Below are 108,101 nucleotides of genomic sequence, written 5' to 3' on the forward strand. Positions count from 1 at the left end.
CACGCTGGATATCATGGTGGTGGACGTATCAAGGTCGATCATGAGCCAGCCCATCAGTCCCAGTGTCAGGAATACGGGGATGACGTTCGGGATCATGCTGAGTCCGCCGATATAGACGGATCGAAAGACGAAAGACATCACAATGAAGATCATAAAAAGCGCCAGCATGATGCTCCGTATCTGGCTCTTCACCAATTGTGACGACATATTGTCATACAACACGCTGGTTCCGGTAACCCGGATATCCAGATCCTTCGAGAAATTATCCTCGCAGAACAGGATGACGTCATCCACGAATGCGAGCAGGACCTTTGAGCTCATGGGCGTGGTTCTGGCCAGCACGGTCCCATTTTCGTAATAGAAATCGACGAATCGTTCGAAATCATCGGGATCGCCGCTCATGGAATAGAGCAGCAGATATTGAGCCACCAGCTCTCTCGATTCCGGGATTACATAATAGTCACGGTTCTCATCGTGCATGGCCAGATTCATGTCTTTGAGAAAATCCACCAGCGATATGGTTTTCGTGACGTGCTCCTGTGATTCAAGATATCGCTGCAGCCGCTCCATTTCCCGCAAGGTCGCGGGGTTTTTTATGGCGTCTTCCTCGCCGCCGCCGATATAGACATTTAAGGATCCGGTCCCGGTGAGATTATGAGAGATGAAGAACGTCGATCGGTAAATGTCGCTTTTCTTCCTGAAATAGTTGATCACGTCGGTCTCCACGGTGATCCGGGTGATGCCGATGATTGAAATAACCGAGAGGATGACGGAGACAATCACCACACGCCGTTTTTTGTGTCGGACAAATTTTGAGAGCCAATGGAGGAAGCGCTCAAACACACCGGGATCCTTCTTCTCCCGCATTCGCATCTTCGAGCGGGGTATGTAATACAGGATATTCGGCACCACCGAGAGAACTACAATAAACGAGAAAATCACACCGATCGCCGTAAAAATCCCAAAATCCCTCACCGCGGATATATTGCTGACCGACAATGATGAGAACCCGATCGCTGTTGTAATGGTTGTCAAAAAACAGGGAAGCAACATGTGACTCGTCGTTGTCTTCAGCGATGCTATTTTGTCCGGTATCGTCCGGTTGTTTTCCTGATAGTGGGAGAATATATGGATGGTATGCGCCGTCGTCATGACGATGATCAGTGGTGTCAGCATGGCAAGCACCACCGTCACGGGCCGACCCATCAGTGATACGAATCCCATCGTCCAGGTAACGCTGATACACACCATCACCAGCGGGATAATCGTACAGTGGATGGACCTGAAAATTCCATAGAGGATCATGGCCATCAAAAGAAATGTGACCGGAATGAATATCATCTGATCCCGCTTCAGAAACCTCCCCATATCGTTCTTGATTACCGGAACACCGGCGATATACACGGGGATATCCTTGGGCACCAGCTCATCCACCGCTGCCCTCACCTGTGCGGTCATCTCGTCCGTAATCGTCTGGGGCAGGTCTTCGGACGACAGCATGCCGTAGAGAGCCGTAAGGTGCTCATCTTCGGTTATCAGATAATTAATATGAAGAGGATTGTCAAATACCGCCTGTCTGAACGCCTCAATTTCCGCATCCGTGCGCGGCAGCGTCTCCATCAACGGCTTGACCTCGAGAAGGCCCTCGGAACCACGGATTTCATCAACATCGGTCAGGCTGATGACCTCATCCATGTTCTTTATTTTTTCGAGTCGCCTGGTGAGCGCATCAACAACTTCGAGAAAATCGGGGGCGAATACCGTATCCGTCTCAAGGGCGATGATGAACACTTCATCGCTCCCGAATATTTCCTGAAACTCCTCGAAGAATTGCTTGTCCGGGTCTTTATCGGGAAGCATCCCCTCCACGGAGTTGTCCATACTCAGGTCTTTCAATTGAAAGCCGAAAAATGCCGTGATGATCACGACAATGACGAGTATCGGTATTCTGAATCGAAAGATGAAATCGGTGATATGTTTCAAAGCAGTCGAGCCGCACCGTGAGAAATGGGGAGAGAAATCATCGTTGGACGAAACAGTTGTAACAGATTACATCCGTTCGGTCAATAAAATTGATTGAACGGCGGCAAAACAATAAATATTTTAGCAAAAAAGTAATAAATACTGGAGCAAAAATGGCCCGATATGCTCATCGCCCCCCCACGCACCACCGGGGTGTGCGGACTATTCGATCATCAAAAAGGCGTATCGGTTCATCGGCTCGTCATAGTTCCGCAGTACCTCGATCGGCAACCCGTATTTCCGTACCGTGGAGAATACATCCATGGCCATTCCTTCGGGCGATGGGCGGGCGCTTCTCGGATTCTTGCAGTTGAGCTTGGTGCCCGCGCATTCTGCACAGAGGCTGCATTCATCCATGAACAGAAGAAACGCCTTGCGGTATCCCGAGATAAACACGTCCCGCTCCATCTTCAACAGCTTCATGTTCACCTCACGCGACCACTCATGCCGTTTTTTCGGATCGGGGATCTGCTTTTGGAAGTGGAAGACCACACAATCGGTATATTCGCTGAAAAATCGACGGCATTCATCCACAGAGGGTGTATTGGGAGGACAGCATCCGACGGAGCCGTATGAGCCGCAGCCGAACATGCATTTCATCCGCACCCACTGAGACACCACGATGTCCCGGGACCGTATCCACGTGTAATCGTCATACCCGTGATCGGCAAACAGTGCATTAAGGCGTTTTTTGTCAACCATGTTTCCGTCCTCTTTCGATGGGATAATCAGGATTCAAGGGTAAACGCATCTTCCTTTTTCGGTCTTTTGTCGAATCTCTCCTTCATCTTTTCGTATCCGGGCCTTCCCAAAAGTCCCCCGGTGTACTGCTTTCCCTCCTCGACTCCGGGCTGATTGAAGGGATCGATGCCGTAGAGATGCCCTGCGAAGGCCGTCGCCGCCTCGAAGAAGTAGAACAGCGCACCGATGCTCTCCGCCGTGATGGACGGTATCGTCAACGTCATGGAAAGCCGCCCCGAAAAGGCAAGGGCCGCCTCTGTCGCCCTGCGCTCCGTATCGAGAAGCGTCCCCATAGTCTTCCCACCTAAGTATCCGATCGGCTCCAGATCCGAATAGATATTTGGAATCGTTATATCCACCCCGAAATCTTTCACAGCGATGAATGTGATGACTTTGTCAAGAGGTCCTTCGGAAAAAAGCTGAAGGAGTGAGTGCTGATCGGTGGCCCCCACCGCAGCAACCGGCGTCTGCCCCACACCCGCCGTATGTCCTTTTTTCGTCTCTTTTTTCTTCCCCAAGCTCTCCGCCCAAAGCTGCATGTACCACAGCGACAGGTTATAAAGGTTCGATGCATACGGCATGAGGACGGCGACATTTCTCCTGTATAGGACGTCGGCTATATACATCAAAAATCCGTACATATATGCCGGGTTTTCCCTCCATGAAACGCCGCGAAAGGATTCCTCCAGACGCTCAGCGCCCGCGAGCATTTCCTGTATGTCAACCCCCATGACCGCCGACGGAAACAAGCCGACGGGTGTCAGGATAGAGTATCGCCCGCCGATCGCCGGTGGAACATCGAGTGTCGGGAATCCCTCCTGATTCGCAATGCGTCGGAGCAATCCCGCTTCCGGATCCGTCGTGCAGATAATGTGGGTTTTCAGCACCTCTTTCCCGAGCTTCTCTCTCAGGAGGTTCATGAATATCATGAACTGGCTCATGGTCTCAACGGTTCCGCCCGATTTGCTGATGATGTTGAAGGCCGTCCGATCGAAATCAAGGGTTTGTATGAGTGAGTTGAGAATCACCGGATCTACATTATCGACGATAATGGTCCGACGACCCGGCGTATCCAGAGAACCGACAAGGGCCTGCTGCACCGCTCTCGCCCCCAGGGCTGATCCGCCGATACCCAGAACGACGAGCGTATCGATACGATCGTCAAGCGACAGAAGAGCGCCCTGAACCTGATTCATGTATCCCTTGAGAAACTGCGTGTCGAGAAACCGCAACCCGCCGTCGGCCCGTTTTTTGGATATTTCCTCTTCGGCCATTCGGGCGAGATCTGAAAACTTCAAAAAGTCCTTTTCCGAAACGGCGTCTTCCGTTCCGAGGACCCGATCCATCATATAATTATAATCGAGATGTAGCGACATAGGTCATATACTCCCAATAAGCGATATCTGATACTCTAAATCATTCATGCCGTATTGTCAATTGAGAGGTTAATACCGTTGCGTACAGAATCAGAATGTGGTAAAATTTTTTCTAATCTTATATGTATCCCCACTATTCACAAAACGTACATTCGAGTGAGAGAACATCATGATCCCCGACAATCGACTTGTAATGAAAGGCATGCTTACTGTCCTCTCGCTTCCCGGCCTCATTCAAACCATTGATACGTCGAAAAATATCCAGATTCTCCTGAAACCCGAGAGCAGAAAAATCGGAAGGCTTTACTTCTCGAAGGGCAAAATCATCCACAGTTCGGTGGGAGACAATGTGAGCGGTCGAAAGGCGTTTTTCAGGATGATGGGATGGCGGGATATCCCCTTTGAGATGTTCGAGATGAAATACGACGCGGAGGAGCTCGATCAGAACATCTCGATGGACACCACGACCTTGATACTTGAAGGGATGCGCCAGGTTGACGAAATTCAGCGCCTTGAGGAAGTGCTTCCGCTCTATTATAAGATTAAACCGAATGATGAAGTGAAGGGAGAACTCGATCCTCATGAAGAAGAGATACTCTCTCTGATTTCTCCCGGGGACTTTGTCAAGAATATTCTCGACAAGTCCCCCGACTACGATCTGGATATCTACAAGACCATGAAACGGCTGATGGAAAAGAAGGCCATCACGTTTCTCCGTATCAAGATGCTTGTCATCGACGACAATAGGTTTTTTGCTGATCTGATCCAAGATGTCATTGAAAAGATATTCAGCAATCTTTTCACCACATTGATTCTTGACGGAGGCGAAAAGGGAATCAATGTGATCTTGAGCCAGCAGAAACCGGATCTGGTGATATCGGACCTGTTGATGGACGGAAAAGACGGGTTTGACGTTATCGATGCGGCGAATCAAAACAATATCCCGGTGATCATCATGACCTCCGAGCGCAGGAACAAGGATATGATCATCGAGATGGGTGCGAAATACATGCATAAGTCGGTTCTGGGATCCGACGATTTCACCGAAGTGTTCAGAAAAACAGTCCTGGACACGCTCACCGCGGACCATTAACCTGATCTATCTATTCCATGCCGGACAGAATGAAAAATGAGGGAAGGATGAAGTACGTGCATGGATATGACTCAAGAGAAAACAGGCGCCTTCAGGATCAGGCAAATACTTTGGTCGAACTCTTACATTCCGACACCTCTTATAATGCTGGAAGCCTGGTTTTAAAAGCCGGTTGCGGAGTCGGCGCTTAAACTGTCACTCTCGCCCGCAACAACCCACATGCGTCGTTCATTTCGATCGATATATCCAAGGATTCTATTTCCGAAGCAAAAAAAAGTGTGGCGTCTGCAGGCCTGAAGAATGTCCAATTCCAACAGGCCGATATATTCAATATGAACTTTGAATCGGAGTCGTTCGACCACGTCTTTGTATGTCATGTTTTGGAGCATCTTTCTCGACCGGATGATGCCCTGGCCATATTAAAAAGCTTCATAAAGACCGGCGGTACAATCACTGTCATTGAAGGCGATCACTGCTCGGCATATTTTTACCCTGATAGTCAAGCCGCTCACAAAGAAATAGAATGTCAGGTGGAAATGCAGAGGCGTGCCGGAGGCAATGCGATGATCGGAAGAGAGCTGTACCCACTCTTAAGGAAAGCGGGCTTTCACTCCATTCATGTTTCTCCACGAATGATCTACGTTGATTCCAGCAAACCCGACCTTGTTGAAGGTTTCACAAAAACACATTTACCGCGATGATCGAAGGTATACGTAACGTCGCCCTCAAGTCTCACATAGTCGATGAAACCACTTTTGATCAAGGTATCAGAGATTTATACAGAACAGCGGATGCCGACGGCGTTTTTTGTTATACGTTTTTTAAAGCAGTCGGAATAAAACAATAAATCGCCGAACCGGCGGCAGAAGTTGGGCCAGCAAATGATCGCAGCTTCTTTATGGGCCGCTTCACTTCGCCGTAAAACATCGTACAACGAATCCGCTGTCCCGACGACGTAATACTTGATACTCGCCTGTTGAAACGGTTTTATGATATGTGGTGCACTTTTCAGTTGTGAATTGAATTTTTGTGAGGTGAAAGTGGGACGATAAAAGATAAGGTGTTAAAAATCGACTCTCTTTTTAAGTTCTCTGCCGACTTTAAAGAACGGCAGTCTTTTTGATTTCACTTCGATAGTTTCGCCGGTTTTCGGATTCCTGCCCGTATATGACCTGTATTCCTTGACGGTGAAACTTCCAAAACCCCGAATTTCGATCTTGTCATTGTCCTTGAGGGCCTTGGTCATCTCATTAAAAACCAGATTGATAACCTTTTCAGACTTCTTTTGTGTCAAATCGGTATTTCTCGCCAGATGTTCCACCAAATCTGATTTATTCATTATATATTCCTCGATGGATTATTCGTATCTGTACTATTGTACTATTATTAGGTATATGAAAAGGTATATATTGCCCCCGGCACGAATCGAACGTGCGACACACGGATTAGGAATCCGTTGCTCTATCCCCTGAGCTACGGGGGCTAACCCTTAAAAAATACTACTTTTTTTCAATTCCGAATATTGTGCATTAAAGCATTTCATGTTTTTTTTGTCAAGGAGATATTTGGAATCTACGTCAGATATCCGCTTGTGCGCCATATAATGATGAATGACGGGCGATATGTATGAAAACCGCCTTCGCACCTCACCTGACAGCTTATTCCGAATCACGATACAGGGGAACAATATCAAATAATTCCACATCCACAAGTCCCCTATCTGTCAGCTTTAGCTTCGGGATAACCGGAAGAGATAAAAACGACAGGGTCATGAACGGATTTTTGACCATACACCCAAGCTTCTTTACCGCATCGATGTTTTTCGCGGCGCTCTCCGCCACATCCTCCACACATTGCTCGCTCATAAGTCCGGCCACCGGAAGCGCCATTGAGGAGATCACCTCCCCGTCTTTCACCACCGCCTGCCCTCCCCCGATTTCCATCACGTGATGAACCGCCGCCAGCATATCTCCGTCGCGTGTGCCGATGACCACGAGATTATGGGAGTCATGGGCCACCGTGGACGCGATCGCCCCGGCCTTCAGCCCAAACCCATGTACAAAACCGATTCCGATATTTCCGGTCCCGCGATGCCGTTCGAATACCGCTATCTTGATGATATCGCGCTGTGTATCCGACACCGCCCAATCACCGGACCTGGCCGGCGCCTCTTCAATCATGTCGGTTATAATTTGATCCCTGACAAGCTGTATAACCCGGGCGTTGCCATCGCGCCAGGGGACCTTCAAATCGTCTTCTGTGGGCCTCTTCAGATTGATGGAGTTCTGTATGGCCGACGGATCAAGGGGATCGACCGTGAAGGTTACCTGCCCGTTCTTTGAGACGACCGTTCCCTCCTTTATGACCATATGAATGGAAAATTCCGTCACGTCGTCAAGTACGACGATATCCGCCTTCCTTCCGGGAACCAGCGCACCCCTGTCCACAAGACCAAATCTCGCAGACGGTGACAGGGTGACCATGCGAACGGCGGTGACGGGGTCGACCCCGTGATCGATCGCCTTTCTCAAAAAGAAATCGAAATATCCCCGATCGAGCAGGTCGTCCGCGTGAATATCATCGGACACAAACGCGAGGCTGGGCCATGAATCCTTACTCACGAGGGGAAGGAGCTCATCCATGTTCTTTGCCTGGCTTCCTTCCCGGATCATGATGAACATCCCCAGATCGAGCTTCTCCCGGGCCTCTGAGAGGAGTGTGCATTCATGATCAGAGGTGATGCCGGCCGAGAGATATGCACACAGCTCCTTTCCGGAAACACCGGGGGCGTGTCCGTCTATCACCTTCCGTGCATTACGGGCCGCCTCGAGTTTACTCAGTACGGCTTCATCGCCGTATATCACCCCCGGGAAGTTCATCATCTCCCCCAGGCCGACAATCCATTCCTCTTTTAAGAGCTCGGCGATGTCTTCCGTGGTGAGTACGGCTCCCGCGGTTTCGAGGTGGGTGGCGGGAACGCAGGAGGGGGCCGTAAAGAAGACGTCGAGGGGCGCCTTCAGGGAATCATGGTACATGAATCTGATACCGTTTGTCCCCAGAACATTTGCTATCTCGTGGGGATCGGCTATGACGGTGGTTGTTCCCCGGGGAACGGCGGCCCGTGCGAACTGTGATGGCACAAGAAATGAGCTTTCGATGTGGATATGACTGTCGATGAATCCGGGAGCGATATATCGGCCGCCAAGGTCTATCGTTTCTCGACCGTCATACTTTCCTATGCCCGCTACTATCCCTCCATGTATCGCCAGGTCGCACGTTTTGATGCGCCCCGATACAACGTCGATGATACGTCCGTTTGTAAGCACCAGGTCCGCAGGCGTCCGGCCCGCCGCCGTGTCTATGAGCGGTTGCAGTTTCTTCATGGGCATGTTACGGCAGAAAAAAGAGCGGATTTCTGGCCGTGTCGTCCTTCCTGATCTCAAAATGGAGGTGCGGTCCCGTCGATCTGCCGGTGCTTCCCATCAGGCCGATTACATCGCCGGTTTTTACGGTATCCCCAACGCTCGCCTTGATGCTGCTCAGGTGAGCATATCGTGTTTCATATCCATCCTGATGAGAGAGTATCACGATATTGCCGTACCCACCCTTCACCCCTGCAAAGGTGACCGTGCCGTCCCTGGCGGCGAGAACCGGGGTACCGCTCTTGCCCGAGATATCCATGCCCCGATGCATGCGTCCCCACCTCATACCGAACAGGGAATATACCAGACCCTCAGTGGGCCAGAGAAACAGGCCCTTGTTCAGTATGATTTCACCCACGTTCGTATCGCCCTCCGGCACGATTACTTTTTTTATCTCACTCACACTGGGGATAAACAACTCCTGCCCTTCATATATAAGGTCGGGATTATAGATATCGTTGTACTCGGCGATGAGCTGCATATCCACACCGTATGTCTTCGAGATCCGCCAGAGGGTCTGTCCCTTCTCAACGGTATGATATACGCCTGTCGTGAGGGTACCGGAAGTCGTGGTCACACACGAGGCGAGCATGAAAAGTGATAAAAGGAGGAGGAGTCGATACGAAATTGCACCGATCCGCTTCATTGTATCTCCTCCAAGATCAACCGAACCGCGTCAGCGGGTGTGGTCGCATACATGACGCCGTCTATATGCCCCCAGGCCAAAAGCCCCACCACCGGCTTTCTCATCTTTAAGGCCAGGGCCACCTCGCTCAGTGTTCCGGCCCCCCCGGCGAGGGCGATCACTCCGTCGGCGGAACCGACGACCAGCGCGTTTCTCGCATGTCCCATGCCCGTCACGATGGTAACATCGACGAATGGGTTGGCGTCGTCTTTGTCTGTTCCCGGTATGATTCCCACCGCCGTGCCGCCCGCCTCCTTCGTCCCCTGTGATGCACCCCTCATCGCACCGCCCAGCCCCCCGCATATCACGATTACTCCCCTTTCCGCGAGCATTCCGCACACCTCTCTTGCCTGCGACTCAATCGCGTCGTCTTCTGTCCCTGAGCCGACAACCGCGATTTGATTCGGTTTTCTCATGCTACACCAGATATTTGATGACCACGAAACCGAGGACGATCAGTGCAAAAAACACGATGGTCAACAGATTGAAGTACTTGTCGATGAAATCCTTTATCGGCTCGCCGAATAGATAGATCAATCCCGCCACGATGAAGAACCGTGCGCTCCTGCTGACGAATGACGCCGCCATGAAGCGGATGAAGTCGATGGAACACGCCCCCGAGGCGATGGTAAAGACCTTATATGGAATCGGCGTGAAGCCCGCCATGCCCACGACCCAGAAATCATAGGCCTGGAAGAGCTCCTGAAGTCTGAGGAATTGATCCATGTACCCGTAAAAGTTCAAAATCGGAATACCGATCAGCTCCATGAACTTCAATCCGATCAGATACCCCAGGGCGCCCCCCACCACCGACGCGATTGCACACGCAAGGGCGTACCTGAAAGCCCGCTTCGGAATAGAGATGGCAAGGGCGATGAGCAGCACGTCCGGCGGTATCGGGAAAAAGGATGATTCGCAAAACGCCAGCACGAAAAGTGCCGGCATCGCGTATGGCGTCTCCGCCCAGTGAAGTACCCAGTCATACAGTCTTCTAAAAAGATGAAAGATATTTAATTTTTCCAACCATGTTCACCTATCAGCTTGACAAATCGACAATCACCCATATGGGTGCGCTTTGTTCCGTTTCCCTTTCGAGTAATTTTCACCAATTCCTGGCTGATCCTTCCCCCCACGGGTATCACAAGACTCCCTCCATCGGACAACTGGTCGACCAGTGGACTCGGAACGTCTGGGGACGCGGCGGTGACGATAATGGCGTCGAACGGCGCATATTCCCGCCATCCCTGGGTGCCGTCATCAACCTTTATGGTGATATTTGTATACCCCAACTCCTCAAGGATGCCTTTCGATCTCTTTGCCAGTTTTTCGATGCGCTCGATTGAATAGACATGACCGGCAAGCTCCGCAAGAATCGCTGTCTGGTAGCCCGAGCCGGTGCCGATTTCCAACACCGATTCCGTGCCCGACAACTCCAGCGCCTCGGTCATCAGAGCGACGATATACGGCTGAGAGATGGTTTGACCGGAGCCGATGGGAAGGGGATGGTCGTTGTATGCCTGCCCCCTGAGGGCGTCCTCCACGAATCGATAGCGGGGAACCCTGCGAAACGCGTCCAGAACTCTCTCGTCCCTGATACCCCGGGATTCTATTTGATTCGATACCATCCTCTGTGCAGAGATGGAGTATTCATCTACAGGTGCCATGTCCTCAGTTCCGCGATTGATGAGTAATTCGTCATATCGAGGTGAAGGGGAGTAATCGAGATATAGCCGTTTGTGACGGCATAAAAATCGGACTCGATGTCTGTGTTGAACTGTATTTCATGGGCGCGGATTGTATAATAGTTGCCACCACGAGCGGTTGCTTTCTTGATGTCGGTATCGTCGTATATCCTTTGCCCCTGTCTGGTAATCCTGTATGGAACCTCGTTATCGACAAGACGATCCGGGACGTTGATGTTCAGCAGCGTATCCGGCGGGACGGGATTGTCTTGTATGAAACGAACGAGTTTCGCCGCAAACCGTGCCGCCGGTTCAAAATCATGACTATGTTTCATTTCAAGGGAAAACGCCAGAGAGGGGATACCCAGAAGCATCCCCTCCTTCGCCGCCGACACGGTGCCGGAGTATGAAATATCATCCCCCATATTCGCCCCATGATTTATTCCCGAGAGCACCAGGTCCGGACGTACCGGCATGATGGTGTTTACAGCCAGGTTGATGCAGTCTGCGGGCGTTCCGTCCACACTGTATCGATCGTCTCCCAGGTTTTTAACCTTGAGTGGGTGTTTGAGGGTCAGGCTGTGACTGGCGGCGCTTCGTTCCCGATCAGGGGCGACGACAAAGACATGGTTATCACGCCCTATCCATGCGGCGAGGGTTGAGATTCCCAGGGCATCTATGCCGTCGTCGTTGGATATAAGAATATTCACACCGGAACCCGTTATGTTTTGCCGCCATCCGTATACGTAGTATCACAACAAAACATCCAAAGTCAACCTGATTTATCAGGACACTATGGATGCATGTATAAAAATATAGTCCGGTCGCCTGCGGGATCCGGTTGTGTGTGTGAGGAATGTCTTTCCAATGTACGGTGTGAAACGCAACAGGAACATTCGAGTCGAGCCCACACCCCATTCTCATATGCTATCAATTACGTCACGAAATGCTCGATTAACCGAACGATATCATCGGTGTCCATCGATCCCTTTGAAATAAAATAGTCGGCGCCGCTTTCCAGGGAAGCCTCTTTATATTCCGGTATGTCATGTTGCGTGATAACGATGATGATTTTTTCCGGGTGTGTCTTTTTAATACGGCGGGTTAATTCCAGACCATTGTTGTCCGGAAGCTTTATATCCATAAAAATCAGATCAGGCTGAACCGTCTCCACAAGCAACATCGCATCCTTGCCGCTTTTCGCCTCTTCACATCGAAACGATGAAAACCGAGAGGTAATCAGTTCTTTGAGAGAGTTTCTGAACTGATCATGATCATCGACGATGAGAACAGTCCGTTTCTTTGAATCTTTCGTTCTGTTCATGCAGAATAGAATGCGTACATGTAATTTGATAGTCGGGACAGTCTTTTAATTCTACAGATAGCGTCCACTCATGCCGGGTGTTTCACATACACCGAAATCATGTACGGCAGATCGGAAACATACTGCTTCATGCAAAAACGCTGAATATTATTTGATGTATTATAAATGTGTGTATTTCTACTTTACTCCCTCTCAAAGCTGTGGTAAATAAGGTCTTGACAGTATTTTGTTAATTATTATACCTTATTTTGTAGACTTTCACACTGTCATTTTGTTTTTTGTTTTTTGTATCATGAAAAAACACACCGTAATGATAGCGGAGGATCACACCATCCTCCGGGACGGACTCAAGTCTCTCTTGACATCCGAGGGGGATCTGGACGTGGTCGGGGAGGCCGAGGACGGAATCGTCGCCATACGACTTGCACGGAAACTTCTGCCCGACATTATCCTGATGGACCTCTCCATGCCGAAGATGAGCGGCCTCGGGGCAATCAAGGAGATCAAGAAGATCAGTCCCTACTCAAAGATACTCGTCCTCACCATTCACAACACAGACGAATATATCATGGAAGTGCTGAATGCCGGTGCGGACGGGTACATTCTCAAGGACGCCAATCAGGAAGAGTTGATCATGGCTATCAAGAGCGTCTTGAGCGGCGGCTCCTACCTGAGTCCCGGTGTATCAAAGAAGGTCATTAACGGATACCTTGAGGGGAAAAAGGAGCTGAAGGTCGTATCGGCCTGGGACAGCCTGACCCAGAGGGAAAAGGATGTGCTCAAGATGATCGCCGAGGGATATAAAAACAAGGAAATCGCCGATAACTTGTGTATCAGCGTCAAGACGGTGGAAAAGCATCGGGCCAACCTCATGAAAAAGCTTGACCTTCATAACGCCTCTGCGGTCACGGCATTCGCACTGGAAAAAGGGCTTATCAATCAGTAATCACCGATTCCGAGATGATCCACTCGGCTGAAACCTCGGTGCCTTCGTTAATCCGCGAGTCAAGATGAAACTTTCCTCCGGAGAACTCGATACGTTCTCTCATCGATGTCAATCCCATTGATTCATACCTTCGTCGGGACGCATTGAACGCCTCGAGGTCGAAGCCCGAGCCGTTGTCTCTCATCCTCAGCAGGAGCCTCTCGTCTTTTCTCTCCAAGAGAATAAAGATATGGTCCGCCCCGCTGTGTTTCACGGCATTATTGAAAGCTTCCTGAATAACCCGAAACAGGATTGTTTTAAGCCGGTGAGGAATGTCCTCCTCTTTGAGAGACATGTTCATCTCCACCGTCATGTCTTCACATCCACCCTGGTGTTCACGAACAAACCAGTTGAGCGTGGCAATGAGCCCGAGATCATCGAGGGTCGACGGTCTGAGATCCATGACGATCCGTCTGATCTCTTCTATTGTTTGCCCGGACAATTCAACCGTGGACGAAAGCATATCGTGTGTCCCTTCGTCTGACCGACCCGTTCGCCTCTTGAGACTTTCAAGCTTCATCTTGATGCTGGTGAGCGATTGGCCGATGCTGTCATGCAGCTCACCGGATATACGCTTTCTCTCGTTCTCCTGTGCCTGCATCAGGCGGGATGAAAGATGGCGGAGCCGCTGTTCCGATTCCCGTAGGAGACTTTCTGCGCGGATTCTCTCGGCGAGCTCATGTTTCAGCTCGACGTTCAGTTTATTAAGTTCCGCGGTACGATCACGAACACGGATTTCCAGTTCATCCTTTGTTCTCTTCAGCTCCTCCTGCGCCTGTTGATGGGCACGTTCCAGTCGCCTCTGGTTGAGCACCCGATCAATCACCGAGGGCAGCAGATCAAAATACCCGCTTCTGACATCCTTTACGATATAATCGCCGACCCCTATTTTCATCGCCTCCACAGCAATGTTCTCATTGCCCGCACCGGTTACCATGATCGTCGGCGGCAGTTTGTTTCTTTCGCTCAGAATTTTTGCGACCTCCAGGCCGTCGATTTCCGGCATATCATGATCGAGAATCAGGACATCGTAGGATCCCTTTTCGAATGTATCCAGGCCTTCACGTCCGTTCAACGCGATATCGACATGGTATCCCCTATTGGACAATAACTTCTGAAGCAGTTGGGCAAGGCCCTTATTATCCTCCATATAGAGTATGTTTATTTGTTCTTTAGTATCCACGGTACCCATCACATGCTGGTGTATTCATGCCGCTTTTACGATCCGTCCATGATCTTTTTATCAAGCATCTCGAAAAAGCCGCCCAAATCGATATTTCCTCCGCTGAGTATCACACCGACCCTTTTTTTCGCGATCTGAATATCATTTTTCAATATCCCCGCCAGGGGCACGGCGCCCGACGGCTCCACGACAATCTTCATCCGCTCCCAGAGAAGTCTCATGGCCTCAATGATCTCCCTATCCGACACGGTAATGATTCCGTCGACATGTTCCCGGATAATGGAAAACGTTCGAGGGGAAAGGCTCGTGCGAAGGCCGTCGGCGATGGTTGCGACCCGATCGTTTTTTACGATTTCTCCCTTTCGATATGACCGGTACGCATCGTCCGCCCCCTTCGGCTCCACCGCATAGACCCGAATGCGTTCATCGGATAGCTTCGCGGCAAGACTCGTTCCACTGAGAAGCCCCCCTCCTCCCACCGGGGCCACAATCACATCGATCCCGCCGATATCTTCGAGAAGCTCCCACGCCGCCGTCGCCGCCCCGCAGATGATCCTATCGTCGTCATAGGGGTGAACCATCGTATAGCCGTGTGATTCTATGAGGGATTCAGTCGTTGCGATACGATCCGCCTCGGTATCATCGCAGAACACCACCTCGGCATCGTACCCCCTCGTCGCCTCCACCTTCACCCGGGGGGCGCTCTTCGGCATGACGATGGTCGCCCGAACCCCCACCATGCGAGACGCCAGAGCAAGCGCCTGGGCGTGATTGCCGCTGGAATGGGTGACCACGCCCCGATTTTTTTCCTCATCGGTCAAGAGAGAAAGGGTATTCATCGCCCCCCGTGCCTTGAATGCCCCCGCCCTTTGTAAGTTCTCACACTTGAAGAAGAGAGACGCATCACACATTTCATCGATCGTCCGGGACGTCATGATCGGCGTTCGGTTGATGAAATTTTTAATGCGCGTGTGGGCGTCCCGAATATCCGCAAACGTGATCATGGATTTTCACTTATCATAATATCAGTATGACACACATGATATGTTTCTTTACAAAACGATAGCCACAATCTGCATTGATTGTCAAGCTCAAAACCACGCAGCCCTTTTACTTGCGTCTGTATGCCCGCCCATGGTATAGTTCCTCACCTTTGAAAAGGAGTGATCTCGTGGATACCCACACATCATCGGCTCCAACATCGAAAGCCGTGACGATTGCGCTCGTGCAGTCGAAACCACTCTTACTCGATACGGAACAGAACGCCGAGCGGGCGATCGATCTGATTTCCGGCGTCGATGCCGATATATTCATCTTTCCGGAGCTCTTCCTCTCCGGGTACACCTTCAAGGATATCTCAGAGGTCAAAAAAGCCGCCCTCCGTCTCGACGACGACCCGGTGCTCTCTCGGTTTCTTCGCCTCACAAAGGAGAGAAACATCGGGATATGCGGCGGGTACGCGGAGGAATCGAACGGGCGGTATTACAACTCGTCTTTCTTCCTGGGCTACGGCGAGGTGATCTCCAACTATCGCAAGACGCACCTGTTTTTTCACGAAAAGGACTTCTTCTCACCGGGCGACACCGGTTTTTCGGTATTCGAGTATCACGGCGTATGCTTTGGCATGATGATCTGCTTCGACTGGGCGTTTCCCGAGTCCGCCCGCACCCTTGCCCTCCGCGGCGCCCAGGTGATCCTGCACCCGGCGAACCTGGTGCTCCCCTACTGCCAGCAGGCGATGTTCGCCCGAGCGCTGGAGAACAGGGTCTATATCGTCACCACCAACCGCGTCGGCAGGGAGATTAACGGTGAGTTCGACAATACCTTCACCGGAGGCTCCCAGGTCGTCTCTCCGACGGGGGAATACCTGATCACCTTCGGTGAGACCGAGGAAGCCGTCTCGACCGTGACGATTGACCCGCGGGCGGCTGACGATAAAAACATCACCGAAAAAAACCACATCTTCGACGACCGGCGGCCCGAGATGTACGAATAGATACCGGCCTGTGAAAAAAAAGACGACCTGTATATCGCGCACCCGGCCAGTCCACCTTTTCCAATATTGTCCGAGGAATACCGAAAGCGCCCGGCGTTTCGCTTCGGGCGCTTTTTGATTCTGATTGGATGTACCGATAAGTGGAGACGGCCGCCGTGAGCTGCATCGTGACAATCCACAAAAAGAGTCCTGATGCGTCCGTATGTCTCGTCTCTTTACCGGCTTGGAAGAGTTGGACTCAGAGAAAATCCATATCGCACCCCAGGTGCGCCTGTTCCACGTGCAGGGCGAAGAGCCGCCGCCACCCCCGCTCCGGCGTGTCCGGAGGCACAAATGATTTCCTGCGGCGATCGAGTTCCCCCCCGTCCACAAGAATATCGATACGTCTTTTTTCCACATCGAGTGTAATCATATCGCCGTTTTTGACCAGGGCCAGCGGCCCGCCGACGGCGGCCTCGGGGGAGCAGTGGAGCACCACCGTGCCGTATGAGGTGCCGCTCATCCGCCCGTCGGAAATTCGCACCATGTCCGTTACCCCACGTCTGGCCAGGTATTTCGGGATGGGGAGAGATCCCGCCTCGGGCATGCCGGAAGCGACCGGCCCTGAGTTCCTGAGCACCATGACGTGATCCGGGGTAATCTTCAGGGACTCGTCATCAACGCGGAGTGCCGCGTCCTCCGGTGATTCAAAGACCACGGCGGGTCCTGTGTGGGAAAAGAGCCTCCCGTCCGCCGCACCGGCCTTCAGGACGGCGCCGTTTGGGGCGAGGCTCCCGGAGAGAACCACAAGCGCCCCGGGACCCTGCACCGGGTCGTCCGTTGTCCTGATCACCCGCTGCCAGTCCCCGGGGAGCGATACATCACGCAGGAGATCGCGGAGCGTCTTGCCGGTAATCCCACGTACATCGGTATCCAGAAAGCCCTCCAGTGCCTTCAGGAGCACAGGCACGCCGCCTGCCAGGTGAAAATCCTCGGCGTATTCCGTGCCAACGGGCTTACAGTTTACCAGGACCGGAATCATCCTGGATATTTCATCGAACTCCGAAAGCGAGAGCGTTATCCCCGCCCTCCTGGCGACGGCGATGAGGTGTATGACGGCGTTTGTGGAACCGGAGATGGCCGCAAGCACCGTCACTGCGTTTTTGAAGGATGAGCCCGTCAGAAAGCTCATCGGCGTGATGTCCTCTTGTATCATTTCAACGGCCCGGCGACCCGACGCCGCAGCGATCTTTAACCTCTCACCCGACGCATGTGGTGCAACCGCCGCGCCGGGAAGAGAGAATCCCAGGACCTCCACCACAGAGGCCATGGTTGTGGCCGTCCCCATTACCATGCAGGAGCCGCCCGTAAAGCAGAGCGCCCCCTCTATCTCCTCGATCTCTGCATCGGTCAGCTCCCCCGCCCGGTACTTCGCCCAGAGCCTCCTGCAGTCTGTGCACGCCCCCAGACGCTCGCCCCTCCAGGAGCCGGTCATCATGGGGCCGGTGGGAACGAAAACGGCGGGGATGTCCGTCGAGATGGCCGCCATGATCTGCGCCGGGACCGTCTTATCGCAGCCGCCCAGGAGTACCACGGCGTCCATCGGCTGGGCGCGGATCATCTCCTCGGTCTCCATCGCCATGAGATTGCGATAGAGCATGGTCGTGGGATGTGTATAGATTTCGTTGAGGGAGATGGTCGGGAAGGAGAGCGGCAGGCCCCCGGCCTCCAGAACACCCCTTTTGACGGCGGCGACCATCTCCGGCATCTGGCGGTGGCAAGTGTTGTAATCCGAGGAGGTGTCAACCACGCCGACGATGGGGCGGTTGAGGTCTTCGCGGTCGTATCCCGCCGACGCGAAAAATGCGCGCCTCATGTATGCGCTGAATTCCCTGTCGCCGTAGTTGGTAAGATTTTTCAGAATACCTTCAAACGGTTTCTTTTTCGCCATGAACACCTGCCTCCCCGTGACAAACGGCGGTAACGGCAGAGTATATTTCCCGCCGACCCGCCGCCGGTTCGTTCGCACGGAAACGGTATACAGCCATACCGATCACCGCGCACTGTATGTCCCTCAATCCTCCCTCACCACCGAAGACCCGCTCGACGGCTTTTCCCTCCACCCCCTCATCCCGTGACTTCACCGCTCTCCATGCCAAACGGACACGACCGTGCTATTGTCTCTTACAGCCCTATCTCCCTCCGGAGAGACTGGGTTTTCACGCACCAATTGCCCACGTTCCATCTCCCGAACACCCCCATCCCCCCCAATGGATCCGTGCCGTAATAGACCGGTACATGGATCAACGATACGCCGTCATGGGCCTTCGCTTCATCCAGCGCCGCGATGAGCGACTCGGTCGTGTATCCCCCAAAGAGCGCTTTCACCCCCTTCACGGCATTCGCCAGTGCGACATAGTCGACCTCAACGGAATCCCCCGTGGCGTAGACCTCTCCGTATTGATCCTGCTGCAGACCGGAAATCGCACCCATCCTCCGGTTGTCCAGAACCACGATGCATCCCTTTGCGCCGTGCTCCACCCCGTCGATGAGTATCTGTGGATTCATGACGAAGGAGCCGTCCCCCGAAAGCGCCAGGGCGTAAAACGGAGTATCCGAGAGTGCCGTGGCCAACAGCGCCGACGAGGCGAATCCCATGTAACTGGCCCCGGTCTCCGTGAACGTCCGTCCCGGTCGATCGTCCTCAACGATCTGAAATCCGTTCGCTTGGACGTCGCCGGCGTCATAAAACGATACGGCGTCGTTCTTTCTCGCCCAGTCCGACGCCGCCTTTATGACCGCCGGCTGTGTCATGACTTCCCGCTTCCATGTCTCATCGTAGATCTCCGGGGTATCGTAGCGCTGTTCTCGAAATCGATCCCACTCCTCCCGCTTCTTTCGACAGTTCTTGAACCACTCGGAGGCTCCCTTCTGTGAGGATACGCCTTTTTTCTTCAGGGCCTCGTTCAGTTTTTTCAGGGTTGCTTTGATGTCCCCGATCATTGCGGTGGTCTTCGTGTAGTGGGTTGCAGCACTCACATCGCCGTTGATATTGATGACATGCTGAACCTTCGGATAGCCGGTGCGTGAGCAGTCGGACTGACAGACGAATCTGCTGCCGACGACGATCAAGAGATCCGCCTGTTCCATGGCGTAGTTGCCCGAAATGGATCCCTTGGAACCGCCGACGGTCATGTTCCGCTCGTGCCAAAACGGGATAACCCCCGAGACCAGGGGGCTGGTCACCGCCACGCCGTCTATTCGGTCAAGAAGCTCGATCAGCTCGTCTCCGGCTTCCCGTGCCCCCCCGCCGACCTTGACCACCACCTTTTTCGCCGCGATGATCGCCTCGGTGGCCGCATCATAGAGATGATCGGCCGCCGGACCCAACGGCGGCGGCGGGTTTTTGGGAAGCATTCGGATATTGAAATCGTTGATGATCATCGGCTGGGTGTTCATGGGGAGCAACAGGTAAAACGGCCCCCGACGGTAGGGATGATCAACGGTGTTCAGCCCCCTCCGTAAGGCCACACTCACCGCCGCCGGTGTATGCAGCATGTATGAATTTCCCATGACGCCGAAAAGCTGGAGAAACAGGTTCTGTTCGTGACCCGGTATCTGCTGCATGTTCGGACCCTCGTCCTCGGTTGTTTCATCCCCCAACAGAAACCAGACGCCCAGCCCGTCGCTGAGGGGCGCAAGAGAGCCGGCCAGGGCGTGCATGGCGCCGGGGCCGATGGACGTGAAGACGCACGCCTTCTTGCCGGTCACCCACCTCAGCGCCGTCGCCGCGTGTACCGCCTCGGTCTCGTGTCTGACCGGGTAGGTCCTGACAAGTCCCTCCCCTTCATAGACTCTCAGAACTTCACCTATTTCCGTTGAGCCGTGCCCGAATATGCCCAGAAACGTGGTCACATCCTGGCGAATGAGTCCAAGGACTATTGCTTCAGAGAGGGTGATATCCGCGTATTGCGGGAGCGTGCCCGCATCAAGGGCTTCATCAATTCCCCCCGCCTCTTGTATGGCCCGCGCCCTAAGCGTTCTTTCCCGAGTGATTTTTTCCTGATCGGACATGGATCCCCCGATGTTTTTTTATTTTTTCAAGACTGCCGGAACCTGGCGGTCCACATTATACCGGAAATAAACATAGCGTAAATGCAGTGCCATTTCAAGCAGAAAAATAGTTACAATCGAGCCGAGCAGATTACAGATCCAATCGACTCCGGATACGCATCTCGAGAAGGAATGTATTTCACGTTTTTTTCATGTTTTTGTCGTTCAATCCCGTGTCAGACGGAAGAAAATGTTGATTGACAACGGCCGAAAAAAACGGTATGACATTACTACAAAAAAACTCACAAATGCGAGGAGTCGCCCGTGACCGGGAGAGGCGTCAGGACGGAAAAAACCATGAAACATTTCCGAGAATCCCTCAATATGACACTTCAAGAACTCGCCCTGAGAACGGGAATCGCCGAACAACGCATCCGGAGTCTGGAAATCCGCACCGAACGACCGAATCCCGAAGAGGCATCCAAAATCGCCGATGCGCTGAACATTTCAACTGATGAATTGTTCGAGATCGTCTCCATTCACCCCGATCCCCTCAGAAGTACCGACCTCTCCGCCCTGCTCGATACCATAGACGGTAACGCCCGGAGATTCATTTCGGATAAGGAGATACAACAGCTTGAAAACGCCCTACGCCTGTCCATCGATGCGGTGGACCGACTGAAAAACGGTCGATGACGGAACGCTTTAGCAACGTATGCACCACTCCGGCGCATTTTTGGTCCCGATCAACAGGAAAAAGTTTTTCTTGACATCGGCATTTCCGATTGTTTATGCTATGCTATTGTAAAGAAATAACCGTCTGAGTTTGTACTGATGGAAAAACACGCCGATAGTCATGACGCCGAGCGTTCATACGCCGACAACAGCATCCTCACGTATGAAGAATTTCTCGACATCTTGGATCTCTACAATGTCCCCCTGGTCGTCTGTGATTTGTTCTGTGCCGGATTTCTGCATTATGTTGACGGCGTGCCGGTGATCGTTCTCAGCAGCCGCCTCGACGATCGGTACAAGACATTCTACGGCCTGGCATTTTTTCTCAGGGATCGTTTCAATCGGGATAATTCCCCATTTCTGTACCTCTCGGACATCCCGGATGATGACGTATTCCTCAATCTTTCCATTTCCATTATGCTGCCGGATCGGATCGTGAATTATTATATAGATCAATTCACCTCTAACAAGGTCAAGAATTTTCATGATGTTCTCATGATGTATCGACTTTCCACATACGGGAACCAGAACAGCATCAGAGAGGTCTACGATCGAATTTTTAAGAGTATCGGCGCCTCCTGGCTGAAGGAGAAGTAATACAATATACTTTTTCTCCGACACATCTGCTGCCGATACGCACTGGTGTGAAGCAGGTATCTATACATTACATACATATACGTACTTCAATACGCACCCATGCTTTACCGATACATACATACGATAAGGATATACCGTGAAAGATGTGATGAAGAAAGTGGTTTTTGTGACCGGCGGCTCCAAGGGGATCGGCGGGGCCATCGCCTGTGAGTTCGCATCACGAGGCGCCGATGTGGCGATCTTCGCCCGAGGGCAAAAAGATCTTGATTCCGCGCTGGCTCGTTTGCAAGATATAAAAATCCTGGACGACCAGAAGTTCGCGGCATTCCGGATGGACGTGACCGACCCGAAGTCTGTGGACTCATCCATCGCCGACGCTATAAAAGAGCTGGAAGTCCCCGACGTGCTGGTCAACAACGCCGGTCTCGCCAGACCCCGCTACTTCGAGGACATCACCATAGAACAATTCGACCGAACGATACGGACCAACCTCTGCGGCGTGTGGTATGTGACGTCCTCTGTTGTCCCCCATATGAAAGAACGTGGCGGCTATATCGTGAATGTGTCGTCCCTGGCGGGTTTCATGGGTGTGTTCGGGTATTCCGACTACGCTGCCTCCAAGTTCGGGGTCATGGGACTCACCCTCTCGCTTCGGAGCGAGCTGAAATCCCACGGCATTACGGTCAGCGCATTATGCCCCCCGGATACGGATACCCCCGGCTTTGAGGAGGAGAACAAGGAAAAACCGGTGGAAACAAAGGCCCTTTCGGAAAACGCCAAGGTCATGGACGCCCAAGACGTCGCACGGTCGCTCATTTCCGGTATGCGCCGGAAAAAACCGGTCATCATCACCGGATTCGACGGCAACATGATCTATCTTGCCAACCGTGTCTTTCCCCGACTCGTTGAATTCATCATGGACATGACGATTCGGAAGGTCCAAAAAAAGAAAGAGGCTCACCTCACGGGGTAATCCCGCCTCTCGGTAAAAAGCGGAGGTTGTGATGGATATACAGATAAAGGGACGCCTGCCGATCGCCTGGCTTGAGATCATCACCGGCGTCGGCATTATCCTGTTCTGGATCGGATTTTTCACCGTCGGCCTGGCGCCTGAAACGCCGCCCGAAGGATATTTCGTGTTCGAGCACTCCTTCCCGCCCCCGGACTGCATCCTCTCCATCGTGCTGATTATTGCGGGAGTGCTGCTTATAAAGGAACGATACGGCGGCATCGTCCTCTCCCTGGTGGCGTCCGGCGGACTGATGTTTCTTGGGATTCTGGATGCCAGTTTCAACATTCAGAACGGAATGTATTCCATCACCCCGCTGGATACTGTCCTGAACGCCTTCATCAACCTATGGTGCTTCGGCTTCGGACTGGTGACGGCATGTATCATGGGAAAACAGACATCACCCTGACGACGCAGTCCAGCCTCCTCTTCCCATGCGTCACAGGGACGCGAGCTCTTCAAATAATTCCACCGCAGGAGGGCCGTCTAGGAGAGAGGCCGTAATCCCCATCAACTCCTTGAAGTGGGAGGTCTCGCTGTGTCGGCTGAATGCGTCCTGATCCGTATATTTCTCGTATAGAAGAAACTCCGTACCGTCGCTCATCGACCTGTGCAGCGTGTAGGCGAGGGTCCCCTCCTCCGACGCCACCTTCGCGACCATATCCTTCAGAGCCGCCTCAAGTTTTCCTTCGCTCCCCTTCTTCGCCTTCATTTTCGCAATAACAACCATCTGTCAATCCTTGAGAATGTAGAGAACAATATTATCTCTTGAGTTCCATCTTCTGCTGCAAAAGCTCCCTCCCCCACTCCACCACCCGCTCCTGGTGAATCACCTCGAATCCGAAACGATCGTACATATTTCGGGCGGACAAAAGCCCTTCGAAGGTCCACAGGTACACCCGTCCGTATCCCTTGTTTGCAGCGTGTGAAAGCGCCGTCTGCATCAGCCTCGTACCGACGCCCAGGCCCTGGGCTTCGGTACGGACGATGAACCAGCGAAGCCGCACCCCTTCATCCCGGTCGTCTCGTGCGTCCAGGGAGATGGAACCCAGAAATCCATCGTTCCCCGTCGCCGCCCAGAACCCGTCCCGATTGCCGTCGAACCGGCACATGAAATCCGAGAGCTCTCGCGCCACCTCCACCTCGAAGGTTTTATCGAGGTCCCAGTGTTCATGATAATAGGCGCCGTGGAGCTTCACTATCTCGCCGATCACGCCGGGATAATACCCGGTGATTGTCACATGATGGTTCTGTACGGATTGTTTTCCGTTATCCATACGTGTTCTCAAGATCATTGAATGAGTCGCGATGGGAGGTTTCTCGTCATCTGGACGCTCCCGCCTGAAAAATCACGGTTCTCCACGTTTTTGGCCGCCGGCTTTTTAAACAGACGCTTGTGGAAGGGTACGTTCGATGTCGGATATGTGAGGTGGGAAAAGCCCGGTCTTCACTGTCGTCGACACACCGTGGGTGCACATCCGGTCATCCGTCGGTTGAAAACCACGAGGGAAGTGCACATACGTGCGAAACGGATATTATCTTTTCTTTTTGAACCCCGCTTCCCCGAATCGTTCTTGCATGGCCCTTGTATACGCTCGTGCTACTCCGACGCCCGAACGGTCAAAACCGGCACACGAATGTGCCTGACCACCTTTTCCGCCACGGATCCAAATACCAGGTGGCGTACGCCGGTCTCGCCGTGAGTGGCGATGACGAGGATATCGGGCTTTTGCTCATCGGAAACCGCCACGATTTCATCCGCTGCCTTGCCCACGGTGATGACCGGATGCGCCTCAACGCCCTTTGGAATCCTGCTCTTGATTATCTCCGAGATTTTTTGAAATGAAATCTCCTCCAGCTGTTTCTGATATTTCGGGATATCAACGCCCGTGATGGTCGTCGATCCGGAGAGATACGGAATCTCGGCGACGACATGCAGAATCACGAGCCGGGCGTCGAAGTGCGCCGCCAGCTCTCCGGCGATATCAAGCGCCCCATATGACGGCTCGGAAAAGTCAATAGGGCAGAGTATCTTTTTTATCGGCAGCATCGGTTATTCCTTATCTATTATGTTGCTATGAAATATTTTTTGACCAGAAAAATCGATAGAAGCTCGCTTCTTTCGATACGGTGAGAAATCAAGGGATCTCCGTGCCGTCGGTTTGTACGGTCAGTACAGGACAGGACGCATGCCGGATCACCTTTTCCGCCACCGATCCGAAAAAGAGGTGTGTCACACCGGACTCCCCGTGAGTGGATATGACGAGGAAATCCGGTTTGATCTCATCGGCCACATCGATGATGACATCGGCGGGTCTGCCGCTTTTTATCGCAGACTCGACCTGGACGATCGATGATATCTTCTCCTGTATTGTCGTCTCCAGGGCGATTCTCCCCGCCTCCTCAAGCTTTTCCTGGTATTCCGGCACGTCTATCGATGGATTCGTGGGAAGCGCGGGCAAAACCGGTATATCCTGCACCACATGCAGCACCGTCAGCTTCGCGTTGAAATGGACGGCCAGCTCCTCCGCGGTTTCCAGGGCCTTATACGATGACTCGGAAAAGTCAATGGGACATAAAATATGTGTAACTGGAAGCATTACGTAAATCCGTTTCGTGAAAGTGTTGATAATCAATCGACCGGGGGTGTACCCGGTGTCTATTACTGTATAATCAGAGGTCGCCTCCCGTCAAGGATAATCCGTCGGATATCAATTTCGCCATCGGGATCGATTGCGCCGTATCGTGATCAATCGCGTGGTTCGATGTCACTTCTCACACGACTTCCTAATGAAAAAAGAGCGCCGCCGACACGATCATCAACAGGGTGAATACAATTCTCTTGAATGTTTCTTGCTTGATGCGGCTGAAGAAATAGGTCCCGATAAATACTCCCACCAGTGAAAACGGAATAACAATTCCCACACACTTCAGCACTTCTACGGTTATCAGTCCGTTGATCGAATGCATGACGATGATGAGGAGAGCGGTCACCATGAAATAAGATTGCAGGGTAATGGTTGCTTCATTTTTGTCCCAGTCCTGAAGCGACGTATAGATGATCGCCGGCGGACCGCTGGTATTGTAGGCCCCACCCAGGCAGCCGGAGACGAATCCGAACACGTATCCCCACGTTTTTGAGAGAGAAAATGAGGGCTCCCTTCCCACAAGGGAATAGAGAGCATAGAGAAACAGGCACACAGCAAACGTCCGAATGATAACGACCTCGTTGAGATGAATCAGTCCGAACACGCCCAGGGGAATGCCGAAGAGTGCGCCGATAAGAAGGGGAGAGAGCTTTTTTATATCAAAATGGGATCTCAGTGTTAAAAAGACATAAAACGTCACCAGGGCGGCCTCCAGGGCGACCAGGGGCGTGACGAACGTGATGGGGAAAAAAAGCGGCAAGAGAGACATGGAGACCAGGGCGAATCCGAAACCGGAGAGCCCCTGCACACCCGAGGCGAGAAAGATTATCGCCGCAAGCAAAGCGTAATCCCAGAAGGATGTTATGCACATGATAGTCCGAACATGAGGTGACACGCATGCATATCCGAATCGGATATATTCATTCAATATATTCCCGCGTGGTCTCTTCCGATATCGACAGATAAAACAAGCATCATACAAGACGATATCAACGCGTTCGTTCCTTATAGCGTATCGTTATGCAAATATCAAACACATTCTTCAATCATTTTCCCTGATAAAGCCGCTGTCCCAAAAACGGATTCAGTCCCTGCCTGCTCAGCTCCGTCACCACCGATTCGATATCATACCTGAAGCGATGAAACTTCACCCGTTTTTCATCTTCATCAAATATCAGAAATGAGGCCATGCTGTCTCCGTCTCTCGGCTGTCCGATACTACCCGGATTAATCAGGTAGGTGAGATCAGCATCCAGGGACAGATCCGGAGGGGCCTGGGACAGATAGAAAGTTCCATTTGATAAAAAGCACGACACCACATGAGAATGCCCGAAAAAACAGAGTGTCACATCGGTTGATTCCTGCAGTACCGCGATATTGTGAGCCGCGGCATCCGGTGAAAGAATATACTCATCCGGATCTATAGCCGATCCATGAACCAGAAGATACTTCTTATCTACGGTCATTTGGGAGGGAAGCGTCCTGAGATATTCCCGGTTTTTCTCCGTCAGCACCTCCCTGGTCCAGAGTATCGCTTCCCGGGCGATGTCGTTGAAGACGATCGGCTCCTGAATGCCTGCGGCCACGCGGTCGTGATTTCCCATGATCGTGGGGATGCCGCACCTTCGTAATATATCAATGCACTCATTCGGCCAGGGATTGTAGCCGACGACATCCCCGAGGCAGACGGTACGATCGACACCAAGAAGTTTTGTCACGGCGAAGAACGCCTCAAGGGCGATGAGGTTCCCGTGAATATCGGAAATGACTGCTGTTTTCACGTAATAATCCCATGTATACTCCCGCGTGATCCCGTCCCCATTTCCTCTCATCCATCACCGGGAGGATCTCGGTTACCGTATCGGTTCGTGCATTATCTGCGTCAACGGCCCGTTTTCCACAGGCAGGTCGAATAAACGGTCGGTCACACATCTCAGGCGTGAAAAGAGCTTGTAGAACCAGTAGGAAGGATCGAAGGGATAAAGCGTCACGGCATAATCGAAATCCAAAAAAGCCTCTTCGTATTTTTCCATATCGAACAGGACAAGACCTCTCAAGTAGTATGCAACGGAGTCGTTCGGATCGAGCCAGATGGCGGTGGATAAATCCTGGAGGGCGTACATCAGATCACCTTCGCTGTAGTACCATCCACCCCTGTTGCAGTACAGGAGCGGATCTTTCGGATACATCTCCAACGCACGATCGTAATGATTCAGTGCGGCGGAATAGTCTCCGTTGAGCTCGTGGTATATGGCGATGTTGTTGTGGGCGGACGATATCAGCTCGTCATACGTCAGGTTGTAGAGAAATACACCGTTCATCAGAGATGAGGGATTGATGTTGTAATCCCATTCGCATTCCGCATCGGTAAATACCAGCGGGTCCGTGGCTTCCCAATTGACGTCGCCCTTGTTGACGGGATTATCGGGATTGATCGGATCGTGTCTGCCGTCGGCGTCCCAGCGGACGAAGGCGTGTTCCGGGGCGCTCACGCCGTACAGGGGAAGATTGAGAGCTTTACCGATACTGACATACGTGACGGTGTAGTGAAAGCAGTCAAGTTTCCGGTCTCTCAGACCGTCATGAAACAGCTCCGGCATACCGTAGCTAAATCCCAGGTCGTCAAGGGTATCGTCAATGGCCCGGAGTACGACCACCGGGTCCGGATTTTGTCCCGACCGATCGTGTGAAATTCTTCTCGCCGCCTCATCGATGATGGAATCGAGCATCAGATAGTCGGATTCTTCAGAACCCAGGGCTCGTTCCATATCGAGAATCACGTGGGCCGGCGTGTGGTAGCGTCGGTTGAAGGAAGCACCGTCGGAACTTTCTCCGGCAACCGATCCACACATCGTGAAAATCAGCACGACGGTGCCGATGACGGCTGTGAGGTTTTTTCGAAAACATCCCGTCACAATACGCCTCTTCCTTTGAGGGCACATTCCACTTTCGGCTTAAAGAAACTCCACCAACCCCAGCTCGTTGATATGCGTATCCGTTGGATATGCGGTCTCGACACTCCACCCCATGAGCCGGTAGTAATGATCCCGATACCGATAAAATTTCTCGGGATCAATAGCCAGTGTACCCTCAAAGGGACCTTCTACCATATTCTCGGTGTATTTATCGGGAAGGCAGTCATCCTCTTTTGAAAAACCTTCACGGAAATTGTATATGCGCGAAAGCACAATGCTCCGATCACCCGCCCTCAGAAGCTCATGTATGGTCACTTCCCAGCCGGTGATCGACTTAATCATATCCAGCATGGTATCCACCGACATCGGGCCGCGCGGCGCAAAACCGAAAAAACACCCCCCGATGACATCGAGCATCCGGGCATACCTGCTGATAATTACGTAATTTTTTGCCTTTTGCTCCGAGAGATCAAGCGCATCAACGGCCACCGTCAACCCCAGTTTTCTCGCTTCACCGAAGCTCCAGGTATCATCGACGGTAAAGAACGAATCGTGAGGCGCAACCAGATGATCCGCACCGATATCTGACACCACATATCCCAGTCCAACCCCGGTTTTCGTCCGGATGTCGTGCATGGGTACTTCCTGTCCCTTGATGGTGATGGTATATTTTTCCGATCCCTTCCCGATTTTCTTCGCCATCCGCGCCTGCCCCTCCGCAAGGAGGTCCCCGATCCCATCGCGGTGCGCCGTCATTTCGATCAGTTTCAGCAGCATCTCACCGTCCCCGAAGGAGAGCTCCATGCCGCCGGTATCCTTGTCGGTCAGGATTTCCTCTTCATAGCACTTAATCGCAAAAGAGATTGCCATTCCCAGGGAGATGGAATCTATACCGAAGTGGTTTGCGAGCTCGTTCGCCTTGGCGACGACAGCCAGGTCGTTGATGCCGACGTTCGAGCCCAGTGCGGCGATGGTTTCGTATTCCGGCCCGCCGTACTCCGAATCGACACTGATATCCCCCCTGGTCACCTCTATGACCCGCTTACAGCGAATCGGACATGCGAAGCACCCTTTTCTGTCTTTGAGGATTTCCTCATTGTACTTGTTGCAGAAGAGATTTTCGCCTCCTTCAAGGATCCCCCTGTCCCAGTTGTTGGTGGGCAATGCCCCCCCCGCCATCATGGCGTTGACGCCGATGGTCGTGCCGTATTCGAACAGAGAATTGCCGATGGGATTGTCCTTGAAGGTTTGTGCGAACTCCTTTGCGATGTTCTTCAGTGCTTTCGGATCGGCAAGCGGGAGTTTTTTTGAACCCTTTACCGCCACCGCCTTCAGGTTCTTGCTCCCCATGACCGCCCCGAGGCCGTTCCTTCCGTTGAAATGGCCCAGGTCGTTTCCGAGATTGGCGTATCGAACAAGGTTCTCGCCCGCCTGTCCGATTATCAGTACCCTGGCGCGCTGTTCGCCCACTTCCTCCCTGATGGCCTCCTGTGCCGGCTTTGCGCCTGTTCCCCAGATGGAATCCGCCGGCCTGATCTCCACGGCCGTGTCGGTTATCCAGAGATACACCGGGCTCTTGGATTTTCCCTCGACGATCAGGGCGTCGTATCCGGCGAACTTCAGCTCAGGGCCCCAGAATCCGCCGGCCTCGGAAGCGGCAAGGCCGCCGGTCAGAGGCGATTTTGCAACCGCGGTAAATCGGGGAATCGCCGGACCGGGCGCGCCGGTTACGGCGCCGTTCGCCAGAATAAGGAGATTCTCCTCAGACAGCGGATCGATATTCGGAGCGGTCTCCTTCAGGAGGAAGAAAAGCCCCAGTGATCGTCCCCCCAGGTATGTCCGCATGAAGCCGTCATCCAGCTCTTCAACCCGATGAGAGCCTTCGGTCAGATTTACCCTCAGAATTCTATTCCAATACCCGCCGCGGGTTGTTTCTTCCGCCATCCGTTAACCTCCTCCAAAGATCGGATATATATCAACGATATCATCGTCAAACAGGCGAAGATCCCTCCTCTCTTTCCCGGAGATCGGCCTGTCATTGACCAGTACTATTCCTATTTCGTCCTTTTTTATACGAAGTCTTTCAATGGCATTGATAAAGCTGTCGGCTTCGACATAAATCTCCTCCCTCCCCTCGAAGTGATGTCTCAAGCCGACGGCAAGTCTGATCGTTACCATATATACCGGATTACATATTGCAATTGCTGCGAAATGCGCACAAGGCGTGAACGAGAACTGTTATTACTGTCTCTTGGACTCCAGCGTCTCGATAAACGCCTCAATCCTGGTTTTCGCCTGGGCCTCGGAATATACCCGTTCGTCGGTCATGTCCGCTTCGATGACGAGCGTGGGTATCCCGGTATCTTCCTGGATCATCCGTGCGATATCGTATTGGCCCAGAGAGTAGGGCTTGCAGGAGCGGTTTGAGTGAAGCACGAAGCCATCCGCTTTGTAACGGGAAATAAGACCCTTGATCTCTTCCGCCATGATCTCGATATCGATATTGAGGTAGATCTGGGTGTAACACTCCGCCAGGCTTTCCAGCGGATTATCCGGGTCTATTCGCTGTCTCGCCCAGGCGTTTGTGTAGGTGTCTGCCACCAGGCACGCCCCATAGGATGAGAACAGCTCCGACAGCGGCCTCAGTTGATACCATATCGGCAGGTTGTCCCACAGCAGTCGATACTTCTCGTTATCGACCGCGGCGATGCCCTCGGCGACACGCTCCTCAAGCTCTGCAAGCAGACCACGGTAGAACTCGTTGTTTTCCTCCGTGCCCCGAAGCGTCACGATGGGTCCCAAAAAGAAAAATGCGTCAAAACAGCTAATTGGTGAGGGGCTGTTTTCACACGTCGAAAGCACCTTGTTCCAGAGCCGTACCCCTTCCATGGAAAGTTGTGCGACTTCTCCGAATCTGTCCATGTCAAATGGCGTGCCGCATTGCTGCTCCAGAAAATCAACATATTCCTGCATCTGTGCGGTCACATACGCGGCGCTTTGTGTGGTTTTTGTCTGGTGGATAAAGGGCGTATCAATCAGAAACATCGGAACGTCGAAAAAGCGGGAGAGCACTTCGTACCATTTTGTAACGGTGCCGCAGATGTTGTTGCATGCAATGAGGAAGTCGGGCTTGGGCAGTCCCCCGGGAATTGGACTTTGTTTGGTGACGGCGCTGCCGATGTCCCCCCGAAAATACGAGCAGAGATCCCGGGCATACCCCATGTCTTCAGCGACCTGGCACATATCGACACTCATCCTCGACGCCCCCAGCATGGCCCCGTGATTCTCCGGATATATCGGGATAACATCCATGGCGTGAAGCGGCTCCACCGGGCCGCCGCTGGTAATCCATGCGATTTTCTTGGAGCCGTCGGCCTCGGCTATTTTCGCGCCTGTGTAATAATCGGTCATGAGCTGGCGCATGGCCTTGGCGGAGCGCATTTTCTTTTTTTCCTTCCCGGAATCGGCACCCTTTTTTTCCTCTGACACCGTTCTCTCCTTGAGCTATACGTCAAACAAGTCGCGTTTTTTATGAAATTATATCACATCATCCCTGGGCGAGCATTTCGATGAACGCCTCGATCCGTGTCCTGATCTGCCCCGGGCTCGGATTATCCATTTCCATCTCTATCAGCATGTGGGGAAGTCCCTTTTCCTCGACCGCGTTCTTCAGGTGTGGGTAATCAAATGAGTGGGGATCGCAGAACTTGATGAGAAGAAAGATGACCCCCTTCGCATTCGCATTGTCGATGATGCTCTTAAGATACATTCCCCGGTCAAAATCGAGGCTGTGCTTCGCCGCACACAGGGGTCGTTGAATAATGCGGTCGGCCAGGGCTTCGATGGGATCCTTCTTTTTCACATCGACGTTGAGGGAATAATACCGTGAACCGGTACATATATCATCACCCGACACGGAGGCGCCGGCATTTTCGATACAATCATATATATCGGTGAATACACACATATTCCCGACGACGACCACCCGTATCGGATCGTATGGATCTTCTTTTCCCTCAAGCTCGGACAGCAACTCCTCTATCAGGCGATTGTGCTCCTGTACCGGCATATACATGGCCGCCTGGACGCAGTCATCGGTGATTTTCGACCCAACGATGCCCGGGTGTTTTCTCTTGATATCATGAAGGCGATTGAGGTTATCGCGCATTCGGTTATACATTCTGATGCTGTCCCACAGGGAGTCATCCGTGATTTCTCCGTCGACAAACTCCTCCAGAGACGCACGAAACGCGGAAAGCTCCTCGATGACATAGGTTCGGGCGCTCTCCGTGTGGAGCTTGACCGGCAGCACGATATCCGCATGATAAGAGAAGCCCGCGTTTATACGCCAGATGTCCGACAGGCGTTGTATGGAGTCGCAGGTGTGGGGGAACACCGTCCCATCAATGAAACTAAGATCTCCGGAGAGCGCCGTGTCCAGAGCGGTCCGCACCAGCGAGCATGAATAGCTCTGGAGATGCCTGTCTGCGAATTCCACCTGTTTTTTTCTTCCCATAATGCGGTACGGCACACAACCCGCAGCATGGATCATCTCTTCCGGTGTGTAGGTACAAAAATACCCGATGATCGGCTTTTGTAACGTATCCTTGAATCGTTTCCCCGCCGTCACCGGGTCCTCCACGATCCGCCGTATTTCCTGCAACACCTCAGCGGCATCCATTCAGCACCCCTTGTGAATCAACAGATATTAGGCATACATAATATTTTATATGTCAGTTCAGCGTTCTCAATTTGATTCTTCCGAACTCGTCGCTTCCCACCTGAAAATGGGCACCGCCCGTTTCCTCAGACAGGATACGAAGAATCTCCGGAGATTCCTTCTTTCCGATGTAGATGGAGTGTACCGCGATATTATCCCGTTTTGCAAGCTCTATCTCCCGGGCGATTTCCCGGTCTCCCTCCGTCGGTCGGCCGTCGGTGATGAACACAACGTGCTTGATCTTGTCATACACGATGTTGAACTCCCGGATGACATCCAGCAGCGGAAGCTGATAGTTTGTAAATCCACTGCAGAGACAGCGGGACGCCATCTCGCCGATCCTGTTATACGATCGGGTGAAAAACGATTGATCCTTGAGATATTTTGTAGACTGATGGTTGAACTCTATGTAACCCAGGCGCATCCTGCGGCGCCTGGTCATGCGGATGAGGCCCAGAATCAGCATGGACGACCACTGCGCCCGTGAGCCGGTCATGGATGAGCTGATGTCCCTGATGATCGCCAGCGCCCCGCCCTTGATCTTTTTCGATCGCATCATGGCCCTGGGAAGCTTCGGATTGAGCATATCCAGCCAGATGGTCGATTCCACCGGATCGAGGTCGTCGAATTGGGAAAAATCCTCAAGATTCGTCCACGACCTGGGAGAGCCGCCGTAATCACGCATGAGTTCTTCGGTTTTTTGAATGATGTTTCCCTCAATGACCTTGAGGATGGGACGAACGTCCTTGAGAGTCTCCCGGTTTACTTCATCCTCGTCACGGACCGGCGCCTCCTCACCCCGCTTTTCCCTGGAGGGGAGGAGTTCCTTTACATTGAAGGATTCTTCGGGAAAACTGTCGAAATCCTTGTCGGAGATTTCGGCCGGTTCGGTGTTGCCCTCTTTTGTCTCTTCTGGGCGAAACTCCTCTGTCAATTCCTCATGTTCTGGAAGCTCAGCTTTTTTTTTTCAATGATGTCAGAGAGGATCTCTTCCATCCGTTGATGCACATCCTCGGGGACCCGAAATGTGGTCATGTATTTGAGCACAATGAGGTCCGAGGGGATAACCTCATTTCTCCCCTCGATAATCGCCTTGGACTTGAGCACGTTCACCGCCTTGACGAGAAACGTTCGATCGGTCAGAAGCGAATTGGATTCATTCAGGTGAAACTCGTCCACGAGCCGATTCAAAAAGGCCATCAATCTCCTCTTCACGTCGTCAGGAACGTGAATCTTGAGCAGATAGTCGATGGGCCGATCGAACGTGTCGGTGTGGTATCCTTCGACGGAGTCCTTATCATAGATGTGATCGATATAGTAATTCATCACATCCATGGCCTCGTCCCAGCTCGATTGGGTAATCAATCCGCCGGTCCTGAGCTGAATGGCGAACCGATCCAGGTTCGCAAGATCCAAAGGCTCGTTGTAATAATCGTCCTGGGTTGGATTGCTGGTGGCGATCGCAGTAATCAGGGGCAGGCTGATGCCCTTGTATTCCCGCTCGTTCAGGAGCCGAAGCAGGATATTCAGGGCTTCACCGGGCGCCCGGGTGATATCATCCAGAACCGCGATTTGTGTGGTCAGGATGCCGCCGGGAACGAGCTTTTGCCGTATCAGCTCACCGTCCCCCGAATTGCCGTCGGATCCCTTTTCCTTCTCACGGGTGATGATGTAGTCCCCGATGAGCTCGGAGAGCTTTGTGTCCCGGTGAAACTGATAGAAATAGAAACTCAGGTCCGCCGCCTTTGCCGTCAGCTCTGCGAGCATGGTCTTGGCGGTTCCCGGAGATCCTTCTATATACACATGCTCCCTGGCAATCAGTGCAAGGAGGATCCCCTCCTTTATATCTTCGTGACCGATAACATATCGATCCAGTACGTCTTTGATCTGTGCTGCAGTTTTGAGCATTTCAGAAACCAACTCCTCAGCGTCAGTAGAGTAACCCGATCACCACTTCAATTGATCGAATTTTTATTATAACAAGTATCCATCGCCAGCGCAAGTGAATTTTCAAATCTCTATGCAATCCATGCCGAAGGCCTCTGCCACCGCCTTGCAGCTGAGCTTTTTATTGATGATATTCACTCCCTTCTTCAGGTCCGGATCGTCCTCAACGGCCTTCTCTACCCCCTTATCGGCGATATTCAGCCCGTAGGAAAGGGTTGCATTCGTCAGGGCGAAGGTCGATGTCCGGGGTACAGCCCCAGGCATATTCGCAACGGCGTAATGCACCACTCCGTCGACGACATAGGTCGGATTTGCATGCGTCGTCGGTTTCGTGGTCTCGATACATCCTCCCTGGTCCACGGCGATATCCACAATGGCCGAGCCCTTCCTCATCCGGGAGATCATATCCCTGGTGACGAGACTCGGAGCCTTCGCGCCGGGGATCAATACCGCTCCCACCACCAGGTCCGCAGAGAGGACTTCCTCTTCGATATTGGCCCGGTTGGACATGACGGTTACCACGTGTCCTCCCATGACGTCATGAATGTACCTGAGCTTCGCCGGATTTACATCGAGGATGCTCACCCGTGCACCCATGCCCACGGCGACGAAACATGCGTTCGCCCCCGCGATTCCCGCACCGATGATCACCACCTTCGCCGGGGGCACGCCGGATACACCTGAGAGTAAAATTCCCATGCCGCCGCCTATGGCCTCCAGACAGCGGGCGCCCATCTGGATGGAGAGCCGTCCCGCAACCTCACTCATAGGCGCCAGAAGCGGCAACGAGCCGTCGGAAAGCTGAATCGTCTCGTAGGCGATGCCCGTAATGTTTTTCCCTAAAAGCTTTTTGGTCAACTCCTCGTCGGCCGCCAGGTGCAGGTAGGTGAAGAGAATGTGATCGTTCATCAGGTCGAATTCCGGACCCAGCGGCTCCTTGACCTTTATGATCATCTCGGCTTCACCCCAGACATCCTCCTTCGTGGGAAGGATTTTCGCTCCGGCGGCGATGTATTCCTCATCGGTCAGTCCGCTCCCCAGGCCCGCCCCCTTTTCGATGAATACATCATGGCCGTGAGAGACAAACGCAGATGCGCCGGCGGGGGTCAGGGCGACCCGATTTTCCTCCGACTTTATTTCCTTCGGTATGCCCACTTTCATGATACTCCTCCTGTGTGTGGGATATTTAAGATCTGGTTAAAAAACGAATGTGTCATTTCCCGCCGGTATCGGTCGGTCTTCTCCTGCGCGGCTGCCGTGCGGCTATGCGCGCCCGGTGTGCGGCGCGAAGCCTTGGAACCGCTGTCAGGGTGTAGAGCAGACACACAGCAAACACCCCGATCATGATATACAACACAATAATATCCTGGGCGTAAATGCCCACAAGAAGCACGAGAAAAAATATCACGGCGATCGCCGGAATAATCAGGCCGCCGGGGACCCGATAGGATCTCTCGGTTTCCGGAAGCTTGTAGCGTAATCGGATAACCGAAAGGGCCATGACAAGATATATGATCACCTCGATGGCCGCCGATACCATGATCAAGCGTATGTAGCGGCCGCTGAACATGATGTATACCGATATGGCAAGAGAAATGGTGAAACAAAAGAGAATCGAAAACCAGGGAGTGGCGTATCTGCTGATGCTGGAGAACACCCGCGGCAGTACGTTGTCCCGCCCCATGGCGTACATATATCTTGAAAAATTTAAAAAGCCCGCGTTGTACGACGTCATCGACGCCAGTATGCTCATGATGATGAAGATAATGAGTCCGATTTCTCCAAACAGCTTTCTTCCCACCTCGATATGCGGAATGGGGGATTCGGCGAGTATTTCCTTCGGTATGACCGCCGTCATACCGGTCGTAAATACCGCGTAGACAATACATAAGATGCCCACGGCGACGAGCATTCCCCGGGCGATCATTGACGAATCGGTCACCTCTTCGGCCAGGGGGGTCACCCACTCGAATCCCACATAGAGAAACACCCCCACCGCGGCGGCCTCGAACACGTTTACGGCACCACCGGTGTGAAACAGTTCTCCGGCGGTGATCCCCGAGATCGAGATGGCGTAAAAACCGACCAGGAGCATAAAGGTTATCATCGAATAAGAAAGAATATCCTGTACGATCCCGGTAATGACCACACCCCGGTAGTTTATCAGTGCGATGACGCCGAGAAACAACACGACCCATATTAGATGGTGCACCGAGGGGAAGATCACGTGTATGACATTGCTGAGAATATATGTCTCCGGTCCGACCATCGCAAGGGCGCATCCCACATAGAAGGCGCCGATGGTGAGGGCCGCCTTCTCCCCGAAGGCCCGCTCAATAAAGAGGCGGATACCCGCAGCCGAGGGATACATGCCGTTGAGTTCCGCAAAACACATCGCGGAAAACGTACACATGATACCTGCAACCAGTATCGCAATCCACGCGGATTGACCAGCCACCATATTCGCGACCTCAATCCCCGCCGCATAACACGAGGTCGCCATCGCCATGCCAGCACTCGTGGAGACGACGGTGCGAAACGTGACGACCTTCTTCAATTGTGACATACGCATACCTCACAATTCCCGCCCGGGCGGTGTCCCGCCCGGGCGTTTTTTGTGTATCTATCGTCTCTCTCTTTTATCGCTCATGCCTCCTGAATCCACTTGTCGATTTTGAGCATGTATGAGCCGAGCTTCGCGCCGTATTCCGGCGAACCGAGCTGTGTCAAGTGTCCGTATCTGACCGCGTCCACCAGATCCAGCTCGTTTGTCAGCACCTTGATCGCCGACTCAACGCCTCCAAACTGCATGTCGATGAACGGCTTTTTCCTGGTATACAATCCCCTGCCCGCCTTGGATTTGCCGTATTTGATACGCAGGTAGGCATACGGACCGTCCGGGGGGCAGGACCACTGGATGATGCGGTCCGGCATCTTTTTACAGAACTCGACGAACTCCTCGTCGCCCGCCTTGTTCATTTGAGACAGCGCCGAGCTGAGCATGTAGAACAACAGCTTCACCTTCAGGTACTGTTTCGCGGGGTCCTTGGGCTTCTTGCTGGGCAACAGCAGCGTCAATCCGAGCAGCAGCGGCACCACCCTCAGGACGATGCCGAGCTTGAACATCCCTTTGATGACCGGCATGGCGACCTTGCCGCCAAAGAACTTGTTGAGCTGTCCCGGGTCTTTGAACACGAAATTGACGTCCGGATTTTCATGACGGGTAAACGAAAATTCGAGGTTTCCATCCGTAAAGTGCATCACGGTGACCAGATCGTCATATCCCTTGACCTCGAACTGCACCACCGCGTTGAAACCTTTCATTTTCTTTTTTATTTTCGGGTCGTCTTCAATGAGGACTTTCGCCAGTGGGAGGGCGGCCCGCATCATGATTCTGGCCAGCACATATTTGTCTTTATCGTCAGGCATATCGCCTCCTTGTTTCTGAGATTATATCTCGTCTTCCCAGTCCTCGTCTTCCTCGAACTCCTTGCCCATAACCTCACGGACCGTCTCGATGACGCCGTCGGTATCGAGCTTGAAATGATTGTAGAGGTCTTCCGGATAGCCGACGATGGAGTACTCGTCCGGTATGCCCACCCTCTTGAATGCGCAGCCCTTACCGGACTCGACGATGACCTCGCTGACGGCGCTGCCGAGGCCGCCGATGATGTTGTGATCCTCGAAGGTCACGATACGGCGGGTCTCCTCCACGGCCTTCATGATGATATCCCGGTCGATGGGCTTGATGGTGTGCATATCGATGACCCGTACCGACAACCCGTCCTCTTTCTCCAGCACTTCCGCGGCGTCCACGGCCGCGTATACCGACGTGCCGCAGGCGATGACGGTGATGTCGCTGCCGGGATGCATCTCTATGCCCTTACCGATCTCGAAGGCGTAATTGGCATCCTTGTGCACCCAGGGCTCGAATCCCCGCCCGATCCTGATGTACACCGGACCCTTCCAGTCCACACACGCCTCCACCGCCTTTGAGGTCTCAATGCCGTCGGCGGGGACGATCACCGTCATATTCGCGAACGAGCGCATCACGGACAAATCCTCGGTACAATGGTGGGTCGTTCCCGCCTGGCCGAACGATACGCCGGAATGGGTGGCGATGATCTTGCAGTTGAGGTTCTGGTAGCAGATATCGGTTCTGACCTGCTCACCGGCCCTCAGGGATGCGAACACCGCAAAGGTCGAGATGAAGGGGGTAAATCCGGCCAGCGCCAATCCCGCGCCGATGCCGAACAGGTTCTGCTCCGCGATGCCGACGTTTATGAATCGATCCGGGAATCGTGTCTCGAATTTTCCTATCTTGGTGGACTTGGCCAGGTCCGCCGTCAGGGCGACGATATCCTCACGCTCTTCGCCCAGATGTACCAGTGTTTCACCATATATCTCAGCCGCCGTCATATGATCGGCGTCCTGCAGACTCCACGTAACACTTCCTTCCGCCATGGTTTCCTCCTGTTATTTACCCGCATACATGCGGTCGATGGATTCCAGGGCCTTTCTGGTCATTTCACCGTCAAGCCCGCCGTAATGCCATTCTTTGGCGCCTTCCATGTAATCAACGCCCTTGCCCTTTACGGTCTGGGCGATGATGATAAACGGACCGCCCGAGAATGCCTGGGCCTCTTCAATGGCATCGCAGATATCATTGAAGTTATGTCCGTCGATAATTCTGACCTTCCAGCCGAACGCCTCCCACTTCTTGTCCAGGGGGCTGACGTTCATGATCTCGTTCAATGGACCGTCGATACACAGTTTGTTGTTATCGATTATCCCGATGAGATTATCGAGCTTGTAATGGGCGGCGGACATTGCAGCCTCCCAGATCGATCCCTCGTGCTGTTCCCCGTCTCCCATAATACAGTAGGTCAGCCATTTTTTCCCGGAAAACTTCGCACCAAGGGCCAGGCCGACGGCGATGGAGAGACCGTGTCCCAATGAGCCTGTTGACGCATCCACTCCGGGCACCTTGTTTTTATCCAGGTGCATGCCGAAGCTGGAGCCTGTGTGATTGAACGTCTGGAGCAGTTCTTTTTTGAAATATCCCTTGTCCGCCAGGACCGGAGCATATCCCACACCGCCGTGCCCCTTTGAGAGGACGAGTCTATCCCGATCCGCCTTTTCCGGGTTGCTTGGATCGATATTGAGATATTTGTAATAGAGCGCTACCAACAGGTCAAGCTGTGACAGTGCTCCGCCGGCGTGACCGCCGCCTGACCAGGCCACCGTCTGGATGACGTCTTTCCTGAGCTGGTGGGCCTTTTCGGTCAGAGCCTTCAATTCACTTTCTGACAGGGCCATTATGTGCCTCCTCTTACAATGGGTGACGTATATATTTTATTTTCTTGAGTTTTTCGATTTAAACATACCATTATTATCAATATTTTTCCAATGTAATTCTAATCCACCGCCTTTTTTTCATCGCTCTCCTCAGGGCCTGGACGTCGTCTGCGCCGGGGCGCCCTCTGGGCCGCAAGCCGCTCGTATTTGGCCCTGATCTTCGGAAGCAGGAAAAAGACATATCCCGCATTGATGATGAGAACGCCCACGATGAAGCCGAGAGCGATGCGCTGATCAACGACGTCTTCGGGCTGCATGGGGCCGAAGAGGATGAATCCCGCGACGATCCCATATATCAGAATAACAATGACCGGTATTGTAATTCCTCCCTTTATCTTGAAATCCCGCTCGGCGTCCCGATTCTTAAACCGAAGCCGAATGACGGACATCGCCATGACCATGTAGATCATGCACTCCGTTGCGGCAATGATCAGTATCATGGAAAGAATGAAATGGGTCGCAAATCCGTACACGGTCACCAGGACACAATACACCGTCACCACCACCATCGCCACCCAGGGAGTCGCGTGTTTCGGGTGGAGCCTGGCGATGAACCTCGGCAGCGACCAGTCCCGGGCCATGGCATAGATGAAACGGGATGACGTGAGGATCCCGGCGTTGAGAGACGTCAGCGACGCCAGAAGCGCCATACCGATCATGAAGTAGAGGCCGAAGCCCCCCAGCAGGGTCTCGCCGTATAGGACATGGGGAATGGGAAGTCCCTCCGGATCGAGGACCCAGGCCAGGGTCTCGGCAGGAAGCACGGCCGTCATCGCCGTCGAAAACAGGGCGTAGACGATGGCGAGGATCCCCAGGGCGATCATCATTCCTTTGGGCACCAGCTTCACGTCGGTGACCTCTTCTGATATGGTCACGACCCATTCAAACGCGATAAAGCACGAGATGCCGATGGCCACCGCCTGGATAAAGCCATCGAGGCTCCCCACTTGGATGGGATTCTCTATATGAAAACCGGTTGATGAAAGCCCATATATGGAAATGAGGATCAGGCCGATAAACATGGTGTAGGCGATGATATCCTGGGTTGTCCCGGCGATGCGGATCCCCCGGTAGTTGAGAAACCAGAGCACCGCACCGAAGGCGACGGCCCAGATGACCGGATGCACGAAGGTGACGCCCTGGGACAGGGCCTGGGAGAGTATATATACCTCGGCGCCCACGATGGAGAGCTGTCCCATTACATAGACACCGGCGATGATGATCGCCGTTTTCTCCCCGAAGGCCTTTTCGATGTATATCTTGATGCCCGCCGAGGTGGGATACATGGAGTTGAGTTCACAAAAACAAGAGCCGGCCATGACCGCCATGACGCCGGCGGTGAGAATTGCTATCCATGCCGAATGTCCGGTCAGGTAGCTTGCAAGCTCGATAAACGATACGTAGGTGACCGTCGCCAGGGCCATGCCCGCGCCGGTGGATATCACCGTGCGTAGTCCCACAGCCCGCCTGAGTTGAGTCATAGATTTTCTCCTCAATCAATTCGAATCATTTTTTCAGTTTATCTTCCTGAGCCTGAATCTCCTTGAGAGACGCATCAAAGGCCTTCATCACAAAATCCACCTCGTCCGGGGTGATGACCAGGGTCGGCATAATCCGTATGATACGGGGGTTGTTGAAGGTGTATATAGAGATGACGCCGTTCTGCCTGAGCTGATACGCCATCCGGGGGCCGATGCTGTCTTCCGGGAACTCCATGCCCAGCATCAAGCCCTTCCCTCGAACGTCCAGCACCAGCTCCGGGTACTTCTCCTTTAATTTTGAAAGCCCCTTCATGAACCGGGCGCCCATCTTTTCCGCATGACCGGGAAGATCGTTCTCTTCGATGTACTCTATCGCGGCCAGCGCGACAAGACAGGCAAGAGATGTACCGCCGAACGAGTTGATGATGATAAAGGGATGGGCCATGAGAAAATCGCTGATCTCCTCGGTGAAGATCGCGCATGATATGGGATAAAGCCCTCCCGACAGGGATTTTGCGAACACCATGATGTCCGGCGTCACGCCGCTGTGCTCGGCGCAGAACATCTTTCCGGTACGGCCGAAGCCGGTTTGAACCTCGTCGAAGATAAGGAGCATCTCGTTCTCGTCGCAGATCGCCCGAAGCTCCCTGAGGTAGTCGTCGTCGGCGGGGACGATGCCCCCCTCCCCCTGAATCGGCTCTAGCATGATCGCCGCGCTCTCCTCCGTGACGGCTTCCTTTACCGCCTTAATATCGTTGATGGGCACATGCTTGTACCCCGGCGCCAGGGGCGCGAAGGGTTTTCGATACACCTCCCTGCCGGTTGCGGGAAGGGCGAAGCCGGTCACCCCGTGGTAGCCGTTATCCATGCAGATGACTTCCGGTCGATCGGTGTGCCCCCGGGCCAGCTTGATGGCCACCTCGATGGCCTCCCCGCCGCCACAGCAAAAGAGGGAATACTTCAGATCGCCCGGTGTGATCTCCGCCAGCTTCTTCGCCAACAGGCCCCGCTCCCTGACGATGGATATCCACCCGCCCATGTCGTAGGTATCCAGGGCCTTCTTCAGCGCGTCGACCACATCCGGGTTGTGACGGCCCACATTGAATATTCCCGCGCCGGTGACGCAGTCGATGTATTTTTCTCCGGAGATATCCCAGACGCTGGCGCCCTCCCTCTTTCCCTCGATGATGTCGAGACTGGCGTTCTTGAACATCCTCAGCGCGAAGGGGTTGACGTACTCCCTGTAATTATGCTCGGTTTCTTTCCGTATTTGTTCCGCATCCGTTTGAGAAAGGATTTCATCTATGATGGACATATCATACCTCCGGCCAGATGACGGCGGTAATGGCGTCGATGCGCATGACATCTTCCTGGGTGCCCTTCACCTTGATCTCTCCCCTGAGGTATTTCTGTGTCGGGTTCAGGTCGCCCCAGAACATGTCGCACATGGTCTCGCTGTCTGTCTCGACGACGACGTCGGGTGTGCCGTTGGTGCCGGCCTCGTTTTTGATGATCTCCCCCTCGATAACCTCCATTGTGAAAGAATCACCGGTATCTGTCGCCACATAATGCAACAGTTTCGTCCAGTCCCGCTGCATGCGTCTGAGCCGTTTGTTGGTGTTGCATTGCTCGGTAAAATCCGTCAAGGCCTCCATAATTTCTTCAGATGTCGCCATAGATACTTCTCCTTCTCATGTATATCACTATTTAAAATTCGTTTTTCGATCAATACTTCTCAATACCGCCTTGCTTCATAATCCCGGCCATCGATGTATCGAGGGCCTCGAGCACGAAATCCACCTCCTCGGGTGTGATGACCAAAGACGGCATCAGGCGCATGACGGACGGCTCGTTGCCGGTATAGATGGCCATGACGCCGTTTTGCGCAAGCTGATAGCTCATCCGCGGACCGATGCTGTCGTTGGTGTACTGAAGCCCCATCATCAGGCCCTTTCTCCGCACCTCCAGGAAAAGCTCCGGGTAGCGGGTCAAGAGATCGTCAAAACCCTTTTGAAACCGCTCGCCCATTTTCGCCGCATGCTCCGGAATCTTGTTTTCGATCAGCCAGTCGATCACCGCCAATCCCACGATGCATCCAAGGTCGGACCCGCCGAAGGTCGAGAGGTGGGTGAATGGATGGGTCATCACGAAATCGCCCAGCTCCTCGCGATAGATGGTGGCGGAGATCGGGTACAGGGCGCCGCCAAGGGATTTTGCGACGGTCATGATGTCGGGGGTGACGCCGAAATGGTCGACGCAGAACATCTTGCCTGTGCGGCCGAACCCGGTCTGGATTTCATCGGCGATAAACAGCACCTCGTTGTCGTCGCACAGCTTCCTGACCCCTTCCACGTACTCGGCGGTGGCGGGGTAAATGCCGCCCTCTCCCTGTACCAGCTCCAGCATGATCGCCGCCGTGTCCTCCGTAATCGCCTCCTCCATGGCCGCCACATCGTTGAACGGAACCTGGACATAGCCGGGCACCATTGGATAGAACGGCTTCTTGTATTCCTCCCTGCCGATGGCCGCCAGAGAAAAACCGGTGTGTCCGTGATACGCCTTGATGGTGGAGATGATTTCAGACTTCATGGTGAAGCCCCGGGCCAGCTTGATGGCGAAGTCGTTTGCCTCGCCCCCCCCGCATCCGTACATGGTGTACTGGAGGTCTCCCGGCGTGATCTCGGCGAACTTCTTGGCCAGGTCGGCCTTCGGCTTGCTGCACATTAAAAAAACGCCCAGATCGTATTCATCGAGGGCGTCCTTGAGGACCTGTATGATCTCCGGATTTCTCCTGCCGACGTTGAAAGATCCGGCCGAAGTAATACAGTCGATATATTTCGTGCCGGTGATATCCCATACTGTCGCCCCTTCCCGCCTCCCCTCGATGATATCCAATCCCGAATTCGTGAGAACTCTCGCCTTCTGCGGATTGACGTACTCCGAAAAATCAGCCAACACCTGTTTTTTTACGCTCTCCGCATCCGCCTTACTGAGTGTTTTTGCCATGAGTCCCCCTTTTTCATATGATAGTAAATATTCATGCAATATACATATATGTCGCCTGTTTCATCCTGATTTCATCAAAACGTTCGGACCGATGGATTCGATATTCGTTACCGGCATCATCCGCCGCTACTTCTTATCTTCAAAGACCGAAATCCCCAACAGCAATATCTCCAGTTGGTTTAAAACCAGCTCGTCGAGATCAAATTCAAACCCCCTGGCGCGAAGATATCCCATCATGTCCAAAAGCAGGATTCCTTCAAGGCCCGCCCAGAGGTTGAAGCTCGCCTTGAGGCTGTCGAACGTATCCGAGAATTCCCCCGACTCGATCGCCTCGGCGACCACATCATGAATGATCGAAATGGCCTGGGCGGTTAATTCCTTGAGACGATCGGACAGCTCTTCCGATTGTCCCCGACGGGTAAAACCGAGATCGTGGAACGTCAGCATCTCGAAATACTCGGTGTAGTCGGTATAGAATGAATAGTATTCCCTGCAGATGGCCCTCAGGCGATCTTTGGGCGTCCCCGGTGTCTCCGCGGCCTTTTTAATCAATCCGATAACGACGAGAAAAGCCTCCTCGCATACTTTTGCGTATATTTCGTCTTTCCCCGAAAAATAGACGTATATGGCGCCGGTGGAGAGCTCCGCCTCCAGGGCGATATCCCGCATGGTCGCGCCGAGATATCCCTTTTGCACAAAGAGGGTGCGCGCGGCTTTCAGTATTTGTTCGATGCGTTCCTGTTTTTCTGTTTCTATGCGTTTCGCAATAACGTCTTGCATGTGGTAGGACCCTTGCGTGGTACCGTGTCTGGAATGAACAATGTTATGCTACTGAACATCGTTCTTTCTGTCAAGAAAAAATCACGACAATGTGAGTTCTCTTTGTGATACGATCTTCACCCAACGTTTCACTTTCCCCTTCGTATTAAAAAAAAGAACCCTCCGTTTGGAGGGTTCTCACATCGTCGATCAGTATATCAGCTGAATGAATCTTTTCACCATATACGGACTTGTACGTCCAGATACCTATTCCATCAGAAATGAGACGTCCCCCTTTCCCTCCCGCTCAATGACCGGTTCTTTTCCGGTTAGATCAAGTATCGTGGAATGATGGGGCGATATACGCCCGCCGTCCACCACCAGATCGATTTTCCCACTCAGCCGATCCGCAATTTCTTCCGCATCATTGAAAAGCTCGTTCGCGGGATTCCTGACACTGGTGGTGATAATCGGGTTTCCCAGCGTCTGGGCCATGGCGATGCAGATATTGTTGTCAGGTATGCGAATGCCGACGGTTTTGCGTTTTGAGAGTATGTCCTTCGGAACCTTTCGCGACGCCTCAAGAATAAACGTATATGGACCCGGCGTCAGCGTTTTCATCAGTTGAAACGCCTCGTTTGTCATTGTGCCGTAGTTGCTAATGTCCTTAAAATCCGCAACGATCAGGCTCAGGGGTTTATTCGGGTCTTTCCCCTTTATCTGATACAGGCGTTCGAGGGCCCCTTTCTGAAAAATGTCACACCCGATCCCATAGATGGTGTCTGTGGGATACGCAACAACGCCTCCGTCCTTAAACGCCTCGACTACCAGATTGACGAGGCGCTGTTGCGGATTATCCGGATTAATTTTGAGAATTTGCATATTGTATGTACCTCCACCTTCCATCTAACACGACGCGCGATGTATTGTCAATGCCAAGATGCATCATGGATGTGAAAAAAGAGAGTGAGAGGGCATCGGTTCCATGACTGTGTCCTATAAAGCTTGACAAGAATGTGCACAGAGGAATATAATTTAAAAGGATATCTATGGGTTACCCTATGTCTCTGATCGAAACTCGATGCCCGAAATGCAATAAGAAGATATTTCTCGATTTGGAGGAAATCGTTACCACCAGCAGTTCGTCTCCAATCAAGTGCTCTCAATGCGGCAACGAGTTTATCTTCGGATTCGACTCCGACGCCATTGTGATTTCCGACGAGAGCGCTGTGTTAGACAATGGTGAAACTCCCGTGATCGGTGCGGTTTCACACGACGATACGACATCCAATATTGTATATATTGATACGTCCGATACGTCATCGACTGCCGCGAACACCGTCGATGCCGAGAGGTTTTCAGAGGAACCGGAAGTCATATCCGAGGAAGTCATCACCGAACCATCCGTTGATCCGACCGGTAAGAAAAAACTGGTTAAAAAGGTGATCGTCAAAAAAGTCAAGAAGCAAAAACCAAAAGCCAACAAAAAGGTCCTCATTATCGAGGACTCAACGCTCACCAGACTGCAAATCGCGGAAATGTTCTCCGAATTGGTAACCGATGTGATTGAGGCGGGGAGCGCCGAAGACGGCCTTGTGGAATTGAAAAAGGGAAAACCTGATCTCCTCATAGTCGACCTCTTGCTTCCCCGCATGTCCGGACTTGAGCTGGTCAACAGAATCAAAAAATATATCCCCGCAGACAGGATAATTATCTTTACCGGAGCCCAGGATATGTTTCTCGATATCTTCAACGAAGGCATGGAAGGGCTGAACCTGATACAGAAAGGCGGTCCCGACACGTATGAAACACTCAGGGAAAAGGGATCGGATATTCTTCAAATTCAGTAGTAATTATGGCATACGACCCTTACAATAAATCATGCCGATGGATTCAGAGTGAATCCATCGGCATTTTTTCGGCCGTCGAGATATTTTGTCTTTTCCCTTCTACTTCTCACTCTTTCTGAAAATCAACGCCAAACCAAATCCCAGGCCGAACATAACCAGTGTTCCGATGATCCCGGCAACCCGTACCGATATATTCGCTTCTTCTCCCAGTGCGGGAACGGTATAATCGGGGAGCGGGCTCCCCTCCCATACTGCCTCTTCGCCCTTATCGATAAAGGTTAGATCTTCCGGCACTCCGAATTCCGCCACCCATTCCAAACCGTCCGGATCGCTGGAGGCATACGGTGACAGGAAGAAGGCGACGGCCGCCGCCACGATCAAAAGGATAACCACCAAAGCAGAAAATCTCTTAGTCTTCTTATCCATCCGCCAGCACCTCCTTGCTCAGTCCAAGTGACGGCTCTTCCGACCATGCGAACACCATATCAGGCCTGGCGCTCAGGACAGTCGCCGTAACCGCAGTGGTGATGAGAGCTTCGCCGATGCCGATGAGCGCATGCGTCGTCGTCATGACCGGGAACACAACTCCGAAGGGGATGGTGCCGGATATGGACAGTTCAAGGCTGCACGTCGCTGCGGCCAATACCACCGACAACCACGACGCGACGGCGACAGCGCTGATGAATGATTTCTTATTTTTGGGTAACAGCTTCAGTATCCCGATCAGTATAAAATACACAAGTACTCCGCCGATTAAACCCATGTTCATGACATTCGCTCCCAGTGCGGTGATGCCGCCGTCCGCGAATAACAGGGCTTGTACAGCCAATACGAGGGTCATTACCCAAAAGCCCGCCGACGGGCCCAATAGGACGCAGGCGAGGATCGCTCCGAGAAAATGACCGCTCGTTCCGCCGCCGATGGGAAAATTCATCATCTGTGCTGCGAAGATGAATGCGGCGCACACACCGGCCATCGGGACGAGCCGGTCGGCAAAATATTTTTTTGCCCGATACACCGCGAATCCACCCGTTACGGCACTCACCGCATACGTAGCGACGCTTACCGGTGTGGATAGGAATCCATCTGGGATATGCATGCTTTTCTCTCCTTTCACTCTATTATCAAGTCAAATCCGATCCTGTTGTCGTCAAAACAAGTTTTCCATGTTTTACACCCTTGGTGCTTATCAGGTTCTCTCCCACCTGAATGATTTGTTTGGCGCTCCCCTTGAGAACGATGATCTCCATGCAATTGTGGTGATCAAGGTGTATGTGAAGCGACGAGTGAACAATATTGTGACTCTCGTGCTGAATGTCCGTCAATTTCATCTGAAGATCGGGCCTGTGATGATCATACACCATGGTCAGAACCGCCATCTTACTCCGGTTGCCGTCTTCCTCCTCCCATTCCCTCCGGACAAGACGATCACGGATGAGATCGCGTATCGCCTCCGACCTGTTCTGATAGCCCTTCTTTTCGATATATTCATCAAATTTATCGAGCAGCTCACCGTCAAGTGATACACCAAAACGTTTCGTGTTACTCATGGCAATAAATCGTGCTACTATTTATAAATACGTGTTATCTTTATACCATGTACCACGCTCTCATAATACTGTCAAGGAAATTTTTATGGTTGTCAGTGTTTCTTTTTTGATATACAGTATCCGACACAATGCAAAATACGGTATTATGGAATCAATCCTCTCCATCTCACATCTCACAACCGGTTTTCTGACCGACTCCGGCTTTCTCAAGGCCGTGGACGGCGTCGATTTTTCCATCGGCAGGGGCGAAACGATAGGCCTGGTCGGAGAAAGCGGGTGCGGCAAGAGCGTGACGGCACTGTCAATCATGCGGCTTATTCCCTCCCCTCCCGGCAGAATCGTGTCGGGAGACATCACCTTTGAGGGAACAAACCTCACCACCCTCTCCGAGAAAGAAATGCGGGTAATCCGCGGTGATCATATCTCGATGATCTTCCAGGAACCGATGACGTCCTTGAACCCGGTATTCACCATCGGAGACCAGATCGGAGAGATGTTCGCTTTTCACCGGAAACTTTCCAAAAAGGAAATCCTGGAGGCGACCCTTCACCTCCTCTCCCAGGTGGGCATGGCGGCTCCCAGAAGGGTGGTGTCGTCCTACCCGCATCAGCTTTCCGGCGGGCAGAGACAGAGGGTGATGATCGCAATGGCCCTCGCCCTGTCCCCGTCTTTGATGATAGCGGATGAGCCCACCACCGCCCTGGACGTGACCATCCAGGCGGCGATATTGGAGCTTCTCGTTTCCCTGAAGGTCGAGCGCCGGATGTCCTTGATTCTCATTACCCACGATCTGGGCGTGGTATCCGAAGTCGCCCAACGGGTATCGGTGATGTACGCCGGGCAGATCGTTGAGGAATCCCGTGTATCCGATCTCTTCAGTGAACCGCTGCATCCCTACACCCAGGGACTCATTCGATCACTGCCGCAGACAAAAGCTTCACACAATCGCCTCTATACCATCCCGGGCGCGGTGCCGAAGCTCTCGGCGATTCCCCCCGGCTGCAGGTTTCACCCTCGATGCGATCGAGTTATGGACATCTGCCGCCGGGAGGCGCCGGGCATGTTTTCCCCCGACAACACACGAAAGGTGCGATGCTGGCTCTATGGGTGATTCACAGACGCTTCTTTCAATAGATCATGTCACGAAGCATTACCCGGTGGGAAGTGAGCAGTTCGGTAAGCAGAAACTCATGGTCCGGGCGGTTGACGACGTGACGTTCACCATACGCCGTGGAGAGACCCTGGGGCTGGTAGGGGAAAGCGGCTGCGGAAAGAGCACCATCGGGAGGATCATTCTCAACCTCGAGAAACCGACCGACGGCACCGTCTGGTTCGACGGCCGGGACATTTCCCTGTTGAGCAGGCGTGAGACACAGGCGTTCAGATCGAAGCTGCAGATTATCTTTCAGGACCCCTACTCGTCCCTCAATCCGAGAAAATCGGTGGCCTCTATTATCGGCGAGGGGATGATTATTCACGGCAAGACCACACGTCGCGAGCGGGACGATCGGGTGCGGGAATACTTACAGCTGGTGGGGCTCTCAGAAGACCACCTGACCCGGTATCCCCACGAGTTCAGCGGCGGCCAGCGTCAGCGTATCGGCGTCGCCCGGGCCCTGGCCCTCGATCCCGACCTCATCGTGGCCGACGAGCCGGTTTCCGCCCTCGACGTCTCCATCCAGGCCCAGATACTCAATCTGATGATCGACCTGAAAGAGAAGCTCGGCCTGACATACCTGTTCATCTCCCACGATCTGTCTGTGGTGGAGTACATCAGTGACCGTGTGGCGGTGATGTATTTGGGAAAGATTGTGGAATTTTCCGAGAAGACCCTTCTCTATGCCGACCCCCTGCATCCGTACACGACGGCGCTCCTTTCGGCGGTTCCCGCGGTGGGGGCGTCGAAAAAAACAGAGCGCATCGTCCTTTCGGGAGACATCCCCAATCCTATATTCCCCCCGCCGGGTTGTCGGTTTCATACCCGATGTCCGGAGGCCCAGGACGTCTGTAAAAAAGAAGAGCCGCCGCTCGAAGAAAAGAGCGGCGGCCGCTGGTGCGCCTGTCACTTTCGATAGAACGAACGACTCGTTCTCATACCGTCGGTTTCATCACACGTGACGGCTGTTTATTTCGGCATGTGTGCGTTCAGCCAACCGATGACGTCGCTGAACACCTCTTTACGGTTCGTCTCGTTGAGCATTTCATGACGGCCGTTCTCATACAACTTGATGCTGACGTCCTCTATCCCGGCCTTCTTGTAGAGATTATAGACCTCCCGGACACCCTTGCCGTTGTTGCCCACCGGGTCCTTTTCCCCGGAAAAGAGATAGATCGGCAGGGTCTTGGGCATCCGGGCCACGCCCTCCGGCTTGAACAGCAGGGGCATGGCGGTAAGCATGTCCAGAAAGCCGCCCGCGCTGAATACAAATCCGCAGTAGGGATCATCGACATACTTATCCACTTCAGCCTCATCCCGGCTGAGCCAGTCGAATTCCGTACGGGCCGGCTTGAAGGCGTTGTTGAACTTTCCGAAGGAGAGCTTCGCCAGCAACTCGCTTGGGGTGTTCCTCCCCTTTTTTTTACACTCCCTCTTTGCCACGAGAACCCCCAGTTTTCCCAGAAGCCCGGGATCGCCCATGGTTCCAGAGAGAATCGCACCGGACAGTCTCTTTCCATGCTGTAGGAGGTATGTTCTTCCCAGCATGGAGCCCATGCTGTGTCCGAAGAAAAAGACAGGCGCTTTCGGATATTCTTTCTCCATATGATCGGTAATCATGGCAAGGTCATCGACGACCTTCTGCCAACCGTCTTCGTCCGCGAAGAAACCGGCACGATCCAGCGACCCGGCCGTCTTTCCGTGTCCCCGGTGGTCGTCGGCGTATACCGCAAATCCCTCATCAACCAGGGCATTTGCGAATCGTTCATACCGGGCCGCGTGTTCCGCCATACCGTGGGCTATCTGGATAACAGCCTTGACGTCCTTTTCATCATCGGGCTTCCAGGTATACACGAATATCTCGGCCCCGTCCCGTGCCTTCAACGTGATGGTTCCAGATTTCATATATGCCCCCTTTTAAATAAGTGTTCTCATGCGAGCAACATCGGCTCGAGCCAGGTCTCCATTTCCTGAAAGACCCGGATTCTGTCGACCTCGTTCACCAGATCGTGATAGAATCCCTCGAACACGGCAAGTTTTTTATCTTCAGATCCCAACTCCTGGAAAAATCGACGGCTTCCATTCAGAGAGATCAGGTGATCATCACCGGCGTGCATCACCAGCACAGGGATGCGTACTTCCGACGCCTTCTCGAACACCGTCTTCATGTCATGCGCCATTTCCGTTAAAAGCCGGGCCGAGATTTTGTTATGGACCAGCCTGTCCTCCGTGTAGCGCTTTATCACCGTCTTGTCGTGGCTCAGGAAGACCGGGTCGATCTCGTTTGTCATGGTAAATTTCGGGATATGCTTCGATAGAAACGCACCCATACGTGCGGTCATCGGGGGCGGCTCACGATTAGGCTCCAGGGCCGCCGATGACAGTATCAGCCCCCGGACCATTTGGGGATATTCCTCGACGAAGCGCGCGGCGATTAATCCGCCCATGCTGTGTCCAAAGAGGAATAACGCCTTGCCTGTTCCCTCCCTCTTCCTGACGATGCTCACAAACGTCCTCAGATCGTCAATATATTGGGAAAACCTGTCCACATGACCCCGCTTACCGTCAGATTTCCCATGCCCCCGATGATCCAATCCATAAAAGGCGATGCCGTGATCTATGAGGTACTCGATCGGATAGACGTATCTTCCGCTGTGATCACCCAGACCGTGAACATATATAATAACATTCTTATATTCCTTCGGCTTGTAAAACCGGTAAAACAGATGCACGCCGCCGGCACCTTCAAAACCGGCCTCATCGTGTACATATGTCGACATAACACCTCCTGTTGTAGAAAATCATGCGATGCATGATGCGCGGCATTATAGCACACATAGCCGATTCATTTCCATATGAATACCTCCCCAACCGTCATTAAAATTCGATAATGACCGGACGAGGTATAAACGTCAGGATGAACAGGACCAGCGACGCATATCCGACAATCCGATGAAACGTCCCCAGCGGTATCACATCATCGGCCACCGGTGGGTGGTCCAGCCCGATAATGAGTACCAGAAGCGCCCACAAAAGCCACCCCGGATACGCGATCGCTCCGAGCAGGACAAGAAAAACGACAAACAGACGGGAGACGATCCGATGTCTCCTCCCGAAAAGCGCGTAGGATATATGCCCGCCGTCAAGCTGGCCGATGGGCATTAGATTGAGCGACGTCACCAGAAAGCCGACCCAGCCTGCAAATCCCACCGGATGGAGCAGGATGTCGTATCCCTCGGGAACGCCGCCGACCGTCAACTTTGTCAGAATCAGAAACATGAGTGAATCGCCGAACACGATATAGTCGGTCCCCTGTTCGGCAACAGGGATGATCTCCGAATGATTCAACCCCCACACGACCAGGGGGAGCGCTACGATTATGCCGGCGAACGGCCCCGCCGCCCCGATCTCCATGAGTATGTGTTTTTTCCCGATCCGGGATTTCATCTTGATGACCGCGCCCAGGGTGCCGATGAGCGTGGGGGCGGGGATGAAATAAGGAAGCGTGACATTCACACGATATAGGCGGGATGTCACATAATGGCCCATCTCGTGGGCCGTCAGTATGGAGAGAATCGACGCCGAAAAGGGAAGTCCGTACCTGATCAGGGAGGGATCGCTGAGAAGCTCGGTCGGCGCGACATAGAACGACACTCCCGCAATGAGCGTTGTGAGAATCGTCAGCAGAAACAGGATAAGCTGAAGGCGCCACCCGTTTTCCCGTGGCGCCTTCTTTTTGAGCGCCCGGCCTCGAGGTTCATACTCCACGTGGGACGGCCGTACCTCGATGACCGGATATCGATTTTCTTGTGACATGCGGTGAGTGATTCAGCGATCGAAATAGATATTTTTACCGGTGGCCGACAGGGGAATGCCCATCACGTAATCCCAGTCCACCACCCCCGAACGCCGCGCCAGTACTCCGGCGCGCTGCATGATCCGGTTATCGACGTTGAGCATCGCCGCCGTCTTGACCGCCGATCCCAGGGCGATTCCCATGTCCATGAGCCTGAAGGCGCAGTGAGGTCCCGTAAACTGGGGCCCCGTCCTCTGTTTCAATTCGGCGCACGTATCGAATCCGCAGGCACCGCAATTCAGACCCAGGGGATCTGCGTTCTTGATGCCGATGAGCAGCATGACGGGCGTATTTCGAATGTTCGCCGCATCGCGATCGTAATTCGGCCTGTTCGTCTCACGCCCGTATTTCTCCATCTCCACCGCCAGGGGCTCCAGGTCGTCGCCCTCGAGTATCTTCGTCAGCACGAAATCCTCGCCCTTCGATTTCGGCGCGGTGCGGGCGGATACCGCCATCAGCCGTGCGGCGATGTTGAGTCCCTCTCTCTCTTCCGGACGGGTCATTATTCCTTCCGTTTCGCTTGGATGTAGGGTTCAAAGAAATCGATGGGCACCGGGAAGAGCGTCGTCGAGTTGTTCTCGGTGGCAATTTCCGCCAGTGTTTGCAGGTATCGGAGCTGGATGGTGATGGGGCTCTCTCCCATGATCTTCGCCGCCTCCACCAGCATCTTCGAGGCCTGGAGCTCGCCCTCGGCGTTGATGACCTTGGCCCGCCTGATTCGCTCGGCCTCGGCCTGCCGGGCGATGGCCCGCTGCATATCTGTGGGAATATCGATGTGTTTGACCTCCACATGGGATACCTTGACACCCCAGGGATCGGTCTGCTTGTCCAGGATGTCCTGGAGCTGGTTGTTGATGCGCTCCCGCTCGGCCAGCATTTCGTCCAGCTCCACCTCGCCCAGGACGCTCCTGAGGGTGGTCTGGGCAAGCTGTGAGGTGGCGTAGATGTAGTTTTCCACCTCGATAATGGCCCTGTTCGGGTCCATGACCCTGAAATAAATCACCGCGTTGACCTTCACCGAAACGTTGTCCCGGGTGATGACGTCCTGGGGCGGAACGTCCATGGTGACGGTCCTGAGGGAGACCTTCATCATTTTATCGATGACCGGTATCAAGAGGATCAATCCCGGCCCCTTCGTGTCGATGATGCGTCCCAGTCGGAAGATGACTCCCCGCTCGTATTCATTGAGAATGCGGATCGCCGACATCAAGATGCCGATAAATATGACGACCAGTATTACTATACCGATTCCTGACATTGATATACTCCTTTTGGATAATTGTTTGCTGTCGTGCATTTCGTTCATTATAAGCGTGCCGAGAGACCGCGTCAACCGAAATAACGAGAACGGACGTATTGCGTGAGCTTTTGAATCAGGAATGCAGCAATCGTCGTCGTTGCCGGGCGGTTTTCACCTCTCACGTATTCGTTCTCCTGCTGCACAAAAAAAGCCGCGGATTGTATTATCCGCGGCTTGTTCTCTCGATGTGCTATATAGATACGATTTTAGTTTTTCAACTTGAGCATCTTTCGCGCTTCGTCCGGTGTTGCAATCTCCCGTCCCGCCAGCTTCGCAACCTCAACACACCACTCCACCTGCTCCCAGCTTCCCTTGGCGAGTTCACCGTTGGGCATACGGGTGTTGTCTTCAAGGCCGACCCGCATGTGTCCGCCGTTCACCACGGAGGTCATATTGGCGGGGAACTGGTTCGGTCCCACACCGCAGACGCTGAAGGTGGCGTTTTCAGGCAGGCGGTCCTTCATGGCGGCGAATATGCCCGGCTCGTAGGGAACACCGCCGGCGACTCCGAAGACCATCTGGAAATGCATCGGCTCTTCAAAGATGCCCTGCTTTCTGACAAGGAGCACATTGTAGAGACCGCCCATGTCGTACACTTCCAATTCCGGCTTAACGCCGTTCGCCTTCATCTGAGCATTGAAGTCGATCAGCATGGCGAATGTGTTTTCAAACACGATCTCCATCGGCACTTCGCCGGTCTTCCAGTTGGCGATACCGAAATTCATGGAGTTCGTATTGAGGCTCGCCATGGGCGGCTTGATGGCGACGATTGGTGCGATGCGCTGCTCCTGGGTGACCCAGGGGCCGATGGCCGAACTCATGTTGATGATGATCTCGGGACACTTCGCCTTGATGGCGTCGATTGTCGTCTTGATCTTGTCAATCTCGTGGGTCGGCGCGCCATGCTCCGGATCCCGGACATGGACGTGCACAATGGACCCCCCGGAATTGTACACCCTGTAAGCATCCTCGGCGAACTCCTCTGGGGTATAGGGAACCGCCGGATTCTGCTCCTTCCTCGTTGCGGCTCCGGTGAGGGCCGCAGTTATGATAACCTTGTCTGACATGCTTCCTCCTGTACGCAGTCGTGTTGCTATAAATACCCGCCGTACGGCGGTTATGTGGCGGCTATCGTCCGATGATCAATTTGTTTGGATCAACCTCATCCCTGAGAATATGCAGTTCCTCATCGGTGGGCGGTTTCGTATCGGCCACCTTGGGCGCAGTAAGAAGCTCGAAACCGCAGTTCTCCCGAACATCCTTTTCCGAGTAACCCGGATTGATCGATGCAATGCGCATTCTTTTCGATTCAGGTTCGAAATCGAGAATCGACATGTTCGTGATGATCTTGTACGGTCCCGATCCCTTGGGCAAACCCGCCTTGTCTCGGGAGTCTCCTCCCTCGAGGTATCCGGGTGTGGTGACAAAGTCCAGCTTCTCCGAAAATCTTCGGGCGTCCTGTGGGGTGATGACCATCATCTTCCAGCAGAACGAGGCGAAGTCGTTGGCTCCACCGCTGCCCGGGAAACGCACCTTCGGGCTTTTATAATCCCCACCGATCATGGTGGAATTGAGGTTTCCGTACATATCTATCTGGGCGCCGCCCAGGAAGGTATAATCGACCATTCCCCGGCAGCAGGTTTCCATGACGTCGGCCATACCGCTGGCCATGTTCGCCTTCCAGGTGGTGCGGGTGTCGCCCACGGAGATGGGCATGGTCGGAATCAGCGGCGCCACGCCCCCGGCCTCGAAGAAGATGACCAGGTTCGGGGAGCTGGTCTTTTGGGCGAGCATGGCGGCGGCGCACGGTGCGCCCGTCCCAACACCCACCGTTGCGCCGTCTTCCAGTTCCCTGGCGGCGCAGCATATCATCAGTTCCATGGTGTTGTAATCAGACATGATCGCCCTCCTATTTGCTACTATTCGCTGTAACGAGAAATTCCTGATCCCTCAGCTCCTGCATCTTCTTGATCCCGCCGTTTAACTCGACATACTCGGTGAAATCCGACACGTTGTAGATGTTTTTGTCCAGGAACTTCTTGAACTCGTCCGGGTCCTTCTCCACCGTCAGCCACTCCCTCAGATGCCCCTCATCGGAGAAATACTCATAGGGCATGTTGCCCGGGTAGCTGCCGTAGGGAACCTCGCAGACCGCGTCGACCAAATAGAAGGGGATAACGGTCCGGGTCGGATCGCTCCTGATCTCGTCGTTGGAGATGATGCGCTCTGCGGTGATGATGAGGCGTTTCGACGCCCGTGCAAGCTCGAGGTCGGCGATGGAAATGCCCCTGATCCGACAGTTGCCGTAGACGTCCGCCTCATGCACATGGATGGCCGATACGTCCGGGTAGAGGGCTGGGGCAAGAACGTAGTTCTCCCCGGTGAACGGACACTTGGCGATCTTAGCGGCGCTTTGCTTGACGGTATCGGTTCCCATCATGTTGCGAATCGGCACGAACGACACGCCCATCGCAGCGGCCTTAATGCGGGCCGCCATTGCGTAGTTTGTCCACTCACAGGTCTCCACTTCGCCGCTCTGCATGTATGCCCTGGCGTTGGGAGAAAGTCCCCTCGCCTCAAGGCCGATGATATAGGCGATGTCAAGCTTATTGAAAACCTTACCCGCCGACAGAATCTGGAAGTCATGGGTGGACGTATGCCCGCAAAAGATAAGGTTTTTCTTTTTCTGTCGGACGAGTTCATGGCAGACGGCCGACGGGAACCGAATGGCCCCGAAACCGCCGATGGCAAGATAATCACCCTCGTTGATATACTTTTTTACCGCATCCTTGACGTTTGTCAGCTTGTTGGACAGGGCGCGGGATTTTTCCTTGAAAAACGCTCGTGCCTTGTCCGGATCAGGATCCATAAAAAGCGGTCCCGTTCCCTGTGATATCACTTCCACGTATCCCTCCTCTAAGTGCTGTATCGGAAAAACGTTATACCCTTTGTGATCAAATGGTTACCCGAGTGTGTATAACATAATCTGACTCGTTTTGCCATACTCGATTGCGCCCTCCGGCTTCCCGTATCATTCCTGTTTCCCCGCATCGTTCACGCCCCGCTTTTGGGATGATCCCCGTCACCATCGGCGCTGAATCATGCCGGCACACGCAATACCTCCCACCGTTCGCATATACTTAGATTGACTTGTCAATCAACGCGAATTGTATCGATATGCCGATTGAATGTCAAGCCAATTTCCTTTCGGCTTCTAAAATTGATTCGTTTAAAATGATCATTATCGAACCATTACACCTTCCGCTATTCCCTCACCATTCGTCGAATTATGTCTCCGATCACGGCGTGTGCGATCCTGATGAATCGAAATCCCGAGGTGAAAACCGGCCACTTGATCTCCTCGTTGTCGCAGATTACGCCCGCGGTGAGGGACATGTCCGTTATCATCATCTTCTTCAGTTTTTCTCCGGCCGCCGCCCCCTTTGGATTCCCATCCGTGTCCACCAAGAGATCCACCTCTTTCATCAGCAACACGTTCTCCTCGATGCGCCGGGCCACCGTCTCGTGGGTTCTCACGTCTATGTGGCCCGTCTCCCGCTTCAGGTCGTTGAGCCGTCTTCCCGCCTCGTAGGTGACCCTGACGATGTCGTCTCGGGAGAGATGCTCCGTCTCGTAATTGAGCATGTATTTCCACGACGGCTTCTCCAACGCCTCCAGGTGTTTTTTAAACGTGCGAAAGAGTACCGTATATCCGTACCTGTCCGAGTGCTCGAAGGCGAGGCTTCCCGGATCGAGGAAAGGCGCCAGCGGCGCGATGAATGGCATCACCCGCGTGCCGAATCGTCTCATCAGCAATCCTGCATATTCCACCGTCTCCATCACCGACGCCTCGTCCTGGCCCGGAATGCCGATCATGAAAAACACGTCGAACTTCTCTATGCCGTTTTCCAACGCCCAGGTGATGTTGTCCTCTATTTGTTGCGTGGTATACGGCTTCCCCGATCGCTTCCTGAGGGCGTCGTCGTGGGTCTCCGGCGATATCTCGAAATTCACATGCGCGAGACTCCCCAGCGCCTCGAAGTACGCCTTTGGCGCCGCGTTGAACAGCTCCAGTACCAGGTGGTTTTGTACTCTTCCCTCGACCAATCGATCAATAATGGTCCGGGCGTAGGCGTCCGACGCATGTCTGAGGTCCCCCACGATAAAGATGGGCGCCGTGGTAAATTGGGAGAGATCCTTCACATCCCGCGCCACCCGTTCCGGGTCCCGAAAAGCGACATCCCGTCGGTCGAGGAAGCGCTTCATGGCGAAGTTCGACCCACCGCAGAACGCGCAGTTGTTTTTACACCCCCGGCAGGTCACCATCATGGTAATCGGATAACGCCACCAGTCATGTATGGGGGTCATGGCGACGGGCGAGCAGTATTTGACCGCCTTTCGAAACATGGTGCGGTAGTCGTTGGTAAAATCGTTGAGGTGCGTCTCCACGATCATCCGATCGTTGACGATGATTCGTCCGTTCTTCTTCCAGGTGAGGTTCGACACCTGAGAGAAATCTCCACCGTTTCTGATGGCTTCGACCAGTTTGAGCGTCGCCCGCTCGGTGGAGTCGCCCCTCAGGATAAAATCGACGAATGGATATGAGATGATTTCACGGTGAAAATAGGTGGAGGAGTAGCCGCCAAAAATCACCGGGACGTCAGGCTGTACTTCCTTGAGCATGCGGGCAAGCGTCACGGCCCCGTGGGCGTGGGGGAGCCAATGAAGGGATATGCCGAAGGCCCGGGCCCTGAGCCGTCTCAGGAACCGCCGCACATCCATGTTCGGCCGCTTAAGTATCAGATAGGCCAGATTGATGATACGGACGGAGGCGCCGTTTTTGGAGAGGTGCTCCGCGATGGACGAAAATCCTATCGGATACATCTCGAAAAGCGGGGTTGACGGCACGACATCGCTGATGGGACCGAGGAACGCCTTACGATCGGCGTAATCGAAGGTACTGGGGGGATGGATAAGGACCAGGTCCGCTTTCGGAACAAATCGTTGTATCATCTGAGTCGTGTTTCCTGGTGTCTCCTGCACTGCTCAATCAGTCAAACCCGCCCTTTGTATCATCATTCTCCCACACCTGAATAAAAAATTCAATAAAAACCTGTCACCGAATATCCAATATTGATATCGGCCTCGGTGTATATACAGAGGAAATGACACATTGATCCTCCCTCGGTTTCCGACGAGAAAAGGCTTGCCAGCATCACCGGCTATTCTGTATACTATTCTTTCTCGGATTTTATCATGAAACACCATTTTCTCGACCACGAAAGCGAGATTCCAAGCCCCATTCGGGGATTGAATCCGAAGACGAAGTTCATCGCTCTCGTCGGTATCGTCTTTTTGATCGTCAGCACCTCGCCGGAGGATATGGTGAAGTTCGCCCTCTACTCTCTTTTGGTCCTGGTGCTGCTTTTCATGTCGAACATCGGCCCGAGGCTTTATATCAAGCGTCTTTTGGTCATCACCCCCTTTGTGCTGGTTGCCCTTATCGCCGTTCCCTTCGTCACTCCGGACCCGAACGTACCGCCGGTCCCCCTCGGCATATGGGGCCTCTCGGTATCCCGTGCGGGGCTTTTCGTGCTCTTCGGCGTGACCGCCAAGGCGACGCTCGCCATCCTGCTGATGACGCTTCTTCTTTCCTCCACCCCCTTCACCGACCTTTTGACGGGGCTCAGGGAGATGAAAATCCCCTCCGTAATGACCGACACCCTCTCGTTCATGTACCACTACCAATTTCTCCTTATCGACGAGATGGAACGCATTTCCCGGGCGAGGGACGCCCGGATGTACGGCGGGAGGTGGATATGGCACGCGCCGATTATCGGCTATGTGATCGGGGCGCTGTTTTTGAGAAGCCTTGAGCGGGGCGAGCGGACCTATCTCGCCATGAAGGCTCGGGGGTATGACAGCAGCTATATCATGACCGGCACCGAGCGCCTCACGGTATTCGACTATCTTTTTCTATTGCTGACACTGCCGGCGGCCGCCGCCATCCGTCTGTGGGGGAATATCCTGTAATGAACGCCACACCGGCCATCGACATCAAAGACGTTTTCTACACCTACCCCGACGGATCGGAGGCCCTCAGGGGCGTAAGCCTCCGGATCGACCCCGGTGAATCCGTGGCGGTCATGGGCGCCAACGGTGCGGGGAAATCCACGCTGATACTGACGCTTCCCGGTCTCGTCGAGGCAAGCGGAACCATTACCGTATCCGGTATACGACTCTCCAGAAAAACGGCCCGCGACATACGGAAAAAAATCGGTATTGTCTTTCAGAATCCCGAGGACCAGCTTTTCTGTCCCACGGTGTTTGACGACGTGGCCTTCGGCCCGAAGAATATGGGGCTTGACGATGACGCTGTGAATCTTCTGGTCACATCCGCCCTGTCATCCATGATGCTGGACGGATTCGACCATCGAAGCGCCCATCACCTCAGCTTCGGCGAAAAAAAGCGCGCGGCCATCGCGACGATACTCTCCATGGAGCCGGACATCATCGTTTTCGACGAGCCGACCGCGAATCTCGATCCCGAAGGCGTCTTTGAACTGAAGCGCATCATCAGATCTATCGAAAAGACCAAGCTGATCGTCACCCATGACATCACTCTTGCGGCAGCGCTGACGGAGAGATCTGTGGTCATGTCCGACGGTATGGTGGCATGCGACATGCCCACCGAACACTTATTGGCCGACACATCGCTTCTAAAAAAGCTTCGGCTGGTGTTTGACTGATCCATTTGATACAATCAGGTACACATACGCTGTATTAATGGAGGATCTTTTTATCCTTCCGGGAGGTTGTCATGCCTAAAACAAAAATCATATATCATGATCGATTCCTCACCGATTACCCCACCGCCTCGGTGGAACGACCCGAGCGTGTCAAGAACATCCACGCGGTCCTTTCGGAAAACGGTTATCGATTCACAAAGCCTGCGCCCGCCACCGAAAACGACATCGCCCGGGTTCATGTTCCCTCCCTCATCGATGCGGAGCGGCGTGATCCGGGGCGGTTTGAAACGGCGCTCCTCTCAGCCGGGGGGGCGATCATGACCGCCGAGACCGCCATGACCGGAACCCCCGCCTTCGGCCTCATCCGACCGCCGGGACACCACGCGAGCCCCGGAAGCAACTGGGGATTTTGTTTCTTCAATAACATGGCCGTGGCGCTGACGAAGCTCATCGATGAGGGAAAAATCAATCGCGCCGTGGTCCTCGATATCGATCTCCATTTCGGCGACGGCACGGATAATTTCTTCTCCGGCAGAAAATACCACGGAGGGGAAGTAACGGTGATCAACATCCAGTCGTCCAACCGCATGGAGTTCCTCGCCCTGTGTCACCAGGAGCTGAAGGAGGCGGCCCCCTATGACATCATCGGCGTATCCGCCGGTTTCGATACCTATATAAAAGACTGGGGCGGCACCCTGATGACCGAGGACTACAAAACCATCGGTGAGACGGTGAAGGAGGCGGCGGAAAAATACGCCTCTGGACGGCGATTCGCCCTCCTCGAGGGGGGGTATTACCTGAAGGACCTGGGCATCAACGCCAAAAGCCTCATCGAGGGAATGGAATAACCGAAGCGACACACGCATGACTTCCAGAAAAGACTCAAAAAGTCCGTACTCGTACCTGCATCTTCTGATGGATGTGGTGCGTGCCGGAAGCTGTGAGGAGGGGGTTCGGTCTCACGACCTGAAGCTTCAGGGCTTGCGGGATCGCCCGGATCCCAAACCGGGAACCTGGGGCCGCAATGACGACGGAAGCCCCATGACACGGGAGCAGTACGAGGATCGTCTGACCTCATTCAGCACTGAATTTCCCGAAAATATCTTTCCCGACCCACGCACCCCTTTCGTCCTTGAGACCGAGGACGGCCGGGAGACGACCTTCGACGATCTCATCGAATCAAAAAAGACCGGCTTGGTGACATTTCCCAGCAGGATCACATCCCCCTCCCCCGTCAACAACCGGGTTAGGGCATGGCTCTACCCCGGGGGGAGAGAAAAAGGGGTTATCATCCTCTCAAATCTCAGGGCCGAAGAGCGGGCCTTCAATCGTTTGGGAACGCTGCTTGCGAAATTCGGCTATACAAGCCTTGAGATGGTGCATCCATATCACGGCGGTCGCTACGATCCACAGGACACGGAGAGCGTACCCGGGGAGCGGGTCTTTTCCGCCAATATGTACGAGACACTCGTCTCTTTCTCCCAGGGCATCGCCGATGTGTTGGGCGGCCTTCTCTTTTTCCTCTCCCGTGGCATCACCAGGATCGGGGGGGTCGGCACCAGCATCGGGGCGACGTTTCTCGTCATGGCCCTGGCTCACACCTCCCGGTATTATCGGTTTCTGAAAAAGCATACTCCCGATCTGATTGACGGCGCCCCGGACGACATCCTCAGCGCCGCGGTGCTCAATCTTTCGGGAGGATACCTGAGGGATTTCGTGACCGATCCGAAAAACATCGAGGCTGGTTTCGCGAGGAAGGGACTGGTGGAAGACCTGGGGCTCACCGGGGAGGAAATCGAGGCGCTGTGGCCGGCGGTCAACCCGATGAAATATGTCAACCGCATTACGATCCCTATCCTTTCGGTAAAGGCCAAACAGGACCCGGTGGTGCGCTATGAATTCGCCCGACGTCAAAGGGAGTTCTTCGCTGAAAATCGGCTCAAAGGCGGAAACTTCCGGGAGTTCTACTTCCCCTTCCCCTCGGGGCACTACAGCGCAACCTACTTTCTGCCCAAGATGACCATCGGGTTGTGCGATCTGTTGTTCATCAGGAAACACGTCTGAACGGGGAACCCGTCCTACCGTGCCGTCAGAGTGAAGATCACAACCTCCGATTCACTCCCCACCCTGATGGGCGGCCCCCAGGTGCCGGCGCCGCTGGAGACATAGAGGTGCATCCCATCCACTTCCGCCCGTCCATATGCCACCCGGAACATGCGATTCGTGATCATATTCACGGGGAAGAACTGTCCGTTGTGGGTGTGTCCCGAAAGCATCAGGTCGACGGCCCCCGATGCTGCGATTTCTTCGATGCGCACCGGCGAGTGATACAGGAGTACGGTCGGGAGCGTTTCGTCTCTCTCCTCCATCATCCGCCGAAACGCGTCCCGGGAACCAAGCCCCGCCCTGTTTCCCGAGGGATCCACCAGGCCCGCCACGTTTAAAAGTCCCTCTATCGTCTTCACCTCATCGATGAGGAGACGTATTCCCGCACGATTCATGAAATCCCTCCCGGCGGAAAGACCCGTATAGAATTCATGATTGCCCGCGGTCGCATACACGCCGTACGGCGCGTTTAGGAGAGACAGGGTATCGAGCATATCCTCGATGAGTACCGGAGGCTCCTCCAAGAGATCACCCCCGATAAGTATCAGGTCCGGATCGGCCCCGTTGACCTTTTCCACGATATCCGCAAGATGGCGCTCCCCCACCTCGTATCCGATGTGAACATCGGAGATGTACGCCACCGTCAGTGGATTTTTCACCTCCCCCAGCGACACGATGGCGAGGGGAATCGAGCGCACCCGCACGTTCTTTGCGTTGATATACCCCCAGACGAACGTGACGGTCAATGACGCGAAAACGAAGGCGGCGGCGATCCGACCGATAACGATGCGGTTATTCTCGATAAAGGCGGGTATAAACGGAACAATGAAATTGGCGAATCTGAAGAGATCCACCACCAGCCCCAACAAAAAGAGATAGAACACCACCGCCAGCCAGAACGATCCGATCCACGAGGTAATCATAGCGGGCTCACCCGGTGCGACGACCCTCAGAATGCGGCTTGCCGGAAAAACCAGCGCCAGCAGCACAAAAACGACCAGGTACACACGAAACCAGAGGCCTGTGAGGCTCAATGCAAGGTTTCCCTTCAAAAACACGTAGAGATTCAGCGGGATATATATTGCCAGCGTCGCAATCATCCAGAAGATGATGATATCCTTCATCGAGTTCATGTCGGCTCCGGTTTCGATGCGTTTTCAACACTAAATTCTTATTATACTATGATCCGTCACATTTATCGGAGAAAAACTGAAAAAGGTGATGGACATCGTGAGGATACCGGCTCCGCCGATCATGATCCATTTTGGAGTACAAAAGACGTGTGCGGTCCTCTCACCTTTCATATATCTCCGACGTATCGGGGTGATGGATATTTCATTTTCACACAAACATAATTCGGTCGAAACAGTTTTCCACCCAGGCACCCAAAACGAAATACCTTGACAATCGAGTAATATTTCATCTATGATATTTCCACATATTGTTCTCCGATCCTCTCGACCTACGGGAGGGGGCCATGCCTTTTTCGGGTATGTCCACCTGTTATGGTCGTGAGGACGATACGGTCCGACGGGAAACGGTCGGACCCCCCGTGCTTGGAAAGGAGAACGGCAGGTCGTCGGTGGTATTCCTCCACACGACCTATTCCGTAACGTATCCGCACCAAGACATGGTGCGTTTTTTTGGCGGAAAATCGTTCGTTTCTTTCCTGCACTCAAAAACGCTGGTTACCATTATTTATTCAGGAGGTATCATGAAACGTGCGAAGCTTTTCTCGACCCTGATGCTTGCCGGCCTTCTCGTGGTGGGGCTTTTTGCAGCCCCCGCCCTGAGCGCCGACAGCATCAAGCTGGCCACAACCACCAGCACCTATAACTCTGGGCTGTTGGATTACCTGCTCCCGGAATTCACCGCCGACACCGGCGTCGAGGTGGAAATCATCTCCGTGGGCACCGGTAAGGCCCTGGAATTGGGCAGGAACGGCGACGTCGACGTGGTGCTGGTTCACGCCCGTCCGTCCGAGGATGAATACATGGCCGGCGGATACGGCACCGTCAGAAAAGACGTGATGTACAACGACTTCATCATCATCGGCCCCGCCGACGACCCGGCCGGCATTTCCGGACTGAGCGTTGTGGAAGCCATGAAGAAGATCGCCGAGACGGAATCCCTCTTCGTATCCCGGGGCGACGACTCCGGCACGCACAAGAAGGAGCTTATCCTCTGGAACGAGGCGGGAGTAACGCCCGATGGGAAATGGTACATGGAAGCGGGACAGGGCATGGGCGCCGTCCTTGTGATGGCCTTTGAACAGGGAGGCTATACCATGACCGATCGCGGCACCTATATCGCCTATGTAGCCGACGGCAAGACCGACCAGCCGATCCTGGTTGAGGGAGACCCGATCCTCTTCAACCCCTACGGCATTATGGACGTGAATCCGGAACTGCATCCTACCGTCAATCATGACGGGGCCATGGCTCTCATCGACTGGATGACCTCCGAAAAGGGACAGACCCTCATCGGCGATTTCAGGCTCCAGGATAAGGTGCTGTTCTACCCGAGTGCGGGAGAATAATCCCCGCTCAGTACGGATAGCGGCTTACTTATGTAATATATTCCACACGAGGAATCAACATGAAAAAATTTCTTAGAGTCAGTGTTTTACTGCTCTTCGCGCTGACGCTCCTTTTTGGGGTGGCATCGGCCGATGAGATTACGGTTGCGACAACCACCAGCACGGTCGATACCGGCCTGCTCGACTACCTCATCCCGATCTTCAAGGAAGATACGGGCATCGACCTGAAATATATCTATGCGGGCACCGGCAAGGCCCTGGAATACGCAAGAAACGGTGACGCCGACGCGGTGCTGGTTCATGCCAAATCCCTGGAGATGCAGTTCATCGACGAGGGATACGGCCTGGACAGAAAAGAGGTGATGTACAATAACTTCTACATCATCGGTCCCGCGGATGATCCGGCCGGTATAAAGGGTCTTGAGAGCGCCTCCGAGGCGTTCACAAAGATCGCCGAGACGGAATCTTTGTTCGTCTCCCGGGGTGATAATTCCGGAACTCATGTGAAGGAGCTGTTGATCTGGGACGAGGCAGGCATTGCCCCCGAGGGCGACTGGTATATAGAGGCCGCCGCCGGTATCGGGCCGACGCTTCTGATGGCGAATGAGAAGAGGGGCTATGCCCTTGCCGACAATTCCACCTATCTCTCCTACACCTTCGATGATAAAATCGATCTTGAGGTCATGGTCGAGGGAGATCCGATCCTGTTCAACCAGTACTCGGTGATCACCGTGAATCCGGAAACCATCGACACCGTCAACTACGAGGGTGCGAAGGCGTTCCTGGAGTGGATCACGTCCGAAAAAGGCCAGCAGCTCATCGCCGACTACAAGAAATTTGATACGCAGCTCTTTTACCCGAACGCGGAATAGTCGTTCTTCTGTAATAAAACACGTAAAGGGAGGGGGGGGCACCCCCTCCTCCCTTTTTAACCGGATGCCCTCTCTCCATGCACTTTGACACGATACGATACCTGACCGACGGTCTCTGGCAGGCCCTGATTCTGATCTTCTCCTTCGATCGGGAAGTATACCAAATCGTCCTGACGTCCCTCTACTGCTCCCTGACGGCGACGTTCCTCGGCTCCGCCATTGCCCTCCCCCTCGGCTTTTTCATCGGTGGTTTCGAATTCCGAGGAAAGGCGTCGCTGGTGACGTTATTCAATACCTTCATGGCGCTTCCCACCACCGTTGTGGGATTGATGGGCTATTCCTTTCTCTCACGTAAAGGTCCCCTCGGGTTTCTGGGCCTTCTCTTCACCCCCTGGGCAATCATTCTGGGAGAGACGATCCTGTGCATACCGATCATCACATCATTTGCGATTTCCGTCACCCAGGGCATCGATACAAAGGTCAGGGATACCGCCCTGACACTGGGCGCATCCCCCATGCAGTCGTATCTTGCTGTTGTCAGGGAGGGACGCATCGGCTACCTTGTGGCCATCGTGGCCGGCTACGCCCGGGTTGTGGCGGAGGTGGGCGCCGCCATGATGCTGGGCGGCAACATAAAGGGATTCACCCGTACCATCCCCACGGCTATTATGCTTGAGACAAGCAAGGGCGAGTTCGCCCTGGGAATCGCCCTCGGAATTATTCTGATATTCCTCGCCTTTTCCGTAAACATCGTTTTGCACCGGCTCAGGGCGCTGGGAGAATAGGTGGGCCTTCGATGAACAACGACGCCATCATCGAGATTTCCGAATTGAAGAAGGAATATAACGGCACAGTCGTCCTTGACATTCCGTCCTATTCGTTCAACGCCGGCGGCATCTACGCCCTTGTCGGTCCCAACGGCTCGGGCAAGACCACCCTGCTTCTCATCCTGTCGTTCCTCCTTGTAAAAAGCTCCGGCTCCCTCCGGTTTGACGGCATCGACCTGACCGATCACAATCTCTATAACTTGAGAAAGCACATCACTCTGGTGCACCAGGAACCGACGATGTTCCAGTCCACGGTCACAAAGAACGTCGCCATGGGGCTCGTGTACCGCGGCGCGTCAAAAGACGACATAATTCGTGAGGTCGACAGGGCCCTCGAAACCGTGGGGCTCCTTCACCTGAAAGATCGAAACGCCCGAACCCTCTCCGGCGGCGAGACGAAGCGCGTGGCCATCGCCCGGGCCCTGTCGATCCGTCCCCGGGTGCTGCTCCTCGACGAGCCGACGGCCAATGTCGACATCCATAATGTGGCGAAGATCGAACAGATCATTCGAGATATCAATCAACGGTACGATACGACCATCATTTTCTCCACCCATAACCTCCACCATGCATATCACCTGGCGGATTACGTCCTGACGCTGCTGGAGGGAAAGCCTCACGATTTCGGGTTGAAGAACCTATTTTCCGGCACCCCGAAAACACAAAACGGCGAGCCGATATTCGACACCGGCCGCATCGCCGTATCTCTCGCAAACCCCGTGAACTCCGCCCGTCATATCACCATCGATCCGAAGGACATCATCGTTTCCAATAAGAGAATAGAAAGCAGCGCCAGAAACCAGTTCATCGGCGAGATCGTGGCCATTGAAAAAGAGGGACCCGCCGTCAGCCTCACCGTGGATGTCGGCGAGCGGTTCAGCATCCACATCACCATGAGATCACTGGAAGAGATGGGCCTGACAATTGGAAAATTGGTATATATCTCCTTCAAGGCCCAGTCGGTCGTCACATACTGAAAAGGAACTTTTTTTGATATAATCCCGTGGAATCACACCGTTATGTGTGTTATATTGTAATATTATTTTGCGCCGGCACGCTGCGTATCTGCTCTGATTGACGGGTTTTATATTGACTGCGAGATATAGGAATTCTCCCAAAAGCCGCGGCGAATGATCGATAACCCGCCGACGTGCACGGTCTCTTTGAGATGCGCCGCTTATACGGGGAATAACCGATATTATATTTTTTCATGTGACCCGGGCTTTTATGCAACCCCCAAACACATATAATAAATGTTGCAGAAGAGCCGGCACATAGAGAATGAACACATGTCATTTCAGGCGACGATTCATCGATGACGATACGCAAGGATTTTCTCACCCTCACCCCGGCGGACGAATTTGAGACGTTGCTGGGTCGATATATCGCCGTTACGGGGGTGGAAACGGTCGAAACGCTGAACGCGACAGGCAGGGTGGCCGCACATGACGTTCGCGCACCGGAACAGGTGCCCCGTTTTTTTCGCTCAACGGTGGACGGATACGCCGTCGTCAGCGGAGACACACACGGCGCCGGATCGTCCATCCCGGTTTACCTCGACCTGACAGGCGACATCCCGGTGGGCACCCCTGCCCACATCTCCCTGGAATCCGGCCAGGCGGTCCGGGTCGTCACCGGCGGCAGCATCCCAAAAGGGGCCGACGCCGTCGTCATGCAGGAGTATACCGATCTCATAGACGATTCGACCCTGGAAATCAGAAAGGGAGTCGGTCATCTTGAGAACCTGGTCGTCCCGGGCGAGGATATGAAAGATAATGACGTGCTGGTGAATGGGGGGGTGAGACTTCGCCCCCATGATATCGGCGCCCTGTATGCCGCGGGAGTCTGCAGCCTTCGCATTCATGAGCGGCCCCGAGTCGCCGTCTTTTCCACCGGCAACGAGATCGTCGAGCCAAGTCTGTCTCCCCCGGAAGGCTGCGTGCGGGACATCAATACATACATCCTGTCTGCGGCCGTGATGCAGGCGGGGGGGGTGCCGATTCGTTTGGAAAACGCCCCGGACGACCTTGCCGTGATACAGGACACCATCGCACGGGGCATCAAGGAGGCCGACCTGGTCCTCCTCTCCGGGGGGAGTTCCGTGGGGGCGAAAGACTTCACCCTCTCTGCCATCGACTCCCTGGGGGGGCCGGGTGTGCTGGTGCACGGCGTGGCCGTCAAGCCGGGGAAACCCACCATCTTCGGTATTGTTGACGACACCCCCGTTGTGGGCCTCCCCGGACATCCGATGGGGGCGCTCGTGGTATTCCTCGCCTTCATTGCGCCGTTTATCAGGGGTATCGGGGGAGAGAAACATCCCGTTCCCTTTCCATCCCAGGTATCTGCACAGCTTTCTCGGAGCGTTCCCGGCTCGCCGGGGAGGCGTACTTTTATCCCGATATCGCTGACAGACGATAACGGAACCGATCTCCCGACGGCGACGCCCATGCTCGGAAAGTCCGGCATCATTACCACGATGATCTCAAGCCACGGGCTTTTGATGATTCCCGAAAACCGTGAAGGCTACGCCGGCGGGGAAAAGGTCACCATATTCCGCTATGCGGATATCATCGGATAGCGAAAGACGACGCAATATGTCCAAGCCGAAAAGAGACATATACCTGGAAAAAACGCCTCTGGATGAGGCGTTGGATCTGCTCGTCTCACACATATGTGTTGATGATCTTCTGGGTGAAGAGACCATCCCGACGGGTGACGCCTCGGGGAGGGTCACATCCAAAACCCTGTTCGCGAAGATATCCTCACCGCACTATCACAGCGCCGCCATGGACGGTGTGGCCGTGGACGCAAAGGACACACTGGGCGCCACCGAGTCCTCGCCCCTCGTCCTGACCGCGGGGGACGGGAAGGATTACCAGGCCGTCTACATCAACACCGGGGCGCCCCTCCCTGAAGATAAAAACGCCGTCATCATGATCGAGGACGTAGACGTATTGGAAGACGGCACGATCGAAATAGTCTCATCCGCACTCCCCTATCAGCACGTCCGGGCGGTTGGGGAGGATACCGTCGCCACGGAGCCGGTTGTGGGACAGGGACGGCGGCTGCGCCCCTATGACGTCGGCGCGCTCATCAGCGCCGGCCACGCAGAGATACCGGTCAAGAAACGCCCCGTCGTCACCCTCATTCCCACCGGGAGTGAAATCATCGAGCCGACCGACACACCCCCGCCCGTGGGAAAGGTGTTTGAATCGAACACTGCCGTGATCTCGGCTCTCCTCAAAGAGGACGGCGCCGATCCCAGGCGATGTGACATCACCCCCGACGATCCGGAGATGTTAAGAAACGCCGTCTTGACTGCGGCCGCGTCATCGGACATGGTCATCGTCCTGGCCGGGTCTTCCGCGGGAAGCAGGGATTACACCCGCTCGATCATTGAATCTCTCGGAACCGTCATAGTTCACGGCATCGCCATGATGCCGGGCAAGCCGACGATCCTGGGCGCAATCGGCGGAAAACCGGTTATTGGGCTTCCCGGATACCCGGTATCGGCGATTCTCTCGTATCGGTTTGTGATTCGTCCCCTCATCCACCGGATGCTGGGGCTGCCTGTGCCCGTCGATGACACGGTACCGGTGACGGTGCTCCGGGATATCCCGAAAAAGACCGGGAACGAAGAGCTTCTGCGGGTGCATATCGCCGAAATAGACAAAAGACTCGTCGCATCTCCGCTTCCCCGGGGGGCGGGCAACATCACCACCATGGTCCGGGCCGACGGCATCATCAGAACGGCCGCCATGAGCGAAGGCCTCAAGAAGGGAGACACGGCCCCCGCGATTCTTCTGAAGCCGAAAACGGACATCATGAACGCCGTCATGATCATCGGGAGCCACGATATCAGCCTCGACCTGCTGTCGTCCCTGATGGGAAGCTTTCGCCTTCCGGTATCCCTGGCATCGGTAAACGTGGGAAGCCTGGGCGGCATTATGGCGCTGAAGAACAGCGAATGCCACATGGCGGGCTCCCACCTCTTGGACGAAAAGACCGGAGAATACAACATTCCGGCAATCAAAAAATACCTGACAGGCCATGACATATCCCTCGTAACCCTGGCCCACCGGCAGCAGGGCCTTATCGTGAAGAAGAATAATCCCCTGGGTATCCGGGACATCGCGGATCTCTTACGGGACGATGTGGTCTTTGTCAACCGACAGCGGGGATCCGGAACCCGCATCCTGCTCGATTATCTGCTCAAGGCGGGCGGCATGGATGCGTCTGATATCACCGGCTACGATCGGGAGGAATTCACCCACATGAACGTGGCGGTCCGGATCGCGTCGGGACGGGCCGACTGCGGTCTCGGGATACAGGCGGCGGCCACGGCCCTCGATCTGGATTTCATCCCGGTGGAGGAAGAGCGTTACGACCTGGTAATCCCGAAGAGACACCTTTCGCACTCAGGTGTGGCCTCGCTTCTCGAGATCATCGCCTCCCCCGACTTCATCACCCGCCTGGAAGCCCTGGGGGGATACAGCGGACGGGACACCGGAAAGGACGTACCCCTTGCATCGTGACACGAAAGAGACGAGCATCCCCGTCGCCGGGCACGCACCCACAGATGGGTACTCCCGCACCATCGATTACATGCGTCTGTCCGTCACCGACCGGTGCAACCTCCGCTGCCGTTACTGCATGCCCGAGGAGGGGGTCACTCAGATCGGCCACGACGAGGTTATGCGGTTCGAGGAGATCGTCACCCTCGTTCGAGCCGCGGCGAGTGTGGGATTTCAGAGGATTCGCCTGACAGGCGGAGAACCGCTGATTCGCCGGGATATCACGGAGCTCGTCCGGATGATCGGGGATGTGAAGGGCCTTACCGACCTCTCCATGACCACAAACGGAGTGCTCCTGGAGGAGAAGGCCGAGGAACTTTTCAATGCAGGCATACGCCGGGTGAACATCAGCCTCGATACGCTGGTGAGGGAAAAGTTCCTCCAGATAACCCGCAGGGACGAGTTCGATGCCGTCATGAGGGGAATCGATGCCGCGCTTTCCGCGGGCATGGATCCGGTAAAAATCAACGTTGTCCTGATTAGGGATTTCAATGATGATGAAATCTTCGATTTCATCGAGCTGACGAAAGATCGTCCCCTCTCAGTCCGGTTCATTGAATACATGCCGATGAACGGGACAAAGGATTGGAATAAACAACTGGTTGTGCCCCTGGATGAACTCAGAGCCGTCATCAAGACCCGACACGAGCTTGATGCATTGGACACACGCTCCGGGGCGGGACCGTCCGTGGATTTTAAGATTCCGGGATTTTCCGGCACCCTGGGATTCATCACACCGGTCAGCTGTCACTTCTGCGATCGGTGTAACCGTATCCGTGTCACGGCCGACGGGCGCATCAGGAGCTGTCTCTTCTCCGACGACGAGGCGCACATCCTTCCGCTCATCAGGGGGGGAAACGATCTTGAGTCCATCGGCGATTTCATCCTGGAAGTGCTCAAAAACAAGCCGAAGAGGCACCACATATCCTCGGGCCGAATCAGAACGTGCCAGCGCTCCATGTCCGAGATAGGGGGGTGATATGAAACTGACTCATATCGACGATCACGGTTCGGCGAAGATGGTTGACGTATCAGAGAAACCCAAGACGGAAAGGATCGCCGTCGCCGCAGGCAGGGTCCTGGTAACGCCTGAAACCTTTGCGCTCATCCGGGAAAACCGCATCAAAAAGGGGGATGTGCTGGCGACGGCACGCATCGCCGCCGTTATGGCGGCAAAGAAAACACCGGAGCTCATTCCCCTTGCCCACCCGATACCGATCAGCGAGGTATCGGCGGATTTTGAGCTCGATGAGGAACACTACGCCGTCGATATCACGGTGACCGCCCGCGCGGTCTGGCGCACCGGTGTCGAGATGGAGGCGATCGTGGGCGTCGTGACTGCGGCGGCGACCATATACGACATGGTCAAGGCGGTCGACCGCACCGCCGTGATTACGGACGTGAGGCTTTTGGAAAAATCCGGCGGTAAAAGCGGGACATTTATCAGAGAGGAGAACCGACCATGACACGTACCGGAACGATTCTTTCCATCAACGTATCGGAAACCACAGGCGTGGTAAAGAAACCGGTCAGTGAGGTTGAGTTGAAGGAACAGTGGGGCATCGTGGGCGACGGCCACGCCGGCCTCACGGACAGCCCCAAATATGCCCACCGACAGGTGAGTATGCTGGCCCAGGAGAGCATCGATACGGTGATTGAAAATGGGTATGATGTCTCCGCCGGCAGCTTTGCGGAAAACATCACGACCAAGGGGCTCGACCTGGTGTCCCTCCCGGTGGGGACGATCATCACCACTAAAGACGGTATCGTCCTTGAGGTATCCCAGATCGGAAAGGAATGCCACGCCCCCTGCGCCATCTTCCGCGCCGTGGGAGACTGCGTGATGCCGAGGGAGGGAATTTTCGTTCGGGTTCTGAAGGGAGGAGTCCTGCGGGTGGGGGACGTCCTGACGGTATCGGCATCTTCCGGTGAGTTTGCGCAATGAGCGACACGAAGACACCGGACATCATCGCCTGTGTGCTGACCGTCAGCGACAAGGCGTCGGTGGGCAAAAGAGAGGATACCAGCGGCGCGGCCATCGTGTTTTACCTCGAAAAGATGGGGGCGCGTGTCGCGGGCGTTGAAATAGTCCCCGATGAGGTGGACCGTATCGCATCCCGCCTCGTCCATTTCGCGGATGAAAGAGGGGCAAACCTGATCTTGACCACCGGCGGCACGGGGCTTTCGCCCCGGGACGTCACGCCCGAGGCGACCATGCGCGTGATCGATCGGGAGATTCCCGGCATCCCCGAGACCATGCGTGCCGAAAGCCTGAAAAAAACGCCCCATGCCATGATCTCCCGGGCCGTGGCGGGAATGCGGGGTGAAACGATTATCATCAACCTCCCCGGAAGCCCGAAGGCCGTGATTGAATGCTTGGAGATCATCGCCCCCGCCCTTCCCCACGCCGTAAAAAAGGCCGGGGGCGACCCGGAGGACTGCGCCCGGTGATGGAGACTGTCCTTCCCGTGCCCCTGAACGCAAACCGGCATGGTACACCCCGACACCTGAATATCATATGATCGATCTTCACATACATACCGACGCCTCGTCCGACGGCGTGCATTCTCCGGATGAGATATTCCGGATGATCACAGACACCTTCGGATCGGCGGCCGCCCTTTCCTTTGCCGATCACGACAGCGTCCAAAACGTCCCCCGGGGGATTTCTCTTTCACATGAAACCGGCATCCCCTTCGTCTCCGGCGTGGAGCTTTCGGCGACACACAGCTCGACCGATGTGCACATCCTGGGATACGGTATCGATCACGAATCGCGTGCGTTGGTCAACCTTCTGGACGGAATGCTGGACAGGGCCCTGACACAGACCGAGCGACGGGTCGAGCTCTTACGGGCTTTGGGATTCGCGCTTGACAGCGAGGACGTCTTCAGCGAATCGAAGGAGAGAGCACCCACGGGGAGGAGCTTTCTTGCCGCCCTGAAGAAACGCACGGAAAACAAGCACAATCGAAAGCTCGCCCGCTACGTGGACGGGGATCGTTCCGACTCGCCGTCCTTGAATTTTTACCAGGACTACCTCGCCGGGGGGAAGCCGGCGTATGCGCCAATCTCCGGGACCGAAGCCGCCCGGATTATCGGGGTCATCCGGGAGGCGTCCGGCGTCGCAATTCTCGCCCACCCGGGAGAGTATACCGACGAGACGATTCATGACATGATCGATCTCGGCATCGACGGCCTCGAGGTATGGTCGGGGCACCATGACGCGTCAGATAGAAACAAGATTCTCGACCTCGCCCGGACACGCGGTCTTCTCATCACCGCCGGGAGCGACTTTCACGGTAAAGCGGTTAAACCGAATATAGAGCTGGGAGTGGAAACGGACAACGAGGCGGAAATATACTCAGCCCTCATCACAGCCATACGGCACAGACGAACTGCAACGGAGTAGATATGCTCTCTGAAACCCTCAAACATAAAACGCGACCCGTGGTGGCATGCGATTTCGACGGAACCATCAGTGTTGGGGATGTCAGCTATCAGATGCTGCAGAAATTCTCCCACGGCGGGTGGGAGGACATCGACGTCAAATACATCAACGGCGAGATCGGCTCCCGGGAGGCGTTCTCCCGGATCCTCGAACGTCTCAACGCAACCAAGCAGGAGCTCGAGCGCTCCGTGCCCGAGATGATGACCATCGATCCGGGTTTCGGTGAATTTTATCGGATCATGAAGGAGCGGGGCGTCGATGTTGTCATCGTCAGCGACGGATTCAAATTCTACATCGATATACTCCTTGAACGGGAGGGGCTTTCCGACATCCCGATATATGCGAACGATATCGAGGACGGCCCGAACGGGAGGCTCGTGCCGCTCTTTCCCCATCACAACGATGAGTGCGACCGATGCGGCAACTGCAAGCGGTGCGTCATCAAAGAGCTTCGAAACACATACGATTATGTCGTCTACGCAGGCGACGGTTATTCCGATCGCTGCCCCGCCCAGGACGCCGATACCCTGTTCGCAAAGAAATATCTCTATCGATTTGCGGCAAAAAACAGGATTCCCGCATTTCACTTCAACGATTTTTCCGACGTCCTCAGGGGATGTACAAAGAGCATCAACGGCGTGATATTCGACCTGGATGAAACCCTGGTGAACTCCCTTGACGCCATACGCACCTCGTTCAACCACACCATCGACACCCTGGGAGTGGAGATCGACCGGGAGGCGGCGTTCAAGGAGATGATGCACTGGCCCCTGAACGTCTCCATGGAGAATATCTTCCCCAACATCGACGTCTCCCAGGCGGTGAAGATATTTCGAGAGAAATACTACGCCATCTACAAGGAGATGACCCCGGTAAAGAATGGGATCGGCGATATCCTCGAGGGGCTCAAGGCCCGCGGCATCGGGGCGGCGATCGCCACCAACAAGCACGGCCCCTATGCCCGGGAGCTGGTGAAGCATCTCGGCATCGACACCTATTTCGTCGACATCATCGGCGCGGGCGACGTGAAGGAGCCCAAGCCCGCCCCGGACATGATCGAGGCGGCGCTCACTGCCCTGGGAACCGACCGGGAACATGCGGTCTTCGTGGGCGATTCCATCGTGGATGTGACCACGGCGAAACATTCGGATATCGATATCTACGCCCTGGCGGAATCCATCCACACGCCCGAGGAGCTGGCCCACCATACGCCCACGAAAATGTGCCACAATACCCTGCAGCTGAAAGAGGCCCTCCTGGGAGACGTATGAAGGATTCACCCCGCACAGGCTCATTCGTGGCCGCCGCCGGGCGGGATGAACACATCCTCTTCGCCTCGGCCTTTCCCGGATTCGTCCGCCCCCTGGATGACGATCTTCTGTTCATCAGGGATCACGGCGTGGGCGCCATCGTCACCCTGACCCAGGAATCGCTTCTCTTGCCGCTCAAGTTCCGCCCCTATTTCGTACAGCTGCACCTGCCGGTGGAAAACCTGGAGCCGCCGACCCAGTCCCAGCTGGATCGGTTCGTTGACTTTGTAGACGAGCAGTTCGACCGGGACGTCAACGTGGTCGCCCACTGTCTTCTGGGCGTCGGACGGACCGGCACCGCCATCGCCGCGTACCGGGTCAGCCGTGGGGAGGACCCGGAAACGGCCATATCCGAACTGCGGCGGATCCGAAACTTCATCGAAACGCCCGAGCAGGAGGAAGCCGTCAATCGCTTTTACGATCGGCTCAAAAAGCGCGGCGCCCTGCCGAAGGAGTAACATGGGCCGTTTCGCCCCTTCACTCATCCCGATGACGACGGAACGAGATACAAAAAAACCCCGATGTCTTCACACGCCGGGGTTTTTTTCACATATTGGGGGCGGCATCAGGTCTTGCCCAGGTAGGTGGCCGCCTTCTCCGGTGTCTTTCCCTTGATGACCTCGTGGTAGTATTTGTAGGTCATGGGAGTGCCCTCTTTCAGGATCTCCGCATACTGCGGCTCTCCGATGAAGAGGGTATGGGTCTCAACCTCGATGGAATCAACCACCTTCGCCTCAATATACGACAGGGCGTTTTCCGTGATCACCGGGCACCCGGTCTTGCCGATGATGTGTTCCGCCTTGGCGCATTTATCCACATCGCGACCACACTTGAAGCCGAACAGCCCGATGAACGGAAAGGGCGTCTCCTGGTCCAGGATCGAAACGGCGAATAGACCGCTTGCGGTGATGAATTCATGCGTGTAGTTTTCCCGGTTGATGGATGCCACGATCCGCGGCGGATCGGCGCTGACCTGAAATATGGTATTTGCTATCTGTCCGTTATACGCACCGTCTCTTACGGAGCTGACCACGTACAGACCGTAGCTCAACTGCCACAAGACCCGCTTATCGCCTTCCAGTGTCATGATACATCCTTTATTATATTATTTCGTATACTGAGAAAGCCTTTCGGCGACGGCCCTGCCCAGGTCGTAACAGCGCCCGAGCGCCTCTTCATCCGGAACGAACAGTGTACCGATCCCCTCACCCACCAGCTCGACGCCCATCTCCTCCAGTATCCGGCTCAAATCCTTCACCGATTCCCCGCTCCATCCATAGGAGCCGAAGGCGGCGCCGATGAGGTTTTTGGGCTTGAGCCCCTTCAGGTACGTCAGCGTATCCGCCAATGTCGGGAATATCTGATTGTTCATCGTGGGTGATCCCACCACCAACGCCCCGGCGTTGAGGATTTCGGTCGCCACGTCGCTCCGGTGATTCGCCCCGAGGGAGAGCACCTTCACATCACTCCCCCCGTCGCCCAGGCCCTCGCTGATCGCCCGGGCCATCTTCTCGGTGCTCTTCCACATGGTATCATAGACCACCAACGCCTTGTTCGTCGGTTTTTGCTCCGCCCATCCGGCATAGAGACCCACGATCTTTTCGATATCCTTTTTGGTCCGCCAGATCGGCCCGTGATCAGGGGCGACGATATCGATATCCAGATTCAGAGTCGTGACCCTATCGAGAAATTTCGCCACCACCGGAGAATAGAGAAGCAATATATTCGCGTAATACTTTGCGGCTTCGCTTTTCAGGAGCGATTCATCCAGCTCATCAGCGAATCGCTCTGTGGATGCCAGGTGCATCCCGAACGCATCCTGGGAGAAGACAAGCTTTTCTTCTTTAAGATAGGAAATCATGCTGTCCGGCCAGTGCAGCATGCGGCTTTCCAGGAACGTCACGTTCATATTCCCCAGATTGATTTTCTCTCCGTCTTTCACTTCGGTGAGCTTTCCCGCCACATCTTCATGAAAATGGGCCTCCAAATTCTTTTTTCCCATCTTCGATACATAAACCCGCTCAGGATTGATGAGCCCCATCATCTCGACCAGGGAGCCGGAATGATCCATCTCCGAGTGATTGGAGATGATGTAGTCGATCTTTTTCGGGTCCACGATTGACGAGATGCGGGATATCAGCTCCTCGACGAACGGCTTTTTCACTGTGTCCACCAGGGTGATCTTATCCGCCATGATCAGGTAGGCGTTATAGGTGGTTCCCCTGTTCGTCGAGTATCCGTGGAAATCCCGGATCTGCCAGTCGATGGCGCCCACCCAGGAGACGGTATCGGTAATCTTGACCGCATTGTATTTCTTATTCATGACAGCTCTTTCCGCCGCTTACAGCGACCGTTTCACATCAGAGAGGAGGGTGATGTGGTGCATCTCTTCGGTGATGATTTTGTCGATCCGCTCCCGTCCCAGGGCGGGGGGGACGATCTCTTTCACGCCCAGGTAATAGACCACAGAATCTTTCTCCAGACCGATGGCGAAATCGATGATCTCGGAAAGCGTCTCCTTACCCGACAGTTTATCGGACGGATCTTCCGCGATCGGGAATACGTACCCCCCTGCGACGGCGCCGAGATACCTGGCGGCGTCTCCCTCCGGGTCGATGAAATCTTCACCCGTCTTTTTTCCCTCTATCTCCCGGATGAATGAGCGGAAGGTCTCTTCATGTGCGTCTTCCATTTCGGCGAGCGCCAAGAGCAGCTCTTTGGATGCGGGGACGTTGATGTATTGTGCCGCCTTCCGATAGAAGCGTGCACCGTTTACCTCGACACGAACCGCGATTTCCATTATTTCCCGCGCGTTGAAGATATCAGACATCGTTTGTCCATCCTTTATACGTGTGTTATCTTAATGCAGATGAGTCCATATAGTAAAATATAGCTCTCGTGTGTGTTTGTCAATAGTACAAAAGTATAATGAATAACAGAAAGGGGATCCCCGAATCAGTATCATCGGGGATTCCCCATTGGTGATGCAGGGATGGCGATATCACGACGCATCATGATTCGCTTTTTTCCGGGGATGCACCCGGATCATCACTACCAGTTCTCTCCCAGCAGCTCGAAGTACGCCTGGGGATGTGCACACGCCGGGCACGCCTTTGGTGCGTCGTTCCCCTCGTGGAGGTAGCCGCAATTTCGACAGCGCCACACGACCTTTTGTTTTCTCGAAAAGACGCGGCCGTTCTTAATATTCTCGGCCAGATCCAGATAGCGCTTCTCATGCTGTTTCTCCGCCACGGACACGGCCTCGAACACCTTTGCGATTTCCTCAAATCCCTCCTCCCGGGCGACCTTCGCATACCCGGGATACATTTCTGTGTGCTCGTGGTGCTCGCCCATGGCCGCCGCCCTGAGGTTTTCCTCGGTGGTTCCGATGACTCCGGCGGGGAACAATACCTCTGCATCCACCGCAACCTCACCCCCCTTGAGGAACTTGAAGAAGCGCTTTGCGTGCTCCTTTTCCTGGTCGGCGGTCTCGGCGAAGATATCGGCGATCTGCACGTATCCTTCCTTTCGTGCCTGGCTGGCGAAGTACGTGTAACGGTTTCGCGCCTGGGATTCGCCGGCGAATGAGGTTAACAGGTTCCTCTCGGTTTTTGATCCCTTCAGATCCATCTGTGTGTCTCCTTTTAAACTGTGTGTTGGCACGTTTCTTTTATACGTTGGTTTCTTCAATCATCACGGGCCGGGTCTTGACTTTTAATGTCGCAGGTCGTGCCCGATGAGGCATCTTTTAAAGAGAGGGTTTCTCTCAGGCCGCTACCCCACGAGCGTCATTCCACAGGCCCTTTCTATTGTGCGGAAAACGACGTGTCGATTCGAGGAGCTATGCACCGCTTCTACTCATCGAGGGTATTAGAATGTCTTTACACGACCCGAAAGACGCCGGTGTACATCGATGAGGAACGCGCCCCTCAAACAGCCGCCCCATCCATCGTCGTACACATCGGAGATCATTTTCCAACACTCCAATCCTTTTTGCCGGCATCGAAAATCATGTACGACACCCGTCCCCGTCCCGACTGTTTCGTCCGTGGATTCTATTATAGGAATTATTCCTAATAAGATCAAGGAGAATTTTTTACTTTTTTTCTTTTATTCACCGGCGGCGCCAAACGTACAACGATCATTTCCGGTTTCCGTTGAGGACATTCACGAGGGAATGGATATCCATACCAAACCGTATCCCGAGAGACGCCAATGCGAAATCGTACTTGACCGGATCATCCTGGGCGATGAGTCGAAAACCGTCCGTCACCTCACGGGCCGTCTTCATGTCCGCCTGTTTCCGCCTGGTGAGGCCGAGGAGCCGTGATATGCGAAACATATGCACATCCAGCGGCACGATGAGCTCGGCGGGAGAAATCGATTCCCAGACACCCGGATCGACTTCATCCTTTCTGACCATCCACCTGAGATAGAGGTTGAGCCTCTTTACGGCGCTCCCCTTTTCCGGGCACGGCACCAGGCTGTTGTATCCGCCCCCCAGCGGACGGTTTACCTCCCCGGCAAGACGACACAGACCGGAGATGATCGGGGCGTCGCCGGATCGGGCCCTGCGGCTTTCGGTCATTCCCGCCAGCACACAGCGCTCGATCGATCCGTACCGGTCGATGACCCCTCGAATCCCCATTAAGGTTCCGATGATCTCCTGCCCTGTGGTAAAGCGATGAACGACGTCCCGGAATGTCTCCTCGAGATCCCTCTCGGCCGTCGTCATCAGGTATTCGAGGGGGTTTTCCCCCATGCGACCGATGACCCGTTCGACGCTTTTGTGTATCTGCACAACCCGGCCGTAGGCGAGGCACGAGGCGATAAAGCCCGCCACCTCCCGATCCCCGGCATCCGTGTATCGATGAACAAACGACAGCGGGTCGGGATGAATGAGGTCACGTCTGTTTGAGGCGGTGTAGAGTTCTTCCAGCCGATCTCGAAGAGTAAAGATCATACCGTATATCTTTTCGATTTCAAGGGGTATCGGTCGGGTAACCGATCCGAATAGAGAAATCCGCAGTCCTCCCGCGCCGGTCCCCCCCCTCACATCCCCGCATTATTTACCCGATCCTTCACACAGGAGAATCGGGAAGGGCGGCGTTTACTCGGCCGGGGCGTAATAGCATCTCTTCGGCGAGACGATTTTACCTTCGTCTTTCAGTACCTTGATGATCCGTGACACTTCGTCTTTCGAAAGCCCCGTTGCGTCCGCGATATCGCCGGGGCGAACGGGGCCGCCCGCCGATGTGATCGCATTCAGAACCATCTCCCTGTTATCCGCCATAATGATACACCCCCTTCACCGTGTATAGCACATCGGATCGATGCGGGGACATTCCCCGATTATACTTGTATCGCGCATTCTCGAGAGAGAAAAAAAAGACGGTTCCCTGACAACTCACATGGAAACCGTCCCAGCCTGTATATGCGAAAGGTCGTATGCCTTCCTGTATCCATTACGAATGAGAATCGTCACGACATGACGGACAGATTCCTATCAGCTCCAGCCTGTGATCAATGATTTTGTATCCGATCAGATCATCGAATCGATCGGCGATGTTTTCCATCAATTCGCCGTCGATATCGTCGATCCTCCCGCACACCGTACAGCGAATGTGGTAATGGTTCTCGATGGTGGCGTCGAAACGCTTCTGCATACCGCCGATCTCCATCTTTTTGATCATCCCGCATTCGGAAAGAATCTCAAGATTTCTGTAGATCGTTCCGAGACTGATGCGCGGGAGCTTCTTTTTGACCATCTCGTACACTTCGTCCGCGGTGGGGTGCGAGGTGACCTTCGAGAGCTCTTCCAGGATCACCTCACGCTGCTTGGTCATACGTACAATTTGTTTCATGGACATGGGGCATCTTTTTCAAATGATTATCATTAACAATGTTACCCAAACTATTATCTTATGTCAACAGTTTTCTCTTTTAAGTACCGGTCTTTTCCGACAGTGCCGCGCTTATCGCCTTTTATCCCCCTCTTCCTTTATATATATACCTCCCGCATGGTCGTTGATCGACGGCGTTTTCATGTTTCCCATTTTTGGGGATATGAGAACCGGTAAGCCCCCGGTACGGCGCGCACACCGGATTCCATTCCATCCGACGCCTCTTTGCAAGCATCACAACCGAGGCAATGGGAAACGGTGGTATAATACTTTTGGTTTCTCATTCATTATCGATACATGCGGCGAATGATCACGACAGGTTGAGCAGCTCCCGGGCGTTCTCAGAAAGCACCCGCCTTTTTACCCCGTCATCGCCCTTACACACCCGATCCACCACCTGAATCGGCGTTTTTCGGCATCCCCAAGGCCAGTCCGAGGCGAAGAGCACCCGCTCGGGTCCGAAGGCCTCAAGAAGTCTTTTGACCGCCTTCGGCGACTGAACGGAAATATCCACGCTGACGTTTTTCTCACGTGCAAGCATCTTGATGACATCTCCTGCCTGGTAGAGACCGGCATGTCCCGCGATGAAACGAACCTCCGGAAAAGAGGCGACCAGCTTCCCGGCCGCTTCTATGGCGCCGAATTCGGGGCGCTCTCTGTCTTTCTGGTGTGTGGGATAGTAGTGGGCGATGCCGGAGTGAAACAGGATCGGCAGGCGATGGCGACCGAACGCCTCCACGGCACAGAAGACCCGCGGGTCATCCAGGGAGATGCACTGTATGATCGGGTGGAGTTTCATGCCTCGGGCGCCGTTCGCCACATCCTGTGCCAAAGCCTTGTCCACATCATATTCTCGGGTGAAGTCCACGCCGGTAAAAGGAATGATACGCTTGTCCTTCCCGGCCGCTCGTTTCAGATCATCGAATGTCACATAGGGGGGGATGGGCATGCAGGCGCTCATCTGAATCCCGTATCTATCCATATTGCGCTTCATGTTTTCGAGGGTGGCGGTGTCGTTCCTGGCCCGGCTTGCCTTCGCCACCAGAGAAAAGAGGGGGCTTTCGTACACCGCCCCGCCGAAGTCCGGGTGCAGCAGAAACTCCGAGATGGATACCAAATCCAGCATCATCCTTTTTCTGACTCCTTTCTTATCGATTAACTCCCCTCCCCCATCGTATAAGATGTCCCCCAGGTGCGTGTGGATATCGATAATCTCCGTCATGACATGCTCCTTATATCTATCTATATGTTTTATTTTATTTATTTATTTCCCATACATATCATGCAATATGTGCATCCTTCATGACTCCGTCAGGTCACCCACGTCCGTCCTATCGTTATACACCCTGAGGATCTCATCGATCGCCCGCCTCTCATCGTCGAGGACGAGCCGCGCCGCGCCGGCCTTGCACACGGCGACACACCGGCCGCATCCCTTACATCGATCGTGATCGACGAGCGCCCGCCCTTCCCTGATCGTTATCGCCCCTGCGATGCACACGTCCCGGCACACGCCGCACCCCAAGCACTCCTCGCCCACCTCGATACGGAGGCCGGATAATCGATGAATGTTCTGAAAGAATCCGGTGGATATTTCTTTTTTGATACCCAGTCGCACCGAACAGCAGCATTCACAGCAGAAACAGATATTCATCATCCGCCGGTATTCAAGACCCCATATCCAGGCGTCGAATTTATTGTGGACGACCAGGGGAAGAAGTCCCATGTCAATCGCCCGGGCGCCGTGGGCAACGGCCTCATCTTTCGTGACGATGCGGCCCAGCCCCTGGGCCAAATCCCGCGCAGCCTCCCCGAGAAGCAGGCATCCCAGCTCTTGGGGAAATGCCCGGCACCTGTCCCCCCGCCTGCAGAAGCATTCGTTCATGATCGCCACCGTGTCGGCCCTTTCAATGAGCGGCACCAAAACCTCCATTGGAAGAACGACGTGGCGTCCCCCGACGATGACTTCCTCCACCGGGATGATGTGCCCGGAGGTATTCTCTTCCGAATCGTTATGGGGGATTAACCCACAGTCGTCCAGCCGCTGGAAGAGTCGATAAAACCCCATAATGAAGTCATACATGCGCTTTGATCGTCCCATGAGACACTCCCCTGTCTACAGATACATGGTTCGTCGGAGATCGCCGTTCGCGTGATTACAGAAGGTCTCTAAATCCGGATTCGTCGGCTGTCTTCCCGTCTTTTTTCAACGCAATGGCCGTTCGAAGCGCGTCGTGCTTCTCTTTTGTCATGGGCAACAGATACGCAAGGACGATGGCGAGCACGAGAAAAAACGCCGTTCCCTCGGCATAGAGCAGGCGAATTCCCAGCTCCGCTTTGGGAGTCTGGGGATAGACCTCGGGGACGTACCGGATCCAGTTAAGCACTTGACCCACGAGCCACACGGCGATGGCCACCGAGATCTTCCGGGAAAAGGAAAAGAAGGCGAAATAGAGCCCCTCACGCCGCTGGCCGGTCTTGTATTCGTCCACCTCCACCACGTCCGGAATCATCGACCACCCGGTCATGGTCACGCTGATGACACCGCCAGAGGCCAGGGCCGCCAGCACGTAGAAGAGTACCAGCGTATCGGGATGCACCACTAATCCTCCAACCCCCTGCACAAGGGCCCACACGCCGATAAACAGAATGAACGCCCAGCGCTTCCCCCGTACTTCCGATATTTTCGTAATGGCGGGAATCCACACGATCGTCAGGGCGAATAAAAACAAGAAGGCGATGGACTGCTGGGTTTCGGAAAGATTCATGTAATATATCATGAAGTAGACCATCACCGTCGCCCCCACGGTCAGGGCGACGTTCGCCGAGGTGTAGATGCCGAAGGTGTATAGAAACGTCCTGTTCTTTAAGACGTCGCCCGTGATGTCCCTCAATCGGATGCGGGTTTCTTCCGGGAACAGCTCGTATCCCCGGGTCGCCCTCCAGGTCCAGAGGATAAAAAAGATACAGAAAAAACCGAATATCCCGGTCATGATGGACCATGCGAGCTTCTCATTGCCTCCCACTCTCATGGTGAGCCACTCGACGAACACCCAGGGAACGACCGCCGCCACGATGGATGCGAGCTGGCACCAGAGGGCCCGATAGCTGATGAGACCGGTGCGCTCGTTGTAATCCTGGGTCATCTCCGCCGCCAGGGCCGTATACGGCACATCCAGCATGGTAAATATGGTGAAGTAAATGATCGTGACGATTGCGAAATATATCTTCGTGCCGCCCGTTGTGAACCCGAAATCGGTAAAGAGAAGCCAGGTGATGATGCCGAAGGGCACGGCGACTCCCAGAAGAAACGGGCGTCTGCGGCCGAACCGCGATCGCGTCTTGTCCGACCAGATGCCGATGAACGGGTCCGTCACCGCGTCCCAGAGCTTGCCGATCATCATGATGAATCCCGCGAAGGCAGGATTCAACCCCACCACGTCGGTCAGGAAATAAAGGAAAACCACGAAAAAGAGAGTCCAGGTCAGGGAATTCGACAGCTCCGCCGCACCGTATCCGATCTTGACGCCGAACGGAAGCCGCACACTCCTTTGATGATCCATGTCGATTCCTCCCGGGATGATTGAGGATGACCGTGATAGGAGTATTGACTGAAATAAAATCACCCGTTTATACCATGTATTTCCTCGTTTTCCAAACGATGTTTATCATACGCCGCAGATTTATGCATCACCGCCTCCACACCCGTATCCCATCCCTTCCCCCTTTCGACACCGGCCGCCTCCGACCGGCAGGATAGACATCCCGATAAATAACGGATGCAAGATGACGTCTCGCGTCCCGTCCGCGACCGACGGCCAAAAAACATGGTATCCTCTCTCCCTGGTTGCATAGGGAACATTGCCCCTTTCCATTCTTTTTTCATATGTCCGGGATCCCGGAGACGATCACCGGTTTCGAGGAGTCGGCACCCTGATTGATGGAGGCATCACAAACCGTATTTTCTCTTGACATGACCATATGTTCATACTATAGTCATAGTGAATGACCGGACGTCCGGTCGGTTTAAGGCCGAACGAGAACCCGTAACCGGCCCTTGATGCTTTCAGTCGTGCTCAACCGGATCCATCATGCCGAAAAACACCTTTTCAATCATCAGCGACGAAAAGAGAGAGCGCATCTACAACGCCGCCGTGCATGAATTCTCCCGTGAGGGATACGAGAAGGCCAGCATCAAAAACATCGCCGCCCGGGCGGAAATCTCCAAGGGTTCTCTCTACGACTACTTCGAAAACAAAGAGGACCTGTATCTTGCCGTCTGCGCCCACGGCATCAACCTCTCCCGCCAGAACATCGACGAAATCATAGACGACTCTCTCGATTTCTTCGAGCAGATCAGGAACATCTTTCACCGGGGCCTCTCCTTTGTTGTGGAAAACCCGGAATATACTCAGCTCTATATCAACCTCTCATCCTGCGGTATGGAGCGCTTTGCGGAACAATTGACCACCAAAGTGGAAAAGACCACGGCTGATTTCTACAAATCCGCCCTCAAGAGGGGGGTCGACAGCGGGTACATTCGTTCGGACGTGGATGTAAACACGGCCGCCTTCGTTATCAACAGTCTGTACATAATCATGCTTATCTCCATGGTATCCCGTCACTATCAGATTCGCATGCAGGAATATCTCGAAATCAACGAGTCCGATGTTCAACGGGAGGCATTCAAGAAGATTGATCAACTTATAGATACCATACGCTTCAGCCTCGAGGTTCGAGCGGCGGACTGAACTCTTTAATAATTAGATACCAAATGAAAGGTATCCGACAGTCAGACATACGATTATTGTTGCATCCGAGAAGTGACCGACCGTCCGGTCATGTCCATAAGGAGAACACATATGTACAGTGAAATGAAGGGGAAAACAGCCCTGATTACGGGAGCCGGAAAAGAAACCGGCATCGGATACACCATTGCGAAGCGGCTCGCGGATGAAGGGGTGACCGTCGTCATCAGCGATGTGTGCAAGGACATCGGCGCGGATAATTACGCCCGCATCGGCACCAAGGAAGAGCTCGAGTCGCTCGCGAAGAAGATCAACGGCCACTGCGTCGTCATCGATGTGACTGACGAGGGGACCATAGCAGCGGCGGCGGCGTACATTACAGACACCTTCGGTCGCCTGGACTACCTGATCAACAACGCCGGGGCGTCCCCGTCGCCCCAGTATCTTCAGTACATGGACCTCGCCATGTGGCAAAAAACCATTGATATCGGCCTCAACGGGACCCTCTTGGTCACCCGTCACATGCTTCCCCTGATGACCGGGGGGGGGTGCGCCATCGTCAACACCGCCTCCCGGGCCGGAAAAAAACCGAGGGCCTTCGCCGGCGCCTACTGCGTCGCCAAGGCCGGGGTTATCATGATGACCAAGGTGTTCGCCATGGAGACCGCCGCCCTGGGGATCCGTGTCAACGCCATCTGTCCCGGCCAGATCGATACCGATCTCGAGCGATGGGGGTGGGAATACGAAGCCCAGATCCGCCAAATAGATGTTCAGGAGATCATCGATGAGGAAATCACCACGATCCCGGCGGGCAGAATCGGTCTCCCAAAGGATGTGGCGGACCTGGTGGCGTTTCTCTTGTCCGACCAGGCACGATATATCACCGGCCAGGCCCTGAATATCGACGGCGGGCAGTTGATGGAACTATGAGACATTATTATTTATCCCACTACGACCGTCGATGCACCACGGGAAAAATATCCCGATGTGCCCCTCACGTGCGTCGATACACCGCAAGAGACGACGGACCCGGCGGCGTTTATGTCATCGGATCGGTCGCGCGATGTCAGCCCATTAGATACGGTACATCGACGGCTTCATGATACTCGGGATATGGATATAACCGATAATTTCACAGAGAGAGGATAGTGACATGGTACATGAAAACACACAACCGACGGCGGGCGATCACGTCTGTTCCGGCGGAGAACTGGTTGTCCGCTCCCTTGAAAAAAAGGGAGTAAAATATATCTTCACATTGAGCGGCGGCCATATCGCCCCCATCTACCAGCACCTCCTCGATTCCGACATACGGGTGGTGGATACCCGCCACGAACAGGCCGCCGTGTTCATGGCTGACGCCTATGCCCGACTGACCGGAGAGCCCGGCATCGTCCTGGTGACCGCGGGTCCCGGCTTTACCAACGCCCTCAGCGGCGTCGCCAACGCCCGTATGGCCGGCAGCCCCGTGGTGCTCCTCTCCGGCAGGATCGGCATGAAAATGAAAGAGCGACTGGACCTTCAGGAGATCGAACAGGAAAACGTCGTGGCCCCTATCGTCAAGTGGTCACAAACCGTCACGGACCCCGGGAGAATCCCGGAGTTCATCGACATCGCCCTTAAAACGGCGATCTCCGGGGCCCCCGGCCCCACGTTTCTGGATCTCCCGGTGGACATGCTCACCGAATGCAGGCCCATCGATACCGTCCGCTTCCCGGACTCCCCCTACCCCCTTCGCTCCGGGGGCGACCCGAAGGACATCGAGGCGGCGGCATTACTCATCGAAAAGGCCAAAAGGCCGATCATCATCGGCGGCAGCGGGGTTCTTTTTTCCGGTGCGGCCAAAACCGTTACTGAACTGGTGGAAAAAACCGGCATCCCCTATTTCAGCCTGTCGATGGGGCGGGGTACCGTCCCCGAAGATCATCCCCTCTCCTTCGGCCCCGCGGTGGTGATCCGTCCGGGGGCGGCCGGCGCCGCCAACACCCAGGCGGATGTGATTATTCTCCTTGGCACCCGCATCAACCTCTACACCATGTTCGGCGGCATATTCCCCGCCGATACAAAGATCATTCATGTCAACATCGACCCGGTGGAGATCGGCCGAAACAGAACGATCGATGTCGGCATCGCGGGAGATGTGGGCATCGTATCCAAGCAACTCATAGATCGACTTTCCAAAAAGATCAAACCAGAGAAATTCTCGGGATGGATCGACGAGCTGAACAAGCAGGCCGAATTCAGCTTCGATTCAGTCAAGGACGCCATGGAGTCCGAAGCGGTGCCGATTCACCCCCACCGGCTGATGCGTGAAATCAACGAGTTCATCGGAAACGACGGCATCGTTACCGCCGACGGCGGCGACACCCAGACCTGGATGAGCATGACCCGTACCGCCTACGGCCCCGCCGAGTACCTTGAATCGGGTCTCTTCGGCTGCCTGGGCGTGGGAATCCCCTTCGCCGTCACCGCGAAGCTGCTCAATCCGAAAAAGCGGGTGCTCTGCGTTATGGGTGACGGTTCTTTGGGTTTTAACTTCATGGAGATACACACCGCCATCCGCTTCGGTCTTCCCATCGTCATCGTCGTCAGCAACGACCTGGGCTGGGGCATGATCCGTCACAGCCAGAGTCTCAAGTTCGGCCCGGGGAAAAACGTCGCTACGGAGCTGGGCACCGTCGAGTACCAGAAGATGGTGGAGGTCCTGGGCGGATACGGTGAACTGGTCACCGAGGTCAAGGACATCAAGCCCGCTTTACAGCGGGCCTTCAAATCTGGCAAGGTGTCACTGATAAACGTCATGACCGATCCCGATATCATCAGCCCCGGCAGCTACGCCCTGGCAAGCATCGCGGCATCCGCCTATTAAAGTGACAATCCATGAAGGAATTTCTCACAAAATACAAGGATGAGTTCTACCTGGGCGCGGCGATCTTGGCATCGGTGCTCTTCTACTTCGCGCCCATCTCCGACACCCTGGTAATGGGGGAAAACGTCATCCCCCTGACGTCGGAGGCCCGCATCACCATGTCGCTTCTGATATTCGCCATCGTCCTGTGGGTGACCGAGGCGATTCCCTTCGTCGTCACCTCACTCATCGTGATGATACTCATCCCGCTCTTGGGGGCGACGGATGGCCTCGAGGTCGTCAAAAACGGGGAGATGGTCGCAATTCACGGCGCCGCCGACGGCCTGAAGGAGATGATTCTCATAGGCTTCGGCAACCGCTTGATATTCTTCTTCATGGGGGTGTTTCTGCTCTCGGCGGCGTTCATTCAATCCGGCCTGGGAGATCGATTGACGCTCTATTTGCTTCTTCTGGTGGGGACCGGCACGAAGATCGTCATCCTCGGTTTTCTCGTGATGGGATCGCTGCTCTCCATGTGGATTACCGATATGGCGGTGGCGGCGCTCTTGGTACCTTTGGCGGTAAGCATCCTCAGAAGCGCCGACATCAAGCCCCTTCAGAGCACATTCGGCACCGCCCTCATGATCGCCTGCTGCTGGGGGGCGGTCTTCGGGGGTATCGCCACACCGGCCGGATGCGGTCCCAATCCCATCGCCATCGAATACTTGAAGAACCTCACCGGGATTCACATCTCGTTTCTGGACTGGATGAAGATCGGCGTCCCTCTGACCGCGTGCCTGATCCCGATCGGCTGGGCGGTGCTCCTGTTGCTCTTCCCCCCGGAGATGAAGCGCCTCCCCCTGGAGCGCAGGCGCCTGAAGGAGCGCCTTTCGGAGAAGGGAGGATTCAGTAAGGCGGAGATCGTGACCTTGATCGTCTTCCTGACGGTGATCACCCTGTGGATTGGATCCGACGCCATCACAAAGCTGACACATAATGGTCTGATTCTCTCCATGGAGATGGTGGCCCTCGCCGGGGGGCTCGTGTTTTTCCTCCCCGGTATTCGGGTGATGACCTGGAAGGAGGCGGAGCCGCTAATGAACTGGGGGGCGATTGTGCTGGTAATGGCCTCGCTGTCTTTGGGACTGATGATGTACGAAACAGGGGCGGCCCGTTGGCTCTCCTGGTTGCTGTTGGGACACATACAGGGAATCAGTCCTATTATACAGATCGGACTGGTGGTCGCCGCGGTGATCGTGATGAAGCTCTTTCTAGCGTCAAACACCGTCACCGGGATAATTGTCATCCCACTCCTCATCACGCTGGCCCAGGACCTGGGTCTCGACGCCTGGTTTCTCGTGGCGCCGGCGGCGTTTACCGCGTCACTGGGGATTATTCTTTTGACTCAGTCTCCCACCAACATCATCCCCCACACCTCGGGATACTTCACGGCGAAAGACTTCGCCCTCTCCGGCGTCGTCATGTCAATCATCATGGTGCTGGTGTTGACGATCATGATTCCCATCGGAGGACGGCTGACCGGTATCTACACCTTCTGAGAACCGTTCGTTTTTTTATTTGCCTTTTTCGGTCCATTCCCTATAATGCAAAGAAATCAAAAGGGAATGGACCGTTTTTCATTTTCGCCACACAGATCATCCATATTCGTAATCTATAATTATCCGGAGGTCGTATGAACCCCCTTGCCGTCGTCGCTATGATGCTGTTCTATGTCCTGTTTCCGGTGCTGGTTATTTATGCATGCCAGAAAAGCCCCCTCATTGACAAACTGGGCGCCGTCATTATCTGCTACATCGTCGGCATCGTTATCGGAAACATCGGGATACTCCCCGAGGGGAGCTTTGACGTCCTGGACCTGATGACCACCATCACCGTGCCCCTGGCGCTGCCGCTCTTGTTGTTTTCCATCAATTTCGTCAAATGGTTTCGCCTGGCGGGAAAAACCGCCCTGTCGCTTCTCTTCATCATTATCGCCATCACCATCGCATCCTTCGTCGGATTCATGATCTTCAAGGACGCCATCCCCGAAAGCTGGAAGGTGGCGGGTCTTATGATGGGGGTGTATACCGGCGGCACGCCGAACCTTGCCGCCATCAAGGTGGCCCTCGACGTCGACCCCACCACCTATCTGACGGTGCATACCGCCGACGTCTTCATCAGCGCCGTTCACCTCCTGTTCTGCATCACCATCGCCCAGCGATTGCTGCAGACGTTCCTCCCCCGCTTTCGCTCCGTCGCAGCATTAGAGGAGGAGGCGGAGGGTATGAACAGCGAGGACATCGGCAACTATCGCGGCATATTTCAAAAGAGCGTGTTCCTCCCCCTCATGGGCGCCTTCGGCCTTTCGGTGCTCATTTTTGCCGCCGGCGGTGCGCTGACAATGCTCGTCCCCCAAAACGCGGGGGCCGCCGTGGCGATCCTTGCCATCACAACCTTCTCCATCGCCGCCTCGTTCGTCACAAAGATACGAAACATCGAAAAGACATTTCAGCTCGGCATGTACATCATTCTCATCTTCTGCCTGGTGGTGGGATCGATGGCGGACATCAAACAGCTCATCAACACGGCGCCCGCCATTATCGGGTACCTGTTCATCTGCATCTTCGGCTCCATGCTCATCCACGTGGTCCTCTCATCGATCTTCCGCATTGACGCCGACACGGTCATCGTCACCTCGGTATCCGCCATCTGCTCGCCGCCGTTCGTGGGCGTTGTGGCCGGGGCTCTCAAGAACAAGGAGATCATCGTCTCAGGGCTTGCCACCGGCCTCATCGGGTACGCCATCGGCAATTACCTGGGCATATTCATGGCGTACGTCTTCCACGCCCTGTTCCCATAACGGGCGGATACATACATCCGGATTCGTTTTTCCTCTTTTGGATCAGCGGAACGTGCGGTCGAATCGACCGGGGATCGGTGCATGACACTGGGGACACGCACCGTTTTCCAGGTGGTTTTCCAGCACCTCCATCATGCGACGCCGTATGATAAGGCTGCCGCACGAGGGGCAGTAGGTGTTTTCCGCAGAGTGACCGGGGACGTTGCCGATATATACATACCGTAATCCCTCGGCCAGCCCCCGCTCCCGGACGGATTCCAGAATATCCACCGGCGTCGGTTTCACATCCAAGAGGTCCCTGTGCGGATGAAAGCGTGTCACATGCCAGGGAGTGTCATCACCCAGTTCCCGTGCAATCCAGCGGGCGATTGCCGAAAGTTCCTCAGGATCATCGTTTCTCCCCGGAATGATATTGGTCACCAGTTCGACATGCATATCCCACTTGCGTTTCGCGCGAACGCAGATATCCATAATGCCCCTGAAATCATCAATTCCGGCGACGCTCCGATAGGTCTTCTGGGAAAATCCCTTGATATCGACCCGGAATGAATCCAGCCAGGGGCCGATGAGGTCCAGGGATTCCACCGTCAGGTAACCGTTGGTCACCCAGTTCGTCAAAAGGCCCGCCTTCCGGGCCGCCTCCATGCAGTCGGTGGCGTATTCGATCCAGAGGGTCGGCTCGTTGTAGGTAAACGATATGCCGTCCGTCCGTTCCCGAACGGCGATCTCAATCATCGCCCGGGGGGCGAGGTATTCCGTGTATTGTGTCTCTCCATCCTCGACACAGAATCCTCCGTCGCCTCCCACGTCTATCGTTCCGTGGGCGGTCTCCCAGTTCTGACAGCCGGGGCATCGAAAATTGCACCCGACGGACCCAACGGACAGCCAGCTGGAACCGGGGTGGAAGTGATACATCGGCTTTTTCTCTATGGGCGACACCATCATGGCGGCGACTCGACCATAGATGAGGGAAAAGAGCTTCCCTCCCTTGTTCAGACGGGTTTTACACCACCCCCGGCCTCCCTCGGGGATGATGCACCTCTTCATACACACCCGGCAGGCGATTTTCCTGTTCTCGATCTTTTTATAGAGTTCTGAGTGGTGCATCTGTCACGTGCCCTCTTCCGGAATACTCGGTATCATAATCGGGATAGTATGTTATACGAGGAACGCGCGGGTGTCGAGTTTTTTTTGAAATCGCTCCGACTCTGTGATACGGTACGAATTGTCCATAAAAGAGAGGACGTCATCCATGACCGAAAAGACGGTGTTGATCACACGAATCATCCCCCGGGCGGGCATCGATCTTCTAAAGGAGAGATATCGCGTTCTCATCAACGAACACGATAGACCCCTCACCGCTCGAGAGCTGTTGGATCTTTCCCTAGAGTGCGACGGTCTTCTCTGTCTTTTGACCGATACGATAGACAAGGACTTTTTCGAGGCACGCCCGAACATCAGAGCCGTCGCCAACTACGCGGTCGGATTCAACAACATAGATATTCAGGCGGCCACCGCCCGGGGCATACCGGTATCGAACACGCCGGAGGTCCTCACCGACGCCACCGCCGATCTGGCGTTCGCTCTCATATTCTCTGTTGCCCGGCGCATTGTCCAGGCCGATATCCACCTCCGATCGGGAGAGTGGGGCGGCTGGGGGCCGTTGCAGTTTCTCGGGAGCGGCGTGTGGGGGGCGACTCTCGGCGTCGTCGGCATGGGAAACATCGGCCGGGCCGTGGCCCGGCGCGGCGTGGGACTTTCCATGACCGTCTGTTATGCCGACGATTTTATCGCGGCGGGCACCGACTTCGGCTTTCCCGCGACGCGGCTTTCTCTGGAGGAGCTTTTGGAGACCGCGGATTTCGTGAGCCTCCACGTTCCCCTGACTGAGTCCACGCGACACCTGATCGGAGGGAAAGAGCTTTCCCGGATGAAAAAGACCGCCTATCTCATCAACACCTCACGGGGCGCGGTCATCGACGAGGCCGCATTGGCTGCGGCCCTGAAAAACGGCGACATCGCCGGGGCGGGACTGGACGTCTTCGAACACGAGCCGAAGGTGACAAAAAAGCTCTGTGCGCTTCCCAACACGGTGCTGCTCCCCCATATCGGCAGCGCCACCGAACAGGCGCGGACCAATATGGCGATCATGGCGGCGAAGAACCTCATCGCCATGCTGGAGGGTGATGAGATCCCAAACCTGGTCAATCACGATTACCTGAAGCAGGGTCCGTCATAATCCAGACCGACGTGCGGCCCCGGCACCGCTCCAACACGTTTCACCCATACATCGAGAGGAATGGCGATATGGCGAAAAAACAGATCTTGATAACCGGCGCATCGGTCGCCGATGGAACCGGTGCTGAACCGAAACCGGGTGACATCCTCATCGAAGACGATCGCATCGTTGAGTACGCCGATCGCATCGACGCTCCCGAAGCGGAAACCTTCAACGCCAAGGGACTCATCGCGGCGCCTGGATTCATAGACATGCACACCCACGGCGATTTTGATCGATTGAAACATGCTGTCAGCATTGAGCGCCTCCTTCAGGGTTGTACCATGGAGGTGGTGGCCAACTGCGGCCTCTGCTCGTTTCCGTTTAACGACACCATCGTCCGTGAGTTCCAGCCGATGATGGGGACCATCGTCAAGACCGATTTCGACGGCTTCACGAGGCTCTCCGATTATTTCTCGTTCATTGAAAACCGGGGGGTCGCCCTCAATCTCGTCTCCCATGTCGGTCATGGGGTTGTCCGGGGAAACGTGATGGGTATGTCGACGGACCCGGCCGACGACGGGCAGTTCTCAAAAATGGCGGAGCTTTTATCCCAGGCTCTGGACGACGGCGCCCTGGGCATGTCCACAGGATTGATATATCCCACCGGCTCCATGACAAAAACCGACGAGCTTGTCCGCCTCATGAAAAGCGCCTCCGCCCACAGGCCCGATCCCGCCCCCCTCTATGCATCCCACATCCGGGATGAAAGCGATGGAGTCCTCGACGCCCTGGACGAGGCCATCGAAATCGCAGAGCAAAGCGGCACTGGCCTTCAAATCGCCCACATCAAGTGCATGGGAGAAAAAAACTGGGGACGGGCCGGCGAGGTGATCGAGAAAATCGACTCCGCCCGGAACCGGGGCGCCGATATCACGGCGGATATCTATCCCTATCTGTATGCCTCCACCCTTTTGGCGATGATTCTGTTGCAGCCCATCGGGGCGCCGGACACGGTGCTGGTGGCCAGCTCCTTCAAGTCCAACGGCGACCTATGGGACGAGGTCGTGGGTCGATCCCTCCAGGATCTTTCCGATATGTGGAACATCTCTCCCGAGGATGCGGGGCGGCGTGTCATTACAGAGGCCCCATCAAGCATGGGCGTCGCCAAGTTCATGTCCGAGGACGACATGCTCGCCTTTCTGGGGCAGCCCTGGACCGTTATCGGCTCCGACGGGATAGAGGACCGGGAGGGGAAACCCCATCCCCGTATCGGGGGCACGATGCCCCGGGTGTTGGGACGATATGTCCGGGAAAAGGGTGTCCTCACCTGGGGGGCGGCCGTCGCCAAGATGACCGGGAACACGGCCAAAAAGCTCGGGCTGACCGATCGGGGACTCATCAGGCCCGGCTGCTTCGCCGACATCACCCTGTTCGATCCCGAAACCGTCATCGATACGGCCACATATAAAGAACCCCACAATAAGCCCGTGGGCATTCTCCATGTGATGATAAACGGCGTGTGGGCGTTGAAGGACGGTGATATTACCGGAGAGCTTCCCGGTCGGATCATTCGGTATTGACGGACAACTATTTTTCGAACGCACCCGATGGTTAGAGCCCTCAACATGAGAGACCTCGTATCCCAATGAATATCCCGTTTGAAGATCATCCGATCATTGACCGCGTGAAGAGCCGCACGCCGCTCTTCTGGGAAAATACGATAAAGCTGAATACGTCTTCGGTGCTCCCGACCCTCCCGCTGGGGATTAAGGATATTGAAGACGCCCAAAACCGGCTCGATCGATTTGCGCCGGTCATCCGTGAACTCTTTCCCGAAACGCGACCCCGAAACGGCATCATCGAATCGGATCTGATAAACGCCGCCCCCCTGGCTGGCGACCTTGCCGAATACTATAACACCCCCCTTCCCGGCCGGTATTTCATCAAGGCCGATCATGCCCTGCCGGTTGCCGGCTCCGTCAAGGCCCGGGGCGGAATTTATGAGGTCCTCTGTTTCGCGGAAGAGGCGGCCAAAAAAAACGGACTGATCTGTGAAAGCGATTCGTACCTTGCGCTCCTCTCACCCGATGCAAAAAAGCTCTTTTCCGTACACACCCTGTCCGTCGGCAGCACCGGCAATCTCGGGCTGAGCATCGGTGTCACCGGAGCGACCTTCGGCTTTCACACCCAGGTGCATATGTCCGCCGATGCCAAGCCGTGGAAAAAGAAGCTCCTTCGAAGCCGGGGCGTCGAGGTTATCGAACACGACGGAGACTACACCGCCGCCGTCGCTGCGGGACGGCGGGCGATAGAGGGAAATCCGAGGGCCCACTTCGTGGACGATGAGGACTCGAAACTCCTCTTTCTCGGCTACAGCGTCGCCGCACTGAGGCTGAAAAAACAGCTCGATGACGAAAACATCCTCGTGGATGATCGTCACCCCCTGTTCCTCTGGCTCCCGTGCGGGGTGGGGGGCGCTCCCGGCGGCATTACCTTCGGCATGAAGCATCTCTTCGGTGACGCCGTCCGGTGCTTTTTTTCGGAGCCTGTGGACGCGCCGGCGTTTTTGATCGGTATTCTGACGGATTTTTCGGGCAGCGTCTCGGTATATGATGTCGGCCTAACCAACGATACGATCGCGGATGGATTGGCCGTCGGCGCTCCCTCTGTCCTCGTGGGGAATCTGGTTAAACACCTCGTCTCCGGCTGCGTGACGGTCTCAGATGACGATCTCTTTCGCTTCACAGCACTGGCTCACCGCTCGATGGCATTGAAGCTGGAACCCTCCGCGACGGCGGGATTCATCGGTCCCCTCTCCCTCTTTACGACTCAGGAGGGACGCGCGTACATCGAAAGCAACCTCGATCCCGCATCGGTGGAGGGCGCAACACACATTATCTGGACGACCGGCGGCTCACTCGTCCCCGAAAAGGAGTTTCGTGAGTTTCTCGAAACGGGAAACCGCCTGACTAATACTTCATAATGGCGCTTTCACTGACCACCATACAAAAATCCCCTTCATACTTGAAGGGGATTTTTATATATGAGTCGGGACCGAATGTCCCTTGGCTGTTGTCATGGTGGCGGTGCAGGGACTTGAACCCCGGACACTGCGGATATGAGCCGCATGCTCTAACCGACTGAGCTACACCGCCTTAAAAATTCAATTCATAAATCAACACACCGCTTTTGGCCGGGATGAGGGCGGTCATCTCGAACGAAAAGACCACGGCGACGACAAGCTCATTGATGCCGTCGGAGTCTATATCCTTGAGTTGATAATCGGCCACGTATCCGTCGATCACCCGGGACTGCCAGTTTTCAGACAAATTGAATCCATCCCAGGAAAGATTGTAAATCTCGCTGGTCTCATACAGTCTGAACCGCGGCAGCAGGTTCATCGTTTCCGAGATGTTTTTATTTATCAGTATCTCGAAGTTATTGTCGTTGTTCAGGTCGGTAATGAATATCCTGCCCTGCACGTATGCTTCGTAGGTCTCACCGACGTCATCCGCCCCGCTGGAAAGACGATCTTCCCCTTCCTTGGTCAGGAAGTAGTTCACCACGCCGCCCCAGAATTCATCGCTCTTCCACTCGGTGCTGCCGTCACTGGAGATGATGCGAAGATGATTTTGTTCATCAACGACCACAAGTTCTGCGGCGCCGTCGAAATCAATGTCCACCGGAAGGCTGGTGCCGTAGATGGCCGTCCCGCCGGGAAACTTCATCATCTGGCCTTTTTCGTATTTCCCGTCAATATAATCGACACGGAACAGATCACCGTGATATACATCGTCGACGCCCATACCCATTTTTTGACCCAGCAGGATCGGCTCCTCGCCGGGAAAAGCGAACGAGCGCATGAAAAAGGAGATGTTCTTGTCGATTCTCTCAAACTCTCCGGATGCGGGATCGTATTCGATCACGAGGGATCGAACTCTGCCTTTATCGACGTTCGAAATGAATATTTCATCATACCCGTTGCCGTTGAGATCCAGGACATCAACGGTGAGGAAGTTATTGATCGGACGACCTTTGAAGGTCATAAACAGCTCAAATTCCTCCTTGCCCCTCTTGTAAATCCACACCTCGTTCTTGTCGATGACCACCGTCTCGTTGAGTTGATCCCCATCGACGTCTCCCACATCGACTCCCTTGATTTGGATATCCCAAAACGGGCTCTTTCTAAAATCCGTCTTGGACATCAGGTCTCTGGTGGCATAGATGAAGTTCGGGTTTTCCACCGATTCACCCATATACCCGGCGACTCCTTCGGCCGGCACATACCCGAGAATCTTGAAGTTCATGTTTCGGGCGAACTCGTTTACCTTGGGTATGAGGGAGTCAAGACCGCTTCCCTGGGCATAGACGGAGGTTGCCCTCTCACCCTCGGACACACTGTACATCTTCGCGTCCATCGAAAAGGTCTCTCCCAGCTTCGTTAACGAGCCCAGTATAATATAATCCGCACCCAATCTATTACCAAGGGTAACGGCGTTGTCTTCATCGATGGTACCTGAATAGTTCCCCCCCAGAAGTCGTTCCACCTTGGTGCGTTCCATAACCGCAATTCGATCATCAACCGAAAGCCGGGAAGCCATCATATCGTAAATGGCTCCCTCAAGATAATCAACGTCTTCGGGGCTGTTGATAGTAAACGGTACAATGGCGACGGTGATATCATCCTGTGCAAAACCCACCATTGCGAAAATAAGACAAATAACCACTGTTAGTATGGATATCTTCCGAACAATCATACGTATTCCTGTATACATGTTTTAAAATTGAAGCCAAAAGCTTCAAGCAATAATACTTACATCAAATCGTCCCGAAGTCAAGTATAAATACGGCGGAAAAAATTAAGATTATATTAGAAACGGCATAAAAAAAATGTTGACAGTCAATATTATATATGTGAGAATATACTATAAAATATTACAATAATATTTTGTGTTCACATCATATTTTCTCATTTACATATTATCCTAAATCCGGAAGTTTTTCTGTTTCGTATTTACCAATCTTACGGATTGTATTATGCTCAAACTAATTCTTATGGGGCTTTTGATGAGGGGGCCCAATCACGGGTACAATCTCAGAAAGATCATCGAAGAGGAATTGTCCTCTCTGATCAATGTGGACAACACGTCCATTTATTACACGCTGAACAAACTTGAAAAAGAGGGATTGGTTACCCACGACACCATCTCAGACACCAAAAGACCGCAGAAAAATCTGTATACCCTCTCTGATAGGGGCAAAAGGGAATTCAAGGATTTGTTGCTGACAAATATGAGCAACAACAAACGTCCACTTCTCAACATAGATATTTCCCTCTATTTCATTGACATGATCGACAGGAATGAAGCGGTGGGGCGACTGACTTCCAGGACGAAAGAGTTACGAAAACTCATTTTCCTCATTAAAGCTCAGGAAAAAAACGCCCATAAAGAAAATCCCACAGGCAAGGAAACTGTGATACTCTCCCATAACAGGCGACTGGCGGAAACGGAGCTGCAGTTTCTCAGAGATGTGCTCAACAGCTTGAAAACCGATTAGGGTAAGATAAGTATCAGAATGATGGTTTTTTATCATCTTCTCTCTGTCTTTGTTCCTCTCGTTTTGATCATTCAAAACGAGAGGAACTTTTTGTTTGACTATGAGGGCATTGTGTTGTAATACGAAACCTTCGCCTTACAAGTAAAAGCGAAGCGTCCTTCATGAAGAAAACCGCAATATAAAAAAGCTTACACATCAAAGAATTGCCGGCATTCATCGTCCTCAAAATACCATGCATATACGTAACGCACTTATAGATATTGCGGATCGATTCCCGGATAAAACATGCCTGATTTTCAGGGATACGGCGATAACCTTCTCCCATCTCAAGAAACGAATTTTTCGGCTCTGTAACGCCCTGAATGAATTGGGCATAAAAAAAGAGGACAAGGTCCTCTGCTACCTTCCCAATACTTCGGAATTCGTTGAAATTTACCTTGCATGCCTGTCAATGGGCATCATCTGCGTTCCGGTGGATCCCCGCATCATCGGCGATGAGCTCGTAAGCATCATCAACGATTCGGACGCCCAGTATGCTTTCACGTCCAGTGTGTTGCTCCCTCAAATCCGTAATGCGAAAGAACGCCTTAAAAATATCGAGAGCCTTATCGTTACCGACAAGGTCGACGATGAAGATATCTCATACAAGACCCTTATCGATAATGCCACTGAATTCATACCCGACACTCCCCTCGATGAAGAAGATGAGGCCCTGTTCCTCTATACATCCGGCAGTACGGGAAGACCGAAGGGCGTTATCCTCCAGTACCTACACCTCGACCTCTTCCCCGAATCACTGCAATCCATCATTCCCGAATACACCACCCAGGATGAGGTCATCGCCTGTCTGCTTCCCATGAGTCACATCACCGGGCCGATTATCGTAAACACGATATTGAAGTTCGGATGCTCTCTGGTAATCATCGATAATCTCAAGCAAGACTACGTGTGGAAAATGATGGAGCGACACCGCGTTACCCTCTTCAATAACGTGCCCCCCATCATGCGGCTCCTCTTGTCGGACCCACAGCTTCAGACCTATGATCTTTCCTCCCTGAAATATATCTCGCTGATGGGTATGTCGGTCCCGAAATCCCTCATCGAACAGTGCCGAAGGCTGCTCCCCCATCTGACGGTTATTCAGGGATACGGATTGACGGAGACCTCTCCTTTGCTCACCCTGGTGCCGATTGAATACGCCACGGAGAAAATCGGATCGGTGGGCGTCCCCGTTCCCGGCGTCGAACTGAAGATTCTTGACGAATTTGACCAGGAACTGCCCGTCGGCCAACCGGGTGAAATCGTCGTCAGGGGACCCCAGGTCATGAAGGGATATTACAAGCAGCCGATTGAAACGAATCTGTGCATACGAAACGGATGGTTCTATACCGGCGATCTGGGCAAGATCGACAAAGACGGTTTTGTATATCACCTGGGCAGGGCGAACGACATGGTGATCACCGGGGGCCTGATCGTATATCCGGCAGAAGTGGAAGACATTCTGCACAAGCATCACGATATCATGGAAGCGGCGGTCGTCAGCATTCCCGACCCGAAACGCGGTGAAGTGCTGGCGGCATTTATCGTCAAGCGTCCCGGATCAAACCTGAAATATATCGACGTTATGAAGTATTGCCGCGTGAGCATGGCGGACTACAAGGTCCCTCGAATGATCATGTTCGTCGATAAAATCCCGCTGACCGGTTCCGGTAAACTTGATAAAAACATCCTTCTTAAAACGGAATAAACGATGACACCATCGAAAAAGCGAAAGCGCACCCTCAAAAAGATTCTCTCCCTCCTGTCACTTCCCGGAGTACCCGTGTTGGTGATCATGACAAAGCTCCCCAAGCCCGCTGTATGGGTGCTTTCTGAGCTTTCCGGCTGGTGCTTCGCCACCTTCGGCGTTTCATGGAAAAAAACGGCCATGAAAAACCTCGATCTGGTGTACGGCCATACGAAAACCCGTGAGGAAAAGAAAAGGATCGCGAAAAAGAGCATGCAAAATGTTATCAGGATGTTTCTTGAGTGCCCGGTCCTTTTTCGCAAACCGGACAAATATATTAAAACCGTGGATATCGAGGGTGAGGATAACATCACTAAGGCGCTCAAACAGGGCCGGGGGGTGCTGGTGCTGGGATGTCACGTGGGGCATTTACTGCTGCTTATCAATGTGCTGAACATGAAGGGATATCCGATATCTTATATATATAAGGAGACGAAAAACGAGCGATTCAAGACGCTTACAAAACGCCTGATAGAAACACTCCGTCTGGACGCCATTCCGATGAAGCCGAAGAGCATCGCCGCAAAAAAGGCCCTGCGCGCCCTGAAAAACAATCGTATGCTCTGGGTCGCGCTGGACCAGAGCACCCGGGAGGGCGCCATGGGTGTGGAATTTTTCGGCGTCAAGACCGCAACGTCACAGGGTCCGGCGGTGCTCGCCATGAAAACAAACTCGGTGATCCTGCCCATGTGTATGCGGCGCAACGGATTTCTCGACCACACCTTGATCGTTCGAGAACCGCTCGAGCTTCCCGCCACAACAATAGACAGTAAAATCATCTATTCAAACCTGTTGATGATGAACGGCCTGATAGAGAAGGAGATACTGTTAAATCCGGAAGAATGGTGGTGGTTTCATCGTCGCTGGAAGCGCGCGCATTTGTACGCTCAGGAAAACAACGAATCGGATCCCGTCGAGTCGGACATTGAGATCGAACTTCCACGGACTGCTTCCAGAGACGGGATTTAGTTTTCGTACATTTTTCAAACAGATATATACAATAGACAATAGTACTTCCATGAAAGGCCCGATAAAAAACAAGAAGCTGAAATATTTCGTCAGAAAATTCATCTCATGGCCCGTAAAGCCCGGTTTTCACCTGCTTCTGATGTGCCCTGAATGGACCATCAGGGCGATGTCGGTGATACTCTCCTGGGGTTTCGCGACGTTCGGTTTTCCCTGGAAAAGAACGTCGATGAGGAACCTTCGCCTTGTGTACGGCGATACCAGGAGCGATGACGAACTGAAGCAAATCGCCAAAACAAGCATGAAAAATCTGGTAATTATCATGCACGAGGCGGTTCTCTATTTTCAAAACCCGCCGTTCTACGGCTGGTCCTCGAAAATCGAGGGGGAACATCACCTGAAACAAGCCCTTGCCGAGGGCCGGGGTGTTCTCGGACTGGGCAGCCACCTGGGAAATTTCATCTTCTTGATGTGCGTGCTCTCCCAGCGGGGCTATCCCATTTACTTCATCTATAAAGAACCCAAGGACAAGGATTTCAAGGAAATCTCACAGTGGGTGATGAACAGCATCAAGCTGAACCTGATTCCCCTCAAGCCGAGGAGCGTTGCGACAAAACGGTCCTTTTCCGTCCTGAAAAAGAAGGACCTCCTGTGGCTGGCCATCGATCAGAATGTCCGGGAGGGGGAAATGGGCGTTGAGCTCTTCGGCGTGAAAACATCCACGGCCAAGGGGCCCGCCATTCTCGCCTCGCGAACCGGCGCTGTGGTGCTTCCGATGTACGTGAAGAGGGACGGCTGGCTGATGCATACGGTTGTCATTAAGGAGCCGATACCGCTTGTCGACACCGGGGACAGGGAAAAAGACCTGTCTGTCAACCTGAAGCGATTCAACTCCGAAATCGAGTCTCAGATTCTCGAGAACCCCCGGGAGTGGTGGTGGTTTCATCGCCGCTGGAAGAGATCACACAGATACGAGCAGTCTCCCGAGGCGGAGCGTCGATTGAAACAGCTCCATTTAATGTAACACATGTTTTGAATCCTTCTATCCAGGATCGATTCCATTTTTTCAAGATGATCAATACCCACCGGACCTCTCCGGGAAAGAACGGCTATATATGAACAACAACCTTCATGACGCGACCGATTCTCATCCGTCGACCCTCACACCGCCCACGCTTCTGGAACGGATCGCCGCGATACCCTCGATCTTCGCCCTCTTTCTTTCGTTTCGACTGCCCGCACCGATTCTCCGGGCCATCGCCCACATCGGCGGACGTCTCGTCTGGCATCTTGGCTTCGGCCTCAGAAAGACCGTCATGGACAATCTCAGGATCGTCTACGGCGATTCCAAATCCCACTCGGAGCTGAAATATGTCGGCCGATTGAGCATGAGACACGTCATCGCGTCTTTCATAGAATTCTGCATCCTGTACCGCCCGCCCTACAGGCGTGTCCTGGAAATTCCCATCAAGGGCGAGGAGCATCTGACCCGGGCGCTGGAGAAAAACAGGGGTGTCCTGGCGGTGACGTGTCACGTGGGCAACCTCTTCCTGCTGACCGCCGCCCTGACGCGCCGCGGCTATCCGGTTTCCTTCGTGTTCAAGGAATCGTCCAATCCGGCCCTGAAGGAATACATGAGGAAGCTTTTTGTCCGTTTTGACGTGAACCCGATATATGTCAAACCCAGGAAGGAGGCGTCACAAAAATCGCTCGACACCCTTATGAACAAGGGCGTGCTGATTGTGGCGATGGACCAGGATACCCGGTCCACGGCCGCCGGCGTGGAGTTCTTCGGCGTTGTGGTGCCCACGGCAAGCCGCCCGGTGCAGATGGCCATGGAGACCGGGGCGCAGGTCATTCCCCTCTACATGGAGCGGCACGGATGGATGAAGCACGAGATCATGATCGAGGAGCCGATTCCCATGTTGGGATCCCCCGATGACGACAAGGCTGTGGCGAAAAATTTGAAACTGGTCAACGAGTTCATCGAGCGGGTGGTGCTGGAAAATCCCCGGGACTGGTGGTGGGTGCACCGGCGGTGGAAACGTGCGGGGAAGTTTGCGGCCCAAAACGGGACGGACTGAGGCGGGTATCGCCTCCCTGCCGTTACTTTGAAACACCACACATCAATATTTCTCTCAGGAGGCGCCGTCTTTTATTTTCCATCCCGTCTTGTCTGCAGATTCCTGTTGACAAAATATGGTGGATATATTATTATTTTCCGATACACACGGTCCCATCGTCTAGCGGTTTAGGATACTGGCCTCTCACGCCAGAGACACGGGTTCGAACCCCGTTGGGACTACCAAGAATACGAAAACCCGGCTCAAAAGGCCGGGTTTTTTTCTTTTTTTATTTCCATACATCTCACAATGGATATAAGAGTGATGTTTTCCGTGCAAAAATGAAGTCTATATTCATAAAGCTACTGGTCCGCCGAATGATTTCGTAATGCATGACCTGCGGCATACCTTTGCACATACTATGCTCAAAAATGGAATGTTGATTTCGGAATTTTCGCAGATATTTCTACGCCATTCTACTGTGGCAATCACTGAACGGCGCTATGCACGTTTCAGTCGTGAGGGAAATTATAGTGTGGTGGATAGGATGAACAAAAAGAGATTGCAGTAGATAAAAAATCTTTTTAATTTTTTTCGTTATGTTGCATATCTGATTTGACAAGGGGCGTTTTATTCTTGCATAATCATAACATGGCTTTTGTTACATATATTACCTGTCCATTCTGCGGGTATGATGAAACTATACAGGCACACACTATTCCGCTGGGCTGGTGGTGCTCGGTGGCGTGTTTAAAGTGTCACAGTGAATACGTGTTTTACCGGGATGAATCCGGTAGCGTAATAACTAATATCGAGGGGGAAAATGATGTTTCATGTAATTGAGGGGTTTATTGAAGTGGGCATGGTTGTTAAAGTTCAGGAAAACGGTAATGAGTATAGGGTAAAGGAAATTTTAGATTATATTCCTGTTAATGAAAAATGTGCATTCCCTAATACCTGTGGTGATGATGGTAGTGTTAATGATGTACTGCATGTAGGTACTGTTGAGCTATCCCCATACTCACGTACTGCCTCTGTGTGGTCGGGGAATCCAGAAAAGGCACAGGCAAAATGGTGTCCTGTATGTAAAAGACTACATAGCTAATACCCAAACAGCACACCAACCGTAGCCAAATCTGTACTATTTTGTAGATTAGGGAATTTCAGACAAATGAAAGAAAAAGCAAATAGAGGACTATTATATTATGTGCCCTAGTCACTAAAAGTGTTGACAGGTGACGAGTAAATAGAAGACGAGTCACGGTCTTCCTGTTAAGATGGATTAGCCAAAAAC

Annotated in this window: 106 protein-coding genes, 3 tRNA genes, 1 pseudogene and 1 riboswitch (1 of these 111 only partly in view); of the genes and pseudogenes, 44 read left to right on the forward strand and 66 right to left on the reverse strand. The window is 54.0% G+C overall.

Going from position 1 to position 108,101, the window contains the following annotated elements:
* The 3 genes from JW885_12360 to JW885_12370 all read right to left on the reverse strand — a co-directional run.
* A protein-coding gene (locus tag JW885_12360; protein MBN1882961.1) for an RND family transporter crosses the window boundary here: on the reverse strand, positions 1-1,983 show its 5' portion. Its footprint begins 321 nt before the window's first position; 1,983 of the gene's 2,304 nt are visible here — the first part of the coding sequence; its start codon is at positions 1,981-1,983; its stop codon lies off the left edge, out of view.
* A gap of 201 nt (positions 1,984-2,184) precedes the next feature.
* Positions 2,185-2,724: a DUF2284 domain-containing protein gene (locus JW885_12365; protein ID MBN1882962.1), complete on the reverse strand. Its 540-nt coding sequence runs from the start codon at positions 2,722-2,724 to the stop codon at positions 2,185-2,187.
* A gap of 26 nt (positions 2,725-2,750) precedes the next feature.
* Positions 2,751-4,139: a glucose-6-phosphate isomerase gene (locus tag JW885_12370; protein ID MBN1882963.1), complete on the reverse strand. Its 1,389-nt coding sequence runs from the start codon at positions 4,137-4,139 to the stop codon at positions 2,751-2,753.
* Positions 4,140-4,308: 169 nt separating this feature from the next.
* Between JW885_12370 and JW885_12375 the strand changes: the two genes are divergently transcribed.
* Together JW885_12375 and JW885_12380 are read left to right on the forward strand one after the other, a co-directional pair.
* A complete protein-coding gene (locus JW885_12375; protein MBN1882964.1) occupies positions 4,309-5,232 on the forward strand; it encodes a response regulator in 924 nt (307 codons plus the stop codon).
* A gap of 47 nt (positions 5,233-5,279) precedes the next feature.
* Positions 5,280-6,079, forward strand: a pseudogene (locus tag JW885_12380) (methyltransferase domain-containing protein).
* A gap of 216 nt (positions 6,080-6,295) precedes the next feature.
* On the opposite strand, the gene JW885_12385 reads toward JW885_12380, so the two are convergent.
* From JW885_12385 to JW885_12425, 9 genes are all read right to left on the reverse strand, one after another.
* The gene (locus JW885_12385) at positions 6,296-6,571 is read right to left on the reverse strand and encodes an integration host factor subunit beta (protein MBN1882965.1); all 276 of its coding nucleotides are present in this window, start codon (positions 6,569-6,571) and stop codon (positions 6,296-6,298) included.
* A 71-nt stretch (positions 6,572-6,642) separates the two neighbouring features.
* Positions 6,643-6,715 (reverse strand) — tRNA-Arg (locus JW885_12390).
* Between the two features lie 175 nt (positions 6,716-6,890).
* Complete coding sequence (ade, locus tag JW885_12395; protein MBN1882966.1) at positions 6,891-8,615, reverse strand: adenine deaminase; 1,725 nt, start codon at positions 8,613-8,615, stop codon at positions 6,891-6,893.
* Positions 8,616-8,622: 7 nt separating this feature from the next.
* Positions 8,623-9,300 (reverse strand): peptidoglycan DD-metalloendopeptidase family protein, encoded by a 678-nt coding sequence (locus JW885_12400; protein ID MBN1882967.1) that lies wholly within the window; start codon positions 9,298-9,300, stop codon positions 8,623-8,625.
* Positions 9,297-9,755, reverse strand: a complete 459-nt coding sequence (locus JW885_12405; protein MBN1882968.1) for a TIGR00725 family protein — start codon at positions 9,753-9,755, stop codon at positions 9,297-9,299. Before JW885_12405 ends, JW885_12400 begins: the two co-directional genes overlap by 4 nt.
* Before the next feature lies 1 nt (position 9,756).
* Positions 9,757-10,284, reverse strand: coding sequence for a DedA family protein (locus tag JW885_12410; GenBank protein MBN1882969.1), 528 nt, complete (start codon positions 10,282-10,284; stop codon positions 9,757-9,759).
* A 65-nt stretch (positions 10,285-10,349) separates the two neighbouring features.
* On the reverse strand, positions 10,350-11,003 hold the full coding sequence (locus JW885_12415; GenBank protein ID MBN1882970.1) for a protein-L-isoaspartate(D-aspartate) O-methyltransferase: 654 nt from the start codon (positions 11,001-11,003) through the stop codon (positions 10,350-10,352).
* A complete protein-coding gene (gene surE / locus JW885_12420) occupies positions 10,991-11,731 on the reverse strand; it encodes a 5'/3'-nucleotidase SurE (GenBank protein MBN1882971.1) in 741 nt (246 codons plus the stop codon). The genes JW885_12415 and surE overlap by 13 nt, the downstream gene beginning before the upstream one ends.
* A 224-nt stretch (positions 11,732-11,955) precedes the next feature.
* Complete coding sequence (locus JW885_12425) at positions 11,956-12,345, reverse strand: response regulator transcription factor (protein MBN1882972.1); 390 nt, start codon at positions 12,343-12,345, stop codon at positions 11,956-11,958.
* 292 nt (positions 12,346-12,637) lie between these two features.
* On the opposite strand from JW885_12425, the gene JW885_12430 reads away from it, so the two are divergent.
* Complete coding sequence (locus JW885_12430; GenBank protein MBN1882973.1) at positions 12,638-13,291, forward strand: response regulator transcription factor; 654 nt, start codon at positions 12,638-12,640, stop codon at positions 13,289-13,291.
* Here the strand turns inward: JW885_12430 and JW885_12435 are convergent.
* Both JW885_12435 and JW885_12440 read right to left on the reverse strand, forming a co-directional pair.
* On the reverse strand, positions 13,281-14,513 hold the full coding sequence (locus tag JW885_12435) for a response regulator (GenBank protein MBN1882974.1): 1,233 nt from the start codon (positions 14,511-14,513) through the stop codon (positions 13,281-13,283). The two genes, JW885_12430 and JW885_12435, sit on opposite strands and share 11 nt — an antisense overlap.
* A 35-nt stretch (positions 14,514-14,548) precedes the next feature.
* The gene (locus JW885_12440) at positions 14,549-15,517 is read right to left on the reverse strand and encodes a threonine/serine dehydratase (GenBank protein ID MBN1882975.1); all 969 of its coding nucleotides are present in this window, start codon (positions 15,515-15,517) and stop codon (positions 14,549-14,551) included.
* A gap of 206 nt (positions 15,518-15,723) precedes the next feature.
* On the opposite strand from JW885_12440, the gene JW885_12445 reads away from it, so the two are divergent.
* Positions 15,724-16,509: a nitrilase gene (locus tag JW885_12445; GenBank protein MBN1882976.1), complete on the forward strand. Its 786-nt coding sequence runs from the start codon at positions 15,724-15,726 to the stop codon at positions 16,507-16,509.
* 238 nt (positions 16,510-16,747) lie between these two features.
* Here JW885_12445 and JW885_12450 read toward each other — a convergent pair whose 3' ends face one another.
* A complete protein-coding gene (locus JW885_12450) occupies positions 16,748-18,439 on the reverse strand; it encodes a dihydroxy-acid dehydratase (protein ID MBN1882977.1) in 1,692 nt (563 codons plus the stop codon).
* 233 nt (positions 18,440-18,672) lie between these two features.
* On the reverse strand, positions 18,673-20,562 hold the full coding sequence (locus JW885_12455; GenBank protein MBN1882978.1) for a thiamine pyrophosphate-binding protein: 1,890 nt from the start codon (positions 20,560-20,562) through the stop codon (positions 18,673-18,675).
* 336 nt (positions 20,563-20,898) lie between these two features.
* Here JW885_12455 and JW885_12460 point away from each other — a divergent pair, with 336 nt between their 5' ends.
* The 4 genes from JW885_12460 to JW885_12475 all read left to right on the forward strand — a co-directional run bounded on the left by JW885_12460 (position 20,899) and on the right by JW885_12475 (position 23,291).
* Positions 20,899-21,237 carry a helix-turn-helix transcriptional regulator gene (locus JW885_12460; GenBank protein MBN1882979.1) on the forward strand — a complete coding sequence of 113 codons (339 nt, stop codon included), beginning with the start codon at positions 20,899-20,901 and terminating at the stop codon, positions 21,235-21,237.
* Between the two features lie 138 nt (positions 21,238-21,375).
* Complete coding sequence (locus JW885_12465) at positions 21,376-21,873, forward strand: hypothetical protein (protein ID MBN1882980.1); 498 nt, start codon at positions 21,376-21,378, stop codon at positions 21,871-21,873.
* Between the two features lie 148 nt (positions 21,874-22,021).
* Entirely contained in the window at positions 22,022-22,846 is an 825-nt protein-coding gene (locus tag JW885_12470; protein MBN1882981.1) for an SDR family oxidoreductase, read from the forward strand.
* A 31-nt stretch (positions 22,847-22,877) separates the two neighbouring features.
* Positions 22,878-23,291: a hypothetical protein gene (locus tag JW885_12475; protein ID MBN1882982.1), complete on the forward strand. Its 414-nt coding sequence runs from the start codon at positions 22,878-22,880 to the stop codon at positions 23,289-23,291.
* Between the two features lie 30 nt (positions 23,292-23,321).
* Here JW885_12475 and JW885_12480 read toward each other — a convergent pair whose 3' ends face one another.
* The 24 genes from JW885_12480 to JW885_12595 form a co-directional block, all read right to left on the reverse strand.
* On the reverse strand, positions 23,322-23,612 hold the full coding sequence (locus JW885_12480; protein ID MBN1882983.1) for an antibiotic biosynthesis monooxygenase: 291 nt from the start codon (positions 23,610-23,612) through the stop codon (positions 23,322-23,324).
* 31 nt (positions 23,613-23,643) lie between these two features.
* Positions 23,644-24,159: a GNAT family N-acetyltransferase gene (locus JW885_12485; protein MBN1882984.1), complete on the reverse strand. Its 516-nt coding sequence runs from the start codon at positions 24,157-24,159 to the stop codon at positions 23,644-23,646.
* Positions 24,160-24,482: 323 nt separating this feature from the next.
* Complete coding sequence (locus tag JW885_12490; GenBank protein ID MBN1882985.1) at positions 24,483-24,932, reverse strand: universal stress protein; 450 nt, start codon at positions 24,930-24,932, stop codon at positions 24,483-24,485.
* An 88-nt stretch (positions 24,933-25,020) separates the two neighbouring features.
* Entirely contained in the window at positions 25,021-25,482 is a 462-nt protein-coding gene (locus tag JW885_12495; protein ID MBN1882986.1) for a universal stress protein, read from the reverse strand.
* 187 nt (positions 25,483-25,669) lie between these two features.
* Entirely contained in the window at positions 25,670-26,401 is a 732-nt protein-coding gene (locus tag JW885_12500) for a sulfite exporter TauE/SafE family protein (GenBank protein MBN1882987.1), read from the reverse strand.
* Between the two features lie 175 nt (positions 26,402-26,576).
* Entirely contained in the window at positions 26,577-27,311 is a 735-nt protein-coding gene (locus JW885_12505) for a metallophosphoesterase family protein (GenBank protein MBN1882988.1), read from the reverse strand.
* Positions 27,312-27,383: 72 nt separating this feature from the next.
* A complete protein-coding gene (locus tag JW885_12510; GenBank protein MBN1882989.1) occupies positions 27,384-28,445 on the reverse strand; it encodes a tetratricopeptide repeat protein in 1,062 nt (353 codons plus the stop codon).
* A 39-nt stretch (positions 28,446-28,484) separates the two neighbouring features.
* On the reverse strand, positions 28,485-30,389 hold the full coding sequence (locus JW885_12515) for an aldehyde ferredoxin oxidoreductase family protein (protein MBN1882990.1): 1,905 nt from the start codon (positions 30,387-30,389) through the stop codon (positions 28,485-28,487).
* Between the two features lie 3 nt (positions 30,390-30,392).
* Positions 30,393-30,623, reverse strand: a complete 231-nt coding sequence (locus JW885_12520) for a MoaD/ThiS family protein (protein ID MBN1882991.1) — start codon at positions 30,621-30,623, stop codon at positions 30,393-30,395.
* 63 nt (positions 30,624-30,686) lie between these two features.
* On the reverse strand, positions 30,687-31,886 hold the full coding sequence (locus tag JW885_12525; protein ID MBN1882992.1) for a 2-hydroxyacyl-CoA dehydratase: 1,200 nt from the start codon (positions 31,884-31,886) through the stop codon (positions 30,687-30,689).
* Between the two features lie 106 nt (positions 31,887-31,992).
* Positions 31,993-33,126: a 2-hydroxyacyl-CoA dehydratase gene (locus JW885_12530; GenBank protein MBN1882993.1), complete on the reverse strand. Its 1,134-nt coding sequence runs from the start codon at positions 33,124-33,126 to the stop codon at positions 31,993-31,995.
* Between the two features lie 52 nt (positions 33,127-33,178).
* Complete coding sequence (locus JW885_12535) at positions 33,179-34,099, reverse strand: VWA domain-containing protein (GenBank protein MBN1882994.1); 921 nt, start codon at positions 34,097-34,099, stop codon at positions 33,179-33,181.
* Positions 34,096-35,073 (reverse strand): MoxR family ATPase, encoded by a 978-nt coding sequence (locus tag JW885_12540; GenBank protein MBN1882995.1) that lies wholly within the window; start codon positions 35,071-35,073, stop codon positions 34,096-34,098. Before JW885_12540 ends, JW885_12535 begins: the two co-directional genes overlap by 4 nt.
* A gap of 102 nt (positions 35,074-35,175) precedes the next feature.
* The gene (gene ald, locus JW885_12545) at positions 35,176-36,273 is read right to left on the reverse strand and encodes an alanine dehydrogenase (protein MBN1882996.1); all 1,098 of its coding nucleotides are present in this window, start codon (positions 36,271-36,273) and stop codon (positions 35,176-35,178) included.
* Positions 36,274-36,325: 52 nt separating this feature from the next.
* Complete coding sequence (locus tag JW885_12550) at positions 36,326-37,678, reverse strand: APC family permease (GenBank protein ID MBN1882997.1); 1,353 nt, start codon at positions 37,676-37,678, stop codon at positions 36,326-36,328.
* Positions 37,679-37,758: 80 nt separating this feature from the next.
* Complete coding sequence (locus JW885_12555; GenBank protein MBN1882998.1) at positions 37,759-38,541, reverse strand: hypothetical protein; 783 nt, start codon at positions 38,539-38,541, stop codon at positions 37,759-37,761.
* A gap of 21 nt (positions 38,542-38,562) precedes the next feature.
* Positions 38,563-39,576, reverse strand: a complete 1,014-nt coding sequence (locus JW885_12560) for a transketolase family protein (protein ID MBN1882999.1) — start codon at positions 39,574-39,576, stop codon at positions 38,563-38,565.
* A 12-nt stretch (positions 39,577-39,588) separates the two neighbouring features.
* Positions 39,589-40,431, reverse strand: a complete 843-nt coding sequence (locus tag JW885_12565) for a transketolase (protein MBN1883000.1) — start codon at positions 40,429-40,431, stop codon at positions 39,589-39,591.
* A 98-nt stretch (positions 40,432-40,529) separates the two neighbouring features.
* Positions 40,530-41,951 carry an APC family permease gene (locus tag JW885_12570; protein MBN1883001.1) on the reverse strand — a complete coding sequence of 474 codons (1,422 nt, stop codon included), beginning with the start codon at positions 41,949-41,951 and terminating at the stop codon, positions 40,530-40,532.
* Between the two features lie 25 nt (positions 41,952-41,976).
* A complete protein-coding gene (locus JW885_12575; GenBank protein ID MBN1883002.1) occupies positions 41,977-43,266 on the reverse strand; it encodes an aspartate aminotransferase family protein in 1,290 nt (429 codons plus the stop codon).
* Between the two features lies 1 nt (position 43,267).
* Positions 43,268-43,627 carry an SCP2 sterol-binding domain-containing protein gene (locus JW885_12580; GenBank protein MBN1883003.1) on the reverse strand — a complete coding sequence of 120 codons (360 nt, stop codon included), beginning with the start codon at positions 43,625-43,627 and terminating at the stop codon, positions 43,268-43,270.
* A gap of 49 nt (positions 43,628-43,676) precedes the next feature.
* Positions 43,677-44,957, reverse strand: coding sequence for an aspartate aminotransferase family protein (locus JW885_12585; GenBank protein MBN1883004.1), 1,281 nt, complete (start codon positions 44,955-44,957; stop codon positions 43,677-43,679).
* 126 nt (positions 44,958-45,083) lie between these two features.
* Positions 45,084-45,737, reverse strand: coding sequence for a TetR/AcrR family transcriptional regulator (locus JW885_12590; protein MBN1883005.1), 654 nt, complete (start codon positions 45,735-45,737; stop codon positions 45,084-45,086).
* A gap of 246 nt (positions 45,738-45,983) precedes the next feature.
* Complete coding sequence (locus tag JW885_12595; GenBank protein MBN1883006.1) at positions 45,984-46,598, reverse strand: threonylcarbamoyl-AMP synthase; 615 nt, start codon at positions 46,596-46,598, stop codon at positions 45,984-45,986.
* Between the two features lie 179 nt (positions 46,599-46,777).
* Here JW885_12595 and JW885_12600 point away from each other — a divergent pair, with 179 nt between their 5' ends.
* The gene (locus JW885_12600) at positions 46,778-47,566 is read left to right on the forward strand and encodes a response regulator (protein ID MBN1883007.1); all 789 of its coding nucleotides are present in this window, start codon (positions 46,778-46,780) and stop codon (positions 47,564-47,566) included.
* A 99-nt stretch (positions 47,567-47,665) separates the two neighbouring features.
* Here JW885_12600 and JW885_12605 read toward each other — a convergent pair whose 3' ends face one another.
* From JW885_12605 to nikR, 3 genes are read right to left on the reverse strand one after another with little or no spacing between them, the layout of a single operon-like run.
* Positions 47,666-47,992 (reverse strand): PDGLE domain-containing protein, encoded by a 327-nt coding sequence (locus tag JW885_12605; GenBank protein MBN1883008.1) that lies wholly within the window; start codon positions 47,990-47,992, stop codon positions 47,666-47,668.
* Positions 47,985-48,665 carry an energy-coupling factor ABC transporter permease gene (locus tag JW885_12610; protein ID MBN1883009.1) on the reverse strand — a complete coding sequence of 227 codons (681 nt, stop codon included), beginning with the start codon at positions 48,663-48,665 and terminating at the stop codon, positions 47,985-47,987. Before JW885_12610 ends, JW885_12605 begins: the two co-directional genes overlap by 8 nt.
* Before the next feature lie 25 nt (positions 48,666-48,690).
* Positions 48,691-49,116: a nickel-responsive transcriptional regulator NikR gene (nikR, locus tag JW885_12615; GenBank protein MBN1883010.1), complete on the reverse strand. Its 426-nt coding sequence runs from the start codon at positions 49,114-49,116 to the stop codon at positions 48,691-48,693.
* A 145-nt stretch (positions 49,117-49,261) separates the two neighbouring features.
* Here nikR and JW885_12620 point away from each other — a divergent pair, with 145 nt between their 5' ends.
* Together JW885_12620 and JW885_12625 are read left to right on the forward strand one after the other, a co-directional pair.
* The gene (locus JW885_12620; protein MBN1883011.1) at positions 49,262-50,227 is read left to right on the forward strand and encodes an ABC transporter ATP-binding protein; all 966 of its coding nucleotides are present in this window, start codon (positions 49,262-49,264) and stop codon (positions 50,225-50,227) included.
* Positions 50,220-51,191 (forward strand): dipeptide ABC transporter ATP-binding protein, encoded by a 972-nt coding sequence (locus JW885_12625; protein MBN1883012.1) that lies wholly within the window; start codon positions 50,220-50,222, stop codon positions 51,189-51,191. The genes JW885_12620 and JW885_12625 overlap by 8 nt, the downstream gene beginning before the upstream one ends.
* A 50-nt stretch (positions 51,192-51,241) precedes the next feature.
* Here JW885_12625 and JW885_12630 read toward each other — a convergent pair whose 3' ends face one another.
* The 9 genes from JW885_12630 to JW885_12670 form a co-directional block, all read right to left on the reverse strand.
* Positions 51,242-52,177 (reverse strand): lysophospholipase, encoded by a 936-nt coding sequence (locus JW885_12630; protein ID MBN1883013.1) that lies wholly within the window; start codon positions 52,175-52,177, stop codon positions 51,242-51,244.
* Positions 52,178-52,203: 26 nt separating this feature from the next.
* A complete protein-coding gene (locus JW885_12635) occupies positions 52,204-53,052 on the reverse strand; it encodes a lysophospholipase (protein ID MBN1883014.1) in 849 nt (282 codons plus the stop codon).
* A gap of 97 nt (positions 53,053-53,149) precedes the next feature.
* Positions 53,150-54,088: a site-2 protease family protein gene (locus tag JW885_12640; protein MBN1883015.1), complete on the reverse strand. Its 939-nt coding sequence runs from the start codon at positions 54,086-54,088 to the stop codon at positions 53,150-53,152.
* Positions 54,089-54,100: 12 nt separating this feature from the next.
* Positions 54,101-54,631 (reverse strand): hypothetical protein, encoded by a 531-nt coding sequence (locus tag JW885_12645; protein MBN1883016.1) that lies wholly within the window; start codon positions 54,629-54,631, stop codon positions 54,101-54,103.
* Positions 54,631-55,386 carry a slipin family protein gene (locus JW885_12650; GenBank protein ID MBN1883017.1) on the reverse strand — a complete coding sequence of 252 codons (756 nt, stop codon included), beginning with the start codon at positions 55,384-55,386 and terminating at the stop codon, positions 54,631-54,633. Before JW885_12650 ends, JW885_12645 begins: the two co-directional genes overlap by 1 nt.
* 248 nt (positions 55,387-55,634) lie before the next feature.
* The gene (locus JW885_12655) at positions 55,635-56,495 is read right to left on the reverse strand and encodes a 3-keto-5-aminohexanoate cleavage protein (GenBank protein ID MBN1883018.1); all 861 of its coding nucleotides are present in this window, start codon (positions 56,493-56,495) and stop codon (positions 55,635-55,637) included.
* A 61-nt stretch (positions 56,496-56,556) separates the two neighbouring features.
* Positions 56,557-57,327: a 3-oxoacid CoA-transferase gene (locus JW885_12660; protein ID MBN1883019.1), complete on the reverse strand. Its 771-nt coding sequence runs from the start codon at positions 57,325-57,327 to the stop codon at positions 56,557-56,559.
* Between the two features lie 10 nt (positions 57,328-57,337).
* Positions 57,338-58,333: a CoA transferase subunit A gene (locus tag JW885_12665; protein MBN1883020.1), complete on the reverse strand. Its 996-nt coding sequence runs from the start codon at positions 58,331-58,333 to the stop codon at positions 57,338-57,340.
* Positions 58,334-58,692: 359 nt separating this feature from the next.
* Entirely contained in the window at positions 58,693-60,441 is a 1,749-nt protein-coding gene (locus JW885_12670; protein ID MBN1883021.1) for a TIGR04190 family B12-binding domain/radical SAM domain protein, read from the reverse strand.
* A 243-nt stretch (positions 60,442-60,684) separates the two neighbouring features.
* Between JW885_12670 and cbiQ the strand changes: the two genes are divergently transcribed.
* The 4 genes from cbiQ (at position 60,685) to JW885_12690 (ending at position 64,241) form a co-directional block, all read left to right on the forward strand.
* Positions 60,685-61,461, forward strand: coding sequence for a cobalt ECF transporter T component CbiQ (cbiQ, locus tag JW885_12675; protein ID MBN1883022.1), 777 nt, complete (start codon positions 60,685-60,687; stop codon positions 61,459-61,461).
* Positions 61,461-62,177: an ABC transporter ATP-binding protein gene (locus JW885_12680; GenBank protein MBN1883023.1), complete on the forward strand. Its 717-nt coding sequence runs from the start codon at positions 61,461-61,463 to the stop codon at positions 62,175-62,177. Before cbiQ ends, JW885_12680 begins: the two co-directional genes overlap by 1 nt.
* Positions 62,178-62,248: 71 nt before the next feature.
* Positions 62,249-63,025, forward strand: a complete 777-nt coding sequence (locus JW885_12685) for a histone deacetylase family protein (GenBank protein MBN1883024.1) — start codon at positions 62,249-62,251, stop codon at positions 63,023-63,025.
* A 16-nt stretch (positions 63,026-63,041) separates the two neighbouring features.
* Complete coding sequence (locus JW885_12690) at positions 63,042-64,241, forward strand: hypothetical protein (GenBank protein MBN1883025.1); 1,200 nt, start codon at positions 63,042-63,044, stop codon at positions 64,239-64,241.
* A 14-nt stretch (positions 64,242-64,255) separates the two neighbouring features.
* Here JW885_12690 and JW885_12695 read toward each other — a convergent pair whose 3' ends face one another.
* Positions 64,256-65,416 carry a metallophosphoesterase gene (locus JW885_12695; protein MBN1883026.1) on the reverse strand — a complete coding sequence of 387 codons (1,161 nt, stop codon included), beginning with the start codon at positions 65,414-65,416 and terminating at the stop codon, positions 64,256-64,258.
* Positions 65,417-65,717: 301 nt separating this feature from the next.
* Positions 65,718-65,866, forward strand: a riboswitch (molybdenum cofactor riboswitch).
* A 131-nt stretch (positions 65,867-65,997) separates the two neighbouring features.
* Here JW885_12695 and JW885_12700 point away from each other — a divergent pair.
* The 13 genes from JW885_12700 to JW885_12760 all read left to right on the forward strand — a co-directional run bounded on the left by JW885_12700 (position 65,998) and on the right by JW885_12760 (position 78,311).
* Entirely contained in the window at positions 65,998-66,822 is an 825-nt protein-coding gene (locus tag JW885_12700; GenBank protein ID MBN1883027.1) for a substrate-binding domain-containing protein, read from the forward strand.
* 59 nt (positions 66,823-66,881) lie between these two features.
* A complete protein-coding gene (locus JW885_12705; protein MBN1883028.1) occupies positions 66,882-67,694 on the forward strand; it encodes a substrate-binding domain-containing protein in 813 nt (270 codons plus the stop codon).
* A 92-nt stretch (positions 67,695-67,786) separates the two neighbouring features.
* Positions 67,787-68,479 carry an ABC transporter permease gene (locus JW885_12710; GenBank protein MBN1883029.1) on the forward strand — a complete coding sequence of 231 codons (693 nt, stop codon included), beginning with the start codon at positions 67,787-67,789 and terminating at the stop codon, positions 68,477-68,479.
* 11 nt (positions 68,480-68,490) lie between these two features.
* Positions 68,491-69,498 carry an ATP-binding cassette domain-containing protein gene (locus JW885_12715; protein MBN1883030.1) on the forward strand — a complete coding sequence of 336 codons (1,008 nt, stop codon included), beginning with the start codon at positions 68,491-68,493 and terminating at the stop codon, positions 69,496-69,498.
* Positions 69,499-69,836: 338 nt separating this feature from the next.
* On the forward strand, positions 69,837-71,099 hold the full coding sequence (locus JW885_12720; protein MBN1883031.1) for a molybdopterin molybdotransferase MoeA: 1,263 nt from the start codon (positions 69,837-69,839) through the stop codon (positions 71,097-71,099).
* Between the two features lie 16 nt (positions 71,100-71,115).
* Entirely contained in the window at positions 71,116-73,056 is a 1,941-nt protein-coding gene (locus tag JW885_12725) for a molybdopterin biosynthesis protein (protein ID MBN1883032.1), read from the forward strand.
* Between the two features lie 70 nt (positions 73,057-73,126).
* Positions 73,127-74,074, forward strand: a complete 948-nt coding sequence (gene moaA, locus JW885_12730; GenBank protein MBN1883033.1) for a GTP 3',8-cyclase MoaA — start codon at positions 73,127-73,129, stop codon at positions 74,072-74,074.
* A gap of 1 nt (position 74,075) precedes the next feature.
* The gene (gene moaC / locus JW885_12735; GenBank protein ID MBN1883034.1) at positions 74,076-74,561 is read left to right on the forward strand and encodes a cyclic pyranopterin monophosphate synthase MoaC; all 486 of its coding nucleotides are present in this window, start codon (positions 74,076-74,078) and stop codon (positions 74,559-74,561) included.
* A complete protein-coding gene (locus JW885_12740; GenBank protein MBN1883035.1) occupies positions 74,558-75,040 on the forward strand; it encodes an MOSC domain-containing protein in 483 nt (160 codons plus the stop codon). Before moaC ends, JW885_12740 begins: the two co-directional genes overlap by 4 nt.
* A gap of 20 nt (positions 75,041-75,060) precedes the next feature.
* A complete protein-coding gene (locus tag JW885_12745; GenBank protein MBN1883036.1) occupies positions 75,061-75,546 on the forward strand; it encodes a MogA/MoaB family molybdenum cofactor biosynthesis protein in 486 nt (161 codons plus the stop codon).
* 67 nt (positions 75,547-75,613) lie between these two features.
* Positions 75,614-76,504, forward strand: a complete 891-nt coding sequence (locus JW885_12750) for a PHP domain-containing protein (protein ID MBN1883037.1) — start codon at positions 75,614-75,616, stop codon at positions 76,502-76,504.
* A 2-nt stretch (positions 76,505-76,506) separates the two neighbouring features.
* Positions 76,507-77,814: an MtnX-like HAD-IB family phosphatase gene (locus tag JW885_12755; GenBank protein MBN1883038.1), complete on the forward strand. Its 1,308-nt coding sequence runs from the start codon at positions 76,507-76,509 to the stop codon at positions 77,812-77,814.
* A complete protein-coding gene (locus JW885_12760; GenBank protein MBN1883039.1) occupies positions 77,811-78,311 on the forward strand; it encodes a dual specificity protein phosphatase family protein in 501 nt (166 codons plus the stop codon). Before JW885_12755 ends, JW885_12760 begins: the two co-directional genes overlap by 4 nt.
* Before the next feature lie 107 nt (positions 78,312-78,418).
* On the opposite strand, the gene JW885_12765 is transcribed toward JW885_12760, so the two are convergent.
* The 10 genes from JW885_12765 to JW885_12810 form a co-directional block, all read right to left on the reverse strand.
* A complete protein-coding gene (locus JW885_12765; protein ID MBN1883040.1) occupies positions 78,419-78,940 on the reverse strand; it encodes a flavin reductase in 522 nt (173 codons plus the stop codon).
* 18 nt (positions 78,941-78,958) lie between these two features.
* Positions 78,959-80,176: a flavodoxin domain-containing protein gene (locus tag JW885_12770; protein MBN1883041.1), complete on the reverse strand. Its 1,218-nt coding sequence runs from the start codon at positions 80,174-80,176 to the stop codon at positions 78,959-78,961.
* 18 nt (positions 80,177-80,194) lie between these two features.
* Positions 80,195-80,683 carry a ferritin family protein gene (locus tag JW885_12775; protein ID MBN1883042.1) on the reverse strand — a complete coding sequence of 163 codons (489 nt, stop codon included), beginning with the start codon at positions 80,681-80,683 and terminating at the stop codon, positions 80,195-80,197.
* Positions 80,684-80,904: 221 nt separating this feature from the next.
* Positions 80,905-81,483 carry a rubrerythrin family protein gene (locus JW885_12780; protein ID MBN1883043.1) on the reverse strand — a complete coding sequence of 193 codons (579 nt, stop codon included), beginning with the start codon at positions 81,481-81,483 and terminating at the stop codon, positions 80,905-80,907.
* A gap of 511 nt (positions 81,484-81,994) precedes the next feature.
* On the reverse strand, positions 81,995-82,816 hold the full coding sequence (locus JW885_12785) for a TIGR02757 family protein (protein MBN1883044.1): 822 nt from the start codon (positions 82,814-82,816) through the stop codon (positions 81,995-81,997).
* A 147-nt stretch (positions 82,817-82,963) separates the two neighbouring features.
* On the reverse strand, positions 82,964-83,146 hold the full coding sequence (locus JW885_12790; protein ID MBN1883045.1) for a MarR family transcriptional regulator: 183 nt from the start codon (positions 83,144-83,146) through the stop codon (positions 82,964-82,966).
* A 172-nt stretch (positions 83,147-83,318) separates the two neighbouring features.
* A complete protein-coding gene (locus tag JW885_12795) occupies positions 83,319-83,723 on the reverse strand; it encodes a transcriptional repressor (protein ID MBN1883046.1) in 405 nt (134 codons plus the stop codon).
* A gap of 343 nt (positions 83,724-84,066) precedes the next feature.
* On the reverse strand, positions 84,067-84,978 hold the full coding sequence (locus JW885_12800) for an amidohydrolase (protein MBN1883047.1): 912 nt from the start codon (positions 84,976-84,978) through the stop codon (positions 84,067-84,069).
* A 78-nt stretch (positions 84,979-85,056) separates the two neighbouring features.
* Positions 85,057-85,857: a 4Fe-4S binding protein gene (locus JW885_12805; protein ID MBN1883048.1), complete on the reverse strand. Its 801-nt coding sequence runs from the start codon at positions 85,855-85,857 to the stop codon at positions 85,057-85,059.
* 55 nt (positions 85,858-85,912) lie between these two features.
* Entirely contained in the window at positions 85,913-87,319 is a 1,407-nt protein-coding gene (locus tag JW885_12810) for an MFS transporter (GenBank protein MBN1883049.1), read from the reverse strand.
* Positions 87,320-87,847: 528 nt separating this feature from the next.
* Here JW885_12810 and JW885_12815 point away from each other — a divergent pair.
* The 5 genes from JW885_12815 to JW885_12835 all read left to right on the forward strand — a co-directional run bounded on the left by JW885_12815 (position 87,848) and on the right by JW885_12835 (position 94,212).
* Positions 87,848-88,507, forward strand: a complete 660-nt coding sequence (locus tag JW885_12815) for a TetR/AcrR family transcriptional regulator (GenBank protein ID MBN1883050.1) — start codon at positions 87,848-87,850, stop codon at positions 88,505-88,507.
* Positions 88,508-88,618: 111 nt separating this feature from the next.
* On the forward strand, positions 88,619-89,434 hold the full coding sequence (locus JW885_12820) for an SDR family oxidoreductase (protein MBN1883051.1): 816 nt from the start codon (positions 88,619-88,621) through the stop codon (positions 89,432-89,434).
* 223 nt (positions 89,435-89,657) lie between these two features.
* Positions 89,658-91,373: a thiamine pyrophosphate-binding protein gene (locus tag JW885_12825; protein MBN1883052.1), complete on the forward strand. Its 1,716-nt coding sequence runs from the start codon at positions 89,658-89,660 to the stop codon at positions 91,371-91,373.
* 11 nt (positions 91,374-91,384) lie between these two features.
* A complete protein-coding gene (locus JW885_12830; GenBank protein ID MBN1883053.1) occupies positions 91,385-92,911 on the forward strand; it encodes a DASS family sodium-coupled anion symporter in 1,527 nt (508 codons plus the stop codon).
* 134 nt (positions 92,912-93,045) lie between these two features.
* Positions 93,046-94,212, forward strand: coding sequence for a DUF819 family protein (locus tag JW885_12835; GenBank protein ID MBN1883054.1), 1,167 nt, complete (start codon positions 93,046-93,048; stop codon positions 94,210-94,212).
* A 42-nt stretch (positions 94,213-94,254) separates the two neighbouring features.
* On the opposite strand, the gene amrS is transcribed toward JW885_12835, so the two are convergent.
* Positions 94,255-95,319 (reverse strand): AmmeMemoRadiSam system radical SAM enzyme, encoded by a 1,065-nt coding sequence (gene amrS / locus JW885_12840; protein ID MBN1883055.1) that lies wholly within the window; start codon positions 95,317-95,319, stop codon positions 94,255-94,257.
* 145 nt (positions 95,320-95,464) lie between these two features.
* Between amrS and JW885_12845 the strand changes: the two genes are divergently transcribed.
* The 3 genes from JW885_12845 to JW885_12855 all read left to right on the forward strand — a co-directional run bounded on the left by JW885_12845 (position 95,465) and on the right by JW885_12855 (position 99,416).
* The gene (locus JW885_12845) at positions 95,465-96,451 is read left to right on the forward strand and encodes a D-glycerate dehydrogenase (protein MBN1883056.1); all 987 of its coding nucleotides are present in this window, start codon (positions 95,465-95,467) and stop codon (positions 96,449-96,451) included.
* A 68-nt stretch (positions 96,452-96,519) separates the two neighbouring features.
* Positions 96,520-98,013: a D-aminoacylase gene (locus tag JW885_12850; protein MBN1883057.1), complete on the forward strand. Its 1,494-nt coding sequence runs from the start codon at positions 96,520-96,522 to the stop codon at positions 98,011-98,013.
* Positions 98,014-98,078: 65 nt separating this feature from the next.
* On the forward strand, positions 98,079-99,416 hold the full coding sequence (locus JW885_12855; protein MBN1883058.1) for a D-serine ammonia-lyase: 1,338 nt from the start codon (positions 98,079-98,081) through the stop codon (positions 99,414-99,416).
* A 95-nt stretch (positions 99,417-99,511) separates the two neighbouring features.
* Here JW885_12855 and JW885_12860 read toward each other — a convergent pair.
* Positions 99,512-99,588 (reverse strand) — tRNA-Met (locus tag JW885_12860).
* Positions 99,589-101,190 carry a VCBS repeat-containing protein gene (locus JW885_12865; GenBank protein ID MBN1883059.1) on the reverse strand — a complete coding sequence of 534 codons (1,602 nt, stop codon included), beginning with the start codon at positions 101,188-101,190 and terminating at the stop codon, positions 99,589-99,591.
* Between the two features lie 280 nt (positions 101,191-101,470).
* Between JW885_12865 and JW885_12870 the strand changes: the two genes are divergently transcribed.
* From JW885_12870 to JW885_12905, 8 genes are all read left to right on the forward strand, one after another.
* The gene (locus JW885_12870) at positions 101,471-101,992 is read left to right on the forward strand and encodes a helix-turn-helix transcriptional regulator (GenBank protein MBN1883060.1); all 522 of its coding nucleotides are present in this window, start codon (positions 101,471-101,473) and stop codon (positions 101,990-101,992) included.
* Between the two features lie 232 nt (positions 101,993-102,224).
* A complete protein-coding gene (locus JW885_12875) occupies positions 102,225-103,739 on the forward strand; it encodes an acyl--CoA ligase (protein ID MBN1883061.1) in 1,515 nt (504 codons plus the stop codon).
* A gap of 3 nt (positions 103,740-103,742) precedes the next feature.
* A complete protein-coding gene (locus tag JW885_12880) occupies positions 103,743-104,747 on the forward strand; it encodes a hypothetical protein (protein MBN1883062.1) in 1,005 nt (334 codons plus the stop codon).
* Positions 104,748-104,796: 49 nt separating this feature from the next.
* Entirely contained in the window at positions 104,797-105,768 is a 972-nt protein-coding gene (locus tag JW885_12885) for a lysophospholipid acyltransferase family protein (GenBank protein ID MBN1883063.1), read from the forward strand.
* A 91-nt stretch (positions 105,769-105,859) separates the two neighbouring features.
* On the forward strand, positions 105,860-106,828 hold the full coding sequence (locus JW885_12890; protein ID MBN1883064.1) for a hypothetical protein: 969 nt from the start codon (positions 105,860-105,862) through the stop codon (positions 106,826-106,828).
* 148 nt (positions 106,829-106,976) lie between these two features.
* Positions 106,977-107,052: transfer RNA gene (locus JW885_12895), tRNA-Glu, on the forward strand.
* 143 nt (positions 107,053-107,195) lie between these two features.
* Positions 107,196-107,378, forward strand: a complete 183-nt coding sequence (locus JW885_12900) for a hypothetical protein (protein ID MBN1883065.1) — start codon at positions 107,196-107,198, stop codon at positions 107,376-107,378.
* 252 nt (positions 107,379-107,630) lie between these two features.
* A complete protein-coding gene (locus JW885_12905) occupies positions 107,631-107,912 on the forward strand; it encodes a hypothetical protein (protein MBN1883066.1) in 282 nt (93 codons plus the stop codon).
* The last annotated feature ends 189 nt before the right edge of the window (positions 107,913-108,101 follow it).

This window comes from Candidatus Zymogenaceae bacterium, from assembly GCA_016931225.1.
Taxonomy (GTDB): Bacteria; Desulfobacterota; Zymogenia; order Zymogenales; family Zymogenaceae; genus JAFGFE01.

What these genes read in the sequence shown, in the direction of transcription:
- JW885_12540 (MBN1882995.1), bottom strand. Translation starts at nt 35,073, where the DNA reads ATGCTCAAAACTGCAGCACAGATCAAAGACGTACTGGATCGATATGTT.
- JW885_12835 (MBN1883054.1), top strand. Translation starts at nt 93,046, where the DNA reads ATGAACCCCCTTGCCGTCGTCGCTATGATGCTGTTCTATGTCCTGTTT.
- JW885_12805 (MBN1883048.1), bottom strand. Translation starts at nt 85,857, where the DNA reads ATGGGACGATCAAAGCGCATGTATGACTTCATTATGGGGTTTTATCGA.
- JW885_12455 (MBN1882978.1), bottom strand. Translation starts at nt 20,562, where the DNA reads ATGTCCGATCAGGAAAAAATCACTCGGGAAAGAACGCTTAGGGCGCGG.
- JW885_12690 (MBN1883025.1), top strand. Translation starts at nt 63,042, where the DNA reads ATGACTTCCAGAAAAGACTCAAAAAGTCCGTACTCGTACCTGCATCTT.
- JW885_12785 (MBN1883044.1), bottom strand. Translation starts at nt 82,816, where the DNA reads ATGATCTTTACTCTTCGAGATCGGCTGGAAGAACTCTACACCGCCTCA.
- JW885_12640 (MBN1883015.1), bottom strand. Translation starts at nt 54,088, where the DNA reads ATGTCACAAGAAAATCGATATCCGGTCATCGAGGTACGGCCGTCCCAC.
- JW885_12580 (MBN1883003.1), bottom strand. Translation starts at nt 43,627, where the DNA reads ATGGCGACATCTGAAGAAATTATGGAGGCCTTGACGGATTTTACCGAG.
- JW885_12595 (MBN1883006.1), bottom strand. Translation starts at nt 46,598, where the DNA reads ATGCAAATTCTCAAAATTAATCCGGATAATCCGCAACAGCGCCTCGTC.
- amrS (MBN1883055.1), bottom strand. Translation starts at nt 95,319, where the DNA reads ATGCACCACTCAGAACTCTATAAAAAGATCGAGAACAGGAAAATCGCC.
- JW885_12905 (MBN1883066.1), top strand. Translation starts at nt 107,631, where the DNA reads ATGATGTTTCATGTAATTGAGGGGTTTATTGAAGTGGGCATGGTTGTT.
- JW885_12875 (MBN1883061.1), top strand. Translation starts at nt 102,225, where the DNA reads ATGCATATACGTAACGCACTTATAGATATTGCGGATCGATTCCCGGAT.
- JW885_12790 (MBN1883045.1), bottom strand. Translation starts at nt 83,146, where the DNA reads ATGGCGGATAACAGGGAGATGGTTCTGAATGCGATCACATCGGCGGGC.
- ald (MBN1882996.1), bottom strand. Translation starts at nt 36,273, where the DNA reads ATGAAAGTGGGCATACCGAAGGAAATAAAGTCGGAGGAAAATCGGGTC.
- JW885_12765 (MBN1883040.1), bottom strand. Translation starts at nt 78,940, where the DNA reads ATGACACTGGAAGGCGATAAGCGGGTCTTGTGGCAGTTGAGCTACGGT.
- JW885_12570 (MBN1883001.1), bottom strand. Translation starts at nt 41,951, where the DNA reads ATGACTCAACTCAGGCGGGCTGTGGGACTACGCACGGTGATATCCACC.
- JW885_12630 (MBN1883013.1), bottom strand. Translation starts at nt 52,177, where the DNA reads ATGAAATCTGGAACCATCACGTTGAAGGCACGGGACGGGGCCGAGATA.
- JW885_12405 (MBN1882968.1), bottom strand. Translation starts at nt 9,755, where the DNA reads ATGAGAAAACCGAATCAAATCGCGGTTGTCGGCTCAGGGACAGAAGAC.
- JW885_12375 (MBN1882964.1), top strand. Translation starts at nt 4,309, where the DNA reads ATGATCCCCGACAATCGACTTGTAATGAAAGGCATGCTTACTGTCCTC.
- JW885_12680 (MBN1883023.1), top strand. Translation starts at nt 61,461, where the DNA reads ATGAACGCCACACCGGCCATCGACATCAAAGACGTTTTCTACACCTAC.
- JW885_12650 (MBN1883017.1), bottom strand. Translation starts at nt 55,386, where the DNA reads ATGTCAGGAATCGGTATAGTAATACTGGTCGTCATATTTATCGGCATC.
- JW885_12470 (MBN1882981.1), top strand. Translation starts at nt 22,022, where the DNA reads ATGAAGAAAGTGGTTTTTGTGACCGGCGGCTCCAAGGGGATCGGCGGG.
- JW885_12475 (MBN1882982.1), top strand. Translation starts at nt 22,878, where the DNA reads ATGGATATACAGATAAAGGGACGCCTGCCGATCGCCTGGCTTGAGATC.
- moaA (MBN1883033.1), top strand. Translation starts at nt 73,127, where the DNA reads ATGCGTCTGTCCGTCACCGACCGGTGCAACCTCCGCTGCCGTTACTGC.
- JW885_12865 (MBN1883059.1), bottom strand. Translation starts at nt 101,190, where the DNA reads ATGATTGTTCGGAAGATATCCATACTAACAGTGGTTATTTGTCTTATT.
- JW885_12670 (MBN1883021.1), bottom strand. Translation starts at nt 60,441, where the DNA reads ATGATACAACGATTTGTTCCGAAAGCGGACCTGGTCCTTATCCATCCC.
- JW885_12695 (MBN1883026.1), bottom strand. Translation starts at nt 65,416, where the DNA reads ATGAACTCGATGAAGGATATCATCATCTTCTGGATGATTGCGACGCTG.
- JW885_12620 (MBN1883011.1), top strand. Translation starts at nt 49,262, where the DNA reads ATGGAATCAATCCTCTCCATCTCACATCTCACAACCGGTTTTCTGACC.
- JW885_12460 (MBN1882979.1), top strand. Translation starts at nt 20,899, where the DNA reads ATGAAACATTTCCGAGAATCCCTCAATATGACACTTCAAGAACTCGCC.
- JW885_12490 (MBN1882985.1), bottom strand. Translation starts at nt 24,932, where the DNA reads ATGCTGCCGATAAAAAAGATACTCTGCCCTATTGACTTTTCCGAGCCG.
- JW885_12590 (MBN1883005.1), bottom strand. Translation starts at nt 45,737, where the DNA reads ATGCAAGACGTTATTGCGAAACGCATAGAAACAGAAAAACAGGAACGC.
- nikR (MBN1883010.1), bottom strand. Translation starts at nt 49,116, where the DNA reads ATGAGTAACACGAAACGTTTTGGTGTATCACTTGACGGTGAGCTGCTC.
- JW885_12515 (MBN1882990.1), bottom strand. Translation starts at nt 30,389, where the DNA reads ATGGCGGAAGAAACAACCCGCGGCGGGTATTGGAATAGAATTCTGAGG.
- JW885_12800 (MBN1883047.1), bottom strand. Translation starts at nt 84,978, where the DNA reads ATGACGGAGATTATCGATATCCACACGCACCTGGGGGACATCTTATAC.
- JW885_12480 (MBN1882983.1), bottom strand. Translation starts at nt 23,612, where the DNA reads ATGGTTGTTATTGCGAAAATGAAGGCGAAGAAGGGGAGCGAAGGAAAA.
- JW885_12660 (MBN1883019.1), bottom strand. Translation starts at nt 57,327, where the DNA reads ATGTCTGATTACAACACCATGGAACTGATGATATGCTGCGCCGCCAGG.
- JW885_12410 (MBN1882969.1), bottom strand. Translation starts at nt 10,284, where the DNA reads ATGCCGGCACTTTTCGTGCTGGCGTTTTGCGAATCATCCTTTTTCCCG.
- JW885_12880 (MBN1883062.1), top strand. Translation starts at nt 103,743, where the DNA reads ATGACACCATCGAAAAAGCGAAAGCGCACCCTCAAAAAGATTCTCTCC.
- JW885_12755 (MBN1883038.1), top strand. Translation starts at nt 76,507, where the DNA reads ATGCTCTCTGAAACCCTCAAACATAAAACGCGACCCGTGGTGGCATGC.
- JW885_12655 (MBN1883018.1), bottom strand. Translation starts at nt 56,495, where the DNA reads ATGTCAGACAAGGTTATCATAACTGCGGCCCTCACCGGAGCCGCAACG.
- JW885_12770 (MBN1883041.1), bottom strand. Translation starts at nt 80,176, where the DNA reads ATGAATAAGAAATACAATGCGGTCAAGATTACCGATACCGTCTCCTGG.
- JW885_12610 (MBN1883009.1), bottom strand. Translation starts at nt 48,665, where the DNA reads ATGCATATCCCAGATGGATTCCTATCCACACCGGTAAGCGTCGCTACG.
- JW885_12740 (MBN1883035.1), top strand. Translation starts at nt 74,558, where the DNA reads ATGACACGTACCGGAACGATTCTTTCCATCAACGTATCGGAAACCACA.
- JW885_12700 (MBN1883027.1), top strand. Translation starts at nt 65,998, where the DNA reads ATGAAACGTGCGAAGCTTTTCTCGACCCTGATGCTTGCCGGCCTTCTC.
- JW885_12870 (MBN1883060.1), top strand. Translation starts at nt 101,471, where the DNA reads ATGCTCAAACTAATTCTTATGGGGCTTTTGATGAGGGGGCCCAATCAC.
- JW885_12565 (MBN1883000.1), bottom strand. Translation starts at nt 40,431, where the DNA reads ATGGCCCTGTCAGAAAGTGAATTGAAGGCTCTGACCGAAAAGGCCCAC.
- JW885_12365 (MBN1882962.1), bottom strand. Translation starts at nt 2,724, where the DNA reads ATGGTTGACAAAAAACGCCTTAATGCACTGTTTGCCGATCACGGGTAT.
- JW885_12760 (MBN1883039.1), top strand. Translation starts at nt 77,811, where the DNA reads ATGAAGGATTCACCCCGCACAGGCTCATTCGTGGCCGCCGCCGGGCGG.
- JW885_12425 (MBN1882972.1), bottom strand. Translation starts at nt 12,345, where the DNA reads ATGAACAGAACGAAAGATTCAAAGAAACGGACTGTTCTCATCGTCGAT.
- JW885_12795 (MBN1883046.1), bottom strand. Translation starts at nt 83,723, where the DNA reads ATGTCCATGAAACAAATTGTACGTATGACCAAGCAGCGTGAGGTGATC.
- JW885_12495 (MBN1882986.1), bottom strand. Translation starts at nt 25,482, where the DNA reads ATGCTTCCAGTTACACATATTTTATGTCCCATTGACTTTTCCGAGTCA.
- JW885_12775 (MBN1883042.1), bottom strand. Translation starts at nt 80,683, where the DNA reads ATGTCTGATATCTTCAACGCGCGGGAAATAATGGAAATCGCGGTTCGT.
- JW885_12750 (MBN1883037.1), top strand. Translation starts at nt 75,614, where the DNA reads ATGATCGATCTTCACATACATACCGACGCCTCGTCCGACGGCGTGCAT.
- JW885_12600 (MBN1883007.1), top strand. Translation starts at nt 46,778, where the DNA reads ATGTCTCTGATCGAAACTCGATGCCCGAAATGCAATAAGAAGATATTT.
- JW885_12370 (MBN1882963.1), bottom strand. Translation starts at nt 4,139, where the DNA reads ATGTCGCTACATCTCGATTATAATTATATGATGGATCGGGTCCTCGGA.
- JW885_12625 (MBN1883012.1), top strand. Translation starts at nt 50,220, where the DNA reads ATGGGTGATTCACAGACGCTTCTTTCAATAGATCATGTCACGAAGCAT.
- JW885_12520 (MBN1882991.1), bottom strand. Translation starts at nt 30,623, where the DNA reads ATGGTAACGATCAGACTTGCCGTCGGCTTGAGACATCACTTCGAGGGG.
- JW885_12715 (MBN1883030.1), top strand. Translation starts at nt 68,491, where the DNA reads ATGAACAACGACGCCATCATCGAGATTTCCGAATTGAAGAAGGAATAT.
- JW885_12900 (MBN1883065.1), top strand. Translation starts at nt 107,196, where the DNA reads ATGCATGACCTGCGGCATACCTTTGCACATACTATGCTCAAAAATGGA.
- JW885_12705 (MBN1883028.1), top strand. Translation starts at nt 66,882, where the DNA reads ATGAAAAAATTTCTTAGAGTCAGTGTTTTACTGCTCTTCGCGCTGACG.
- JW885_12815 (MBN1883050.1), top strand. Translation starts at nt 87,848, where the DNA reads ATGCCGAAAAACACCTTTTCAATCATCAGCGACGAAAAGAGAGAGCGC.
- JW885_12550 (MBN1882997.1), bottom strand. Translation starts at nt 37,678, where the DNA reads ATGTCACAATTGAAGAAGGTCGTCACGTTTCGCACCGTCGTCTCCACG.
- JW885_12530 (MBN1882993.1), bottom strand. Translation starts at nt 33,126, where the DNA reads ATGGATGCCGCTGAGGTGTTGCAGGAAATACGGCGGATCGTGGAGGAC.
- JW885_12825 (MBN1883052.1), top strand. Translation starts at nt 89,658, where the DNA reads ATGGTACATGAAAACACACAACCGACGGCGGGCGATCACGTCTGTTCC.
- JW885_12555 (MBN1882998.1), bottom strand. Translation starts at nt 38,541, where the DNA reads ATGCCTGACGATAAAGACAAATATGTGCTGGCCAGAATCATGATGCGG.
- JW885_12830 (MBN1883053.1), top strand. Translation starts at nt 91,385, where the DNA reads ATGAAGGAATTTCTCACAAAATACAAGGATGAGTTCTACCTGGGCGCG.
- JW885_12450 (MBN1882977.1), bottom strand. Translation starts at nt 18,439, where the DNA reads ATGGCGAAAAAGAAACCGTTTGAAGGTATTCTGAAAAATCTTACCAAC.
- ade (MBN1882966.1), bottom strand. Translation starts at nt 8,615, where the DNA reads ATGAAGAAACTGCAACCGCTCATAGACACGGCGGCGGGCCGGACGCCT.
- JW885_12605 (MBN1883008.1), bottom strand. Translation starts at nt 47,992, where the DNA reads ATGGATAAGAAGACTAAGAGATTTTCTGCTTTGGTGGTTATCCTTTTG.
- JW885_12430 (MBN1882973.1), top strand. Translation starts at nt 12,638, where the DNA reads ATGAAAAAACACACCGTAATGATAGCGGAGGATCACACCATCCTCCGG.
- JW885_12525 (MBN1882992.1), bottom strand. Translation starts at nt 31,886, where the DNA reads ATGCGCTCCGCCAAGGCCATGCGCCAGCTCATGACCGATTATTACACA.
- JW885_12685 (MBN1883024.1), top strand. Translation starts at nt 62,249, where the DNA reads ATGCCTAAAACAAAAATCATATATCATGATCGATTCCTCACCGATTAC.
- JW885_12440 (MBN1882975.1), bottom strand. Translation starts at nt 15,517, where the DNA reads ATGATCACGTTTGCGGATATTCGGGACGCCCACACGCGCATTAAAAAT.
- JW885_12810 (MBN1883049.1), bottom strand. Translation starts at nt 87,319, where the DNA reads ATGGATCATCAAAGGAGTGTGCGGCTTCCGTTCGGCGTCAAGATCGGA.
- JW885_12500 (MBN1882987.1), bottom strand. Translation starts at nt 26,401, where the DNA reads ATGTGCATAACATCCTTCTGGGATTACGCTTTGCTTGCGGCGATAATC.
- JW885_12465 (MBN1882980.1), top strand. Translation starts at nt 21,376, where the DNA reads ATGGAAAAACACGCCGATAGTCATGACGCCGAGCGTTCATACGCCGAC.
- JW885_12780 (MBN1883043.1), bottom strand. Translation starts at nt 81,483, where the DNA reads ATGGATCTGAAGGGATCAAAAACCGAGAGGAACCTGTTAACCTCATTC.
- cbiQ (MBN1883022.1), top strand. Translation starts at nt 60,685, where the DNA reads ATGAAACACCATTTTCTCGACCACGAAAGCGAGATTCCAAGCCCCATT.
- JW885_12845 (MBN1883056.1), top strand. Translation starts at nt 95,465, where the DNA reads ATGACCGAAAAGACGGTGTTGATCACACGAATCATCCCCCGGGCGGGC.
- JW885_12855 (MBN1883058.1), top strand. Translation starts at nt 98,079, where the DNA reads ATGAATATCCCGTTTGAAGATCATCCGATCATTGACCGCGTGAAGAGC.
- JW885_12725 (MBN1883032.1), top strand. Translation starts at nt 71,116, where the DNA reads ATGTCCAAGCCGAAAAGAGACATATACCTGGAAAAAACGCCTCTGGAT.
- moaC (MBN1883034.1), top strand. Translation starts at nt 74,076, where the DNA reads ATGAAACTGACTCATATCGACGATCACGGTTCGGCGAAGATGGTTGAC.
- JW885_12385 (MBN1882965.1), bottom strand. Translation starts at nt 6,571, where the DNA reads ATGAATAAATCAGATTTGGTGGAACATCTGGCGAGAAATACCGATTTG.
- JW885_12560 (MBN1882999.1), bottom strand. Translation starts at nt 39,576, where the DNA reads ATGGCGGAAGGAAGTGTTACGTGGAGTCTGCAGGACGCCGATCATATG.
- JW885_12720 (MBN1883031.1), top strand. Translation starts at nt 69,837, where the DNA reads ATGACGATACGCAAGGATTTTCTCACCCTCACCCCGGCGGACGAATTT.
- JW885_12820 (MBN1883051.1), top strand. Translation starts at nt 88,619, where the DNA reads ATGTACAGTGAAATGAAGGGGAAAACAGCCCTGATTACGGGAGCCGGA.
- JW885_12585 (MBN1883004.1), bottom strand. Translation starts at nt 44,957, where the DNA reads ATGGCAAAAACACTCAGTAAGGCGGATGCGGAGAGCGTAAAAAAACAG.
- JW885_12850 (MBN1883057.1), top strand. Translation starts at nt 96,520, where the DNA reads ATGGCGAAAAAACAGATCTTGATAACCGGCGCATCGGTCGCCGATGGA.
- JW885_12890 (MBN1883064.1), top strand. Translation starts at nt 105,860, where the DNA reads ATGAACAACAACCTTCATGACGCGACCGATTCTCATCCGTCGACCCTC.
- JW885_12400 (MBN1882967.1), bottom strand. Translation starts at nt 9,300, where the DNA reads ATGAAGCGGATCGGTGCAATTTCGTATCGACTCCTCCTCCTTTTATCA.
- JW885_12485 (MBN1882984.1), bottom strand. Translation starts at nt 24,159, where the DNA reads ATGGATAACGGAAAACAATCCGTACAGAACCATCATGTGACAATCACC.
- JW885_12645 (MBN1883016.1), bottom strand. Translation starts at nt 54,631, where the DNA reads ATGACCCGTCCGGAAGAGAGAGAGGGACTCAACATCGCCGCACGGCTG.
- JW885_12575 (MBN1883002.1), bottom strand. Translation starts at nt 43,266, where the DNA reads ATGTCCATCATAGATGAAATCCTTTCTCAAACGGATGCGGAACAAATA.
- JW885_12415 (MBN1882970.1), bottom strand. Translation starts at nt 11,003, where the DNA reads ATGGCACCTGTAGATGAATACTCCATCTCTGCACAGAGGATGGTATCG.
- JW885_12885 (MBN1883063.1), top strand. Translation starts at nt 104,797, where the DNA reads ATGAAAGGCCCGATAAAAAACAAGAAGCTGAAATATTTCGTCAGAAAA.
- JW885_12635 (MBN1883014.1), bottom strand. Translation starts at nt 53,052, where the DNA reads ATGTCGACATATGTACACGATGAGGCCGGTTTTGAAGGTGCCGGCGGC.